The following is a 115,343-nucleotide window of genomic DNA, read 5'->3' on the forward strand; positions in this document are numbered from 1 at the left end:
GTGCGGCAACTGCAGGCGGATGCAGGTGTGATGCTGACGGCGAGTCATAACCCCCCGCATGATAATGGCTACAAGGTGAATTTCAGCGATGGTGCGGGCATCGTGGAACCGCATGCCAAGGGCATCATCACGGAGGTGAATGCCATCAAGGATGAAAGCTACACGCCGCTGCCTGCCGACCAGCAGGGCAAACTGACCACGCTGGGTGCCGAGATGGATGCCCAGTATCTGGAACGCGTGGAGACGATGATGCTGCAGCCGGACTTGGTGAAGCAGGATGCGGCTAAGAAGCTCAAAATCGTTTATACCGCTCTGCACGGCACGGGTGGCGTTTTGGTGCCTGTGATCCTGAAAAAACTGGGGTTCAACTTCCTCACCGTGCCGGAGCAGGATGTGCGTGATGGGCGATTCCCCACCGTGAAGTCGCCGAATCCCGAAAACGCCTCTGCACTCAAGATGGCCGTCGATTTGGCCGATAAAGAAGGCGCTGACATCATCATCGGTACGGACCCTGACTGCGACCGCATGGGCGTGGGCGTGCGTGATGCCAGTGGAAAGATGCAGCTACTCACTGGCAATCAAACCGGCTCGTTGATGGGCTGGTATCGTGTGAAAACGATGTTCGATCTGGGCATTCTCAATGAGGGGAACAAGGGCAAGGCGGTCTTCCTCAAGACCTTTGTCACCAGCCCGATGCAGGATGCTATCGCGGCCCGCTACGGCATCCAGTGTGTGAATACGCTCACGGGCTTCAAATGGATCAGCGCGAAGCTCAATACCTATGAGAATGCGCTGCCTGCCGACATCCGCGCGAAGTACCGCGACCTCAGTGCCGCTGAGTCCCGTGCGGCACGGCTCCAGCACAGCAAGTTTCTAGTCTTCGGTGGTGAGGAGAGCTACGGCTACATGGGCGATGATTTCAGCCGTGATAAAGATGGCAATGGTGCGGTCATCATGTTCGCTGAGCTCGCCGCCTACGCTGCCTCCAAGGGGCTGACCGTCGCAGGATTGCTCGATGAGGTGTATTGCGACATCGGCTTCTTCATGGAGCGGAATGAGAGCGTGGTCTTTGAAGGTGCCGCAGGTGCCGCGCAGATCGCGAAATTGGCCGATAGCTACGGCGCGAACCCACCGAAGGAGGTCGATGGCTGCGCAGTGACGAGCGTGCGTGATTTCCGCAAGCCCGGTATCGTCGATGAGGAGGGAGAGGCCGTCTCCACGGAGAAAATGCTCTTTGTCGATCTCGCGGATGGTCGCAGCTTCGCCGTCCGCCCATCTGGCACGGAGCCGAAGATCAAGTACTACATGTTTGCCCGCCAAACACCGGCCGCTGGCCAAAAACTCACCGCCAGCGAGCTCGCTGCGGCCAAGGACAAAGTCGCAGCCTCTCTCGCCAGCATGTGGGAAAAGCTCCGCGCGGACATCGACGTACGTTTAGCTAGCTAGAGTGTCCGGCACCACCGCAGGCGCAGTGCCTGAGCCTGCGGGGTGCCTTTTTGCCACCTGAGCCCACCACTCCATCCCATGCGCCACCTCACCGTCCTCTCCATGATCGCTGCTGCCTCTGCCGCCCTCGCTCAAACTCCACGCCCTGGAGTGAACTACGATGAGTCCAAGGTCGGCAATCATCCCCTGCCCGATCTGAAGGCCGTCTCTTCAGAGGACTGGACGCAGCATCGCCGGGCGGAGATCATGCGCCTGTTTGAAGAGCATGTGTATGGCAAAACGCCTGCGGGGATCGGCAATCCGAAATTCGAGATCACTGGGACGAAGGCAGATGCGCTCGGTGGTTTGGCGACGCGGAAATTCATCCACATTTCCCTGCCTGAGCGGCCCACCTGGCCAGGCATGGATGTGATGCTCTACATCCCCAATGGCATCGCCAAGCCCGCGCCGTGCTTTGCAGGCCTCAGTTTCGGTGGGAATCACGCTGTGAGCACCGAGGCAGATGTGCCGCTCTCCACTCGCTGGATGCGTGAGGGCAAAGAAAAGGACCAAGTCGTGAATCATCAGGCCACAGAGGCTGCTCGTGGCACGGAGAGCCGCCGGTGGCCGCTGGAAATGATCCTCAAATCTGGCTTCGCTGTCGCCACCGTCTACTACGGCGACATCGAGCCCGATCACGTGGACGGCTGGAAGGACAGCCTGCGAGCAGCAGTGAGCAAAGAAGGAGCCGCCACGGTCTGGAAAGACGGTGAATGGGGCGCGATCGGTGCCTGGTCCTGGGGCCTGAGCCGTATCGCGGATTACCTGCAAACAGACGCCCAGATCGACGGCAAGCACCTCGCGGTGATCGGGCACTCACGCCTCGGCAAGACCTCCCTCTGGGCCGGAGTGCAGGATGAGCGCTTTGGCATCGTCATCTCCAACAACAGTGGCGAAGGCGGTGCCGCACTGATGCGCCGCGACTTTGGCGAGACGACGGCGATCATCACAAAAGCCTTCCCACACTGGTTCACCCCCAAATACGCGAGCTACGCTGGCAACGCCGCTGCCTGCCCCATCGACAAGCACATGCTCATCGCCCTGGCGGCACCACGGCCCATCTACATCGCCAGTGCAGAGGAGGATCACTGGGCGGATCAAAAGGGGGAATTCCTCTCCGGTTACTATGCTGGTCCGGTGTATGCCTTATTCGGAAAAAAAGGCCTCAGCTCAGCCACTCCACCGCCCATCGACCACCCCGTCGGTGATTTCGTCCGCTACCATAACCGCACCGGCATCCACGACGTCACGGATTACGATTGGAAGCAGTATCTCGACTTCGCCAGTCGTCATTGGGCACTCACTCCGCGCTGAGAAGTGCCGCTCGCGTGTTTTGTCTCTGGACAGTGCCGCAGCGCTCGTCTCAAATACTCACGCCGAATGCTCGATACGGGCATTTTTCATTCCTCCCAAACTCCAACCTCATCACTTAACATCCATGGGCAAAATCCAATTTGGCTCCGAAGTCTATACCTGGTTCATGCAGGGCACAGGCAAAGGCTACGACAATAAACTCGACCACATGATCCAGGTGGCCGCCGAAGCAGGCTTCACCGGTATCGAACCGATGGTGCTCGAAATCTCCACCAGCGCTCTCGGCTGCTCGAAGTACTGGCTCGGCCCACAGATCGACCCCATCAAAATGAAGGACAGCCTTCAAAAGCACAAAATGCAACTCGCAGGCCTCGCGCTCGTTTGCGCCTGGGATGGTGAAACCGAGGCTCCGAATGAAAAGGAAGCCGCAGACTTCGCCATCGACTACCTGAAGCACTTCCCCGGAGCCATGCTCGGCACCGTGACGCTGCCCTCTGGCCGCACCAAAGATCTGCAAAAGCGCCGCCTCAATGTGGCCAAAAACATCAATGCGGTCTCCCAGCGTGCGCATGATGCCGGCCTGAAGTGCTCCTACCACCCGAACAGCCCGCCCGCCTCCCTGGTCCGCACTCAGGAGGACTACGATGTCGTCCTCAGCAGCCTCGATCCGAAAGTCACTGGCTGGACGCCTGATGTCGGCCATATCATCCGTGGTGGCATGGATGTCATCGCCACACTCAATAAGTGGCAGCACCTGGTCAATCACATCCACTACAAGGACTTCTCTGGCAATGGAGCCGAGCCCTGGGCCCAGATGGGCACGGGCAAACTCGACTTCCATAAGATCACCGAGTGGCTCGTCGCCCGGAACTATGAAGGCTGGATCATCTGCGAAGATGAAGCTCACTGCGCCGTGGATGACCCCGATGGTGTCACCAAGCAGAATGGCCAGTGGTGCAAAGACAACCTGCACCCCATCGTCGCCTAATTCAGCGCAGATCCGCTGCCCACGCCCGCGTCCTTCACTGGACGCGGGCTTTTTATTTCCCCACAGGACTGGTGGCGGCCTTCATTTGTCTCCCGACAACATTTGACCACGCATGCCCAAGAGACGCGGAGCGGGTAAGTCTGCTCTCGGCATGATGGAATAGGTCTCCACACAGGAGGCATCCCAACACGCCCACAATCATCCTATGAAACGCAACGACCCCATCAGCCACCTCATGACCCGCAATGTGATCACCGTTCATCACGGCGATCCTGTCTCCAAGGTGCGAAAACTCGTCCGTGAGCACGGCGTCCATCACATCCCCGTCGTCAATGGGGACCAGCTCATCGGCATCATCAGTTGGAGCGATGTGCTGCGCATCAGCTTTGGAGATGCCTTTGGCACCGATGAGCGCACAGTCGATGCCACGCTCGATCACACCTTCACGCTGGAGGATGTGATGAAGAAAAGCCCCGTGACCCTGGAAGAAACGGGCACCGTGCGTGCAGCAGCAGAAATCCTCGCAAAAAGTGACTTCCACTCCCTCCCCATCGTCAATGGTGGCAAGCTCGTCGGCATGGTCACCAGCACAGACTTGATCCGTTACTTGCTGGAGCAGATTTAAGACACGGCCGAAGCCATCGTCTATTTTCACGAATGTTGGCGCAGAGAGGAGCGTTCCTTTCTGCGCCATGCGTTTTCTAGCCTTCCTCATCGCTTCGTTTTTCGTCTCGCTCACCGCACAGGCAGCAGAGCAGCGTCCGCCGAACATCGTGATCATCTTCATGGATGACATGGGCTATGCAGATGTGGGCTGCTTTGGAGCCCAGGGCTATCAGACACCGAACATCGACGCCCTAGCCGCCACCGGGCGGAAATTCACCAATTTCCACGTCGCACAGCCAGTATGCAGCGCCTCCCGCTGCGCTTTGCTCACGGGTTGTTATCCGAACCGCGTCGGCATCCACGGCGCACTCGGGCCTAGTGCCAAACATGGCATCCACCAGGATGAAATGACCATCGCAGAGCTGGTGAAGCAAAAAGGCTACGCCACCGCCGCAGTCGGAAAATGGCATCTGGGCTCACTCCCGCAGTTTTTACCGGTAAAGCACGGTTTCGATGAGTACTACGGCATCCCTTACTCCAACGACATGTGGCCCTATCACCCGCAGGCGAAGCCTGGGGCCTATCCGAAGCTCCCCATGGTGGAAAACGACCAAATCGTCGATGCCGAGGTCACCCCCGAGGATCAGACCCATCTCACCACCGACTACACCACACGCGGCGTCCGTTTTATCGAGAAGAACAAAGACAAGCCCTTCTTCCTCTACCTCGCTCACAGCATGGTGCATGTGCCGCTCTTTGTGAGTGAGAAATTCAAAGGCAAATCCGGCAAAGGCCTCTTCGGCGACGTGATGATGGAGGTGGACTGGTCCGTCGGCCAAATCACGGAGGCGCTGAAGAAAAACGGCCTCGAAGACAACACCTGGGTCATCTTCACCTCGGATAATGGCCCATGGCTCAGCTATGGCGACCACGCAGGCAGCGCTGGCCCACTGCGTGAGGGCAAAGGCACCTGCTGGGAGGGCGGCACACGCGTCGCAGGCATCATGAAGTGGCCGGGCAAAATCCCCGCTGGCACCACCACCGATAGCATGATGATGACCATCGACGTGCTACCCACCATCGCCCGTGTGATCGAGGCTCCACTCCCCACCCACAAAATCGATGGCCTAGACTGCTGGCCCATCGTCAGCGGCCAGCCAGAGGCCAAGAATCCGCACGACTTCTATGCCTTTTACTACGAGCAAAATCAGCTCCAGGCCATCACCAGCGGCGATGGACGCTGGAAGCTGCATCTCCCCCACAAGTATCGTAGCATGCAGGGCGTCACCGAAAAGGCCACCGGCGGCATCCCCGTGCTCTACAAGCAGCAAATCATCGAAAAGGCCGAGCTCTACGATGTTTACGCCGACATCAGCGAATCACGCGATCTAGCCGCAGCGCAGCCAGAAGAACTCGCGCGGCTGCAAAAGCACGCAGAAGCGATCCGCGCCGAATTGGGCGATAGCCTGATGAAAATGCCAAAGGGCAGCGGCACGCGTGAAGCTGGGCAATAAAAAGCTCAAGCCAGCAGCGCAGGCACCACCTCACCGGCGACACCTGTGAGCCGCATATCCAGCCCCTGGAAGCGCCGATTGAGCTTGGTGTGATCAAAGCCCAGTAGGTGCAGCAGCGTGGCATGTAGATCATGCACATGCACGGCATCCTGCGTCACATTGAAGCCGAACTCATCACTCTGGCCGTAGGTGAGCCCCGGTTTCATGCCACCACCCGCGAACCACATGCTGAAGCAATTCGGATGATGATCACGGCCATCCGTGCCGCCCTGGACCATCGGTGTGCGGCCGAATTCCCCGCCCCAGATGACCAGTGTATCCTCCAGCAGGCCGCGCTGCTTCAGATCACGCACCAGCGCTGCGGCGGGCTGATCGGTGAGCTGGCACTGTGTCTTCAGCCCACCCACGAGGCCGCCATGATGATCCCAGGCTTCATGAAAGAGCTGCACAAAGCGCACACCACTCTCGATCAGGCGCCGTGCGAGCAGGCAATTATTGGCAAAGGAGCCCTCACCGGGCTTCGCACCATACATGTCGAGGATGTGCTTGGGCTCTTTGGAGATGTCCATGACCTCAGGAGCGGTCTTTTGCATGCGATAGGCCAGCTCGAAGCTATTGATCCGTGTGGCGATCTCTGGATCACCTGTCGCCGCGAGTTTTTCCTCATTGAGCTGCTTCAGCACATCCAGCGTGTCTCGCTGCGTGGCCTCGTCGATGCCTTTGGGATTGCTCAGAAAGAGCACTGGATCACCCGCACTGCGAAACGGCACGCCGGAATACACCGTGGGCAGGAATCCGCAGCCGAAGTTCGAGAGTCCACCGCTCGGCCCCTTTTGCCCGGACTGCATCACCACGTAGCCCGGCAGATCCTGATTCTCCGTGCCCAGACCATACAGCGTCCAGGCACCAAAACTGGGCCGCCCGAACTGCATGGAGCCCGTGCTCATCAAAATCTGCGCGGGCGCATGATTAAAGGCATCCGTCTTCATGGATCGCACGATGGTGAGATCATCCGCCAGCTTCGCCGTATGCGGCAGCAGCTCAGAGATTTCTGCGCCACACTGCCCATGCCGTGCGAACTTGAATTTCGGCCCCAGCAGCTTGCTATTCGGATTGATGAAGGCAGCACGGTAGCCCTTCAGCAGCTCCGCAGGCGGCAGCTTGCCATCCCACTTGGCGAGCTCTGGTTTGTGATCAAAAAGCTCCAGATGACTGGGTGCACCGCCCATGAAGAGATAGATGACGCGTTTCGCCTTTGGCAGATAGCCAGGCTGCTTGATGGAGAGCGGCGGCACCTCCTGGGCCATCAGATCGCGTGCCGCGATGCTGGCTAGCCCCACGCCGCATTCTTTGAAAAACCACCGGCGCTTCAGGTAGTGGCGGTACTCGGAATGGAGCTCGTTCTGGAGTGTCTTCATAAAACGTGTCTGCATGATGCGCAGCGGATCGGGGCTTTCTATCGCAGGAAAGCCCCCCGCCTGATTCCTACAAGTCACCAGACGCGATCATGCATGCTTGATCGCACTTACTCAGCCGCACGGAGAAAGGCGGTGATGTCCGCCACATCCTGGGCACTGAGCCCGAGCTGTGCGGCTCCGAGCATGAGGCTCTGATCGAGCTTGCGGCGGTTTTTCACACGGCTTTTCGGCACGAACTGGGTGGTGCCACCCATGCTACGCACGATGAGGATGTCCCCCTCGCTCAAAACCATGCCGTGGATGGTGATCCCGTCCTTCGTATTGATTTCATGGCCTTCAAAGCCATGCGCGATGTCCTTGCCCGGCTCCATGATGGCCTGTGCGATGATCTCTGTGGGCTGACTGCGGCCCCAGCCATCCAGCGCCGGGCCGAACTCCACCCCCTGGCCACCGAGCTGATGGCACATCACACAGCGTGTGGCGAGCTGGGCACCATTCTTCGCGTTCCCAGTGAGCTTCAGCACATCTGCCAGCGAGTAGGCAGGCGCAGCGGCAGGTGGATTGACGATGGCGGTGAGCTTGGCGCTATCAGGGTCAAAGATGCCTTCCTTCTTCAGCTCTGCGGCGATACCAAAGCCGCTCCACTCATCGGTCGAGCGCTTGATGAGCCACCACATGGCATCTCCGTGGATGGGAGCGTTTTTATCCTTTGCCACCGCCATCATGGCACGGGCTGCGGAGATGTCTGGGATGAAGGCCAGCGTATCGAGTGCCAGCTTCCGCTGTGCGGAGGTGAGCTTGCCATTGAGAGCACGCTTTTGCAGCTCGGGCACCGCCGCAGCAGGATGCAGCCGCCAGGTGATGCGGGCAAATTCATCGCTCCAGTCTGCCGCAGGCTTCACAGCAGCCCACACCTCTTCTTCCTTGCCCGTGCAGCCGATCCCCCATGCCTCCAGAGCAGAGCGATCTCCCGTATCGAGATGCCGCGCCATGTTTTTGAGCAAAGGCAGGCTCTGCGCCACCGGCACATCACGTAGCGACACGGCCACTTCACGGCGGATGGCCTCAGAGGCGTCTGAGGCCATGCTCGCGACGATGTCGATGCCGTCATCCGTGGCCGCACGGATCGCGCGGATGGCGACGAGGCGCTTGGTGGCATGATCGGACTCCAGCCAGCTCCGCGTGGCGATGAGGCCACGATCACCGAGCTGCGCCATGACCCACACGGCACGGGCAGCGACATGGATGTCCATGTTGCTATCGCGGATCTTCACCAGCTCGGGCAGCACGGCATCTCCGGCCTCCTTCAGCCGGGTGAAGCCGACATGGCGCACATTGTTGGCGGGCGATTGCAGCGCATCGAGCTGCCCAGCCACCGTGGCGAGATCGAGCTTGCTGTGCACGGGCTTGAAGCCCTTCGGAGCCACGCGGTAAATGGTCCCACTGCATGTCTCGTCCGTATCCTGGTGGCCACCCGTGCGCTTATCGAACCAATCCGTGATGTAAATCGCGCCATCGGCACCCACGCACACATCGCTGGGCCGGAACAGCGTCTGTCGCTCATCCGAGAGGTTTTTCGCTCCTCCGACGAAATCACTGCCTTTGAAGACACCGGTGGTGTTGGTGGTGCAGAAGTTGATTCGCTCCAGTTTGAAGCCTGCACCGTCCGGTTTCGGCAAGTAGCCAAAAACCACGTTTCGGCCGGTTTCGCAGCTCAGGAGCAGTCCGTTCCATTTTTCGCCCAAAGCACCATTTTCATAAAAACACATGCCTGTGGGTGCCCCACCGCCATACACATCACCGGGCGGGATGCTCCCTGGATCATCCTGACGCCACTCGGCTTGCGGAATGGTCTGTCCAGGCCGCTTATCCGCACGCCACTGACGCTTCCCATCCCGTGAGAAGAAGCCGAAGCTGCCGCCTTCGATGAGGTGACTCACACGGCAGGCAGGAGGATCATCATTGTCATTGAGAAACATGTCCCCCAGGCTGGTGCGCACGCCTTCGAAGCTGTTGCGGTAATTGTAGCCCAGGATGCGGGCACGGTGCCCACTGGGGTCGATACTGGCCGTGAAACCACCGACATAGACATGCCCGTCATCGCTCGCCTCGCCCGTGTAGTCATTGTTCAGATAAGCGCCGCCGATGCGGAAGGTCGCACCGCTTTTATCACTGAAGAGTGCCCCACAGTTGCCATTGCTGAAATACAGGCGGCCATCTGGCCCCGCATACACCGCATGCAGGCTGTGATCATGCTGCGGCTGCTCAAAGCCGGTGAGGAAAATCTCACGCTTATCCACAGCGGGATCGAATTTCAAATCGCGGTCCACATCCGTGTACTTGATCAAGTCCGGTGTATTGGAGACAAACACCACGTTATCAAAGACCGCGACACCCATCGGGCACTCCAGCGCCTTCTCCCGCACGAAAACATGGCTGCTATCGCACTTCCCATCACCATCCGTGTCCTGCAGCACCCGCACGCAGTCCCCTTCCCGGCTGCGCCCACTGTGGCGGCGGTAGTTCACCCCTTCCGTGACCCAGACGCGGCCTGCGTGGTCGATGTCCATGTTCACCGGATTAAAAAGCTGTGGCGAGGTGGCCCACACGCTCACTTCCAGCCCCTCGGGCACCTGAAACATGCTCGTATCCAGGTGATCCGGCTTCACCGCCGCCGCATCAAAGGCGGGCGTCTTCGGATCGGGGCTAAAGGCAGGCTTCGCAGCGGTGAAGACCTTGACCTTCTTCGGCCGATCCTGCGCAGCAGCTAGCGCAGCGGACGAGAGCAATACGGCAGAGACAAAAAGGAGGCGGGGACGCATGTTGGAGAGGAGGGGGCGGCAAAGAACGCAGCGCGGACCGGCTTCTTGCCGTCACACCTTGCGCCCCTGCCCTTCCCACGCCATTCCTGCCTTCTCCACTCCCTTTTTCCAAACATGACCCCTCTCCACCACCTCCGCGCCGGCATCATCGGCACTGGCTTCATCGGCCCCGTGCACATCGAGGCCCTGAAGCGCCTCGGCATCCCCGTCCAGGGCATCTGCGGCTCCTCCAAGAGCGCACGCAAAACCGGCGAGCTCTGGGGCATCCCTGAGGTCTATGGCGACTACGATCACGAGGCCATGTACGCCAGCCCGAACATCGACGTCGTCCACATCACCTCACCGAACAAAGTCCACGTCGAGCAGTGCCTCCAGGCGCTGGAAATGGGAAAGCACGTCATCTGCGAAAAACCGCTCGGCATGACCACGCAGGAAACCGCGCTCGTCGTCGAAGCCGTGCGCAAAGGCGGCAAAAAAGGCCCCGTCTTCGCGGTGAACTACATGTGCCGCTTCTTCCCCGCCATCCTGCAAATGCGGGCCATGATCGCCCGCGGGGATCTAGGCCAGATCATCCACGTCCAAGGCCACTTTTTCCAAGACTGGCTGCTGCATGAAACCGACTACAACTGGCGCGTGCTCGCCAGCGAAGGCGGCAAACTCCGCGCCGTCGGCGACATCGGCACCCACTGGATCGACGCCGTCAGCTTCGTCCTCGGAGCCAAGGCCACCAACGTCTTCGCCCACATCGAGACCTTCCATAAAACCCGCAAGCGCCCCAAAGGCGAGGTGCAGACCTTCGCCAAAGTCGATCCCGCCAAAATGATCGACTACAAAGTCGATACCGAAGACTTCGGCAGCGTGCTCCTCAAATTCGGCAAAGCCAAACATGGCCACGCCAACGGCGTCCATGCCAATGCCAGCATCTCCCAAGTCGCCGCCGGCTGGAAATGCAGCCTCAGCTTTGGCATCTACGGCACCCAAGGCAGCGTCCGCTGGGACCTCCAGCAACCGAACGAAATCCACGTCGGTCGCCGCGATGAACCCAATCAAGTGCTGCAACGCGGCACCCCCGGCTTCCTGGAAGACGTCGCCAACTTCACTGACTACCCCGGCGGGCACCCCGAGGGCTTCAGCGATGCCCATAAGATGCACTACCGCGCCGTCTATGAGCACATCGCCAGCGGCAAAAAAACCGAGCCCCTCTTCGCCACCGCCGCCGACGGCCACCACGAAGTCAAACTCTGCGAAGCCATCCTCCAAAGCTCCAAATCCAAGAGCTGGGTCGGTGTGTGAGAGGTATGATGCATCTCCTCCGCCTCCTACTCCGCCTCCGCCTCCGCCTCCTACTCCGCCTCCTACTCCGCCGCCTCCTCCTCCTCCTCCTCCGCCTCCGCCTCCGACTCGTCCTCCTACTCGTCCTCGTCCTCGATCCTTCAGCGTCCTTTTCACCACAGAGGGAAGATGTTCTTGGTTCGTCGTTCCTGGTTCTGGGTCCTTGAGCGTTGAATGTTCGATGTTGAACGTTCCCTCCCCGTCCTTTTTCACCACAGAGATCACAGAGGAGCACAGAGCTTCCCTTTCTTGCTCTTGCTCTCGCTCTTCATCTTGGTTCTTGGTTCGTCGTTCTTGGTTCTTGAACGTTGAGCGTTCGATGTTGAACGTTCCTTCCCCGACGCTGAAACCACGGATCGGACGGATGATGACGGATGATGCGGCCCGCTCCTGGGAAAAAGAGGACTTTGAATGGGTGTGTGTGGCAGTTAAGATGGAGCTGCAAAAATTCCGCTGGTTATGAGTGATCGACGCCCCCCACCTCAAACAAATCTGCTCCGTGAGTTAAAAGCACAAATGCGAAGCGGCTCACTCTCCCTAGAGGAGGCGGCGGCGAGGCTATTAGAGGCCAGCCCGCCGGAAGCTCGACGCACCATGGTAGATGCCATTGATTTTCTGCGTCCTAAGCGCTGATGGATCACTCCATCCGTCCCATCCGTAGTCCGGCTCGGAGTCGGAGGAAAAGGCGGCCATCGTCCGTGGACAGGCGGTTGGACCACGTCATCACCAATCTGGAGCTGAGGCCCTTGAAGATGAACATCGGCAAACGAGATGCCATGGGGGGAGTGGCAGTGGGCGCTGGCCCAGCGGCTGAGGAGCGCTGGGCTGCTGAGGTGATGATTTCTCAGAGTGTTGTAGCCTGCCGCCGTTTTCCTCACAGCGCGCCCGAGCTTTTCTCAATTCAGTGTTCTTAGCACAATAGTCGAGGCAAGTTGGGCAATCGTTGTTGACTGAGAAGGTTGAACGTACAGCACAATTATGAGGTGGTCATTGGCTTCACCACTTTCGGCAAAGGTGCGCACCCACTTCTCGCTGTGTTGGTTCGGAAGCAAAGCTGGTATGCTCCCACTTTCTGTGGGATGGACCAGCCATGTTTGAGCGCCAAGCATAGTCCCAGCACTAGTCGATACTTCCACAGAGAACTTACCAGCCGCAGCACCTAACGATGAAGTTTGAATCGCCAAGGCTAGCCAAGTCTCATTCTCTGGACGATTAGACAAAAACTGGCCGGCCAGCGCATTCACAACAGGCATCTTGTGGATCATGGCGTCATCAAATGACACCATTTGCAATCCTACTGGTAGTCCTCGGGGAGGGGTTCCTGATGGAACACGCTGCCCGAGTCCAAAAACAAACGTAATAATCATGGCAACAGTTGAGAGCGTGCCGAGAATCCACTTGTAAGGCAATGCCCACAGTAGCTTACAGGCCTGCCCCAAACTTGCATGCTCTTTGTAAGTTTCCAACGCCTTTACCAGGGCGTCGAAGTTCTCGATTGGATGGGGTCGTCTTTCCAACAATACTAGATCGAAGGCGCGAAGGGCAAGTAGTTGCAGAAAAGGGGTGAGCTGAGTGAAGGTTCCGGGGAACGTCAGTTCGCCATATACCTTGCGTGCTGCCTCACTCGAAAGTTCAAGCCGTCCAGCAAGATTGAGCAGTGGCAGCTTGATAAAGCCTAATGGACTTTCCATTCCATGGTTTTTGCGTAACACGGCTCGAAAAACCTCATTGACCTGCTTTGGAATAGGATTCGTATTTCGCTCCCGTGCGGAAAGAATCGGCTCAAGGAACCCCATAGCAACTTCAAATTTTTCACAACCAACCAGAAGGAGAAAAATTAGCGAATCGTTCTCATACCAGCTGCTTCCCTCACTTGTACGCCGTTTTTGATAATTAGCCACCTCTAGCTTGAAGGCGTCTACGTCGGCCCTCACGACCGCGCGGAGTAAGTCCGAATGCGGGAAAGCTGTTTCGCTACAGTAGTCGAATGACGCCCCGAATAAAAATGCATACATTGCACGCATTTCCACGTCATCTTTAGCCTGCTGAGTGACAGCATCGCGCTCGCTTAGAGATACCATGCTTTCCTCCGAAAATGTTGATCAAGAAACACCGGGTTCCAACCTTTTATCCGCTGAAGTTTTGCGCTCATCTCAGCCATGAGGCTAGAGTAGAAAATTGTGACCGGCAATTCACATGGGTAGAAGCTTCTCCAGTTTAAGAACGAGAAATCCAATGCTTGTTGCGAAATATAAGCAAGGTCGATGTATGTGGACTTTTCATGAAGGCGCAAGAGCACAGGAGATGGTGCTCTATGCTTTTTGTTTGGTCGGTCACTATCGCCGCGCAATTGTATCAAACATGAATGATGATCGAGAATCAAATTTGCTCCACGTTCACAGAGTGTGAGCTGGGGATGGCCGACTTGTTCTGAAATGCCTTGATACATCATCCAAGGGTGCTTTGTAGAAACCGTTACAAAAGCGTAGATGATTTTGAACTGCGGAAATCGCTTCACCAGTTGCGCAACCACATCGACCTCCACATCCTTCAGAGGTTTGAAGGCGTGAAAAACTAGCCGCACAGTTTTGCCTTCCTTCCAAGCGTATTCCATTGAGACGAATTTTAGCGACTCCTCTAGGCTATGTAGTAACTGCCCAAAATACTCTGCATAAGGCACGCTCTTTAATTCCTGCCCCATCAAATAACGCCCATCACCAAGGAAAAAAGTCGTAAGACCAACAACACGGCTCTGCTCAGCACCGCTCCAAAGATTTGGGCGCTGGATCGTGTTGCCTATGCCAACGACCAACTCTGCGTCAACGCTTTGGCTACCTGGAAGCAGCCATGGGATGCCGCCGAGCTTTGCATAAATTTGCAAGGCGGTTGGTCCAAGTGTCCAAGCAAGCTCCCGCGGCTCCATACGCAAATGTTCCTGGCGGACGCACTGCACAGATATTCCATAACTCATCAAACGCGCCTTGGCACGGTAGTATGGATTCTGAGCCGCAGGGAATGAAGCAGAGTCGACAGGACACTCGACTAAAGCGAGCTCGAACTTATTCGAACCAGCCTCCTTGACGGCATCGTCAATTGCTCTCTCATAATCCTCGGGAAAACTCGCATTAATTTCCTTTATTGCGTAATCAACCTCATGAAGGCGGAACAGGTCGCGAAGGCCTTTCTTGAAGTAAGAACTTGTTGGAATCCCATCTATCAGCTGAGCCAAGAATTTGGTCGCTGCTCCATGATTCCGATGATGAAAAATGGCCAAAATGCGTGGACGCTTTCGGTCAAAACGACTCGAATCAAATGGGCCAAATTTAGACAACCCACTGAGCGGACGAGAGGCAGCAGCTCCAGGGCTATAGTCAAACACGAGCTTGGTTGGCTCAAGTGGGAGCGTCGACGACGCAAGGGTGGGTGATCGCTCAACCGAGAATGTGAAGCCATCAGCATTTTCATAAGTCTGCTGTGAAAACCAATCCGCAACGCGCGTGACCTCGAAATAGTGCGCGCCTGCTTTGACGCGTTCTCCTTCTAAATCGCGCAAACGTCTAAAAATGGCAGTGACCTTGGTTGCCCCAAGCTGGGATTCGAGATAACGACCAATTTGTTCATGAGTCCGCTGCAATACCAAGGCGTCTAGTGGACGTGTTTCGATGCCCGAATTGGTCCGCACCAAAGCCATATCCCCTTGAATTTCTTCAATTTCGCCAAGGAGTGACTCGTCAGGTGCCAGCACACCCTCAAGACCGGGAATCGCAATAGATTCCAATACACTGCAACCCACTAAATTAAATCCTTCGGCCTGAAGCTTAGTTAATGAAGCGCCCATGCGCCACCGGTGCCTACAAACAACCAGAAGACCTACACGTGGCTGGTCTTTTTCTAAAATACTTCGCACATGAACTTCGTTAATTCGTGGAAACTGAACTACTTTAGCCAGATCTAATGACAGCAGCTTTTGCATCGGATCGTGCTCTTTTTTACGCGATGGAAAACGGAGCGGAGCAAAGTCTTCCGGAACGAGTGCTGGAAACGCATCGCGAAAGGTCCGAAACAGAAGATGCCTGACCATCGAAGAAAGCACATCTGTGTGTTGGGCAACCTGTAAACGGATTACATCTCCCAGAGATAAGTCCTCACCTTTTCTTGGTGAAATATAAATGTGATCTCCGTGCCGGAAGAATGAGGAGGAGGAATTGTATCGAGTCCTTAGCTCCTTGAGCTTTTCATACGAGTAGTTAACTCGCTGAACATCGAACTCAGAGAATGGAAACTTGATTGGGAAGAAATTAGTGACCATAATGAGATTCGATATTCTGGCATGTTGGATCTTCTGTTCAGGTAAACCATGCGGGTATTTTGCTTATCCAAGCGGGGAATGAATCCGAAGGCAAGACTTTGAATTCGATCAATAAATAAATAAAGAAAGTGCGGTTTATTGGCAGTTCTGCCAATAGACGAATCGCCGAGGTCATGAACCATCGCGTGCCATCCAATCATGGCAAGAGTCATGCAGGCGAAAGCGTCTTACTCTCGCCACAGTTCCCGGTCTTCGGACCGGAAGTCAAATGACGTGGAGACGAGGACCTGAGGATTACGGCGAAAGAGCATGGATCTTATGAAGACACTCCTGTCTGCTCGGTGGCGCCTGGGCAAGCAGCTGAATGGCGGACAGTCAAGAGTGTCTGTCTCACCCTTTTGGCGGCGGCGACTGTTCTACTTTCTTCTTCCCAAATGGGTGACAGGTCTGCTATAACCACGACCTCAACCCACCTGGATCATGAAGGCGAAGACGTTTTCAAGGCGGAACCGGTCGCGTGACCGGAGGGATAGGGACAAGCCGGAGGGGGAGACTTTGAGACAAGGAGGGCGGCAGCGCCGAGAGACTTTTAGAGCAGGAGAAGCGGTGACGAGCAGGCAAGACGGAGGGGACTTGCGAGACAAAGCAGACAAGGGAGCGGGCCAGAACCCTGAACCACGAACATTCAGCGTTGAACGTTCAAGGGAAGGCTCTCCGCTTTTCCAAGTCTCCGAGTCTCCCAGTCTGGGCACGAGGCGGCCGGAGAAACCTCAAACCGTGGGAGGGCGGGGATGACTGACGCGGTCGCCGCTGTGTGGCATGAGGCACAAACCGTCGTTTTCGCTGACTCCGGCGCAGGTGATCTGTCGCTGCCGGGAGGAGGGGCATCGTGACATCTGTGCGGGGCAGGTGCTGGCGCTGCGGGCTTGCATGATGGAGCTGGACTGGAATATCAGCGAGCTGGCGGATCACTCCCATGTTTCGAGGCCGATGCTTTCGGAACTGCTGGCGATGAAGAAGATCGCCACGGCGGATGTTTGGGACCCTGTGGCGGAGTGCCTGGGGATGCGGCTGCATGCCTTCGATTTACTGGCGCAGCATTGCCTGGACGCGGAACTGTCGCTATAGCGACGTTTACGGATGCCGAGGCAGTGAGAAAATGCGCCCATGAACGCGACTTCTCCTCGTCTCATCCACTCCCAGTCTCCCAGTCTGGCACACGGGGCGAAGGGCATGGAGCCTGAGGGCCGGAAGTGGGCGATGAAGGCTGCGGGGCGGTTTCCAGAACGGAGACGTGCTTTGACACTGCTGCCGCGTCTAGGTGCAGCGCGGCAAGGTTCTTTGGCAGTGCGGGCGGGTGAAGGTGCGGTGTGGGTCTGCGCTTTTGCAGGGCCCAAATGGCAAGGTGCAACGCCGAAAGGTTCTTTGGCAGCGCGGGAATGGGAAGATGCAGCGCCAGAATGTTCTTTGGCAACGCGGGAATGGGAAGATGCAGCGCCAGAATGTGCTTTGGCAGCGCAGGAATGGCAAAAGGCAGCGGAGCGGTGCACTTTGGCAACGCGGGAATGGCAAGGTGCAGCGCCAGAATGCACCTGTGCAGAGAGGAAATGTTCTTTGCCAAAACGGGCCGAAAAACTCGGTGTCGGCTGGTCGCCGCTGCTGGAGGAGGTGCGGCAGCAAATCCGCTGTCTGGCGCAGCGCATTCCCTCACGCTCGCGGCTTCCAAAGGCTCGCGTCTCATCGTGTCCTCTTCTCATCGTCTCTCACACTTTAACCCGGAGGGCTGGCTGATGGCTCAGTGGAACAGCGGGGCGACGTGGTCGTCCGGTCAACTTTGGGGGCCAGCGGCCGTGCCGGTGGTTCCATTCAATGAAAACACGACAACCCACCATACCAAGATGAAACGACAACCCTACTATCCAAGGCTGCTCAGCGATCAGGCGGAGTGGCATAGCAATCTGGCGTCGAAGCTCCCCGGCTACGCCGCACCGCTGGCCCTGGCCGCGGCCGAAGTGGACAGCGCCGTGGCGGATAACCAAACGCTGTCCTATGCGCTGGGCGACTGGATCGTGAGTGTGCGGGACTTTGCGCCGTCCTGCACCTCCAGTCTGGAGACGCTTTCCAGTGGATTGGGCAGCGTGAACTACGTCTTTCCGACGCATCAGGTGCCTGTGCCGCCCACCATGCCCGCTGGGATCACCGGAGTGAAGCCGGGGGCGCTGGACCGCACCTTCAAGCTGGCGCAACTGATCAAGGCGCGTCCGGGCTACACGGAGGCGATCGGACTGGACCTGGGGATCGTGGGCAGTGTGGCACCGGAGCCGCTGCCGAGCGCGACGCCGCGCATCAAGGTCACGGCGGAGCAGGGACCGGACTGCGAGTGTGCGCGGGTGTCCTTTTACAAAGATGGGCACCAGGGCGTCATCGTGGAGAGCCGCCGGGGAGCGGGAGCCTGGGTGCAGATGGGCATCGTGACGAAAAGCCCCTACCTAGACGAGCGCCCCCTGCTGGTGCCCACGCAGGCGGAGATCCGCGAGTACCGCGCCCGCTTCTGGGACGACGGCAAAGGCAACGGAGACTGGTGCGACGTCGCCAAAGTGACGATCAGTCCGTAAGGGCGGAGCAAAATCCTACTCGTCCTCGATTCTAAGACGTCTCAGACACCCCGAAGCTCCGCGTCTAGCCAGAGACTTGGAGAAGAGGAGACTCTCGCGGCGCAGCCGCTCTCCACGTCTCACCACTCCCCGTCTATCTTCTATCTTCTCCCTCTGTGCCTCTCCGTGCCCCTCTGTGGTAGAACTCTTTTAGCATCAAGGAGGCGGAGGCGGATCAACCAAGAACAACGAACCCTTACCCCATCCGTATCATCCGTGGTGAAACCATCCGTTCATCCGTGGTAAAAAAGACGCCGCAGGATCGAGGCCGAGCGAATCAACCAAGAACAACGAACCAAGAACCAAGCCCCCCCCCTCTGTGCCTCTCCGTGCTCTCTGTGGTAGAACTCTTCTAGCATCAGGGAGGCGGATCAACCAAGAACAACGAACCAAGTACTCTTACCCCATCCGTAGCATCCGTGGTGAAACCATCCGTTCATCCGTGGTAAAAACGACGCCGCAGGATCGAGGCCGAGCGAATCAACCAAGAACAAAGAACCACGAACCCTCCCCCCCTCTGTGCTCCTCCGTGACCTCTGTGGTAGAACTCTGCGGCTTCATGGAGGCGGAGTAGGAGACGGAGGCGGAGTCAGATAACCAAGAACCAATAACGAAGAACCCGTCATGCCCTACGACCCCAACATCCCCCAAGCGGGCACCGAAATCGACGCGGTGCAGATGCGTTCGCAGCTCAACAGCCTCAAAGACCTCATCGACGCGATCCAGAACGGCATCACCAGCGCCGAAGTGGACAGCGTCAGCACCTTACCACCGGGCAGCGCTGCCAGTGTCGGCATCAGCCTCAATGGCAGCGTGCTGCACTTCAGCTTTGGCCTGCCAGAGGGCCAACAAGGCCCCCAGGGCACCAACGGCAACGATGGCGGCACAGGCCCCCAAGGCCCGCCCTTTGCCAGCGCGGTCGTGGATAACGTCAACACGCTCGATCCCGGCCAAAACGCCACCGTCAGCGTCAGCTTCGATGGAACGAACGTGCACTTCACCTTTGCCATCCCACGCGGCAACGACGGCATCCAAGGCCCGCAAGGAATCCCCGGCGAAGTGACCCAAACCGACCTCAACAACGCCCAGCAAAACACCCTGAGCCAATGCAGCAACAACTCCAACAACGTGACCACCCTCGACTCCCCCATGGCCGAACCCGACATGGAATCCCTCCGCAACGCCTACAATAACCTCGTCAATGCTCTGCGGCGGTGAGGGCCGGGGGAGGAGAAGATAGAGGATAGAGGATAGAGGAAAGCCCACTGCCAAGTGATCCTACTCGTCCTCCTACTCCGACTCGTCCTCGATGCTTCCGCGCCGCAAGCACCCGATGCTCCGCGACTCGTTGAGAGATGAAGATGAAGAGCAAGATCATGAGCAAGACTCAGCAAGCCCACTGCCAAGTGATCCGACTCGTCCTCCTACTCCGACTCGTCCTCGATGCCTCCGCGCCGCAAGCACCTGGTGCTCCGCGCTTAAGGGAGAGAGTGAGATGAAGAGCAAGATCATGAGCAAGGCGAATAAAGCCCACTGCCAAGTGATCCGACTCCGAACTCTGTGCTCCTCCGTGACCTCTGTGGTGAAAAGAACGGGGAAGGAACGTTCAACATCGAACATTCAACGCTCAACATTCAACGACCAAGAACCAAGAACCAAGAACCAAGAACCAAGAACCAAGAACCAAGAACAAAGAACCAAGGAACTCTGTGTTCTGCCGTGTGCTCTGTGGTGAAAAGAACGCGGAAGGATCGAGGACGCTTCAGATGCGAAGTCCTTCGTTACTTTCCACGCACCTTGCCGATCATGGTGACCCATTTGCCACGGCGAATGACTTCTGTGGGCTTGAATCCTGCTTTTTTGCCGGCTTTGAGGCAGGTGTCTGCCTGAGTGTGTAGGATGCCAGATAAAATGAGCAGTCCGCCTGGAGCCACGGCTGCCGCGATGCGCGGGAAAGCGGCTTCCAAGACATCATGGAAGATATTTGCAGCGACGATGTCCCACTGGCGCGGTGGTGTCCACTCCAGCACATCGACACGCTCAAAGCGGATCTTCGGCGTGAGATTGCGCTTGGCGTTCTCTTTGGAGATTCGCACGGCAGCAGGGTCGTAATCACAGCCCCAGGCATCCTTTGCACCGAGCTTCATCGCCGCGATGGCTAATATGCCACTGCCACAGCCCAAGTCCGCGAGGCTCCAGGGACGTTTGGCAGCCTGGAGGGGCTTTGCAGCATCCACCAGCAGCCTCAGCACGGTGGAAGTCGTTTCATGATGTCCGGTGCCAAAGGCCATATCGGCCGGAATGGCGATGATTTCGCGTCCAGGATATTCACGGCGGTTTTTGGCGATTTCGGCCTCATTGCGTGCGGTGGTGATGACGAAGGTCTCACGCACCTTCAGCGGCGGAGTGGCCTTGGAGGCCATGGCGGCCCAATTTTGATTCTTCAGCTCACGCACACTGCCTCCCCACATTTTTTGGATCGAGTCGGCTCGCCTTTTTGTGGGACAGTAGATTTCCACACGCACGGTATCACGGCCAGGGATGCTCGTGATGACCAGATTCACATCCGTAGCACCCGCGAAACGTTCTTCCCAGGCGTCAGCCCACTTTGAGGCAGAGAGTTTGGACCAAATGTGCATGGAATACCTGTGTTGCGGACTGGGGACGGCGTCCATTTCTTTGAAGAAATGGAGCGGGTGACGCGATTCGAACGCGCGACATCTTCCTTGGCAAGGAAGTGCTCTACCACTGAGCTACACCCGCGAGATTTGAGTGCGCGGATGATGGCGCTTCTCGATGCAGGCGCAAGCGTAATTTCAAATAATCCGTCACTATCACGGATGCTCGGCGGGCCATTGCGTTGGATAAGGTTCATCCGCTGCGCTTTGAACAAGTTCTTCGGTACTTCTCCGAGCGTTTGAGCAAAAAAAGCCCGGACAAATGATGTCCGGGCTTTTGTTGGTGAGATGCTGCTCGGTGCAGGATTAGGCGAGGAGCTCGGTCATGATGCGGCCACCATTGACGATGTCGATCGGGCGGTTGCCGTCGGACATGATGCGCTTTTCACTGTTGATGCTGAGGAGGCGGTACATCGTCTTGGCGAGGTCTTCTGGGCCGACGGCGTCGCGGTCTGGCTCAGAGCCGAGCGCGTCGGAGGCACCGTGGATGTAGCCTTCTTTGACACCACCGCCCGCCATGGCGACGGAGAAGACGCGGGGCCAGTGGTCACGACCATTGGTGCCGTTGATCTTCGGTGTGCGGCCGAATTCGGAGCTGACGATGACGAGAGTCTTCTTGAGCATGCCACGGTCCGAAAGGTCGGTGATGAGGCGTGCGAAGGCCTGATCGAAGTTCGGGGCCTGGCCCTCAAAAGCGCCTTTGATGTTGCTGTGGTGATCCCAGCCACCGTAGGTGACGCTCACCATGCGGACGCCGGCTTCGACGAGGCGGCGGGCGAGGAGGAAGCGCTGACCGGCGGTGTTGCGGCCGTATTCGTCACGCAGCTTGTCGGATTCTTTGCTGAGATCGAAGGCTTCGCGTGCCTGGCTGCTGCTGATGAGGTTGTAGGCACTCTGGTAGAAGCTGTCCATGGCGTTGATGGCGTCGGACTTCTCGGCGTTTTTGAAGTGCTCATCTACGGTGCCGAGGAGGCTGCGGCGGCGGTCAAAGCGCTTTTGGTCGATGTCTTTGGGGCTGAGGAGGTCACGCACGGTGAAGCCTTTGTCAGCGGGGTCGCTGCCGAGGGCAAAGGGGCCGAAGGCGCTGCTCATGTAGCCGGTGCCCTGCTCAGGAACGGAGACGTTCGGGACGACGACGTAGGGAGGCAGGCTGTTACGGATGCCGAGCTCGTGGCTGACCACGGAGCCGAAGCTGGGGAACTTGATCGCTGGGCTAGGGCGGTAGCCGGTGAACATGTTGTGGGTGCCACGTTCATGGGCGGCTTCACCGTGGGTCATGCTGCGGATGACGGTGAGCTTGTTCATGATCTTGGCGATGTTGGCGAATTTTTCGCCGACGTATTCACCTGGGAGGCTCGTTTTGATCGGGGTGAAAGGGCCGCGGTATTCCGGGGAGGCAAAGGGCTTCGGGTCCCAGGATTCGTGCTGAGCCATGCCACCAGGGAGATAGATGTGGATGACGGAGTCAGCGACGGCCTTGAATTTTTCCACATCAGGCATCACTGGGGCGGCCTGGAGGCGCAGCATGTCTGGAAGGGTGAGGCCGAGGCTGCCAGCCATACCGACATAGAGGAAGTCACGGCGGCTGGCGCCGGAACGGAGGTCCAGGTGGTTACCCTGGCAGTTGGGGTGCATTTTCATGGATGTTGTTGTAGCGTTTTTGGGGAAAAGACGAGGGAATTACGAGTTCTTTGAGCCATTCTTGCGCTTACTCCGAACTTTTTTGCTATTAGGGGGGACAACGGCCTATCAGGGGATGAGCCATCCTTCTTTGACGATTTCTGTGACCCAGACCTGCCGGGGGGATGTGGAGGAGCTGGGATATTTGATGCGGAGGGTGAGTGGGAAGGGCTTTTTGTTGCGCTGACGCTGCCAAAATTCAATTTTTTGAGCGATTTCTCCCTGCCGCTCGCAGTAGCCGTGGATGGAGGTCGTGCCTGGTGGACCTACGGGGATCAGCTCGACGCATTTGAGCAGGCCTGGATTGCCAAAGAAGCCCTCATAATAGAAGGCGTCTGCGACCATGACACGGACGAGGATGGGGTAGGTGGGTTTTTCGGTCTGGATGGTGTGCCAGGGCTTTTCACAGAGGCCGACGAAGGATGCCCAGTCCACGCGGGGGCCTTTGGGGCTCTGCTCGACGTAGGCTGGGCGGCTGGCACCACCTTCGAAGACGACGGCGTGATGGTAGAAGCCTTCTTCGGCTTCACGAGCCTGGATGATGCTTTCGACGGGGATGGCGCCATCGGCTTGATCGGTGTAGTAGGCCTCCATTTGCTTCTGGAGCCCCTCGACGGGGCGTGACCATGTGGCGCGGTCTTGCCACTTGGTGGAGGAGAGGAATTGCTTCAGCGCTAGGACGGAGAGATTGGCCTCCATGTTGGAATCTGCGCTGGTGATGGGCTTCTCTGCGAGGGCGGCTTGGATGTCCTCTTTTTGTCCTGGTGGCCTAAAGACGAGGCTACCCTCTGGCACGGGTGGCGGGGGGGGCTCTGCTTTGGTGGCGAGGACGGCGGCGGCCTCTGCGGGTGAGAGCTGTGGGGCGGATTGTTTGGCGCGGTTGTGGGTATATTTGGCCAGCAGGACGGCGATGATGATGGCGATGAGCACGAGGCTGGCTCCGAGGATGAGGCGCTGGCGGAACTCCTTGATTTCGGGGTCGAGGCGCATGCGGTCAAAGGCATCACCAGCGAGCACCTGGGGCTCGTGCGAGGGGGTGAAATTCAAGCTGCGGAGCGGATCGGTCGGCGTCGGTGGTGCAGACTCCTCAGTCGGGGCTTCTGCTGCTGCTGAAGGAGTAGTGGTGGTGGTCGGCTTCTCTGCGGATGCTTCGGGTGCGGGCTGGGACGGCGGCGCAGCTGGTGAAGCTGGTGTTGCTGGTGAAGCTGGTGCCGATGTGGCAGGAGGGGCCTTTTTGACCTGGTGCGGGATGCTGAGTTTGCTCTCGGTCGTGACTTCTGGGACTACGCCGCCCATGAGGAGGGCGCGGCGGCGGGCTTTGGTGCTTTTTTCGGTGGTTTGTAGCACGAGCATTTCCCCGCAGGATGGGCAGGGACGTGTGCGCGTGACACCTGCGACCTGCACTTCGACAGGTTTTTCACAGTGTGGGCAGATGAGGGATACGGCAGGCATTAAATAAGAGACATGGTGGGACAGCTTGTAGCGGAAAGCGCCTCAAACATGGCGTCAGGAAATGTGTTTTTACAGTCTTTGGAGCCCCCAGGTCATCATGATACGGGCATCATTCCAGATGTACTTCGTCTTGGTACCGAGCTGCACGAGGATGACGTCACGTCCGCGGCTGCTGGCGGTGGAGATGAGGCAGCGGCCACTGGCATTGGTGTAGCCAGTTTTCATGCCGTTGCACTCAGGCATCCGACCGAGGAGATCGTTGGTATTCTCTAGGGTCACGGTGCGGCCATCCGCACGGCGGAAGGAGAAGTATTTGCGCCTCACGATGTCACGGATGGTGGGGTGGCGGTAGGCCATCATGGCGATACGAGCCATGTCGCGTGCAGTGCTATGCTGACCAGGGGCGGTGAGCCCGTGCGGATTGACAAAGTAGGAGTCACGGCAGCCGAGTGAGCGTGCCTTGGCGTTCATTTTGGCGGCAAAGGCGGAGATGCTGCCCGCATTATCCCGTGCGAGGACATTGGCGACATCGTTCGCGCTTTTAATGAGGAAGGCATAGAGGAGGGTGCGGCGTGAATAGACCTCACCTGGACGCAGACCGAGCCGCGTTGGCTCCACGGCGACATCACTGGCGGAGACGCGGACGAGCTTATCGAGATTCCCCGCATCCAGCACGACGAGGGCGGTGACGAGCTTCTGCGTACTGGCCACCGGGCGAGGCAGCTCCGCATTTTGGCCCGCGAGGTGGCGACCCGTGCGTGCATCGAGCAGCAGATACGACTGCGCAAAGATGTCTGGCCCAGAGGCTAGGAAGGCAGAGGTAGGCTCCACATCACGCATGAATGAGGGCGTGGCATAGGCAGGCGTGATGCGCTGCCCACTGTCTCCCTGGGAGAGCTGCTCCCGAGTGATGGGCACGGCACGCGGCACTGCCGCATCTGCATAATAGGTGCTGCTGCCGCTGCGGATACCCGTGTCCTGTGTGGACCCGCAGGCACTCAGCAGCACGAGCAGGGCGGTGGCACTCACCCCGCGCCAGATTTTCAGTAGGTCATTCATCATAGGCTTTTCAGGTCGAAGTAGGCCACTGCGCTTGCCTTGTCAAACCTTGCGCCCCAATGCATTTGCGCCCAAGATCGCCGCCCCATGGCACTTATCATCAACGGCGAGCATATTGACGACGAAATCATCGAAGCAGAATTCCGTGACATCAAAGGATGGCACGAGCGCACTCTCCAAGTCGCCTGCTGCGAGCGTGACCCAGAATTCCGCGCCTCCGCGAAGGAGAACATCTCCTCCCGTGTCCTACTAGGCCAGGAGGCCCGGCGGGCCTTCCCTGATGTCAGTGATGCCGATGTCGATCTGCGACTGGAAAAACTCATCGCTGAAGCTGGCGGTGAGCAGGAGTTTTACTTCAAGATCGGCATGCCCGTGGCTGACAAGGCCGCCATCCGTGAGAATCTGGCCTCTGGCGTGCGGCTGGACAAGCTGCTCCAACAAACCTACGCCCCAGAGCCAACTCCATCCGAGGCCGACATCCGCGCCGCCTACGAGGCCCAAAAAGACACTCTCTACCTCACCGAAGAGGAAGTCCACGCCGCCCACATCACCAAGAACCTCCAGGGCGCAACGAATCGCAAAGATGTCTATCAAGCCATGCGCCAGATCCGCCGCCAGTTGCTCGATGGGGCAGATTTCATGCAGCTAGCGCAGGAGCACCGCCTGGATGAGCAGCAGCAGATCGACCTGGGTTGGTTCAAGCGCGGTGAGTTCATGGAGGAGTTTGAAACCATCGCCTTCAGCTTGGAGAAAGGCGAAATCAGCCCCGTTTTCACCACGCAGCTCGGTTTTCACATCTGCACCCTCCTGGGCCGGAAAGAACCACAGCCGAAGCCTTTTGATGAAGTCCACGATCAGGTCGCGAACCGCATCATCGAGGAGCATCGCGATGCCAAATTCCACCTGCTTGTCACCCAGCTCCGCGACGCCGCCAAGATCGAGGACACCGATCCGCCAGATGAGCCCAGCGATCACGCCTCACACTAATTCATCCCAGCGCCACATTTCTGCACTCCCTCCATCCCCTGCCCCATGTCCGCTCTAGCCATCGGCAAAGCCTTCCTCACTGAAAATGCCTCCAAGCCCGGCGTCACCACGACTGCCAGCGGCCTCCAATACCTCATCCTCACCCCTGGCACCGGAAAACGGCCCAAGGCCACCGACACCGTCGTCGTGAACTACCGTGGCACGCTCATCAATGGCGTCGAATTCGACAGCAGCTACCTCGCAGGCCGCGAGCCCGCAGAATTCCCACTCAATCGCGTCATCAAAGGCTGGACCGAGGGGCTCCAAACCATGCAGGAAGGCGGCAAAACACGCTTTTTCATCCCCAGCCACCTCGCTTATGGAAAACGCGGTGCTGGCCTCGATATCGGCCCCGACGAGACCCTCATCTTTGAGGTCGAGCTGCTGAAAGTGTGGGAAGATTGAGCCCTAGACAGCCCAGCGGGCACACTTATCCCCAATCCGGCCAGCAGAATGTGAACAACACTTTCTTGCCGCCGATGGCCCGAATCGCTTGAATCAGCGGCATGAAAAGTGCCCGCACCATCGCCCCAGCCGCCTCTGGCAAGGTTTTGCGGCATTTACTCACGGGCCTGCTCGATACCGCACAGCGAGATGTCGCCCGGCTCACCAAGTGCTTAAAGCCAGCCCACAATAAGGCTTCGTGCGCAGCAAAACCCAATCGCTTGGCCATCGCCCTCACGTTCCGCAGCGTAATCACATCTTCCCGATTTTTTGGTGAATAAGCACTGATTTTCCTCCCATCGGCGGATTTTCGGTGTTGGAGGCACGTTTACGCCTTGTCGATCATCCGGGCGAACTCGGAGAAGAAGTACTTCGCGTCGTTCGGGCCTGGAGCAGCCTCTGGATGGTATTGGACACTGAGGACGGGGGCTTCGCGGTGGCGCATGCCTTCGACGGTGCCGTCGTTGAGGTTGATATGCGTGACCTCCACATTGCCAGGGAGGCTGGAGGGGTCGATGGCAAAACCATGATTCTGGCTGGTGATCGCGACACGGCCATCACGCAGGTCTTTGACCGGCTGATTGCCACCCCGGTGGCCAAATTTCAGCTTAAAGGTGCGGCCGCCGTAGGCGTGGCCGAGGATCTGGTGGCCGAGGCAAATGGCGAAGATGGGCTTTTTGCCGATGAGCTGACGGACCTCCTGGTGGATGTACTCGAGCGCCGCAGGATCGCCGGGGCCATTGGAGAGAAAAACACCATCAGGATTCCGGGCGAGGACCTCTTGCGCAGAGGTGGTGGAGGGGACGACATCGACGCGGAAGCCAGATTGGCGCAGTGAGCGCAGGATGTTGCGCTTGATGCCGAAATCGTAGGCGACGATGTGACGCGTCGCTGGCGGGAGCTCATGAAAAGCACCCGTAGCACCGCCTTCACGCTTCTGGGAGGGGCTGGGAATGTCCCAGGCACGGCTTTCGGTGCCTTCAGGGTCCCAAAGATAGGGCGTCTGGGTGCTGACCTCTTTGACATAATCACTGCCAGCCATGGTAGGGCTGCTGGCGGCCAGCTTGACGGCCTCGTCCGTATTGAGGACGCTGCTCGTGATGACCGCACGCATCGCTCCCCGAGTGCGGAGATGCTTGGTGAGGGCACGCGTGTCGATCCCCTGAATGCCTGGGATGCCCCACTCGACGAGGTAATCGTGCAGACTCTGGGTGCTGCGCCAGTTGCTCGGCACTGCGCACAGCTCCTCGATGACGAAGCCGCGGACATGGGGCTGATCACTCTCTGCATCGAGCGGATTGATGCCGTAGTTCCCGATCTGGGTGTAGGTCATGGCAACGATCTGACCACGATAAGAAGGATCGGTCAGAACCTCCTGATAACCGGTCATGGAGGTGTTGAAGCAGATTTCGCCGGTGTGGGTGGCCTCGGCGCCGAACGCCGTGCCTTCGAACACGCGGCCATCTTCAAGTGCGAGGAGGGCTTTTTTCATCAAAGTGCGTCGCTGGTGTAGCCGGTTAGCCAGCGCTTCCAAGCGCAAAATGGCCCGATTTGAAAAAGGCGTGAGATTTCCTGCCCTTTGAGCACTCGTAGCCCATCTTTTTTGGGGATTCGTCCAAAATCACCTTCACGGCTGCTTGGCCTTGCCCTTGCCTTTTTTACCCTTGCCTTTCGCAGCGGTTTTGGTGTCGAGAGTGTAGGGCGGCAGCTCGAAGGGCACTGGGTCCATCGTCACGCGGGGATCGCCCACGGCTTTGAGCTTCTGCATCAGTTCGGCGGCCATTTGGGCCTTCTTTTCGGCGTAGGCTGCTTCAGAGGCCACATTGATCGTGGCATCAGGGTCTTTTTGGAGATCGTAGAGCTCTTCCTGGGGCCTTTTGGCAAAGGCGTAATCGAAGTACCACTTATATTGCGAGTCGTTTCGGTTGGCGATGAGCCATGCCTTCGCGGGAGAGCTATCCATGTCAGGAAAGGCCTCGTAGGTGTTGTTTTCGAGGGCGTCTTGAGCGGGCGTAAAGCTATCTGTGAGGTTCTTATAGTCGCCCATCGGCATGCGCTCAGGTTTGAAGTTATGGATGTACAGAAAACCATCCTTCCGTAGCGCACGCTGTGGATAGGGCAGATTCCCTTCACGGGCGATGCTGACATGCCGCTCGCGGCCAGTGATCACATAGTCACGCTCCTTCTCCACCTGACCACTTTGGCCTGATTTCATCACGCTGACGATGCTTTTGCCATTCACCCCAGGTGGGATCGCGGCACCGCCGATTTCCATGAAAGTGGGGGCTAGGTCCATGAGATTGACAAAATCATGGATGAAGCGCCCACCGGGCTGCCCAGGCCAGCGGATCGCTAGGGTGACATTCGTGCCGAAATCATACAGATTGCATTTGCCACCGGGGAAGCCTGGAGCGCCGTGGTCGCCGCTGATGACGATGACGGTGTTTTCGAGCTCTCCAGCTTCTTCGAGCCGCTGGACCAGGACGCCGACTTGGGCATCGAAAGCCTGGATCTCACCGAGGTAGCTACCGAAATCCTCATGAAACACCGGCACGTCCGGCAGGTGCTTGGGTAGCTTGCCCTTCAGCGACTCTGGTTTGATTCCCCACTGGGCCTCACCACTGCCTTTGACCCATTTGCGGTGGACATTGGTCGGACCGTGCCAGTAGAGGAAGGGTGCCCCATTGGGCCTAGCCGAGAGAAAGGCATCGAAATTCCCGCGCACTTCATCATAGAGCTGCTGCTTGGCCGCATCCAGTGCCACACCGGCCTGGAGCATTTTTTCGACCTCCTCGGAGAAGTTATTGAAGCGACCTCCAGCTTTCTGATACGCGTGCGCTTGTCCGCCAAAAGGCGCATCCGCAGGCTCGCCCGGACTCCATACTTTGAAGGCCTTGCCGATGTGATAGCCCTTGTCTTTGAGCGTGAGCGCAAAGCTCGGTATCGCAGGGTCCCACACCGCACCATTGAGGATGGCCGCACGACCACAGTTAAAGAAATAGCGTCCAGAATTAAGCGCACTACGACACGGCGTACACGACGGCGCATTCACATACGCCCGACTGAAAAGCGCTCCCTCGCGGGCGATTCGGTCGATATTCGGTGTTTTGACCACCTGATTCGGCGAGGGGAATGTTTCATACTTCGCATACTCGCTCGCATACCGCCCCCAATCATCCGCAAAGCAAAAGAGGATATTCAGTGGCTTATCCGCCGCGAGGGCGGAGCTAGTGAATGCAAGGAGACAGATCAGAAAACGCATGGCAGCCCTGGGAACGTGGCATCAGCCATGAAACCTTCGTTTAAAAAGAGCTAAAGCTAGGCGGTGTTTATTGCCGCAGCTTCGCGATCAAAAAGGCGCTGACACTCGTGTGCTTCACCTCAGGAGCACCGGGGTAGTTCAGCTCACACTCGGTGCCGTTGGCACGGCAGTGCTCCTGTAGCTTCACGCCATAGTTCACGGTATGAGTGGGGTCTTTCTGTGCTTGGCCGAGTGCTGGCGTATCACTGTATCGCAGATACACGGGTGGATCACCTTTGCTGACGAGCTCGTAGGGAGAGTAGAGCTTGATCCACTTCAGCACGCTCTCACGCTTCTGCAAAAACTCAGCGAAGCGTGTGTCGCGGGTCTTCTTATCGTTCGGATCAATGAAGCCAAAAGCGTGGCCACCGTAGCGGCTGTTTGGTGTCCATTCCTTGAGCTGTTTCGGGTCCAGTGAGGTCTGTGCACCGACCACCGCTGCACACCACAGCCGTGTGGACTCACGGGCGACTGGATCGCTACTCTTCGGGTCCGCCATATCATCATGAAAGGCGAGGTACAGACTGCTGCATGCCCCGGCGCTGCCGCCACTGGCTCCGATGCGCTGTTTATCCAAATTCCACTCCGCAGCCTTGCTCCGCACGAACTGCAATGCCCGCGCAGCATCCTCCAGCGGCCACTTCACCGGCGGCATCACTCCCGCGAGCTGTGCTTGATTACTGTAGCGATAATTGATCGACACCACCGAGATGCCCGCAGCGATGCAGGCCTCCAGCTCACCCGGCCTGGCCTTATCTCCATTCACCCAGCCACCGCCGTGGATGAAGAAAAGCACCGGAGTCGGCTTGCTGGACTCTGCTTTGTAAAAATCGAGCACCTGCCTCTCATGCGAACCGTAGGCCACATTCGCCAGCGTCGGAGCTAGGCGAGGTTTCGGAGCTGGAGGAGTGGCCGTTTGCGCCAGAAGACTGCCGCAAGCGATCCATGACAGGATGAGAAGGTTTTTCATGCGTCGGCATAAACGTCGAGTCAGGATGTTTATGTTCATCGTCTTGCTTGGACTTCCTTTGCCCCTCTTCTTTTCCAAGCAGGATGAAATGCATGCCACGCAAAATCCGACCAAGGTCGAGTGTTGCGTCCCTACGAGGCGGCGTCTTCTGTGGGCGCTTCAATAGTATGATCCATGCCCTCCTCGACACGACCCAAGTCATTGCCACCATCGACCTCGGTGGCTCCATGCACGAAGTATGCGCCGAAGCGCTCGCCAACCATGATCGCCACACGGATTTATTGACCGTGAGCTTGCGGGCCTTTCTGCGTGATGAAAGGCAGGAGCACCTGGGCGAAACGAGCACCCCTGCATGGCTACCAGCTCCTCAGACCGTGACAGAGCATGTCGGGGCCAGTGAGGGACATGCCATGGCGAATGACATCTTTGCCAGTTGGCGCCGGAAGGTTGACGCAGCCATACCGCGCTAGCTCAGGGTTTTGCATGTCAGAAGACCATGCGGTGCACGTTTTCCCCTACCACATGCTCTCGCGCCTTTTCTTTGCCTTCCTGACCTCTGCGCTCTGCCTTCAGGCCTCGCCCAATATCATCTACATCTTATGCGATGACTTAGCGCAGGGTGATCTGGGCTGTTATGGACAAAAAATCATCCAGACGCCACACCTAGACCGCATGGCCAAGGAGGGCACGCGTTTCACACAGAGTTACTGTGGGACGACGGTGTGTGCTCCTTCTCGCTCCTCACTGATGACGGGTCTGCACAGTGGACACTGCCCGATCCGGGCCAATCGTGAGGTGCAGCCAGAAGGCCAGAAGCCACTGCCAGAGGGCACTGTCACCGTCGCCAGCATCTTGAAGAGCGTGGGCTACGCCACTGCCTGCTGTGGGAAATGGGGCATGGGCATGTTTGATACCAGTGGCAGCCCGCTGAAGCGTGGATTTGACCACTTTTTCGGTTACAACTGCCAGCGGCACGCACATAGCTACTTCCCCTCGTATCTCTACCGTGATGATCAGCGCATCACTCTACCGGGCAATGACGGAAAGGGCATCGGAGCCACTTATGCGCAGGAGCTGATCGCGGCGGAGGCTCTGAAATTCGTGCGTGAGCACCGTGATGGACCTTTTTTTCTCTACTACGCCATCACCCTGCCACATGGGCGGCATGAGATCGACCAACTCGGTGCCTACGCGGACAAGGACTGGACTCCGACACAAAAAGCCTACGCCGCGCAGGTCACACGGCTGGATAGCGACGTGGGCCGCCTGCTCGATCTCCTACGTGAGCTCAAGCTCGATCAAAACACCCTCGTCATGCTCAGTGGTGACAATGGCTCCTCCTTTGATCCGAAATCAGAGGTCGGCAGCCTCTTCGATCAGGCCTCCAATGGACTACGTGGCTACAAACGTGGGCTCTATGAAGGAGCACTGCGTCAGGCCGCACTCGCCTGGTGGCCCGGCAAAGTGCCCGCTGGCCGCGTGAGCGATGAGCCATGGGCTTTCTGGGACTTCCTCCCCACAGCAGCAGAACTAGCCCAGGCGAAAATCCCGGCGGATTGCCACACGGATGGTCTTTCGCTCGTGAGCTTCCTCCAGGGCGGTGCGGCACCTCAGCGTGAGCATTTTTACTGGGAGCTGCATGAGGGCACCTCCCTCCAAGCGGTGCGCTTTGGCACCTGGAAAGCCGTGCGCAATGGCCCCGCGAAGCCCATCGAGCTCTACGATCTCAAAAACGACGCAGGTGAGAAAAACAATCTCGCCGCGAGTCAGCCCGACCTCGTCGCCAAGGCCGAGTCTCTCATGAAATCCAGCCGCACAGAGCACGCAGACTGGCCCCTGGTCCAGCAGCAGCCGCGCAAAGCGAAGAAGGCCAAAGTGAAGTAATCCACACTCAGAGAACTGCACTCCCTGCCCTGCTCCCATCCAGACTGATTTCCCGCCGACAATGCGCCTTCTCACCACTTACCTCTCACTTGTCACTGCCATCTCCTGCGCGGCAGACTTCCCAGCTCTCTACAACAGCGAACCGGGCAATCCCTCGCCGATGTCGCCGCAGGAGGCGCTGAAGGCCCTCAAGCTGCCCGCAGGCTTCCAGGCCACGCTTTTTGCCGCAGAGCCGGACGTGCAGAATCCCATCGCGATGTCCTGGGATACGAAAGGACGCATGTGGATCGCAGAAAACTACACCTACGCCGAGCGAGCGAAGCGCTTCGACCTCACGCTGAAGGATCGCGTCATCATCCTCGAAGACAAAGACTGGGATGGCATCGCTGAGACGCGGAAAGTCTTCACCGACGACGTGCAGATGCTCACCAGCGTCGAGGTTGGTCGCGGCGGCGTGTGGCTCATGTGCCCGCCGCAGGTGCTCTTTATCCCGGATGCCAATGGCGACGACATTCCCGACTCCGAGCCGCAGGTGATGATCGACGGCTTCACCGTGGCGAAGGACAACTACCACAACTTCGCCAACGGCCTGCGCTTTGCGCCTGATGGCTGGCTCTGTGGCCGTTGCGGGCACTCCTGCCCCGGCAAGCTCGGCATCCCCGGCACGCCGGATGAGCAACGCGTGCCCATGAAAGGCGGCATCTGGCGCTACCATCCTGAAAAGAAGATCGTCGAAGTGCTCACCCACGGCACCACGAATCCGTGGGGCCATGATTGGGATACGAATGGCGAACTCTTCTTCATCAACACCGTCACCGGCCACCTCTGGCACCTCATCCACGGTGCTCACCTCATGGATTCCAGCACGCTAAACCCGTTCGTGTATGAAAAGCTCGATACCATCGCCGATCACTACCACTACGACCGCAGCGGGAGCTGGACCGAAAGCCGCGATGGCAAAGCGAACAGCCTCGGCGGCGGCCACGCCCACATCGGCATGATGATCTACCAGGCCGATCAATGGCCCGAGCAATACCGAAACAAACTCTTCACCCTCAACATGCACGGTCGCCGCGCCAATGTGGAGCGACTCGAGCGCCACGGCAGCGGCTACGTCGGCAAACACGAGCCCGATGTCATCCTCAGCGATGATCCGTGGTTTCGCGGCATCGAAATCAGCACCGGCCCCGACGGCAGCGGCTTCATCCTCGATTGGAGCGACACCGGCGAATGCCACGACTCCACTGGCGTGCACCGCACCTCCGGCCGCATCTTCCGCATCAGCTATGGAGAGCCGAAGAAGCCCGAAACGCCTTTCGCATGGCGCAAACCATGGCCGAAGGCCGATCTCAACGGCGATGAGCATCAACGCGCCCTCGCCATTCGCGAACTCGTGCAGTTTTCACCTCTCGATGCCATTCCAGGCCCGCAAGCACACGCGAAGTATCCCGAGCTCGCCTTCGATCCGGCAAAAATGGCCGTGAACGAAAAATCGGCCTTCGTGCGCCTTCAGCTAGCTTCTGTGCTTCAGCGTCTTCCGCTCGAAAAAAGGCCCGCTTTGGCCATCGCACTGCTTTCGCACACCGAAGACGCCAACGACCCGTTTTTGCCAAACATGGTCTGGTATGGCATTTCGCCGCTGAAGGCCGATTCACTGCTCGAAATCGCCAAAACATGCTCTTGGCCCAAAGTAACGCGTTGGATCGCCCGCAAGCTCGCCACGGAGCCGGAGGCTCTTGATGCCCTCCTCGCCATCAACAGCTCTGATGACGTGCTCGAAGGCATGGCAGAGGCCTTCAAAGGCATCCGCAAGGCTCCGAAGCCGGCGAATTGGGATAAAGTCGTCGCGAGCTCGAAATCGGCACATCTTCGCGATTTGAGCATCCTCTTCGGCGATGGCAGGGCGCTGGATGACGTGAAGAAAATCGCTCTCGATGATAAGGCGGACATCACCACCCGCGAAGCCGCGCTCAAAACGCTCATCGAAGCCCGCCCGGATGATCTGTGCACACTTTGCGAGCAACTTCTCGACACCCGCCAGCTCAACCTCACCGCCGTGCGCGGCCTTGCCTTGTTCGATGATCCGGCCATCGGCCAAAAGATCGCGAAGAACTACCGCAAGTTCAATTCCACCGCCGTCATCGACACGCTCGTCGCCCGCCCCGCCTTTGCGAAGGCCCTGCTCGCCGAAATGGCCGCTGCACGCATCCCACGAACCGATTTGACCGCTTTCCACGCCCGCCAGATCCGCGCCTTTAAAGACGAAGCTCTCAGCAAGCAGCTCACCGAAGCCTGGGGCGAACTACGCGACACCGCTGCCGATAAAAAACAACTCATCGCCAAGCTGAAAGCCGACTTGAAGCCCGATGTGCTCGCCAAAGCGAACCTCAGCAATGGCCGCATGCTCTTCACCGCCGTCTGCGGTGCCTGCCACATGATGTATGGCCAGGGTGGCAAGATCGGCCCTGATCTCACCGGCAGTGGGCGTGCCAGCATCGACTACCTGCTCGAAAACATCGCCGATCCCAGTGGCGTCGTCAGTGCGGACTACCGCATGAGCCTGCTCACGCTCAAAGATGGTCGCCAGCTCAGCGGCGTCATCGCCGGAAAGACAGATCGCACACTCACGTTGCGCACCTTGACCGAGTCGATGACGCACGATCGCACTGAAGTCGTCAAAGAAGAAGCCTCGCCCATGTCGATGATGCCGGAAGGCCTGCTCCTCGCCCTTCCGCCGGATCAAGTGCGCGACCTCATCGCCTACCTCATGCACCCGGTGCAGGTAAAGTAGTCCTGTTCCTGCGGAACAGGTCAGAGCAAGCAGTTGCACAGCAACTGCGCTACTTTAGCCCCTTGATGAACATCACGAGGCTCTCCACCTGCGAGTCATTCAAGATGCCGTTGTAAATGGGCATGCCGGTGTCGAATTTCTCGAAGCCTTTCACCACTTTCGCAGCGGGGTTGAGGATCGACTCGCGGAGGTAGGCCTCATCGGCCTTCACTTTGCCCTTCATGCCTTTGGCGATGTCTCGCTCGCTGCCGAAGAGGCCTTTCCAGCTCGGGCCGACTTTGCCGACGTTGCTGCCGTCCCTGCTGTGACAGGCCATGCAGCCAAACATTTGGTAAATGCGGGCTCCTTCTTCGACCGTGGGCTTCACGGCGGAAACAGCGGCGACTTGGCGTGGTGTCAGGTTGGGCTTCAAATCGGCTGCGAAGCCGAAATCGGCCGGTTTGAAGCTCAAAAGCTCCCAGGGGGTGAAATAGGCCGTGTTTTCGGCTTTGAGGCCGTCCGCGCTTTTCAGGCCCCAACCGATGCGCATCTGGTGAATGCCCGCTTTCATGCCGGGAAAGGCCACGAGCACGTTTTTGCCGTCTTGGCTCAGGTAGGCGCTGCTGGCCGTCATCCACTCCTGGCCTGCGCCGCTGCCATCGGGCTTCAGGTGCGGGCTGCCGTATTCGGGGGTGCGTTTGTAGTTCCAGCGTTCGGCGCTGTAGCTGTCTGGATTGGTCGCCATGGCGGCATCCAGCGCGTGGTTGAAGGTCAAAACGAGGCCCGCATCCGTCGGCGTGACCTGTTTGAGCAACACTCGCGGCTTTCCCGTGTAACGCACGCGGGCGAGGCCGCTCTGCACCTTGGTGGTGGTGCCCCAGACTTGGAATCCAGTGACGTAGAGCTGCCCATCGGCAGGATTCACTTTGGCATTGAGCAGTGGGAAATCGAGTTCACGGGAAAAGCTGACCACAGCGGCTTGTTTACGCTCAAAGCGGTCATTGATGAGCACCCGAAACAGCTCCGGCCGATTGTAGCCGATGTGGATGAGCTCATCGTTCATGTCGCCCATCTTCGCACCGGTGAGCCAGGTCTGCGTGACACCGCTGGGGTTCACCGGATGGGGTATCCACGTCATCGGCTCGGTGATCGGCGCAGGATATTTTTCCTTTGGTGCGATGGTGGGCAGGTGGCCGTAAAAATGGCCTTTCTCGATGATGTGCAGCGGCGTGGACGGCACGTAATGCCCCTGCTGGTCGCTCGCGGTGACGAGTCCGGTCTTTTCATTCACGCCGATGAAGGGCTGGCGCAGTCCGTAGCCGATCACCTCAAAGGATTTACCATCCGGGGCCACTTTGATCACGGTGCCGTTGTGTTTACCCCGCGTGGTGCCTTCCTGGCCGCCTTTGGAGATGTACAGCTCACCTTTGGGCCCGAGCTTCATCGAATTTGGAAACTCCCGAGTCTCTGCTGTTTGCGCGAAGAGGTTGCAGAACATCTCGTAACTGTCGCACTCCTGGTCGGCGTTCGAATCGACGAGACGCCAGATGCCGTTGCGGTCGAAGACGAACAATTCCTGATTTTTGATTCCTGAATCCTGATTCTTTTTCCTCGCGACGATGCTCATCGGCTCGTGCAGGCCGCTGGCGAAGCGCTTCCAGGTCACCTTTTCCAGATCGCCTTTGAGGCCGGAGATGAGCCAGACATCGCCATCGAAGGTGACGCCAACGGCGTCGCCCTGGTCGTTGAGGAAGTCGATGTCCGCGAGACGGACGTGGCGCTTCCAGGGATTGTCGAAGAGCAGCGGGATGTCGTCGAAAACGTAGGCGTCGGTGGAGGTGGAGAGCTTGGCAGTAGTGCTAAGAATTTGGGGCCACTTTCGGCCTGGATTCGAACGATTAGATCCTCCGCTTTTGACATCAGCCTCGGCTCCACTTGGTCGCCAAAGTCCATCTTTGGTCATAATAAAAAGGGCTTCATCTATTTCTTGATGGGGGCTTGCCTTCAAAAAGCTTAGCTCACCTCCATCCATCTCAATGCAGGACAGAGTATCTGAGAATGTCGATTGAGCGATGACATCGGAAGGCTTCCGTGCATGCACTTTGTGATTGATCGAGCACGTCAACCCGACATCTCGAGGCATAACAATCACTAGCCTCATTACGACTAATTCATCTCCTATTTTGTCGGCTTCCATTATTTCATTAATCTCTGCATTTCCCACGCTGAACTTTAAAAGAAGCCGGTCTCCATGTTCCTCTACTGAGAGGAATTTGCCGTCAAGTGGCCCCCTTCCCACTTCCTCCACACTTGGGGCTTTCTCACGCGGGTCAGTAAAGCTCGGTTTCTCACCGACTTGCCAGCCCGGATACAGCCCATTGGCGAGCCACACCTTCCCATTCGGCTTGGGCAGGAAGTCCTGCCCGTCTTTGGTCTTCCAGCCGACGGAGTGGTAGCTGCCGGGGGCGAGGGCGGCGGGGGTGACGGGTGGTTCGCCGGGTTTGCCTTCCCAGATGCAGGCGATGCGCAGCAGGTCGGTGTCAAAGCAGGCCCAGAGATTGTGGCCGAGGTTCAGGATGAGGCCGCGAGGCGTGAGGTTGTCTTTGGGGAAGCCTTCGCCGAGGTCGCGGCAGTCCAGCACGCTGCTAAAAAAGGGGAAATCCGGCTCCACCCACGGTCCCAAAGGCGATTTGGCCGCAGGAGCGGCCTCTTGGGCAAAGACAGTGGCAGTGGCGGTGAGTAGGATGGCGAGATGGCGGAGATGCATCAGGCTGAAGAGAACGCTGCGGGGAGGAGCATCTCTCCAGGGGAAGCATTGAGCGAATCTTGCTCATGGCTTGCATCAGAAGCCGCGCCGGGGAGATTCGGTCATGCAAGAAGCGAAAAACACTCAGCGAGCACTCGTGCGCATCGGTTACGATGGGCGGGTGCACAAAAATTTCCGTGGCCCGAAGGCGGAAGAGCGCTTCGCGAACGAAGTGCGGGTGCTGAAGATCCTGGAGGAGCGCGGCTGTGACTACGTGCCGCGGGTGCTGGAGAGCGACCCAGAGAAGCTCTATCTCGTGACAACGAACTGCGGCTCCCGCGTGGAGCGCATCAGCGAGGGCAAAGTGAAGCAACTCTACGATGAGCTGGAGCGCGAATTCGGCGTGCGCCATGACGATCCCTTTGACCGAAACATCACCTACCGGCATAGCGATGGCCGCTTTTGCATCATCGACTTTGAACTCGCCACCGTGCTCGACTTCCCCGCGAAATGAACGACGCCCCTCCCCCCGACACTCCTCCGCTGGTCCGGCATGACGCATCCCGGAAAAGTCCGTGCGAATAACGAGGACACCTTTCTCTGCCTGAACTTCGATGCCCGCGAGCTGCGCTACCTGGGCAAGATGGGCGAGGCCACGCTGGAAACGGGCGATTTCGTCTTTGCCGTGAGTGATGGCATGGGCGGGGCGAAGTCTGGCGAGTTCGCCAGCAAGATCGCGGCGGAAAAAATCACCCGTTTGCTGCCGCGCAGCTTCAAGCAGTCTGCGAATCAGATGGACGCTGGTCGCGGCGATGTGCTCATCGAGCTCATTAGCCGCATCCATGAGGAATTGCTCCAACTGGGCCGCTACTACGAGGAATGTCGCGGTATGGGAGCTACTCTGAGCCTGGGCTGGTTCACACCGGGCTGGATGCACTTCGCGCATGTGGGCGATAGCCGCATCTACTGGCTGCCCAAGGGGGGCAAGCTCCGCCAGATCACCGAAGATCACTCCCACGTCGGCTGGCTGCGCCGCCAGGGGAAGCTCAATGAGCGCGAAGCGCGGAATCACCCACGCAAGAGCATCCTCAGTCAGGTGCTGGGTGCTGGGCAGCATTATTTAGAGCCGCAGGTCGGCTCTGTCGGCTGCGAGAGCGGCGACCGCTTCCTCTTTTGCACCGATGGCGTGATCGACGGCATCTGGGATCACGCCTTGGCCGATATGCTGGCAGAAAACGAGCCGCCTGCTGGCAAAACGCGAGCCCAATACTTCGTCGAGCACGCGGTGGCCGAGTCTGGTCGCGACAATGCCAGCGCCGTCGTGATCGAAATGCTCTGAGCACAGGCGAAAGTCCCCCTCCGCTCCGAAACACACGCATTGTGTAACATTTGCCCCGAAGTGGGCTTTACCGCATGTCATGAAGCCTCTCCCCTTCCTCCTCCTCGCCATTACTCTGCCGGTGCTCGCCCAGGCACCGATAGCCAATGAAGTCGAAATCACCGTCAAAGGCAGTACGCGGCACATCCGCTCGAACGGCATCCCAGATCACGCCACCGGAGCCTTCCCGAACCAAAACAATCCCAACACGATCAGCCCGCAGCGCTACGATTTTGACGTGACGACAAAGCCGAAGCTGCGCCAAAAGCCCACCGAGTATCGCATGCAGCCCTTTGGCGTAGCGGTGAATGGCGTGGTCTTTGATCCCTTCGCCGCAGAGTGGTGGCATGGCGACCGCAACAGTGGCTGGCAATACGAGCCCCAGGGCGGCTCCATTGATCTGGGGCTCGATGAAAACAATGCGCATGTGCAGCCAAATGGGGCCTATCATTACCACGGCATCCCGCATGGCCTTTTGCAGAAGCTCAGTGGCGAGACGCCACGCATGACCCTGCTGGGCTGGGCGGCAGACGGCTTCCCCATCTACGGCCCACAGGCCTACAGCGATGCACAGGACGCCACCAGCCCACTGCGTGCGATGAAATCCGGCTACCGTGTGAAAGCAGGCCCGCGGCCGACCCGCAACAGCCCTGGGGGCAACTACGATGGCTCCTTAATCCAAGACTACGAATGGGCGGCTGGTGTGGGTGATCTGGATGCCAATAATGGCCGCAGCGGTGTGACCCCCGAGTTCCCAGAGGGCACCTATTATTATGTGCTCACCGAGAGCTACCCCTTCATCCCACGCCAATTCGCAGGCATGCCAGACAGCAGCTTTGAGCGCAAAGGCCCACCTGGTGGCCCTGGCGGCGGCCCACCCGGTTTTGGAGGTCCTGGTGGACCCGGCGGCCCTGGCGGCCCACCTCCCGGCATGCGCCCAGCACCCCAGCGCGGACGCCGTGGCGGCCCCGGCTTCCCCCCACCGCCGCCGTTTTGAGGATACTGTGAATGAGTAGCGGCGGCGTTCGTCAGTAAGCGCCTAGTTGGGGCATTCTTCTGGCATTCCGCCACTTGACTCCCCCGCCCCGGCTCACAATCTGCTCCCATGTCCTTCTCCGAACGCATCGAACGCGTCTTCTACTGGCTCTCTGCCGCCTCCACTGACAATCTGGAAGCCTGCCCCGCGTGGGAGCGGCGCAAATACGTCGCCTTCGGTGCCACGGTGCTCGTGCCATCGACGTTCGCCTTCATCGCCTGTGCCTATGCACTCAGCACGCTCACAGAGAACTGGTGGGTCATCGCCCCAGTCTCGCTCGTATGGTCACTGATCATCCTCACGGTGGACCGTGCCCTGCTGGCGACTTACCGCGCTTATCAGAGCTTCCTGCGCAAGCTGGCCCAGTTCACCCTGCGCATGGTCGTTGCAGCGCTCATGGGCATCACCATCAGCCATCCGCTCACGTTGCTGCTTTTCCGCGATACCATCTCCTCCGTCGTCGAGGACCATCGCCAGAAAGAGATCGCCGCCGTGCGTGAAAGCTCCAAAGCACAAAAAGCAGCCGTCGAAGTCCGCATCGCCACGCTGGAAAAAGAAATCGCCACCCAGCGTGATAACTGGAATGCCACCTTCTCGGCCAAATTCCTCGATGAAAATGGCAAACCCATCGAAAAACCGCTCACGGAGGACGAAAAGAAGGCCAAAGCCGAACGCGACGCCAAAGTCGGCGAGGCCTCCGCTCCGCTCAAAACCCGGCTCGAAGCCCTGGATGCCGAAATGGCCAAAACCAGCGTCGAGAACCAAAAAATCGCCACCGAGCTCAATCACTGGCAGACCGAATTCGAGCGTGAAGTCAATGGACAGCGCAGCGGCATCCTCGGACTCGGCCCACGAGCCAAAAGCATACAGGCCGACCAGCTCGAATGGCGCCGCGCCGAGTCCGCCCGACTCAGCGGCGTGCTCGACACAATGACCAAAAACCGCAGCGTCCTCCTCGCAGAAATCAAAGCCGCCGAAGACGGCGTGAATGCCGCCCTCGATGCCAAAATCGCCGAAGATGCCGCCCGCCTAAAAAGCGAAAAAGACCGCATCGAAATGCTCAAGCAGCAGGTGCAGCAGCAGCAGGCAGACCAGTTCGTCACGCAGCAAAACGCCATCCGTGAGACACTCAAAACCCAGATCGACGCCCTACTCCTCCAGCTCAAAAATCTCCATGGCGAGGCCTCCCAGTTCGTCACCGATGAGCAGACCCGCGTGGAGGCCATCCGTGCCGAGCCACGCCGCGACATCCTCACCCAAACCCTCGCTCTGCATGAGCTTTTTGATCAGGGCCAGCAGGGCGGAACCTTCGCCCTCGTCGCGTATTTGGTGCTGACCATGCTTTTCATGCTCGTGGACACGATCCCCCTCGTCGTGAAGTTCTTCTCCAAGCCCGGCCCTTATGACACCCTGCTCGATCGCGAGGAAGTGAAATTCGACCAAGAGCGGCAGGCATTCCTCACCAGCTTTAGCCGCTACATGACCGAGCTCAAGGACAGCAAGCTGCTCCATCTCACCCAACACAAGCCCCTGGAGCGTGCCCTCATCGAAGGCGTGGACCGCTCCCGCGCAGCGAAGGAGTTCCTGGAGCACCTCATGGAGCTAGAGCGTGCCTTTGATGAAAAAATCCGCGTCGCACGCGAATCCGCCGCCTCCAGCGGCCTCGCGACAAAGGTCGATATGATCGAAGACATGGCAGCAGCCTTTTATACTGACCTACGTGGTCGCATGGAGACCTTCTTCCGTGATGACCGCCGCAGCACGGCCAGAGCATAGTCTTTGATTTTTCCGCCTCGCCCGAACTTTTCGGCAGGCAGCAAAAGGCCTTGCTTTCCAGCTCCATCTCTCGCGATAATCCGTGCCTCACTCATGGAAAACCCATACGCCTCCCCCACTGCCAATCCATACGGCTCCAGCTCACTGAGCACCGACGCCGTCTCGCCAGGAACCATCGCCGAGCTTTCAGGCACCAGGGGCTGGGTGCTCTTCTTCGCCATCATCATGTGGATCATGGTCGTCATGATGGGCTTTGGGGGTGTGGGCATGCTCTTCATGGCCGCCTCAGGTATGGGCAAGCTCATGTCCCAGGGCCAACCAGAGGCCATCGCGGGGGTATTTCCCATCGTCATCGGAGTGCTCTACCTCGTGGTCGGCATTTTCATGGCCTATCCCGCACTCAAGCTCACCAAATACGCCAACCGCATCGAGTCCCTGCTCAAAACCAAATCCGTGGAAGATCTCAATGCCGCCCTGGCCGAGCAGCGTCAGTATTGGAAGTTCATCGGCATCTTCACCATCCTCTACTTTGTCCTCATCGTACTGATGGTCCTCGCTGCGATCGCCATTCCCAGCTTCATGGCGTTCAATAAGTAAAAAATACACAGAAGCGAAGCATCCGAAGTCTCCACGGGCTGTCCTCGTATTGGACAGCCCGTTTTTCGTGTGATAGCTCACCACTCTCATTCTCCAATTATGATGCACGTCCGTTCCCTCCTGACCGCTCTCGCCCTCGCACCCGCAGTGGCCTCCGCCGCAGCTGCCAAAGTGGACTTCACCACCCAGGTGAAGCCCCTGCTCGAAGGTGCCTGCACCCACTGCCATGGTGAAAAAGAGGACAAAGGTGAATTCCGCATGCACACCCTCGAGGACATGAAGAAGGGCAACGAAAATGGCCCCGGCCTCACCCCCGGTGATCCCACCAAAAGTGCCATCTACACCACCCTCCTGCTCGCCGCCGATGACGACATGGTCATGCCTCCGAAAAAGGAAGGCATGCTCGACAAAAGCCAGATCGCCATCATCAAAGCATGGATCGAGCAAGGCGCCGACTGGCCCGCAGGCGTCACTCTCGGCCAAACACCCCGCATCACCTTCGCCAAGCACATCCAGCCCCTGCTCGAAGAAAACTGCCTCTCCTGCCACAACGCCGAAAAAGCCAAAGGCGACTGGATCGCCGCCACACGCAAAGAGGCCTTCGAATCCGGCGAAAACGCCCCCAACATCACCCCCTTCGATTTGAAGAAAAGCGCCATCTACGGCCTCTGCACGCTCGAAGCTGACGATGATGACCTCATGCCCCCAAAGAAAAGCGGCGGCCCCCTCAGCAAAGAGCAGCTCAACTACATCAAGCTCTGGATCGAACAAGGAGCCGCATGGCCAGAGGATGCCAAACTCGTCGCCAAAGAGAAAAAAGGTCCCGCCTCCAACAACCCGGACACCCTTGAACTCGTGAAGAAAATCCACGCCTTCATCGTGCAGACCTCCAAAGAAAAAACAGAGGCCGAAATGAAGCCCTACGAGACCAAAGTGCCAAAAACCGGTGCCCCCTACAGCATGGTCGTCATCAAGAGCGGCGAGTTCATGATGGGCAGCCCCGACGGCGAAGCCAATCGCGGCGACGACGAAGGTCCCCAGACCAAAAAGACCATCAAACCCTTCTGGATGGGCAAATACGAGATCACCTGGGACGAATACGAGCCCTTCCAGCTCACCAACATCGGCCGCAACAAAGACGGCAGCCGCCAAGTCTGGAAACCCACCGACAAACCGGAAGACCTCATCTCCCAGCCCACACCTCCCTACCAGCCCATGGACTTCGGCATGGGACGCGAAAAATACCCCGCCATCTGCATGACCCACCACGCCGCCAATAAATACTGCCAGTGGCTCAGTGCCCAGACCGGCCACTTCTACCGCCTCCCCACCGAGGCCGAGTGGGAATACGCCGCCCGTGCCGGCACCCAGACCGCTTACTTCTTCGGAAACGATGCCAAAGACCTCAAAGACTACGCATGGTTCTTTGAAAACGCCCCGAACTTCCAATACGCCAAAATCGGCCTCAAAAAGCCAAACCCATGGGGCCTCTACGACATCTACGGTAACGTCTGCGAATGGACGCTCGATCAATATGCTGCCGACTCCTTCTCCAAACTCGGAGCTGATGGACGTGCCTACGCCAAATCCACCAAGCCCTATCCTCACGTCGCCCGCGGTGGCCACTACGATGACGATCCAGAGACCTGCCGCAGCGCCGCACGCCGTGCCTCCAACCCCGACTGGAAACAGCAGGACCCCCAGCTCCCCAAAAGCATCTGGTACCTCACCGACGCCACCTGGCTCGGCTTCCGCATCGTCCGCCCGCTAGAAATCCCCACCGTGGAAGAAATGTTCGCCGCCTGGAACAACGGCGTCTCCAAAGAGTAGGCCCTAGCGGAATCCAAGATACTCAAAGCCAGGAGGTGCCAGTTGCATGTCGTGCGAGCACCTAAACTCTGCGGCCGCTGCTCCTTCGCTCCTCTGCGTTTTTCTCAGCTTCGGCTTTGATCAACGTAGCGGCACAGGGCCTACAGACACCGAACTGGAAAGACTTTTTGAGCTACCCAACGCTCCAAGACTCGTCCGAGCGAGAGATTGGAGACCATGAAAGAAGCCGAACTTCGCAATATCATGCCCAAGTCGCCATTCACTGAGGCTCAGATTGAGCGGATTCAGGCTCTTTGTATCAGCCGGACGCAACGATTGATTTCCGAGATGGCTACTTCCTCAGCTTCAGGCGAGCACCAGCGGTTTGGACACTCACCCACCACTTGGCTACTTGGTCAGGGCAGCAAGAAACACGAAACGGGCTTGGTTGAAGGACCTCTGCTCAAACACTGGGTAGTCACGGCCGATTCGGCAGAGTTGGTCGAAGTACATCCGGTGCTACCTCGTGAGCTATCAGGCATGTATTACACATTCGGTTCGGCGTCATTTTTCCTGCATCAGCATGAGCCGCTACTCTGGTATGACTATACCGTTGGGCCACGCTATGGTCGGGGACAAAGGATTGAGATCTCACTCTCGGCAACGGGCGAGCCATATTTCCAACGTGAGCGCTCTACATGGCTTTCCTGATATGACGCCAAACCAAGGGGCGAGCACGAAAGGTCAACGCAAAGGGGCAGAGGCTTTGAAAGAGCGTGGTGATGGGTCAATGGCTCAGATCAAGCCCAAAGGGCTTATGCATCACAGCGAAGGGTTGCGGCGGCAGCCGCTACCCTGGAAACGTTTCGCGCCAAATGGAGAACGCGGAAGGTGTTCCGTATCGGCCTTACGCGGTAGCAGATGCGTAACACCTTCACGCCCCGAGGCTGAAGCCCGTCTTGTAGGTGTAGCCCAGGAAAGCCAGCACGGCACCGATGATCACCGCTAGCAGCACCACCACACCGGGGGCGATCACACGGCGCTTTGCCAGCACTGGCAGACCACCCAGCACCAGCCAGAGGGCGATCTTCACCCACACCCACCACGGCATCGAGCCCATGATGCCCATCTTCGCCAACATACCAAAGCCGGACACCAAACTGATAACGAGACCGATCCCATGCCATTTCATGGCCGAGCGAAAGCTCTCCTTGGAAAAGAGGCCACCAAAACCGACGAAAACCAAAATGAGACCAATGAGATGAAGATAGTGATAAAACGAGAGGGACATGGCCGCGATGATGCCCGAGCCCGTAGCTGGCACAAGCGCTAAAAGTCGCGACTCTCGCGGCACTGGAATCTCCCGCGTCACATCCCCACCGAGGAGCATCATCCATTTCGGCGTAGAACCATCCTTAGATGGCATCCACAGCAGCACATCATGCAAGCTGCCTTTTGGAACCTGCAAAACCAGCGTGTCCTCCACCCAAGGCCATTCCCACCGGGCGGTGATGAGCGCATGCACCCCAGAATCCTCCCCCACAGGCAAAATGGCCGGAGGAGCCGCATCCTCCCATTTTCCGCCCTCACGCCAAACCACGCTTTTTTCATCCAGCGGCCGGAAATGGCCCTTTTGGCGAATTTGCACACTTTTCAGCAAAGCGGCCCTCGCAGCCGCCTCATCGGCCAAGAGCGGATTTTGGCCAAAATCAGCCGTGACCTCCAATTGCACCGGAGCACCGGCCTGGAGCTTCAATTTGGCCACCAAAAACTCACTTCCATGCCCCAAAGCACACAGGGGGGCCAAAACGGCACCCCCTGCGGCAAGTATGAATCGGAGCAGCCTCACGCGGCGCATTATTTTTTCACCTTCCACTTCAGCACCCGGCCCCACTTGTTCCACTCGGTCTCGAGGATGTTGCCGTCGTTATCAAAGCTGATGCCATGTGGGCTGGTCACGATGCCCTGCTGCCAATCCTTTGGCTCGATACCCGGCGTATTCGTCGGCTTCGGGCTAGTGCCCAGATCGGCCACGCGCTTGTTCTGCTTATCCCAGACACTGACGTTCCCCGCGATCTCTGCCACACACATCAAATCACCATGGAAGCTGGCGGAGGATGGATTGCGCATCTCCGTAGCGATCTCACCGATCAAAGTGCCATCCAGTTGAGTGTGCAACATACGCTTGTGCCCACGGTCGCAGATCATCACGCGAGCAGGCTCAAAGCGGCGGTCGATGAAGATCTTATGCGCATTGGCCAGCTTCAGCGGCTCGCCAGGGCCACCGAAGACGGCCTTGAACTTGCCCTCACGGCTGAAGACGAAGATGTGACTCTGTCCATACCCATCTACGACGTAGATGTCACCATTCGGTGTCACATCACAGTTCGTGAGCTTCAGTCCCTTGCCAACTTTGTCCGCTGGGAACTCGCTGGTGGGGATGGTCATGAGCACTTCGCCTTCGAGGCTGCATTTGATCACTTTTTGTTCACCAAGCACCGCCGCGAAAATGAATTCGCCATCGCCATCCTTGCGCACCACGAAGCCATGCAGCGATGGCGGCAATTTCAAAGCTTTGAGGAACTTGCCATCCGCTCCATAGACCTGAATGCCAGCACCAGCATCCTGCACGGAAACATAGATTTTGCCCGCAGAGTCCACGGCGATCTCACCGTGGCCATTGCCGATCGTTTCCTTACCAGGAGGCGGAGTGATGAAATTGGGGACGAATTCGTAGGCGACCTCGGCAGCAGAAGAGCCAGCGAGTGCCACGACCGAGAGGATAGAGAGTGTGATACGAGTCATGGTGGGTAAGCAGTTGATTCAAACGACATAGCTCCTTCACATCAATCATTCACCCAAGCAACTTTTTCGCTCACCCACTGGTCGCTGGCCGTGCTACTTCCCTTTGCCCAACAAGGAAGAAATCGTTTCCTCCATTCTCGGCACTAGTGCGTCCGAGCCTACATCGAGCTTTTGCCGCAATTCAGTCGGCAATTGATCTGCCGGGACCGTCGTAGCCCCATCAGAGTGCCCAAAAGAAACCTCTGTGAGCTCAATTTTCCGAGGTCGGGCGTCCATGAGGATTTTTTTCAGCGGCAAAGTGATTTGCGGAATGCTCGGAGAGTCCGGCGCAGACATGGAAACTCGCACCTTCTCCACGGCGGCTCGGATGGAGGTGTCGAGGAATTTCAACTCGGCCTCGTGGGAGCGGATTTTCTTTTGCAGTTCATTTTTTCGCTCCTGGAGCGGTGTCGCTTGAGCCATCGCAGCCTGCACTTTTGCCTGGAGCGCAACCGTGGCAGCGGCCTCTACCTGGCGGAGCTTGACCGTCTCTTCGAGCTGCTTCACACGTGCTCGCACATCGAGCAGCGCCGCATTAGCCTCATCAATCCCCTGGAGGTAGTTGAAAAAAGTGACCGTACCTGCGATCAACGAAATAATGATCATGGCTGTCCAGAATTTGATCGCGTCCATAATGGAAAGAAGAGACTAATGCAGATGATTGGTTTTATAGGCTTCTACATCCGGCCGGATCCGTTCAATAGCCAAGCGGAGGCTTTTTTCACGATCTTCTAGCACTTGTACCTCACTAGCGAGTTGGGCTGTTTGCTGCGCGGCCATCCGCGCTTGTTGCTCAAGGTTACTGCTATAGAGAGATCCTCCAGTCCCCAGGATTCGCTGCTCATATCCCCGTTGCTCGGCAAGCAGCGTATCCAGTCGTACATCCGCCTCCACCCGCTGCCGCATAATCTCATCCTGCCGCCCACAGGCAGGAATAAAAACCAGCATGACCAAAACAACCCTCAACCACATGCAACCGAGATTTCCGCATGTACTCGGGCGAGGACCAGAGAACAGACTCCGCTCTCTGTTCATCGCTTATTGAGCAAAGCTTTGAGATGGGCTTCCTCCACCTTCAGTTTCCGATATTCTGCCTCCAGAGCTGTGAACTGAGCATGGGCAGCGGAATACTGAGCACGAGCATTCTTCGCCTCGGTCATGGCTGATCCAGAGGGCGCAGCACCACGAGAGCGGGAATTAGCAACTCTACCCTCAGCAGCATTGGCGTTGGTAGCCCATTGATCTGCGATGCGGGCTACTGCATTGATTTTCGCCTCCATATCTGCGAGTCGTAGCTGTACGCTTTTCAGATTTTGTTGATCCGCGCTCATTTTCGACGCCACAGAGGGGTCACGAGCAGGCTCGGGCGACTTCGAGACAGTGGGGCTTGCCCGCGATGGTGATTTCTTATTCGTTGATGGCGGTGCCGTCGCTTCGTCCACGGCCAACTTGAGCCCCTGAGCTGTTTTAACGAGCCCAGTGACTGAAAGATCATATTTTTCCACCAAGTCGGCAGGCAGGTTATCCACCAGAATGATTCCTGAACCATCACTATGAATGAAGGTAATGCCATTATCCTCGATTTTCTTGATTTGGGCATTGGTGAGCCTTTTGCCATCATTCAATGTGACAGCTGCAAGGACGGAATTGAGATCTAAAGTCCGGACTTTTTCCACTTGGCCGGGCAAGGAATCAGCAAGGTACTTAATATCGGACTCAGCTTTGCGCTGCTTGGTGTTGGCTTCTTCGGTGAGGGCTTTGACCTTAGACTCACGGGTCTGAGCCTCTGCCAGCTTCGTATCGGCTGCTGTCATAGAGGCGCTAATGCCTTCCCATTGGTTTTTTCTGATCCTCAGGTTTTCCTCCATTGCTTGGGCTGATGCTCTTGATTGCAGAAGATCCGAATTGGCTTTGTCCACCAGTTCGAGATGGCGGTAGCCAAAAATGCCACCAACGAGAAACGCTAATAAGACAAGTGGGAGCCAAGCTTTGGGTTCCATAACGGGATAATTCGATTTGAGGATTTGGAGTTGAGTGGTGACTAAAATGAATCAGCGTACATATTTTGCCTTCCAAGCATCCACCTTGGTTCGGAGCTCTGTGGCAGATTTTTCCAGATCTGTCCATAGGGTGAGTTTCTCTCCAGATTTGGCTTCTTCGAGACTTGCTTTAGAGATCATTTCTGTAGCCAGCCTTTCCTTCGAAGCGACCGAACCTACACCATTCGGGCCGAGTTGGCGCATGTAGTTTTCATACTGGAGGATCTCCTGCTGGATGAGATTTTTGGCGGCATCGACTTTTGCCTGCTCCGCGCGGAGGCGATCCGCTTTGTCGCAGGAGGTCAAAAACGACAGGAGAATGATGGGGAGTGCGGAACGAGTGATTTTTCTCATAAGCATATGAACTTTTAGCTCAAAGCCCCCGAGGTGGTCAACAATAGTCTTCTGATGCATCCCATTTGTTGATAGTTAGGAAACTCGGCCTAGCATCGCGGCCTCGTGATCGCCATCTCAACAGCCAGTCAGAAAGGCGGCGTGGGTAAAACCACGCTCTGCATTAATCTCGCCTACTCCCTCGCCCGCCGGGGGTGGAGAATGCTACTCGTGGATACAGATCCACAGGGCGGCGTAGGTCTATCACTTGCTCGGAGCACGGCCGCACGGGAGGGTTTTTATGAAATCCTCTCCGGCAGGGGCGATCTCGCGAGACTGGTGATCACGACCCGTCTGCCAGAGCTGGAAATCCTGCCTGCTGGCCAACTCGATGCCAGTCTGCGAGTCGAAGCTGCGGCACACGAGGTACCAGCACGAATCGCGGACCTGCTGCGTGCTGCGGAGCTACGCGGCGTGGATTGCGTGCTCTTTGATACGGCAGCCGGGCTCAATGGCATGACCGAGGCTGTCGTCAAGGCCTGCGATTTTGTCATCTTACCGCAGCAGGCAGAGCCCCTGGCGATCCGCAGTGTGCCGCATATGCTGGAGACCCTAGCTCGCTATCGTGCTGAGGGTGCAGCGGTCAAAGTGGCGGGCATCCTGCTGACCATGGTGATGCGTGAGCATGAAATGAGCTTACGTGTTGCTCGAGAGCTGCGCGAGATGCTGCCACCGGCCCTCATTTTCCAACAGAGCATCCCACGCCTCCCCTCCTTCCTCGACGCCAGCGCACTCGGCGTGCCTGTGGCGCTGACCAAGCGCAATCCGCCGCCCGAGGCACTCATTTTTGACCAGATTGCTGCTGATCTGGAACAGCGCACCGGTATGAGCAAACAACGCGACCAAAATCATGAACATGCGAGTCTCTTGGATTGACCCAGAACAGCTCCAGTCGCTGATCGCTCGGATCTCCCCGCCTCAGCAAGAGCCTGAAATAGCCGACTCGCCTGCAGCACAAACTACAGGCGATGAATCTGTCCGTGAGATTCATGACTTTTTCAGCCCCGCACCAGCGGGGGTGAGTGAATCTAAACCGGCTGCATCTGAGCCACCTACAGTCTCGCTCCCGTCGCAGGAGGACGTCATCTCTCCAGCGCCTCCAGCGGCCCCCATCGCTGAGTTAGCCCCAGTTGAAACTATCCCTTCATTGCCCGCTACAGCGACACCCGCATTTACTTTGTCCGATGCGCTGAATCCACCCTCTTCACAGGAGCCTTCATCTACCACTGGCTCCTTGGAGCATGAGGGACTGCCGTTGGACCGCATCCGCGAGCGACTTCGCAGCATCCGGCACCGAGCAGTAGAGGCTGGCATACTTTCCCATCAGGTGCCCGCTACGGCTGTCAATAGTCCCGCCATTGCTGAGGGTGAAGCATCTCAACCATCATCATCTGAAGAAGTCACTCCCCAGGCAGAAACAGCAACTACAGTGGTCACCGTTGTAGAAGAAGAAAAAAAAGAGGCAGCACCGCTGCCCATTCTGCCACCTGCGCCGGAGTCTAAACCCATCACTGTCACACAGGACATTCCGTTTGAGGTCAAAATCGAAGCCTTTGCCCAGCAGATCACAGGTTTACTGCCGGTGAATACATGGCTGCTCATTCTCGATGGAGATGGCGGCATTTTGTGGAGCAATGATCCGCGCCCGGGCCTCGTGCTCTCCACACTGATGGCGATGCGTTCTGCGGTTCACTCCTCGACCGCATTTATGTCTGCACCGCAGGCAGTGACCTATCATGAGCTACCGCCGGACCAGATCCTCAGCGTGCTCAATATCCCAGCCACCTCGCGCGGCCCCCTACAGATCGCGGTGAAAGGGGCACTCCCTCTGGCTCAAGACGCCGCCGTAGCTTGGCTCAGTGTCCTGGGCACTTTTTGAGCCAAAAAGCACGAAATGCCATCTATGCAGCCGCAAGTCTTCCGCACCACTGCTTGCCGCGCCATCATCACGGGTGCCTCATCAGGCCTTGGAGCTGAGTTTGCGCGGCAGCTCGCCCCTGCGGCGGATTTTCTCGTCCTCATCGCCCGGCGTGAGGATGCGCTAGAGTCGGTAAAAAGCAGCCTCGCAGGCTCCAAGGCCCGCATACACCTCTGCGTAGCAGACTTATCCTCTCCCAGCGGCCTACTCACCGTCCTGGCCTTTCTCGATGCACATGAGCTACGCCCCAATCTCCTGATCAACAATGCCGGCATGGGCGACTACGGCAGCTTTGCCGAGTCCACTCCTGAAAAAACACGGGCGCAGCTCGATCTCAACATCACTGCGCTCACCATGCTCACGCATGCCATGCTCCCACGGCTAGAGAGCCCTGGCGGAGTGCTCAATGTCAGCTCACTCGCAAGTACTCTCCCGATGCCAGAGCTCGCCGTCTATGCGGCTAGTAAATCGTATGTCACCAGCTTTTCTGAGGCCCTGGCCATCGAGCTCGCACCACGCGGCATCACGGTCACCTGCGTCTGCCCCGGCCCCACGCCCACGAATTTCAGTCAAACCGCACGCCGTCCAGATGGCACGGACACGAATCGCGAAGGACAGGCTTTCCTACGCATCCCTCCAGCACAAGTAGTGAGCGAGGCACTCGCCGGACTCGTCGCTGGCAAAGCATGCGTTTGGCCAGGACGGGGAGTATCTATCGCGGCTCGGCTTTTCAGACATCTACCGCGGGTGCTCCTGCGTTGGATACTTGCCCGTAGGATGAAGAAAACCGCTCTCTAAGCTGCACGGCGGCCTGCCCAGATCGCCATGCCCAGTGCCAGGATGACTCCAGGCATCGCCAGCGATGTGATCCAGAAAATCACATCATGCTGCTTCGGCGTAAGCTGGATGCGATAAGACCGCTTCGGTTTGGAAGTGATACCAATGAGGTTTTCACGATTGATGATCCAGTTCAGGCTCGCCGCGACGAAATCGCGGTTCACTGCGAGCATGGAGGACTTATCCAGCAGAGTCGGATTGCCCACCACGACCATGCGTGAGCTTTCCACACGCTTGCTCGCATCGGGAGCGGCTCCGCGCTCGACACTGGCACCGACATAGACTGGCGGCAGTGTATCCTCACTCTCATCGGCGACGGGCAGCTCATCATAATAGTTCGTCTCCCCCCAGTAGAAGTCATCGGCACGCAGCACAGGATTCACGACGATATTTTTCTCCTTCAAAGTTGGGTTCGATTCACCGCTAGAGAGCTCTAGGGACTCCGATTGGCCTGCGATGTTCGTGATATTATTGGCCAGATGCTGGGTAAAGCTGACTTCGCGAGAGAAAAGAGCCTGCACACTGAACTCCTTCTTCGCTCCAGCACTCGTGCTGCGGGCCATAAGCACACGGTCACGGCGTGGCTTCACACCATTGGCAGCCAGCCAGAGGTCCAGATTCTTGGTGATGCGGTTCGGGTCCAGCAGCATGAGGATGCCCGTGCGATTGCTATTCCAATAATCGTCCAGCATGCGTAGCTCACGCTCGGTCAGATCATACTTCGCACCGATCATGATGATGCCATCTGCGTGGGCGGTGAGGCTCGCGACATCACTCAGGCTTATCGCCAGCACTTCAAAGTTCTGCTGGCGACCGATTTCGACAATAGCCTCCAGGGATTCTGTCACCGCCGCATCGGAGCGTGAGCCCTTGCTGGTGATGTAATAAAAACGGCGCATTTTTCCTTCCAGCACATTTGCCAGCGCCGAGGTGACGGCATCCTCACCACGGAATTCGGTGATTTTTTTCTCGGTGCCGATCCCCGCCTCTCGGACGACGAGCTCGTCCTCTATAATGAAACGCTTATTGGAGCCAGAGATGAGCAGAATGCCATTTTGGGCCAGGGAGAGGCCCGTTTCCGCTTTCAGATTCTCCGCACGCTCAATGTCACGCACCGGGTCGATAGTGCGCAGTTTGATGCGCTGCCGACCATGCAGCCGATACTCTTCGAGCAGCGAGCTCACCTCACCGAAGATCTTCGAATCACGAGCAAAGACCATGTAAATGGTCACATCACGCGATAGAGTCGAAAGGATATTCTTGGTCGAGTCACTGAGAGTGAAGCTCTGCGTCGGACTGAGGTCGAAACGCGTGTAGTAGCGATAATTGAGCCGATTGATGCCCACAAAGATCAGCAGCGTCAAAAACACCTGCACCAGCACATTGACGCCGATGCCGAAACGGCGCGGCATACCGCCCTGAGGGGCCGTTTTGGCCTCTATGGCGGTCTTTTCAGGCTCTGGTGAGTTTTCAGGCATGGGCAGTGATCAGGGCTTCCAGCGGCGGAATTCGACGACTTGATGCGTGAGTGCGAGGAATAGGAAAGTGAGGCTGGCGTAATAAACAAGTGGCCGCGTGTCGATAAGGCCACTGGTGAAGACCCGAATGTGCTCCACGCTGGCGAAGTAGGTGGAGACATCGACGATGGAATCCGTGATTTTCCGCCCGATGAGCATCACAAAGACCCCAAGCAGGAAGTGGCTGAGGCTCAAAGTGAAGCTGAAGATGGCAGCGACGATCTGATTGCGCGTAAGCGATGAGGCGAAGATGCCCATCGCCAGATTAAACATCCCCATGGCCATCAAAATGATGTACGAGCCACCGAGGGAGCCAGCGGGCAACTCCACCTGCCCCGCACTAACCCAGTGAGCGATTTTGAAATTGAACAAGCTAGGTAGCCACAGCAGCGCATAGATGATCATCGCGGCGATGTATTTGCCGAACACGACCTGCCAAGCACGCACCGGGGCGGTGAAGAGCGTCTCAAAGGTGCCCAAACGCCGCTCCTCTGCAAAAGAGCGCATGGTCAGCAGCGGGAAGACAAAGAAGTAACTCAACCAGAACCAATGCGGCTGAAAAGTCCACGTCACGATGCTGCCTTCACTCGGTGCACTCTCCAAGATGCTCAAGGCAGCACGGAAGGCGAACCCATTGAGCACCATGACCAGGGCCACCACGACATAGGCCACAGGCGAGACGAAAAACGCCCGCAGCTCCTTTTTAAGCATGATCCAAAAGACTCTCATACCGTGCCTCCTTTCATCGCCTCAGCCTGGGAGGCGAGCTCGACGAAGACATCCTCCAGCGTAGGCAGCTCGCGGTGCAGCTCCCGCACCTTCCACCCACTCTGGGTCGCCACCGCCTGCACAGCCTCACGCACATCACTCCCCGGCTCCACACGCAGTGTGAGGTACCTCCATGGGGTGCCATTAGCAGCCTCCTCAGTGCATTTACGCACACCAGACAGAGCCTCCAGTTTCGCCACAGCCTGTGCATCGGCACTTTCCAACTCCAACCGGACTGAAGTAGTTGTGTGCAGCTTTTTAGCCAGATTTATCGGAGTGTCATCTGCCAGGATGCGACCACGATGGATCATCACCACACGGTCACAGGCCTGCTCCACCTCCTGTAGGATGTGGGTGGAAAGCAGCACTGTGTGCTTATTGCGCAGCTCTCGCAGCAGCTCCCGCACTTGGCGGATTTGCACGGGATCGAGGCCATTGGTCGGCTCATCTAGGATGAGTAGCTTCGGCTCATGCACCAGGGCATCTGCCAGAGCCACCCGCTGGCGGTAGCCTTTGGATAAATTATCAATCACACGGCGACGCACATCACCGATACCACAGAGCTCCATCACCTCCCCTACCCGCTGTCGCATGTGACGGCCGCTCAGCCCCTTCAGCTCGGCTCGAAAGCGCAGATACTCCTTCACCTTCATATCGACATACAGCGGAGCCATTTCCGGCATATACCCGACCACACGCCGCGCCTCTAGTGAATGCCTGAACACGTCAAAACCTGCCACTTCGGCTCGCCCGCTCGTCGCAGGCATGAATCCGCTAAGGATGCGCATCGTCGTGGTCTTTCCCGCTCCATTTGGTCCCAAAAAGCCTACGATCTCTCCCGGCTCCACATGAAACGAAATCCCATCCACGGCTGTACGGCTAGCGTACTGCTTGGTGAGGTTTTGAACGTCTATCATCGGAAGGGGAAAAGCGGGGGGTGGGGAGGAAAACTTAGCTTTGTACATGAACCCCGGTGCAATGACAAACAGACAATGCTAAAAATCACCCATCATGACCGCCAAGATCCTCATCAAATACCTCCTCAGCGCCGGAATCATCACCCTGGTCAGTGAAACCGTGAAACGCAGCGACAAAGCCGGTGCCCTACTAGCAGCACTCCCCTTTGTCTCCATCATCACCCTCTTCTGGGTTTACTTTGAGAGCCCCCCTGCCCTGCGTGATCAAAAAACCGCTGATCACATGTGGTACATCTTCTGGTACGTACTGCCCACGCTGCCAATGTTTCTGCTCTTTCCCACCATGCAGCGCTGGTGGGGCTTTTACGGAGCCATCGGCGGCTCTGCGGTCCTCACGATCATTCTCTTCGCCGTGCTCAGGTTCGTAGCTGGCAGATTCGGTCTAGCCTTGTAGATCCCCCCTCCCGTGCGGATTAGGGCGTGTTTAAAAACTCGAATCTCTACGGAACTGGGCTGATTTGAACTGACCTCTCAGGTGTTGGACAAAGATGGCGAAGTGGACGAAAGCTTCGAAGCTCTGCTTGAGCTTTTCGTATCTGGTCGAGATGCGACGCAGGCGCTTGAGACCTCCCAGAAGTTCTCGACAACATGCCGCCTTGCGAAAGTCGTTTGGTCATAAGAGGCGGGATTGAGACGGTAGGCTTTGGGTGGGATGCACGGCTCGCAGCCCGCCGCTTCAATCGCATCGCGAGTCGCATTGGCATCATAGGCGCGATCTGCAATGAGCGTTTTCACCCCGGCCTCAGAGTCCATAGCCTCAATGAGTCCTTGGGCTTGAGGGTTGTCGTGGTTGTTGCCGCCAGTAAAGCTCATCGCCAAAGGCTCACCGTTGTTCGCCACGATGGCGTGCAGCTTGGTGTTGAGACCTCCTCTTGAGGTGCCTATGGCCTGAGCTTGCTGACCTCCTGCGGTGTTGCACCCAGAGCGATGCACTTTGACATGGGTTGAGTCCATGGCACCCAAGCGACTACCCAGGGTGCTCTCCCAGGGCAGCATCTGTGAGAACTCCGCGAAAATACATTCGCGGGTCCAGCGCCTGAAGTGGGCAAAAACGGTGCTCCAAGCCACATCAGAATCATGAATCGCACGCCAACTGACTCCATCCTTGAGCACGAAGAGTATCCTCTCAATAACCAGCGAAAGCTCGGTCATGGGTCTGCCCTCCCTGACCCCTCCAGAATTATGGGCACTCCCGGAAACTCAAAATCTGCACCAAACCCGATCAAAGAGTGACGTCGTGCGATAAGTTGCGGCAAGGAAAGGCGTGGCAAGTTTTATTCCTTTTGGCAATCCTGGTCTCTTCGATGAGTTCGTTCAAAACCTTGATGTGGCAGCCTTCGAGACACCCTTGATGCGCGTAGGCAAGCTCGTTCAATGGGAGGTCTTCGATCCGCTCATTATGAGTGCTCTCACCAGTGAGCCCAAAGGTCCTGGCGGCAGGCCACGCTTTCATCCCATGCTCATGTTCAAGGTGCTCGTGTTGCAGCGCCTCCACGGCCTGGCCGATGACGCCATGAGCTTTCAGATCACTGACCGCAACAGTTTCCGCGCCTTCCTAGGTCTGACCCCAGCAGACGCAGTGCCCGATGGTCAACCGAAGCGCAGCGGAGATAGACAGCCGCAGGCTGCCCCGCAGGGGTGAGCGCAGCGAATCAAACCATCTGCGACTTTCGCGAACTGCTCATCGCAACAAAAGACCTTCGAAAGCTTGTTTGACACCTTCCTCGCGCATCTGCAAAAGGTACACGGGCTGGCTCTGGCAAAGGAAGGCGTGACGGTCGATGCCAGTTTTGCCGAAGTGCCCAAGCAACGCAACAGCCGCGAAGACAATGTCCTGATTAAAGAGGGGGGAGTGCCGCAGAAGCTGCAGGATAACGCGAAGATCAAAGCGCACAAAGACCTCGACGCACGTTGGACGAAGAAGAACAACGAGACGCACTATGGCTACAAAGACCATGTGAAAGTCGATGTGAAGGACAAGCACATCCTCAAAGCCGTCATCACCGCCGCGAGCGTGCATGACAGCCAAGTGTTGGAAGAACTCATCGAAGAGGGAGATCGCGTCGTGTATGCCGATTGACTCGCTCCCGCCACCCTTCCCGCTCGCCCTGCGGGTGCTCCTACGTCGCATCTGTCTCACTCCGTTCGGCTGCGCCTACTCGGGAGCGCCGATCGAGGCCGCGCTGGCCACCAAGAACGTCGAACCACAGATCAATGAACCGGAGCGCAGCGGAGATAGACCAGCCGCAGGCTGCCCGAAGGGTGAGCGCAGCGAATCAAAAAGGAGTACCGGGGCCATCCGCTCACTGACGAGCAAAAAGCCAGCAACCGCGAAAAGTCGCGCACCCGGTCACGAGTGGAGCATGTGTTTGCGCAGATGAGCGGGAGCATGAAAGCTCTCTATCAAAGGTGCATCGGCATGAAGCGCAACGTGGCCTGCCTGCAACAGACCAATCTCGTGTATAACATGCTGCGTCTTGAGCAGATCAAGCGCCTCAATCTCAATGCCGCAGCGTGAGCTGTGCCCAGATCAGACCTTCAGAAATGAAAACGACTCCGAACACCCTAAATTGGCCCTTGAAGTCACTCGAGTAATTTCAAAATGACTTCTGCCTGCGGAAGTCAGGTTGCGTAAAAAATATTCAAACTCGTCTCAAATTCTGCGCTCCTTCACATCGGCTGTGATGTCGATCACGAAATCGGCCAGCATTTTCAAGCCAAGGTCGCCGCGTTAGGCTTTATGGGCACCTCTGGAAACCTCATTTCTCCAGGCAATTCATTAATCGATAGCAAACACAGACCAAAAAAGGGACCATGAAGCGCTGCAGCAAGACAAAACGAAGCGGCGGATTGTTCTCCTCCATTGAACATGAGCAGGCCGACGCCACCAAGACTATTGGCATTCTCAAGCTGTGCGAGATCATCCCCAAGAAGAGCTTTCGTCCGCTGCTCAAACCATCGCATCAAGCAAGGCGAAACGCCCCGAGGAGTTCGACACTAACCCTTCCGTGGGCCGCCAGAAAGACAGCGAAGCACGCTAGACGAAGAAGAACAACGATTCGTACTACGGCTGAAAGAACCATGTGAAGGCCAACTTGAAGACGAAGATCATCCTGAACCCCACTATTACGCCTGCCATTGTGCATGCCAGCCAGGTGTTTGAAGAACTGCTCGATAAGAAAATGCAGACCGACCTACACGATAAGCCCGATGGTTGTCAGAGTGGAGCCATCTTCGCGCGGGTGGCACAGAGGGGAGCCGACCTATATCGAAACATCGGATTTAAACGAACTTCACTCCCTCCATCCCCTGCCCCATGTCCGCATTAGACCCAATGCCGCTAAGCAAAAAAGCGAAGAGGAGCGAAAAGAGTGCTGTACAACTGAGTAGCTGAGTCAACTAGCGGTAGATGGTAAAGCCATCCAGCCCACCGCGATACGAACATCATCTCTCTGCACGCATCCGCAAAAAACTCGGCGTCGAGCAGTTGCCCGAGGAACTGCGGGCAGAGCCAACGCACCAAGGGCCGCGACGCAAACTTCTCGGTTGGCAACTCATCGCCGGCATGGTCGCCCAAAGTCTGCACGCTTGCGGCAGCCTACAGCAGATCATCGGTCGTTATTTTGCTGTGCGCATCAGGCTCCGCGGCGCTAAGCCAGCGTCGTTTGAAGATATCCACCCAAGCTTTCGATGCCTGCATGCGCCACTCCCTGGTGCCGCTAGCCTGTGAGCAGCGGCATCCAGCGTGTTTTTTCGCCGGGCTGCGCTTGGTCGGCATCGACGGTGGGCAGTGGAACCTGCTTAACACCGTGCAGATCAACGCCCAAGTGCCCAAAAGCCGCAGTCGTCGTGCGCAGGCAGCCTTTGCCAAGCTCTCCATGAGCACGCTGGTCGAGCTCGGCACCCATGCACCGCTGGCCGTATCGATGTCACTGGGTGCGCTCAATGAGAAATCGCTGGCCGATCCGCTGCTCGCCGCGCTACCAGCTCGCAGCCTGCTCATCGCCGACCGCTATTACGGGCAGGCTCCGATGCTCAAAGAACTGCAAAAACATTCGCAGCGCACGCAGAGTCACTTTTTGGTCCGAGTGCGGCAAAAGCTCTCCGTGCGAGTGCAAAGCGTGCATGCCGATGGCAGTGCGGAGGTGGTGGTGAGTCTGCGCGAGCGTGAGAGCCCATGCGCAGACTCGTCAACAACAGCTCCGTCCAAAGCTGACGAGAAGCAGACACCCGAGGCGAACAAAGCGCGGGGCCGCCCGCGCAAACATCCGCCGATGCGCCAGAGCGAGTTGCCAGTGCGCGAGATCGTGGGGCGAGTGCGCAACGCCGCTGGAGAGTGGGTGAAGGTGCGGCTGTGGACGAGCCTGAGCGTGCAGCAGGGCAGTGCGCGTGAGTTGTTGGCGTTGTATGCGAAGCGCTGGGAACAGGAAGTCTTTTACAAAGAACTCAAGCTCGTGCTTCACGGAGGGCATTTGCTCAGCGCACAACGCACCGAGACAGCACAGCAAGAACTCGCCGCGCTCCTCATCGCCAGCTCACTGGTGGCTGAGGAGCGACTAGCCTGCGCACAGAGCAGTGAGGATGAAGAAGTCCGGCAGGCAGGAGCGCTGCGCATCAGCATGAGCCACTGTTTGGAGCACACCGTAGCGCTGCTACTGGTGCTGGAGGCAGCGCAGGGCCTCATGGACGAGGCGGCACAAGGAGTGCTGGTGCGCCGAGTGCGAGAGCAAATCGCCCAAGCCGCGTTGCCAGCGCGACGAAGACGTAGTTGCCAGCGCAAGGTGCGACAGCCCGTGAGCAAATGGCCACGCCTGCTCTCGACCTCTTCTCTCCAAGCCAGCGACGATCTCATCATCGACCCTTTTGCTTAGCGGCATTGGGTCTAGCCATCGGCAAAGCCTTCCTCACTGAAAATGCCTCCAAGCTCGGCGTCACCACGACCGCCAGCGGCCTCCAATACCTCATCCTCACCCCTGGCACCGGAAAACGGCCCAAGGCCACCGACACCGTCGTCGTGAACTACCGTGGCACGCTCATCAATGGCGTCGAATTCGACAGCAGCTACCTCGCAGGCCGTGAGCCCGCAGAATTCCCGCTCAATCGCGTCATCAAAGGCTGGACCGAGGGGCTCCAAACCATGCAGGAAGGCGGCAAAACACGCTTTTTCATCCCCAGCCACCTCGCTTATGGAAAACGCGGTGCTGGCCTCGATATCGGCCCCGACGAGACCCTCATCTTTGAGGTCGAACTGCTGAAAGTGTGGGAAGATTGAGCCCTAGACCGCCCAGCGGGCACACTTATCCCCAATCCGGCCAGCAGAATGTGAACAACACTTTCTTGCCGCCGATGGCCCGAATCGCTTGAATCAGCGGCATGAAAAGTGCCCGCACCATCGCCCCAGCCGCCTCTGGCAAGGTTTTGCGGCATTTACTCACGGGCCTGCTCGATACCGCACAGCGAGATGTCGCCCGGCTTTCCACACACGAAGCCGTCGCTACGCATCAGCTCCGTGTACGAATGAAAAAACTCCTCTCCCTGCTGCGCCTCGGGCAGGATGCACTGCCAGAGCCCGTCTTTGAGGCCATGCGCATGCACATCCGCGCCGTGAAGAATGCCTGCTCTGCCCGCCGTGACCGCCAAGTGCGCCAGCGCCTCCTCACGAAGCTCTCCCGCCGCTTTCACCTGCCACTCCCACCGCAGCCGCACAGGACTCTGCGCATGCCCGCAGCACCATCCGCCACATTTTTGCGCCACCAGCTCTGCGCCTTGGAGCAACTGCTCGAAACCACCCGCATCGACACCCTCAGCCCTGAGCAAGTCCTCGCTGCCCATGCCCTCAGCTACCGCAAAGGCCGCCGCCTCATGAAACAGGCCTTTGAGAGCACGCAGGAGGACATCCTCCACCGCTGGCGGCACCGGGTCAAAGACCTGCACTACCAGACCCTCGCGCTCTCGCACATGCCCGGCGCGACACGGCGTGTGCGTCGCTCCCGCAAGCTCGGGGCCATCCTCGGCCGTGAGCGTGATCTGGGGCTCCTCGCCCATGATCGACTCTGCGCCTCGCCGCGCAGCGCCTGGCACCGTCTCATCCACGAGTGCCGATCCCGGCTCCGAGACCGCCTCCTGCTCCTCGGGCGGAAGCTCTACGACCCCGCAGCGCACAGCTTCTCGCAAAAAATGCGTCGGCAGGCCATCCACGCCTGATTCATCACTCGTACGACTTGCCACCCTCTCCCGCGTCGCCACTGTGCCCGCCCTCATGGCGAAAAAATCATCCTCCTCCGGCATCTGCTATCTCGTTGGCGCAGGCCCCGGCGACCCCGGCCTCCTCACGATCAAAGGTAAAGAGTGCATCGAAGCCGCCGACGCCCTCGTCTATGACTACCTCTGCAATCCAGAGCTGCTCAAGCATGGCAAAGCAGACGCCCAGCGCATCTACGTCGGGAAAAAAGCTGGCGACCACACCCTCAGCCAAGAAGAGATCAATCAGCTCATCGTCAAACTCACACGTGAAGGCAAAATCGTCACCCGGCTCAAAGGTGGCGACCCCGTGCTCTTTGGACGTGGTGCTGAGGAGGCCGCCGAGCTCGCAGAGGCCGGTGTCCGCTTTGAGATCGTCCCTGGCATCACCTCAGCCATCGCTGGGCCTGCTTATGCTGGCATCCCCGTCACACACCGCTCCCATGCCAGCCAGCTCACCATCTTCACCGGACACGAAGACCCCACCAAGAGCGAAACCTCCCTCGACTACACCAAGCTCGCCCAGGCAGACGGCACCAAAGTCTTCCTCATGGGCATCGAACGCATCACCGAGATCACCGCAGAGCTCATCCGCCACGGCGCAGCACACACCACCCCGATCGCCCTCGTCCGCTGGGCCACCACAGGCCGTCAGCAGACCCTCATCGGCACCCTCCAGGACATCCCGGACAAGGTAAAAGCCGCTGGCTTCAAAGCACCCGCCGTCGCCGTCGTCGGAGATGTCGTCACCGAGCGTGACACGCTGAACTGGTTTGAAAACCGCCCACTCTTTGGCCGCCGCATCGTCGTCACCCGCACACGCCAGCAGGCCGGCGTCCTCAGCAAGCAGCTCGCCGTCCTCGGAGCAGATGTCATCGAGCTACCCACCATCCGCATCGAGGAGCCACGCGACTTACTCGGCTTCGGAGAGCTGGTGCAGGACTGCCATAAATACGACTGGATCGTCTTCACCAGCCCGAACGGCGTGGACGCTTTCTTCACGATGTTCGACAAGCTCTACAATGACGCACGCAGCATCGGCCCAGCACGCATCGCCTGCGTCGGCCCCGGCACCGCAGACAAAGTCCGCGCACGCCACCTCGCCGTCGATTTGATGCCCGAGAAAAACTTCGTCGCCGAAGGCCTGGTCAAAGCCTTCAAAGACAACATCGACGTCGAAAACCAGACCATCCTCTGGGTCAAAGGAGCAGAGACGCGTGAAGTCATCGCCAATGAACTCACCGGACTCCGCGCCATCGTGGATGAAGCCATCGGCTACTGCACCGTCGCCGAGCGGGATGACAATCTCGAAGCTCTCGCCCGTCTCAAAAACGAAGGCGCAGACGTCATCACCTTCACCAGCGCCTCCACCGTGGAGCACTTCTTCGCCCTCGGCGTCGAGCTGCCAGAGGGCTGCCAGATCGCCAGCATCGGCCCTGTCACCAGTGATGCACTGAAAAAGCTCGGCAAGCCCATCCACATCGAGGCCAAGCAGTCCACCATCCCCGGACTCGTCAGCGCCATCCAGAAACACCTCGCGAAGTAAAACCACTCCGCGTCCGTAATCCTCGGCGGTTCCCTTTCATGAAAGCCGCCGCCTTCATCCTTTCCCTCCTCCTCGCACTGCACGCCGCATCATCGGCCCATGCAGACCTGCGCCCCATTCTCCAGACCTACTGCCTCGGCTGTCACTCCACCGCAGAGCAGAAAGGAGAGCTCGATCTCGAAGCCTCCGACATCCACCGCCAGCCGCACATCTGGGAAGACGTGCTCGACCAGCTCACGCTCGGAGAAATGCCGCCGAAGGACGAAAAGCAGCTCCCACCCAGCGAAAAACAGCAGCTCATCACCTCCATCCGCCGCACGCTCGATCAGATCGCCCTCGCCAGCGCGGGTGATCCCGGCCCCGTCATCCTCCGGCGTCTCTCCAACATGGAGTACACCTACACTTTGCGTGATCTCACCGGCATCGACACGCTCGATCCCGCACGCGAATTCCCCGTCGATGGTGCTGCGGGCGAAGGCTTCAGCAATGCAGGCGCAGCCCTCGTCATGTCCCCTGCCCTGCTCACCAAATACCTCGACGCCGCCAAAGAAGTCACCTCCCACGCCATCTTCACTCCCCACGGCATGCGCTGGTCAGCCAGCACCACCGCACGCGATTGGACAGATGAGACACTCACCGCCATCCGCCAGTTTTATGCCCGATACACCGCCCAGACCGGTGCACAGTCCATGAACCTCCAGGGCGTGAAATTCGATACCAATGCTGGAGGCCGCCTCCCACTCAACACCTACCTCGATGCCCTCCAAGGCCGCCATGATGGAGCCGGACTCAGTACCAAATACCTCCGCATCCTGCGCCAGGCACTCACCAGCACCCAGCCCTCCATTTTGCTCGATCCACTGCGAGCAAAATATCGGCAAAAACAACTCACCGCCGCCGACATCGAGCCCTGGCAGCAAATCCTCTGGCGATTCGCCACCATAGGCCACATCGGCAAAGAAAATGGCCCCAAAGGCTGGCAAGAGCCCCTCACCCCACTGGCCACCCAGCACGAGTTACGCCTCAAGCTCACGCCGCCGAAAAACTCCACCGCACTCAAGCTCTACCTCACCGCCACCGATGCTGGCGACGGCAGTGAAGGTGACGCCGCCTTCTGGCAAAACGCCCGCATCGTCGTCAAAGGCAAGCCCGACCACAAAGTGCTCGATCTGGCCATCACCAAGACACCCCAAGTCATCGAACTCAGCCTCCCCGCTGCTCAAATCGTCCTAGGGGCAGAATTCGTCATCAGCGCCAAACATAACGCCGGCAGCGTCCAGGTCCAAATCCTCACCGAACCGCCGAAAAGCCTCTCAGGCCTCCAATCCGGCTATGCAGCCGCTTTGACCACCAAAGGCCAATGGAGCGACAACAACCTCCGCACCACACACAGCGCTCCCATCCTCGTCGCAGACGATTCACCCGCCAAAAAACGCCTCACAGCCGCTTTTGACGACTTCCGCGCTCTCTTCCCCATCGCACTCTGCTACACCAAAATCGTCCCCGTCGATGAAGTCGTCACCCTCACCCTCTTTTTCCGCGAGGACAGTGAGCTGAAGCGCCTCATCCTCACAGAGGCAGAAACCGCCGCCCTCGATCGCCTCTGGGACCAGCTCCTCTTCGTCAGCGAGGCCCCGCTCAAGCAAGTCGATGCCTTTGAGCAGCTCTATCAGTTCGCCACACAGGACGCCAAACCCAGCGCCTTCGAGCCCATGCGCCAGCCCATCCTCCAGGCCGCCGCCGCATTCAAAACACAGCAAAAAAACACCATCCCCACCCAGCAGCAAGCCGTCCTCGACTTCGCAGCCAAAGCCTGGCGCCGTCCGCTCACTGAAAAAGAAATCACCTCCCTCCGCGCCTTCTCACCGCAGCTCATGCTCATCCGTGTGCTCACCGCACCAGCCTTCCTCTACCGCATCGAAAAAACACCTCCTAAAACCGCCCCCATCAGCTGCGAAGAGCTCGCCACCCGCCTCAGCTACTTCCTTTGGTCCTCCGCACCAGACACCGCCCTGCGCAGCGCCGACCTGCATGATCCGCAGATCCTCACCGCCCAGATCCAGCGCATGCTCCGCAGCCCAAAGATCCGCCGCCTCGCCCTCGAATTCGGCTGCCAGTGGCTCCACATCCGTGACCTCGACACCCTCGAAGAAAAAAGCCAGCGCCACTTCCCCACCTTCCTCTCCCTCCGCCCCCACATGCAGGAAGAAGTCACCCGCTTCATCACCGACCTCATCCAGAACAACCGCAGCGCCCTCTCCCTCCTCGACGCCGATCACACCTTCCTCAACGAGCCACTCGCCACCCACTACGGCCTCCCCCTCCCGCCCACCGCTCTCCATCAACCACCGAGCACCTGGTTCCGCATCGACGGCCTTCAACAAAGAGGCCGCGGCGGCATCCTCGGCTTCGCTGCCACACTCGCCCGCCATTCCGGTGCCTCCCGTACCAGCGCCATCCTACGCGGCACCTGGCTCAGTGAAGTCATCCTCGGTGACAAACTGCCCACACCACCCAAAGGCGTCCCCACCCTGCCCGAGGAAGCCCCCGCAGACCTCACCGAGCGCCAACTCATCGAGCGTCACAGCCGCGACACCAACTGCATCGGCTGCCACAAGCGCATCGACCCCTACGGCTTCGCCCTTGAGGGCTTCGACGCCATCGGCCGCACCCGAACTGCCGATACCCGCACCCACCTCCCAGACGGCACTGCCATCGGCGGCCTCGCAGACCTCCGCACCCACCTCCTCACCACACGCCGCAGTGATTTCCTCCGTCACTTCAGCCGCAAGCTCCTCGGCTACGCCCTCGGTCGCAGCATCCAGCTCTCCGACAAGCCCCTCCTCGACACCATGGTCACCAGCGACCTCCATCTCCACACCCTCATCACCCACATCATCCGCAGCCCCCAATTTCAACAAATCAGGGGCCAAAATCCATGAACCTCTGAGCGTGATCCATACTCACCTCGCAGGAAGAGATGCTGACAAATCGCCACTTTCTGCGCAACATGCAGCATTTTCGTGGCCCTCAGCATCAGCCCTCGCACCTCTCCACTGGCATGTCTTCACGCATTTCCCTTTTCCTTTTCCTGCTCCTCGGTGTTTCTGCCCATGCTGCGCAGGCAGCAGAAAAAACGGCGGCAGAGCTAGCGGCGGCAGTTCGACCAGCGCTGGTGAAAATTTCTCAATTTGGCCGTGAGGGACTCGATGGGATCGGGAGCGGATTCGTCATCCGGGCAGATGGACTCGTAGCGACGAATTTCCATGTGATCGATGTCGGACGCCGCATCCAGGTGGAGATGCAGGATGGAAAAAAATATGCCGTGAAGAGCATCCATGCCACCGACCCAGACCGCGACCTAGCACTACTACAAATCGACGCAAAGGGCCTGCCCGTGCTACCCCTGGGGGATGTGGAGTCCGCTCGACAGGGAGATACCGTGGTAGCGATGGGAGCACCAGAGGGCCTGAGCTGGAGCATCGTGCAGGGCATCCTTTCCGCGAAGCGGGATGACCTGGAGGGTTTTGAGGGACGCATGCTGCTCCAGGTAGCGATGCCTGTGGAGCGCGGGAACAGCGGCGGGCCGCTACTCGATGCACAGGGCCGTGTGCTAGGCGTGATCTCCATGAAGCACGCACGGAAGGAGAATCTCGGCTTCGCCATCCCAGTAGATGAATTGCAGCACCTCATCGAAAAGCCCAATCCCGTGCTCATGTCACGCTGGCTGACCATCGGCGCACTCAATGCCAAGCAGTGGAAGACGCATTTGGGAGCCGAGTGGAGCCAGCGGGCCGGCGTCATCCACGTCACGGAGCCTGGAGAGGGTTTCGGCGGACGAGCGCTCTGCATCTCCACCCAAAAAGTGCCAGAGGGCACTTTCGAGACCGCCGTGAATGTGCAGCTCGATGATGAGGGCGGCGCTGCGGGCCTGCTCTTCTGCTCCGATGGTGCAGACCGTCATTACGGCTTTTACCCCAGTGATGGAAAGCTGCGCCTGACACGCTTTGACGGTCCAGATGTGTACTCCTGGACGATCCTGGCCAATCCCGAAAGCGAGCACTACCACCCCGGCGACTGGAACCACCTACGAGTGCGAGTGGAGCCAGAGCGCATCACTTGCTACGTGAATGGTCAGGCCGTGATCGAAATCGACGACACAGGCCTTCGCGGTGGCGCGGTGGGTCTGTGCAAATTCCGCCAGACAGAGGCGGACTTTCGGAATTTCCGCGTGGGCAGCGACCTGGCAGAAAAGGCACTCGATCCTGCACTCGCGAAAAAATTCGACCAGCAACTCCAAAACTATCTATCCGAGGAAGAGGGCACCGACACCACGCTAGAAGGACTGCTCGACCAACCCGCCGCCGCACGCCGCCTGATCCTGGAAAAACGCCGCGAGCTAGAGCAAGAAACCGCGAGCCTGCGCCAGCTCGAGCGGGAGCTGCACCGCCGCGCCGTGACGCGTGATCTAGTGCAGGAGCTGGCCAAACCGGAGCCAGAGGTGAACCTGATGCGCTGCGCCCTACTCCTCGCACGCCATGACAATGCGGAAATCGACGTCGGAGCCTATTTAGCGCAATTCCGCGCCATGGTGGCAGATTTGAAAAACGACCCCGAAATCCGCCAAGGCACGCCACAGGCCGTGAAGCGGCTCACACGCTTTCTTTTTGAGGAAAATGGCTTCCACGGCAGTCGCGGCGACTACGAGAGCCTCAGCAACAGCTACATGAATGAGGTGCTCGATGACCGCGAGGGCCTACCGATCACCCTGAGCGTGCTGTTTGTCGAAATGGCCCGCGAGCTAGGCATCCAGGGCGTCTTCGGCGTGCCACTGCCGGGGAAATTCATGGTCGGCTGGCGTGATGGGCCAGAGGGTGAGCTACACCTCGTGGACGTCTTTGAGGGCGGTCGCTCCTCCAGCGTGATCCAGATCACCGCACAGCTCCAGAAAGATGAATACCTGCCGCCCGACGTGGCCCTGCCAGATGAGCTACTCGCTCCCGCCACCAAGCGCTCCATCATCCAGCGCATGCTCAATAATCTGCGCAATCACCACATGGGTGACGGAGATCCACGCGAGTCTCTGATCCATGCGCTGCCCTACATCCGCCTCCTCATCGCCCTGGCTCCTGAGGAAGAGGATGCAGAGGTGATGGACCTCATGCAGAGCATGGGCGTGACCTCCCGTGAGGAGCTACTCAGAAAAATCGACGAAATGATGCGCCACAAGACATCAGGCACCGCCAAGTCTCGTGGCAGCCCCGTCCATAAGTAGTGTGTGCGTGTGTGATGACGATCGCGTGATTCATCACACCATCCCCATCTTACGCTACCGGCTCCACTTGGAAGAAATCTCGCATCACTTGGCGATAGACAGCTTGCTTGAATCTCGGAGTCCAATCCAGGCGGAACTCACTCGGCAAAATCCAGCGAAAGGTCGCAAACTCACGGTGAGTGGCATCGAGATGGATGTCTGCATCCGTCCCGGTGTAGCGGCAGAGATAGTAAGTCTGCTCCTGGCCACCGTAGATGCCGTACTTGAGTCGGCCCTTCGGGAAAGCATAGCGATAGCCGCCTTTCACATCGAGGATGCTCAGAAGATGCTTTTGGACACCGATCTCCTCCTCTAGCTCGCGGAAGAGAGCCTGCTCATGCGTCTCCCCATCATCCACACCGCCTTGGGGGAATTGCCATGCACCAGCGATGTTGATACGCTCGGCCACCAGGATCTTACCATCCTCACGCTGGAGGATGGCAGCCACATTGGGTCGATAGAGGATGGGATTTGCGTGGAACATAGGAATCACAGGCCCTCCGGGTGTCGAATGCTGAAGCCCTTGATAGGACGGCTACGCTCACTCCAGCGTGGACCACGGCTATCATGATCACTGTAACCCGTATCAAAGCGCAACCCGCAGATTTCACAGAAAGCGTGTCCATTCTTCGCATAGACGGTAATCCAGTCGCCCTTGCCTTTCTCACCGAATTTCCGCAGCGCAGAGGAAGTGGTCGGCTCATCGAGCATGCCTGCCGCATGCAGGATGTAGGAGACAGAGCCAGAGCAGTCATAGGCACTGTCCTCGAACTTGGCGTGGCCACCGCCCCGGCGATACGGCTTGCGGCAGATACGGTTCGCCGCAGAGACAGCCCGTAGCACAGACTCAGGCGCATCAGCAGGAGGGACGGCCTTCCCACGGATGATGAGGGCCGTTTTTCCTGGATTTTCCTCATGCTCCCACTCCTTGCCCTTCTGCGAGGCACATTGACTGAGCAATGCACAGCTTAGGACAGTGAGAAAAAGGGGGTGGCAGAGGCGAAAAAACGGCATGGAAGTCCCCCTCTTAGCGGAAAGCTGGCCCAGGATCAAGCAGCGCGATCCCTTGCCCCAAAAGGCCACCTCTGACGATGTGAATGCGCCCTTGCCACAATGGGCCGAGCTTGCATCATGCGGAGACTTTCTCCGACCCCATTTTTTACGACCATGCGTGCTCCTAGCCTCTTACTCCTCACCGCCATCCTGAGCGGCATCCTGCTGCCAAATTGCAGCACGGTGAAGAATGTCGTCTCCCACATCCCGGTGCCCAAATTGCCGAAAATGAAGCTCCCCAGCATGAAGAGCGTCGCCAAGCTCATCCCCGGCATGCCCGACCGCGATGAAGTCGATGTCAATGACCCACTCGTGCCCTTCAACACACGCAATCCGCTCCAACCCGGCCACACGCTGCGCTTGGAAGTCTATGAAGGCTCACGCGACTCAGATCGCGTCTTCCGTGGCATCGTCATGGTCGATGATGAGGGGAATCTGCCCCTGAGCAACCTCGGCACCGCACGCGTCGGTGGGAAAAGACTGCCCCAGGCCGTGGAGTCCATCGGCTCCATCTTCCGTGTCTCAGCACGCACCTCCCGGCCTGTCACCGTCCACATCATGTCCGTGGAAAACGTCCCTGTCATCGGCATCAACGGCGATGTACAAGCTCCAGAATACATCCCAGCCTTCGAAGACATCACCGTGCGTCAGGCCCTGACCATCACAGGAGGTCGCAAGCTGAAATCCAACGCACGCGGCGTGTACATCAGCCGCGAGGGCACCAAGCGCTTTTACAGCAGCCTGGAATCCGCCGAGCGTGCCTGGAGACTACGCCCCGGCGACATCATCACGCTTTCCCCAGACATCTGAGCCTCTTTTTTCCCGCAGACATGATCGAGTACTATGGCGAAAACCCCGCCGCGAATCAAAACCCCTGGTCGGCACTCTTTAAAACCATCGCCATCCTACGCATCGGCACCGGCGTGATGCTACTCAGCCACCACGGCGTGCGCATGGTCATAGCAGCCTATCAGTTCCTCTGGAAAGAGCAGCCCTGGGAGCTCGCACGCCACTTCACCGACGCCGGCGTGCCCTGGGCACACCTGACCACCCCCGCCGCCGCACTGCTCGTAGCAGCAGTGGGACTGAGCTGGACCGTGGGCTTCCTCACTCGCTTTTTCGCCATCGTTTTCCTCCCCTTCATCATCACCGTCATCCTGATGCTGCAAAAAATCGGCTCTCTGCATGTCGAGGCCGCATGGCTCTATGGCTTCATCACCGTGACACTGCTCCTCTTTGGCTCAGGCGCAGTCTCGCTCGACAAACTCTTCCACATCGGCGGCCAGCTCGTGCACCCACGCCGTGGTCGCTGATTCACAACACCCACAGCATGGCACGCCTCCTCCCCAGCCCTGAGCCAGCGGCCACACCAGCAGGCGCACCACGTCGCGTGCTCGCCATCGACCCCGCATTGCGAAAAACCGGCTGGGCCATCGTCGAGACAGACGCACGCGGCACCCTGCATGCGCTAGCCTGGGGCGTCATCGTGAACAAGCCCGCACTACTGCCCAGCGGCTGCCTCGTCGCCATCCGGGAGCAGCTTTGCGATGCCATCCGCACCCACGCCCCAGACGTCTGCGCCATCGAGAGCACCATCTTTGTGCAGAGCTATAAAACGGCCATCGTGCTCGGCACCGCACGCGGCGCAGCCCTCATCGCCGCCGCAGAGCACGGCCTAGCCATCTACGAATACGCCCCGCGCGAAATTAAACAGGCCGCTGTAGGCCGTGGAGCCGCACAAAAAGAGCAAGTCGCCTTCATGATGCGCTCCATGCTGCGCCTCCGCGAGACCCCACCCGCCGATGCCGCCGACGCCCTCGCCGTCGCCATCACCCACTTCCAAAATCAAAGTGCCATGCGCATCACCGACCGCGAAGCAAGGCGAGTGTAAAGAAAACCCCAATCACCTCAGCACCAGCGCCTTCCCAGCTAGCCAAAGCAGACCTAGCACGCTGCCGATGAGCAGTAGGGCAGCGACGAGCGTGAGGAATCCTGGGAGCAGCGGTTTGGCGCGGCGGCGGGTGCGTTGAAAGGCCATGCTGGGCTGTTAGCGCGGCACGCGGCTTTGCTCAAGGCGTCAAAGTGGCTCGCAGCATGAGAAATTTCCGCCCTTCGGTCCACGGCACTCGCACGCGGTAGTGATTGCGCCCTCCCGTTTGGGTCACGAACTCGCCCACGCTGTCCGTCCAGATCGATAAGTCGCTGGAGAGCCGTGGTGTGAGCACCACGTCCGTCTTGCTTGTCTCGATGCTGTATTGAAACCACATTTCCGTGCCCTGGGGCTGATTGGAGAGCGGATTTGCAAAATCATGCACCAGTGGCGATCCACCAAAGGCATACTCTTCCAAGTTCGTGCGGCCATCTCCATCAAAATCAATCTCCGGCCCGGTGAGCAGCGCATTGCCTTGCTGTTGGCTGGAGAAGCTGTTGCCGATCCACTGCGAGTAAGGCGGCCCAGAGGCCAAATTGGGCGTGTACTGGATGTTATCGAGCCATGCGGCATCCAGACCGACTGAGTTGGTTTCGTTTTTAATGTAGCGCCAGCGCAGCGCATGCTCACCAGCGGGAATACTGTGTGTTCGCGTGGCCCAGAAGGTGTTGCCCTGGGGATTCGTGTTGTCGTAGCCGCTGATTTGGTCCTGCACGGTGTTATCGATCTCGAAGCGAAAAAAGTCCGCATTCGGCTCTGAAAATACCGTCCAGGCAAAACTCACCGTTCCAGGGCCGAGCACTCGCGTCTCGATCACGCTGCTACGTCCATCATCGAGGAAAAAGGGGCTGATGAGCGCATCGACACCATCGACCGTGCGTCGATCCTGCATGATCCAGGAGCCGGAGCCAGGCATACCCCAGGTGAGATTGGGATTATCCAACACGGCTCCGAGGAATGCCTGCTCGCTATCCACCGCGACCTGATCCACCCACAGTCGGTCCGAGCCGCCATCGTAAAGATCATCTTTGGTGTAATTCCACCTCACGGTGTGGATGCCAGCAGGCACAAAGAAGCCCAACCGACGCCAAGCATGCTCACCGTCGCTGTACCAAAGAACTTCGTTATCAATGGAGAAGCGGAAGAAGTCATACCCAGCCTCGGACGATAGCCGGAACCAGAAGGAGATGAAGGCAGGACCGGTCACGGTTGTTTCGAGCCAACTCTGTTCGTTATCGGCGATATTTCCACTCTCAGCGGCATCAATGAGGTCGTGCGTACTCGTCGCTGGTGTGATCCACGGCACATTCCCGCCAGTGGTAAAGACCAGCTGCGGAGCATCCAGTGCCTGCGCTAGCGCGGAGGCGACGCTGCTCACGGTGAGAACGAGCGTTTTGCTATCTGTGCCATCGGCATTGCTGGCGCTGATGGTTATATTAAAGGTGCCAGCCACACTCGGCGTGCCCGAGATCGCCCCCGAGCCCGAATGCACGCCCAATCCCGCTGGTAGTCCCGTCGCTGTAAAAGAAGTCGGCGAGTTTGTGGCGCTGATTTGGTAATTAAACGGCACATTGAGCACCGCCTGCGCAGTAAGTGCACTGATGAGGACCGGCGGTGTGGGTATACGTGGTCCCACATTCAGAACGAGTACCGCAGTGCCCGTACCGAGACTGTTGGTAGCTCCGAGAGTGATGTTGTAGCTACCTGCTGCCACCGGCACTCCACTGATGAGCCCACTCGAGCTCACGGTCAGCCCAGTGGGCAATCCGCTGGCAGAAAACGACTGCGGATTCTGCGAAGCGGCGATCTGGTAGCTGATTGCGGACTCCACATTGCCACTGGCACTCAGCGAGCTGGTGATCGCTGGCGCTGCGGTGGGCTGTGCGATATTCGTGCCGAATAGAGTCAGCGTGACACCCGTGAGTGTGCCGGGGCTGCCTACCACGCTATCGCTGACGTTCACGAGCCAGTTACCCGCAGCGTTTTCGCCCCAATGCCGCACGCTGGAGAAGGTCCAGTCCATATTCAGGTTCGAATCTGCTGCGTGTGCTGAGAAAAGCGTGCTCGTCATGCCAGATGGAGAAGTGAGCGTGATATTGAGATCACCGCGCCTGCCGTGGGTGGCGGCGACATGCACCGTCGCGTGCTCCACTCGCATGAGCACGCTGCCGGGGATGGTGAAGGTGCGCGTGGTGCCGCCTGCGATCCCATCGGGAATCGCCACGCTCAGGCCCGTCTGTGCCTGCTGCTGGGTCGTCATGGGGCCGAGATTCGTCCACGTCGCAGTCTGATTCACCGCAGCCTGCGCATTGACCATGCCTGCGCCGTAATCGTGGTTGAAGTGGAAGCCTGCCGCATTGTTCACCCAGCCGGTATGCGTGGGATTCACTTTGGAGGCACTGCGGATGAGGATTTCCTTCACATCACGCCAGCCTAGCTCTGGGCGGCTCTGCAACAGCAAAGCCACCGCACCTGCCGCCAGCGGCGTGGCAGATGAGGTGCCGCCAAAGCTGTGCGTGTAAGCACCATTCGTCGTCGTCGTGGTGATGCCGCGATGCCCCACTGCGCTGTCATTCGATGGCGCGGTGACGAGGATATTCGCACCCGGCTCGGAGTAGGTGCTGCGCACGCCGCTGTCATTTAGCGCACCCACGGCGATGGTGTAAATCGAGTTCGCATAGCCATCGTAATTGGAATTGTCCTGCGCGGAGCCACCATTACCGCCGGCCCATAGCCAGATGTTGCCTTTGCCACCGCGGCCAGTGGTTGCGGCATTTTGCAGCGCGGCTTTCACCAGCGGACCAGCGTCATTAAGATCGCTCCCATCATCTGCGGGGCCCCAGGAGTTGCTGTAGAGATGGATGATGTCATTCCTCCAAGTAATAGCCTCCGCCTCTTGGGCATCGCTCACACTGCCAGCGATGAGACGCAGCCCGACCAGCGTGGCCTGCGGCGCAGCACCAGAGACGCCCGCGCCATTGTTGCCACGCGCACCGGCCACACCAGCGCAGGCGGTGCCGTGCGTGTCACTACTAGGATTGCCTGTGGGATCATTGGGCGTGAGATCATTCCAGTCGTGGTCATTCACCGTATCCGCGTTCGGTGCCAAGTCTGCGTGCGCTACCTCCATGCCATCATCGACGATGCCGATGCGGATACCATTGCCCTGATAGCTGTCCCAAACGGATGTGACATTCGCGTCGATGCCAGCCACGCCAGGCGACTGCCCCGTGTTGCGCAAATGCCACTGGTAGCCCGGATTTCCAGCCAAGTAGCTAAAGTAGGTATCATTCGGGACGAGCCTGCGCGGGCGAATGCGGGCTAGTTGCGGCTCCGCAGCCAGCACTCCTGGCATCCTGCGTAAGGCATCCAACTGAGTAAGAGCCTCCCCTGCCCCGCGAACGGTCAAAAGGACGTAACCAGGCGCAAAAGTCGGTTTTTCGACCTTCAAACCCCCGACGGCTTTCAGAGCCAACGATGCATCAAAGCCCTCTCCCACTCGCAAGAGCACCTGACGTGTCAAAACACGCCGCGTAGCCTCTGTGCGCGGTTTCCCAGCCTCATAGAGGATCAAATCGTGCGCACCGCCACCTGCTGCCGCTTCTGCCTCACGAGCGAGTTGGCACATTTCACCCAGGTTTTTGGCCTGACGAGCCGTGCGGCCTTTTTTCGCTCCCTGAGCCTCTTTGGACTCCAGCTCATCGAGAGCCAAATCGAAACCGCGCACTTTCCCACCTTCCTGGATTTCAAACACCCTCCTTGTCTCCGCCGTCCCCTGTGCCAAGACACGACCGGCTGACCCGAAGGTCAGTAAACAGGCCAAAAGCATGCTAAAACGATTTCTCATGAACAGCGATGAGAAAGCTACGAGCGGCCCCAAGTTCAATCAACCCATTTACTCGCAGGCCACGCGGCACTTGATTGCCCGCTAACACCAGCCCATTGCCAAAGCTACGCAGCTCAAGCCCTCGCCCGCAGGTCCGCAGGCAGCCTAGAACCCATATACGCAACAGTATCTTCGACATTTTCCCTGGCTATTTGTATGGCTATTATCGGTGTCCAAGACTCAGCGATGCGCAGGGCGAGGAGAGGCTGTTTTGGCATCTGCGGGTCCTGTATAGCAAGGTGTTTGTAGGGCAGTTGCAGGAGGAGTTTGCGGAGCTGAGGAAGCGTGGGGCCAAGGGGCTGGTGCGGTGGAGTTGCTTAAGAGGCGGCTTACGAAGTGGTACAACAAGCGGCACAAGTGCAAGGGCACGCTGTGGATGGATCGGTTCCGCAGTGTGTTGGTGGAGAGCAAGGGGGACCCATTGCTGGCAATAGGGTGTGCCAGCGCGGGATCTGCCGGGTTACGGGTAGAGATATGGGTGTGACTGATTGGGTAAAGAGTGGAGCGAGGGAGGTGTATCGGCAGATGTTGTTTACGACGGGGCGAGAGGTGAAACGGCGGATTAAAAGGCAGTGGCTCGACGTGGAGTTAGCCGCTAGAAGGCGGAGGAGGTTTTGACGCAAAAGGGGCGGCTATCGCTGGGTGAGCTGGCGCACTCGCGGGTGCGACATTTCACGGAGGTGGGAGGTGATAAGAGCAAAGAGTTCGTGAGCGAGTTTTCTCCTCAGAATCGAGTGTTGTATAGTCCCTCGCAAATGTGCGGCACTCGGGGGATTCCTCAATGAACCCTTCATGGCCGCAGCTCTTCGATGACTGGCTCTGTCTGCTCGCGCAACAAACGGACAGGTTCCAGGGTCCATGTATTCAAAATCGTCTGGGATACCCAATACGACGATCTCGCGCTCATGGAGCGATTCTCGGAAATCCTGCCGCAAACGCCGCAGATGCTCCTGCTCCATGACGAGGACCACATCTGCCCACTCCAGCAGTGCCGCGCTGACTCTCCGCCGGGCAGAGGCACTGGTGCCAGCGGAGCGCACGGTCACACGCGGATCATCGCGGTAGAGAGCCTCCGCAGTGGGGCTGCGCCATTGATTGCGTGAGCAGATGAAGAGCAATTTTAGCATGGTCTGAGTGCCTGGGGAGCTCATTGATAGCGGGATTTCAGCCAGCAGTAAAAACTGGTGCCGATCTGGGCGTAGCCGGTGGCATTCGGATGCACTCCATTATTGGCCGGATAGCCATCTACTGGATCGAGATAGAGCTCTGTGGGCACGAGATGGATGTTCTCTGCCTCGCGACCACCGAGCCGCTCCAGCATGCGGCGGACGAGCCTGTGCTGGATGCGCTTCCATCCCCAGCGGGTGTATTTGTCTTTGTAATTCGCTTCAAAGGCGACCTGACGCGAGTTTGGCGGGGTGGTCAGGCCTACCGCGAGCACGGCCTGAGGTGCTGCCTGGCGAAAGGCCGCGAGGAGCTTCTCTGCCTGAGTGAGCACTTCGGTGATTTTGGCATCTGGGGAGTCAGGCGCTGCTCCAAAGCAGTCATTGATGCCGAGCAGGAAGGTGACGACATCCGGCGGATGCCCCGAGGCATGCTCTTTGAAATACCGCGTGAGGTCAAAAACGGGCTTCTGAGCTGCATCAGGGTAAATGAATGGGCTGGTGCTTTTTTTGGCTAGTGGGCCAGCGGTGATGCCCGGTGGCTGCGGCGTGTATTTGGTCAAAAAATCTGCCCATTTCCATCCTCCATAGCCCTCATGCGCTACGCCTGGTTTTGCAGATGCGGGGATGTGTGTGCCGATCATGCTCCAAGCCGGATTCTCAGGTGTCGAGAGCCAGCGTGCGAGTTCATTGGGGTAAAGGGTGGCATGTGTCAGGCTATCTCCGAGGATGAGCATCCGCAGTGCCTTCCCCTGCCCTGCATCACGTCGGGAGACACTCAGCTTGGTGCTGGCACGGGCGAGTTCTGTGCCAGCGGTATCGCGCACGATCACTTCGAGCGGATGCGTGCCGATTTCTGCATCTCCGGGCAGCATGGACCAGCAGCGCGGCTCTTTTTTACCGACCGCACAGCGGTACTCGAAGCGATACGCCTCGGGTGTCTGGGTGAGGATGATATTGTCATCGTAGATGGATAGCGGCACGCCAGACACAGCGTGCACCACAGGCGGCAGCGTGAGCTGGAGATCCTCCGCCTGCATGTGAACAGGCAGGAACGTGAGCAGAAAAAAAAGCAGAGGCTTCATGCAAGAGGTACGCATCCTGGGCGGTGGAAATTCTGGCCTTGAGGAACATCGCGCTTGCCAAGGCAGGGGCGCATGGGCTTTGCTCTATCGAAACATCTTTTCAACTCCTGCGCTGACGGCATGGCTGAACGTTACAAAATCTACGAAAAACTCGGCGCCGGCGGCGTCGGTGCGGTCTTCCGGGCCTACGACAGCCAGCTCAAGCGCTGGGTGGCCGTGAAGCGCCTCATGTCAGCCACCGAGACGGCAGAGGATAAATCCATCGAAGCCGAGCTACGCCGCGAGGCGGATACCCTGGCCTCCCTGCGTAATCCGAACGTCGTCACCATCTTTGATGTAGCCAGTGATGCAGAAGGACTCTTCATGGTGATGGAGCTGCTCCAGGGAGAGGACTTGGCCGATGTGGTGGGCCGTGGTCCCCCTACCCTATGATGACTTCAGGAGCCTGGCCTCGCAGACGCTGGAAGGCCTGCTCGCAGCTCACCAGCACCACATCCTCCACCGCGACATCAAGCCGGAGAACATCAAGGTCGAGCGCCTCCTGGAGGCCGCATGCAGGCAAAGATCATCGACTTCGGACTCGCCCGTGCAGGGCTGCGTGCCCGCAAGCAGACGGAGGACCAAGAAGGCACCGTCATGGGCTCCATCTTTTACATGGCGCCAGAGCAGCTCAGCCGCGAGCCCGTGGATGAGCGCACCGATCTCTACTCCCTGGGCTGTGTCTTCTATGAAGCGCTGAGCGGCAAAAAAGCCTTCGATGGTGAAACGATGAACCAGGTCATCGATAAGCACCTCAATCACGACATCATCCCGCTCCACGTCATCGCCCCACATGTGCCGGCATGGCTGGGAGCCTGGTGCATGCGCCTGATGGCTCATAAGCCAGATGATCGTCCTACGGTGCGCAGCAGGCCATCGAGGAATTCCGCGCTTGGGAAAAATGCCCGCCATGGTCCCCTACATGCCCTGGATGGGCGTGTTCCCAGCCTACGGCAATCCAGCGGCCTCCCAGCCCATGACGCGACCGGCCAGATCCCTGGAGTAGCGCCAGATCCGGTCTATTATGAGCCCGTGGCAGAGGCCCAGCCCGTCTATGCCGAGCCTGTTTACGCAGAGCCCGTGTATGAGGCGCAGTCCTATGTCGAAACAGCGGCCATCACCACGCCACTGGCCCCTGCACCAGCCGCTCCGCGCCCTACTACGGCCTCAAGGCCGGTCACACCCGCTCCAGGTCGTCCCGCACGGCCCACTCAGCAGGCGGCATCGTCTGGAGGCAGTAAAAAATGGCTCTTCATCGGTATCGGAGCCGCCGCCGCACTCGGCATCGGCTTCTATTTCCTCAAAGGCGGATCTGGCAGTGATTCCTCTGGCCCGAAAGCTCCCTCAGACGCGGGTCCGCCGCCGAAAGTCTCTTTCCAATTGCCCATCGAACGCTCCTTCCCGCCAGTCGATCGGAATCTGGCGCTCTTCCATGTCGCCACGACAGGGACACTCTCCAACCGCAAAGGCTCCGATGGCAAACCATCCACCGCCAACACCAACGATGTCGTCATCGAATGGCGTGATCTGAGCGAGCGCGGCCAGGACAATATTTTCCGTGCCTCCGGCAATAAGTCAGACTTCGCCCCAAAACTCGTCACCTGGCCCCAGGCCACCAACGGCAGCGGAGGCCCCAAACCTGACCGCAAAGCGCTCGACTTCCACGCACGCAACGGCAAGCCCACCGCCCTCGCCCTTGTCGATCCGAAAACGGAAGCCAACGCCTTCCCCTTTGGCAAACTCACCGTCCTCGGAGACAGCGGACTCTGCGCCGTCGCCGTCTGCCAAGCTGATGCTGAAAAACTCCCCATGCGAGTCTTCAGCACCTCCAATGACCAAGGCGACAGTGCCACCATCCGCATCGACAAAGACAAAAACTACATCGCCGAGCTCAAGCACGGCAGTGACAGCGCCACTATCACCAGCAAAGACGTCAACGCCACCGTCGCGGGCTTTGTCATCCTAACATGGAACGCCAATGGCGACATCGAGCTCCGTGCCCGCGACGCCAATGAAAAAACCTTCTCCGGCACGGCCAAGCTCACCGCGCCTGCCTCACCCCTGAAAAAGTGCAACCTCGGGGCCACCAGTGAAAGCAGCGCTTCCGCAGATCAATTCAATGGCTACCTGGGAGAGTTCCTGCTCTACGCTGGAGTCCTCAAAAGCGACCAAATCCAGCTCCTGGACTCACGCATCCGTGATTACTACCTCCAGCGTCCACCACCCGCGCCGCTCAATACCCGACTGAAAACCAAATTAGCGCAAATCGACCCACGCAAGGCCTGGAAAGTCACTGCAAGCCACAAACCCACCGATGCAGGCCGTGCCATCGACGACAATCAATCCACTCGCTGGAATAGTGGCACCACCATGCGCGGTGGAGAGTGGTTCAGCATCGAGCTCCCCGTCGAAGCCAACATCGCCGGTATCGCACTCGATTGCCAAGGCAGCAAAGACGACTACGCACGCAAGCTGAAGGTGGAAATCTCCCAGGATGGCAAAACCTGGAGCCCGCCTGCTGTCACCCAGGAAAACCGCTCTGCACTGCACGAGATCGTCTTCTCCAGTCCGCAGAAAGGACGTTTCGTGAAGATCACCCAACTCGGCGCAACCTCCTCCAACTCCTGGAGCCTGCACGAAGTCGTGCTCTTCAAAAAGTAAGCCGCAGCGACTACTTCATCACTTCCCAGTGCCGAACTGCTTCCGGTAAATGCTGTGAAAGGGATTTTCGGGTGCTAGCGGGACCTTCTCATTCACCAGCATCGGCTGCACACTCTCCCACCAGGCGACATAGGCAGTGGAGAGCTTTTTCACCACATCAGGATGAGCACTGGCGACATCGGTTTTTTGGCCAGGATCAGCCTGGAGGTCAAAAAGCTGCCAATGGGGCGTGAGCGGCTGTGGACCCGATTTGGCGATGTTTTCACCAGGAGCGGCTTTGGGTGCCTTGGGGGCTCCTTGGCGCTTCGGAGCCTTGGATTTGGCCTTTGCGGCGTTTTCACCTCCAGCATTGACGAGTTGCCAGCGAGCGGTGCGCACGGAGCAGTTTGTGAATTGGTATTTCTGCGGATCAGCATCCTTCGGCCAGCGCCCGACGTGGGTGAAAAGCTCCCGATCCGCCCACTCCGCAGTCGGATTCTCTAGCAGTGGCACGAGGCTGCGGCCCTCAACTTGGCTGGTGAGCTTCCCTTCGATTTTCGCTCCAGCGAGTGCCGCGAGCGTGGGGAAGAAGTCAATGTGAGCCGTCAGATGCGTCACAGTAGCTGGATGGAGTGTGCCGGGCCAGCGCCAGAAGCTGCTCGCCTTGATCCCGCCCATCCACGGGCTGCCTTTGCTCGCCCGCAGACCGGCATTGTAGTGCTTCACACCGGCGGTGCCGCCATTGTCATTGATGAAGATGACGAGCGTGTTTTGCTCGATGCCCCATTCTTTGAGCTTGGCGAGAAGACGCCCGAGGTTCTCGTCGATGTTATGGATCATGCCATAGAAGTTCGCAGCGGCGTCATCACCAGGGACTTTATCCTTGAATAGGGCCGCATCCTGGGGACGGGCGATGTAGGGGCCGTGCGGGGCGTTCGTGGCGATATGGCAGTAGAACGGCTTTCCGGCATCTTTTGCGCCCTCGATCCATTTGGCAGCCTGGGCAAAAAACACATCCGTGCAGTAGCCTCTGGTCTTTTCAAAAGTGCCATTGTGCAGGATCGCAGGATCAAAGTAGGTATTACCCGGCGCATCGCCGCAGGAGCCAGGGTAGGTCTGCCCGATGCCGCCTGCACCGTGGATGAAGACCTCATCAAAACCACGCCGTCCTGGCTGATACTCCGGCTCGTCACCGAGGTGCCATTTGCCAAAGATCCCCGTGGTGTAACCACTACCCTGGAGCACCTGCGCCAGCGTCGTCGCCGTGGGAGTGAGTCTTTCCCGCTCTAAAATGGTGTGCGTGATGCCGTTCTTAAATTCATGGCGTCCGGTGAGCAGCGCGGATCGAGTCGGCGCACAGGTGGGACTGACGCAAAAGTCCTCAAAGCGCACCCCTTCTGCATGCAAGCGATCGAGATTCGGCGTTTTTAGGAGGGGATTGCCGTGGCAGGACACATCACCGTAGCCCTGGTCATCGGTCAGCAGGAAGAGGATGTTGGGCCTTTTCCCAGCCAGCCCAGCGGCTTGGCAGTAAAGAGAGGTGGCAGCTAAAAAGACGATCTGGGCGGCAATACGGAGCTTCATAGGGGATGAGGGAGCCCTTTAAACGGGCCAGCACCATGGTCATTGCGACAAACCAGCCCCCATCGCAGGAAAAAAGCCCGCTACAGGCTCGATGCGAAATACCAGGGGGCCGCGGCATGAGCAGGCATGCTGCCGTTGCTTCCTTCCGGACCTGGCGGGGTTCGCGAGCCTGAACATCCACGGCCCTGGCAGCGCCTTCCCTAGGCGGCTTCTGCCCCGGCACAAGCACGATTCCGGCGGATTCGCCCTGCCTTCATGGCTTTGAAGTGTGAATAACTCGGTCTTCTGAAAAAATTGCTGTTGTCGAAAGCAGCCCTTTCCGATAAAAGATGATTTAACCCCCTCACCACTCACTCTCGAAACACACATGGCCTGGAAAATTCTGTCTGCTCTCGCCGCCGTTTGCCTTGCTGGCGCTTCCTTTTTCGCCTGGAAGAACCAGGAGCGTTTCAAAGCGGAAAAAGAACGTCTCTCTTATACAGAGTCGAACAAAGCCCGCGTGATCGAGCACAAAGCCAAAGCTGAGGAAGCAAAAACCAAGATACCTCAAGCTGTCGCAGACACCTCCAAGGAGCTCGAAACCACCAAGGCCCAAGTCGTCGATGCCGCTGCCAAAGCACAGGAGAAAGAGCAAGAACTCGCCGCTGTGAAAACCCAGCTCGAAGGCATTTCTAAAGTCGTCGCCGAACTGGACGCCAAGATCAAAGAAGCGGGCGACATCCCTGCCCTGCTAGCCCAGGTCAAAGACATGGAAGCCAAGAAAAAGGAGGCTGAAGGCAAGCTGGCCAACGAAACGCAGCGCCTCGCCAATGCACAAGAGATCGTCAAGAACCTGCAAGCCGCCACCAAAGCCGCCGAAGAGCGTGAAGCACGCGGTCGCAAAGGCATCGTGGAACCTGATTTCACCGCCAACGTCCAGCAGCCCTTCAATGAGTGGGGCTTTGTCGTTCTCAATAAAGGCAATGGCGGCGGCGTATTCGCCAACTCCAACCTGGAAGTGAAACGCGGTAAAGAAGTCATCGCCAAGCTCAAAGTGCGCAACGTGGAGCAAAACTCCGCCGTCGCCGACATCGTCCCCGGCACCTTCGCAGAAGGCACCCGCATTCACTACGGTGACCTCGTCGTCGCCTCTGCGGAGCCAGCCCCAGCTGCTGCCAAACCCGCCGCTCCAGGTGCTCCCGCAGCCCCAGGCGCACCTGCTGCTCCTGGCGCTCCAGCTCCCGCCCCTGGTGCACCTGCCGCCCCATCGGATCCATTTGCCGCAGGTGGCGGCATGGCCCCCGCTGCTCCGGCAGCTCCTGCCTCCGATCCCTTTGGTGCAGCTCCCGCCCCCGCAGCACCCGCTGGCGGCATGGCCCCTGCAGCGGACCCATTCGGTGCCGCTCCAGCAGCTCCTGCACCTGGCGCAGCACCCGCTGCACCTCCTGCTGGCGGTACTCCTGCCGCTCCCAGCACGGCAGACCCCTTTGGCGCAGCTCCTCCTGCGGCTAAATAATTCATCCCCCCGCGTCGCTACCTCTTTCGCAATCCCGTTTCCACGCCTCTCTCATGATCAAGGTCATTTTCATCCTCTCCATCATCGTCACCGGTGTCGCAGGCTTCTTCGCCTACAACAATGGCCGCGCCTTTGCTAACGTGCGCAATCAGGTCGCTGCCCTCAATGCCGAAATCCTCCGCGAAAAAGCTGCTGACGATGCACTTATCGCAGAAGGCAATAAACTGAGCAACCAAGTCAACACCCTCAAAGGCGAAGTCGAAGTCGAGGCAGAGCGTCTCAAGGCCAACAAAAACAAGCTCACACTCGCCGAAAGCGACCTGAAGACCGTCCAGGCCGACCTGGAAGATAAGACCAAGAAGAAAATAGATCTCGAAACCAAACTCGGCGGACTCCCCCAAGGTGTGAAGCCCGAAACGCTGGCTGAAGACATCAACCGCATGAAAAAGGAGCTGGCCGACTTTGAAGCCCAAGCCACCATGAAGGCCGAGGAAGTGAAGAAAGAAGACGCCAAGGTCGCCGAAGAAAACAAACGCCTCGCTGACGTGAATCAGAAGATCGCAGATCGCCAAAAGCTCTTTGAGCGTAACTCCCTCACTGCCCGTGTCGTCGCCGTGAACCCAGATTGGGGCTTCGTCGTCATCAATGCTGGTAAGAACGATGGCCTCAATGAGGCAACCAAACTCCTCGTCACCCGTGGCAAGCAGACCGTCGGCAAAGTTAGCGTCCTCTCCGTCCAGAATGGCACCGCAGTCGCAGGCATCGTCAATGACGCCATCGTCGGTGGCTCCCAGATCTCCCCTGGAGACCGTGTGATCCTCGAAAACCTCTCCCTCGGTCAGTAATTCTTTCTCGTCTGCTCACGTTTGAGTTTCCGTTATGAACTTGAAGCTCCACTCTTTGCTCCTCGCCCTCGTTGCGGCCTCTAGCCTCTCGTCTTGTGCCTCCGACGAGCCCAAACGCAAAAAAGTCGTAGGCCCCTCTGACGATGGCCTCAGCAAGCTCGCCTGGAATCGCCCCCGCTCATGGGAGGGCAACGCACGCTACGGCAATATGATGCCCGTCAGCCGCTGAAGAGAACGCCTCATCAGCAAAAAGCATGTCTAAAGCGGGCGTATATCCAGTATGCTGCGCTTTCTTTTCCTCTCACTCGTAGGTCTTGCTGGATTCACAACAGCTCATGCGGCCGCTGAAGAGCTGGTGCCGGGCATCTGGGTCTTTCCGAGCACCTGCAATACTTACCTGCTGCGGGATGGAGATGCGGCCTTGGTCATCGATCCGGGTGATGCGGCTTTTTTGGAGCAATTGCCCAAGCTGGGCATTCGCAAAATCGAGCAAATCTTGCTCACTGGCCACCACCGGGAGCTGCTCCAGGGCATCCACCGCATCGACCCCAATGTGCCTGTTGCCGCGCCGAAGGAGGAGCAGGCCTTTTTGGAAAACCCGACCGATTTCCGCAAATGGCGACCCAAAAACGGCGACAAATTCACCGTCCACGGCTCCAGCTACCTGCGCCCGCCTGCTCGCCCCGTCCAAGTCCAGCGTTGGCTGGCTAATGGCGATGTCATCGACTGGCATGGCCGGTCCATCCGCTGCATCAGCACACCGGGGCACTCCCCTGGCGGCATGAGCTTTGCCCTGGGCGATCAGCTCTTCCTCGGCGGCCTCATGCACGATGGCTCACGCATGACGAACTGGTTCGACACCGAGTGGGACTACGGTTTTGCTAAGGGACTCGATGCGCTGATTTCCTCCGTGGCCAAACTCACCGCTCTGAAGCCCGTGACCGCCTTCTCAGCGCAAGGACCACTCATCCGCGATGCCACGCGGCAGCTTCAGACCTACCACGATCGCCTCACTGCCTTCCGCCCCGACTACATCCGTGGCTACCCAGTTGAGACACTCGGCAAACGCGGCCCACACCCCGCTACCAAGCCCACAGCGGCGCAATACATCGTCCAGGTCACACCGCATCTCTACATGTTCGGCCCGGAGATGGCGGGGAAGAACTTCGCCATCCTCATCGCCGATAGCGGCCACGCCTTGCTGCTCGACTGCGGCCTTTTCCCACGACTCGTGCTGGAGCAAATCCTCCGCGACATGAAAAAACACCTCGGGCTCAAAAAAATCGACGCCTGCTGGATCAGCCACTCCCACGGCGACCACTTTACCCTGGCCGATGTGCTCAAAGAACACGGCGTGAAACTCTGGACCATGGACAGCATCGTGGACAAATGCCAGAACCCACGCGCCTACGACTTCCCCGCCATGATCACCAACTATGGCGTGCCCTTTGAAAGCGCCAAAATCGACCGCGTGCTCAAAGCAGGCGATGTCTTCGACTGGGAAGGCTACAAGCTGCACATCGACTGGATGCCCGGCCAGACCGAGTACGGCAATGCGCTGTGGCTGGAGCTCGATGGCAAAAAAGTCGTCTTTACCGGCGACAACCTCTTTGGCGACCCCGCCGATCCCGCACAAAACGGCCACGAATGCGTCGTCGCCCGCAACAGCGCCATCACCGAGGAAGGCTACCTCCACGCCGCGAACTACCTGAAGCAGCTCCAGCCCGACATCATCATGGGAGCCCACGGCGTGCTCATGACCGAGCCCGCCGCCTTCATCGACCGCTACCACGCCTGGGCCCTGCGCATCATCGCCCAATACAAACAGCTCCTCCCAGATAGCAGCTACGAATACGGTTACGATCCCTACTGGGTCAGCGCCTATCCCTACCGTGTCGATCTCACTCAAAGCGACACCCAGACCGTGCAGATCACCATCCGCAACTTCCGCGACCGACCGCAAACGCACCGCATCCAGCTCGCCATGCCCGCGGGCATCCCCGCCGAGCCCCCAGTGCTAAAAGGCACCATCCCCGCAAAAAGCCGCCAATCTTTCCCAGTGACCCTCCACGTCAAAAATCGTGAAAAACAGCCCGCCGGTGTCCAAATCGTGCCCTTTGACATCACTCTTGATCGCCAACACCACGGCCAGCTCTTCGACTTTTTGCTGATGACCAAGCCTGAGCCAGCAAAGCGCTGATCCAGTTTGCTTCAGGCCACAGACGCGGACCACGCACCAAAGAAAACGGACGCCTGGGTCACAGGCGTCCGTGTGGGAATCAGAGGTAGTGAAAACGAGCGGAGAATTACTTCTCAGTGGCTTCACCGGCCTGCAGCCAGCCAGAGATACCAGCGGAAAGGTGCTTCACGTTCGTGTAGCCAAGTTCGGAGGCCTTGTTGGCAGCGGCTTTGTAGGCGCTGCAGGAAGGACCACCGCAATAGGCGACGACCAGGGCACCCTTGTCAGAGGGGAGCTTGGAGGCGAGGTTGTCCTTTTCGGTGGCGAAGTTGATCGCTCCGGGGACGTGGCCACGGGTGTAGGAGGCAGCGCCGTTCACGTCGATGACGGTCACCTTCTTGTCGGCGATAGCCTGCTTCAGATCAGCGATGCTGATGTCTGGAAATTCAGCGGCCATCACGGAGCTGGCGAACATGGCGAGGACGAGGGCAAGGAGTTTCTTCATAGTGTTGTCGATCAGATTGGGTTGGATGTTATGGTTGTGGTGCCCGGTAGGTGCTGCCGGGCGGCAGGGGCTTCGTTCACCGAAGCAAATTCGTGAGTGTGCAGAGATCGTGCAAAGGATTTAACGTCACTCAGACGCTTCAGTTTGGAAAATATTCCTTACATGGCCAAATTTTTCTCAAGCTGTAGCTCTCACCGCCATTCCGCCACTTTTTAGAGGCAAACCCCTCATTCCGCGATAACAGAACCGCCCCCCTCTCGAAAAACCACCTTTTTGCCCATGCACTCCTCCCTTGAACTGAAACGCGAAGTCGATGCCATCCAGATCCCCAGCGGGGACAGCATCAAACTCCCGCTCGGGATGAAGGTCATCATCACCCAGTCCCTCGGTGGCACCTACACCGTCGCCACCGACTTTGGCCTCGCTCGCATCCAGGCACAGGACGCTGATGCGCTCGGCATGGACCCAGCCGCAGATAAGAAAGCTGAGGCCAGCACCTCCTCGAACGTCCCCACCGACGTCAGCGACCTCGAAGGCCAGGTCTGGAACCAACTCAAAAACGTCTATGACCCGGAAATCCCGGTCAATATCGTCGATCTCGGCCTCGTGTATGACTGCAAGGTCGAAGCCGATGCCGAAGGCAAAAACAAGGCCATCGTCAAAATGACCCTCACGGCCCCCGGCTGCGGCATGGGCCCCACCATCGCCGCCGATGCCCAGAGCCGCATCATGACCATCGAGGAGATGGACGACGCCGCCGTCGAACTCTGCTGGGACCCGCCTTGGAACAAAGACATGATCTCCATCGAGGGCAAAATGAAGCTCGGAATGATCTAATCAGGCAAAATCTAAAATCAGAAATCTAAAATCTAAAATTCGATGCAGTCCCTCTGGAACGACCAAGAAGCCGCCACATTCGGAACCGACCTCCTCGGCCAACGCGTTTACACCAGCCGCCTCCTCGGCAAAAACCCCGCCCTCGTGCTCCACGGCGGCGGCAACACCTCCGTCAAAATCACCGAGAAGGACTACTTCGGCGACAGCGTGGATATTTGCTACGTCAAAGGCTCCGGCTGGGATCTGGCGACCATCGAGCGAGAAGGCTTCGCACCTGTGCGCATGGCCGCGCTGCTGAAGATGGCCAAACTGCCCACCATGACCGATGAGGACATGGTCCTGCAGCAACGCGCCGCGATGACCAACCCCAATGCCCCCGCCGCCAGCATTGAGGCCATTTTGCACGCCATTCTGCCCTTCAAGTTCGTCGATCATAGCCACGCCAACGCCATCTCCGCCCTCACCTGCGCCACCGACGGCGAAAAACGCACTCAGGAGCTTTTTGGCAAAAAAGTGCTCGTTTTGCCCTATGTGATGCCTGGCTTCGTTTTGGCCAAACAGGTCTTCGAGGTGCTCCAGAAGACCGATCTGCGCAAAGAAGGCATCGAAGGCATCGTCCTCCTCAAACACGGCCTCTTCACCTTCGCCGACGACGCCAAAGCCAGCTACGAAAAGCACATCGAACTCGTCACCAAGGCTGAAGCCTACCTCGCCTCAAAATCCGCCAATCCAGTCACTCCGGTCAACGAAGTCAAAACCGACCTCCTCGCCCTCTCCAAGCTCCGCCAGCTTGTCTCCAAGACCCGCGGCTTCCCCCAAATCGCCCGCCTCAGCACCAGCGAGGCCGCTTTGACCTACTCAAGCCTGCCGAACATCGCCGATTGCGGCGCTCGCGGCCCCTTGACGCCCGATCACAGCATCCGCACGAAGCGCATCCCCGCCGTGCTCGGTGACGACCACGCCGCCAGCATCCAAACCTTCGCCGCGAACTACGAAAGCTACTTCAAAGCCCACGCAACGAATCAGACCATGCTCGACGCCGCCCCGCGCTTCGCCGTGTGGCCCGGAAATGGCATCGTGAGCTTTGGCGATACCTTGAAGGACGCCAAAATCGTCGCCGACATCGCCGAAAGCACCGCCGCCACCGTCGCCCTCGGCGAGCGCACCGGCGGCTGGGCACCGCTCAGCGAAAAAGACATCTTCGACATCGAATACTGGGACCTCGAACAGGCCAAACTCCGCAAAGGCCCCGCCCGCAAAGTGCATCAGGGCAAGGTCGCCCTCGTCACCGGCTGCGCCGCCGGCATCGGCTTCGCCATCGCTGAATCCTTGGCCGAGCAAGGTGCCCAAGTCGTCGGTCTCGACATCGACAAAGAAATCCCGCAGATCATGGCCAAGATCGGTGCCATCGGCATCGTCGTGAACCTCACCGAGGACCAGCCCGTGCAGGACGCCATCGACTTCACCGTCCGCGAGTTCGGCGGCATCGACATCGTCGTCAGCAACGCCGGCATCTTCCCCAAAAACGACGCCCTCGACGTCATGGCGCAGACCGATTGGGACCGCACGATCATGATCAACCTCACCAGCCATCAAAAGCTCATGAATAAGGTCATCCCCTTCGTGAAGCACAGCCCCGATGGCAGCATCATCTTCGTCGGCAGCCGCAACTTCAAAGCCCCCGGCCCCGGCGCCAGCGCCTACTCCTGCTCCAAGGCAGCCCTCACGCAGCTCTGCCGTGTCGCCGCCCTCGAGCTCGCCCCGTGGAAGATCCGCGTCAACATCGTCCACCCCGACGCCGTCTTCGACACCAAACTCTGGACCCCCGAAACCCTCGCCAAAAGCGCCGCCCGCTACAACATGACCATCGAGGAATACAAGACCAAAAACCTCATGAAAGTCGAGATCCGCTCCAAAGACATCGGCAACATGGTCGCCGCCATGGCCAGCCCGCTGTTCGCCAAAGTCACTGGTGCGCAGATTCCGGTGGATGGAGGTAATGACCGGGTGATTTAAAGTGGGTGAAAGAAAGAATGAACGTGCCCAACATGTCCCTTTTGAAGTGTTTCACCGAGGAAACAGCAGATGCTTAGTCTGCTGTAGAAGTAAGTTGTTGCCTTTCGGTAAAATAACCCAACTTAAACCAGCATGAGTGCACAGCATCATGCCACATCTTATCCCTCCAACCAGCGCAGCACATTCCAACTCGCTCGTGATTGGTCCAAGCTTCGTATCGGGCAGGTAGCTGCGGGGATGTTTTTCGTTCTATGCTTCCTTCCTGCATCCACATGGTTTTCCAAGAGCCTATGCCTGTTCCTTTGCGTCCTATTTCACGGTGAAAAGACGCCCGCTCAATGGTTGGTAAAAGCGTTCGGCGGACTTTGGAAAAGGCAATGACACCATCGCGCCAGCGTCGTGGAGTGCGGTGGCAAGCCTTGGCGCGACACCGCTGTCGCCAGCCGGACGGCATTCTCCGGCCTCATCGCCTTGTTCCCCTGCTCGACAGCTGCGGCGCGGATGCAAAGCACGCAGACCTACGCACCGCCCAGCTTCTTCACTTGGTTGGCGAGGCGTTTCATGAGGTTGCTGCATACGTTATCGCAGAGTTCCGTGATGCTCGGATCAGCGATGAAGCAGATCACGGTCAGGCCTTCTTTACGACGACCGACCATTCCAGCATCGACGAGGGACTGCACATGGCGTGAAACGTTCGCCTGGGTGAGTCCTGTGGCCTCGACGAGTTCGGTGATGTTTTGTTCACCGGCCGCTTCTAGGGCACGTAGGATTTTAAGCCGACTGGGTTCTGCAAGGGTGCGGAACCAAGAGGCAATGAGTGCCAATGCTTCATCCGTGACTTGGGGGAGCGGTTTCTTGGTGCGGGCAGTGGGCATAATCTAAAAAAGGGTTTGCGGAGTCAATCTATATGCGTATTGGCTCATATAGTTAATTATAAGAACAACATGAAACCCAGTTCGTCCACCAAAACCTTGTCGAGCTATCTCCCATGAGCACCAGCCGCTTTTTCATCCTCATCTCCGCACTGGCAGCATTGATCGCAGGCCTACAGATGAGCCGCCAGGGCTGCCCTGCCTGTGCAGTGCTGCCAAAATACCCGGAAGCCGCTCACACCAGCACATCGAACTCCACCACCCCAAATCCATGAAACTCGAAAATGCCATCCGTGCCCTCGCTGGCACCATGATCCTCGCTAGCCTAGCCCTCGCTCATTATGTGAATCCGAACTGGATCTGGCTGACCGTTTTTGTCGGCGCAAATCTGCTGCAATCTGCCTTCACCGGCTTTTGCCCAGCTGAGAATGTGCTGAGGAAACTCGGTGTCGGAAAAGGTGGGACTTCATGCTGTGGCTGACCCACACAAAACTCTGGCTAGCCACCTTGCTGTCGCGGCCTGTCGCCGCGCCCTCAGTCTTCTCATGATCCCATCCTCATCGAAATGAATCGCCTTTTACTCCCACTCCTGCTTCTGACTGCCTGTGGCAAACACGATGCGCCGCACAACGCTGCTGCCTCATTGCCGAGTGCGACGGTTCAGACACAACAGGCTGCATGGCTCCCACACACTGCCACGGAGGAAGTCGTCGGCACGGTGCGCTCAAAGCTACGCGCCGCTGTCGAGGCGAAAGTCAGTGGTCGCGTGCTTGAATACTCCGCAACGCCGGGCACTTTGGTGAAAACGGGCGATTTGCTCGCTCGGCTCGATGTGCAGGAGATTCAGGCGAAGGTCGATCAAGCCCGCGCGATGCTCGAACAGGCAAAACGCGAGTTTGATCGCCAAAAGTCGCTCATGACCAACAATGCGACCACGCGGCAGGAATTCGATGCAGCAGAGACTCGCGTGAAAATCGGCAACGGAGCTGTCAGCGAGGCCGAAACGATGATGAGCTACGCCAAAGTCACGGCACCTTTCGATGGCGTGATCACGCGAAAACTCGCCGATGTGGGTGATCTGGCCATGCCGGGCAAGCCACTGCTCGAAATCGAAGCGCCGACGGCGCTACGCTTTGAGGCGGATCTCCCCGAAGCGATCCTCGACCGTGTGAAGCTGGGTGCGAAGATGTCCGTGCGTCTCGCAAAGGTCGTGGAAGGCACGGTGAGCGAAATTTCGCCTGTAGCCGATCCTGTGAGCCGCACTTTCAGTGTGAAGCTCGATCTGCCGCAGTCCGATGGCCTGCGCACGGGCCAGTTTGGCCGTGTTTCAGTGCCCGTGGCAGAGGTGAAGCTGCTCCTCGTGCCACAAAGCGCCGTTTTGAAGCGTGGGCAGATGGAACTCATCTTTGTAGCCAAGGACGGCAAAGCCGCGCTGCGGCTCGTGAAGACGGGTAAAGTGCTGGAAGGTCGCGTGGAGGTGCTCTCCGGCCTGGAAGAAGGTGAACAGGTCATCGTGAGCGACACCTCAAAGCTCATCGACGGCCAACCCGTGACGATCCAGCCATGAGTGAGCCTTCAAGCAACCAGCTTGCCTCTCGGCATCGCAGGCCGAATCGCGGCGGCATTCATTGATTCCAAGCTGACGCCGCTTGTCGTCATCGCATCCGTCTTGCTCGGTGCGGCGGCGATCGTGCTGCTGCCGCGTGAAGAAGAGCCGCAGATCAAGGTGCCGATGGTCGATGTCATGGTCGCCATGCCTGGCTCCACCGCCAAGGAGATCGAGGAACGAGCTACGCGACCGATGGAAAAACTGCTGTGGGAGCTACCAGGAGTGGAATACATCTACAGCACCTCACGCGACAGCGAGAGCCTCGTCATCGTGCGCTTCAAAGTGGGCGAGGACCCCGAGCGCAGTCTGGTGAAGCTCACGGAAAAGCTGCGCTCAAACTTTGACCGCATGCCAATGGGCGTCTCCATGCCCATCGTGAAGCCCAAGAGCATCGACGATGTGCCCATCCTAGCGCTGACCTTTCACAGTGCTCGCTACGACCACCTCACGCTGCGCCGCTTGGCCGCGCAGGTGGATGAATCCATCAAACAAGTGCCGCTGGTGGCCGAGACGACGCTGCTCGGTGGCTCACGCCGCGCCGTGCGTGTGATGCTCGATCCCGTGAAGCTCGCTAGCCGCAATCTCAGCCCCGCAGGCCTGGTGCCGATGCTTCAGCAGGCGAATCGACAATTCCGCGCTGGTGGCCTCACCACTGGCAACAACGAAGTGCTGGTGGAAACCGGCGCATTCCTCAAAACAGCCGAGGAGGTGGGCAATGTGGTCATCGGCGTCTTTAGCGGTCGCCCTGTGTATTTGCGAGAGGTCGCGGACATCGTCGATGGAGGTGAAGAACCCGCGCAATACGTCTTCCACGGCTCCAAGACGAGTGAAGAGCCTGCGGTGACTCTCAGCATCGCGAAGCGCCCCGGCGCGAATGCCATCAGTGTGGCGGATGAGGTGCTGCACAAAGTCAAACTGCTCAAAGGAAGCACCATTCCCGCCGATGTCAGCGTCAGCATCACGCGCAACTACGGCGAGACGGCGGCGGAGAAGTCCAACGAGCTGCTGCTGCACATGGGCATCGCCGTTTTCAGCGTGGCGATCCTGATCTGGCTCACGCTCGGCTGGCGAGAGAGCGGCATCGTCGCTGTGGCTATCCCAGCCACGCTGGCGCTCACTTTGCTCATTTTTTATCTCTACGGCTTCACACTGAATCGCATCACGCTCTTCGCGCTCATCTTCAGCATCGGCATCCTGGTCGATGATGCCATCGTGGTCGTGGAGAACATCGTGCGGCATTTCCACCTACCGCAAAACAAAGGTCGTAACTGGTCTGCCATCGCGGTGGAAGCCGTGGGCGAAGTGGGCAATCCAACGATACTCGCCACCTTCGCCGTGATCGCGGCGGTGCTGCCGATGGCCTTCGTCGACGGACTGATGGGGCCGTATATGCGCCCGATCCCGATCGGAGCCAGTGCGGCGATGTTTTGGTCACTGCTGATCGCCTTCATCGTCACGCCCTGGGCTTCGATTCGCATTCTGCGCTGGGGTAAGAAGTATTCCACGCTCACCGAAGGCACGCCATCGGCGAAAGACCTCGCTCATCATGACGCCAGTGAGCATCCCGAGGATTATTTCACGAAACTCTACCGCCGCATCATGGGGCCACTGCTGCATCACGCGGGCTGGCGCTGGGTTTTCCTCATCGGCATCACGCTTCTGTTACTCGGTAGCATGGCGACTGTCGGACTGGGCTGGGTGAAGGTGAAAATGCTGCCTTTTGACAACAAGAGCGAGTTCCAGGTCATCCTGAACATGCCAGAAGGCTCCTCGCTGGAGCAAACCGCCGCCGTCGCTCGTGAAATGGCCGCAGTGATCCGCACCGAGCCGGAAGTGACCGATTACCAAGTCTATGCCGGTGTCGCCTCGCCCTACAACTTCAACGGCCTCGTGCGTCACTACTTCATGCGCCGTGGTGCGAATGTGGCTGACATCCAGGTGAACCTCGTCGGCAAGCACGAGCGCCGTGCGCAGAGCCATGACATCGCCAAACGCATCCGACCAGCCGTGGCAACCATCGCAGAGCGCTACATGGCCCGAGTCGCCATTGCTGAAGTGCCACCGGGACCGCCTGTGCTGCAAACCCTCGTCGCGGAGATTTACGGCCCTGATGACGACGCGAGGCTGAAGCTCGCAGAGCGAGTCAAAGGCATCTTCAAGTCCACACCGGGTGTGGTCGATGTGGATTGGTATATCGAGGCCGAACAGCAAAAATCCCGCTTCATCATCGACAAAGAAAAAGCCGCTCTGCACGGCATCAGCGCCGCCACGATCTCGCAGACACTCAAAATCGCCGTGGATGGCGAAAACGTCGATCTCTTGCATCAGCCAGAGGAGAAGGAAGACGTGAATATCCGCCTCGAACTGCCCCGCAGCGCCAAAACCACGCCGGAGGAGCTTTTAGCTCTCCGCGTGCGCTCTGGCGATGCCAATGCCCTGCCCGAGCCTGGTGCCAGTGGCTCTCCGCTGGTGCCGCTGCGTGAGCTAGTAAAGGTGGAGCACGTCACAGTCGAAAAAAGCCGCTACCACAAGAATCTCATGCCCGTGACCTACGTCATCGGTGATGTGGCCGGAGTCATCGAAAGCCCCGTGTATGCCATTTTCCAGATGAACGAAGCATTGAAGAAGCTCGATACCCGCGAGTTCGGCGGCAGTGGCGCTGAGTTGAAGATCCTCAATGCCGCCATGCCATTCAGCGATGCGGAACCCGCGATGAAATGGGACGGCGAGTGGCATATCACCATCGAGGTCTTCCGCGATCTCGGAGCAGCCTTCGGGGCCTGTTTGATCCTGATTTATGTGCTGATGGTCGGCTGGTTCCGCAGCTTCATCACGCCAGCGATCGTGATGATCGCCATCCCATTCTCACTGGTGGGTATTTTGCCTGCTCACGGCCTCATGGACGCCTTTTTCACCGCTACGAGCATGATTGGCTTCATGGCTGGCGGCGGCATCGTGGTGCGCAACAGCATCATCCTGGTCTATTTCATTGCGCTGCGAGTGCGTGAAGGCATGCCGCTGAGTGAAGCTGTGATCGACGCTGGAGCCGTGCGCTTCCGCCCCATGCTGCTGACGGCGATGGCTGTCGTCGTGGGAGCGGCCGTGATCCTGGCCGATCCCATCTTCCAAGGCCTCGCCATCGCTTTGATGGCAGGAGAGATCGCCAGCCTACTCATCAGCCGCATGGCGGTGCCGGTGCTCTATTTCATGGCCAATAAACACGCCTAGACCTGAGTTACATGATGCAGCGTCTCTGAGCCGCCGCCTACGGGACGCAGTGCTTACGCGATTTTGACGACGCCGACGGTGGTGTTGTCTTGGCGTTCGTAATTGATGCGACGGATGGCAAAGATGATGGCGTCGGCGATTTTGTCTGCGGTGGTGTGTTTGCCAAAGGTGAGCAGCTCTTCCAGGGCCTTGTGAGAAAGGGTGAAGATGCCATCACTGGCTCCGATGATGATGTCACCTTTCTGGAGGCTCAGAGGATGCGGAGGAGAGTCGATGAGCGCCATCGGCTGACCGAGCAGAGCGGACTGGAGCGTGTGCCGATCTGGGTGCGAGGCGGCTTCCTCATGGCTGATCTCACCGCGCACGGCCCGCTCGTCGATGAGGGGAGCGAGTGAGTGATCTTGATTGAGCCTGGAGAGGACGCCTTCGCGAAAGAGGAAAAGCGGTGAATCCCCCACGCTGACCCATTCCATCCAGTGATGCGTGATGAGCACACCGATCATGGTGGTGCCCATCGGCGGAGCCACGGAGGGCATGCGGTCGGTGATGTAACCGAGGGTGTCATTGGCCGTGTGCAGTGCGTGGAGGAGCTTGGTCGCGGGATGCCCCTCGACTTCATGATAGGCACGCACAAAGGCATTCACACCGATGTAGCTAGCGACACTGCCACCCGCATGGGCACCGAGTCCATCTCCGACGACGAGCATGAGCCGCTCCAGGCTGCGCTCTCCGGGCTCGGTGGCGTCTGCAAAGGCGTAATAGTCCTCCTGATTCTCGCGGCGGCCACGGTATTGTCTGGCGGCAAAATCCTGCTCCTGCACAAAAGCCGCATCCACGATGGGCTCGGCGACAAAAACGGGCGCTGTTTTATTACGTGGTGGCTGATTCGCGTCGGTGATCACTCGGTGCTGAACTGGAAGGTGGTGGTGCTCTGATACACATCGCCCGGATGCAGCACAGTGCTGGGGAAGGCGGGCTGGTTCGGGCTATCGGGGTAATGCTGTGTTTCGAGGCAGAAGCCGTGACGCTTCCCGTAGGTGTGGCCTTGTTTGCCGAGGATGCCTTTGAGGTGATTGCCGGTGTAAAACTGCACTCCAGGCTCCGTGGTGAGCACCGTCATGACGCGGCCACTTTTCGCGTCGCGGGCCTTTGCGGCGAGCCGCAAGCCGGTGCCCCTGGCTAGGATGTAATTGTGATCATAGCCTTTGCCCTGCTTCAGTGCTGAAAAGTCGGAGTCGATGCGCAGACCGATGGGTAGCGGCACATTGAACTCCAATGGAGTGCCCACCACTGTCGCAAAATCACCCGTGGGAATCAGTGCATCATCCGTAGGCGTGTACTCGGTGGCGGCGATCATGATCTCCTGCGCCAGCACATCGCCAGATCCCTCGCCCGCGAGATTGAAGTAACTGTGGTTGGTGAGGTTCACCACGGTGGTCTTGCTGGTGGTGGCGTGGTATTTGATGATCAGCGTATTATCCGCGCTGAGAGCATAGATGACGGAGCAATGGAGGGTGCCAGGGTATCCCTCCTCGCCGTCTGGACTGGTGTACTTCAATTCGACAGCGGGATTGCCCTCGAACTGCATGGGAGATGCCTTCCATACTTTGCGCGAGAAGTTTTCCACGCCGCCGTGGATGTGGTTTTTCCCCGAATTGGGTGTCACACGCACCTCATGGCCAAAGAGCTTGAAGCTGGCACCGCCGATGCGGTTTGCGTAGCGACCCACGGTGATGCCAAAGCCGGGATGCTTCCCCATATAGCCCGCTAGCGAGTCAAAACCCAGCACCACGTCTGCAAAGTGCCCCTGGCGGTCTGGGGCAATCAGGGAGACGAGGATGGCACCGTAATTCGTCACGCGGGCCTCCATGCCTTTGTCATTACGGAGGGTGTAGAGCCGCACCTCTTCTCCCAGGCCTGCGGTGGCACCCCAGGGCTGCGAGCTCACTCCTGCAGCCCCTGCGCCGTGCAGAAGAGCCGACGTGGCGAGAAAGATGGAAAAAAGAGCGGTGCGGAGCATGGCGTCTCGGTGGGTGGTTACAGGGAAGACGTTGGCGGCGGTGCCGCTGCCGTGCAACCGCCAGATTGCTCCCCTTTCGACCACGCGTGACGCCCTATGGGAGCCCTCACGCGAGCACTTCCTTCACCACATGGCCGTGGATATCCGTGAGGCGGAAATCGCGCCCAGCGTGGCGGAAGGTGAGCTTCTCATGATCCAGGCCGAGCTGGTGCAGGATGGTAGCGTGCAGATCATGCATGTGGACTTTGCCATCGACGGCCATGTGGCCGATCTCGTCTGTCTCGCCATAGGAGAGGCCCGGCTTAAAGCCACCACCGGCCATCCACACGGTGAAGCCGAGCGGATTGTGATCGCGGCCCGTGCCATTTTTCTCGGCGTAGGGTGTGCGGCCGAATTCACCGCCCCACCAGACGATGGTGTCCTCCAGCAGGCCGCGCTGCTTCAGGTCATCGAGCAGGCCAGCGATGGGTTTATCGACGGCGGCGGCGTGGTCGCCGTGCTTCGGTAGATTGCTGTGCTGGTCCCAGGCGGGATTGTTCGAGTTATCGCCATAATTGACCTGGATGTAGCGCACGCCCTGCTCGGCGAGGCGGCGGGCCATGAGGCACTGACGGCCAAAGTTTTCCGTCTTGGGATCGTCGATGCCGTAGAGCTTCTGCGTGGCCTCTGACTCGCCAGCGAGATCGAGCACACCGGGGGCATTCATCTGCATGCGTGCGGCTAGCTCATAGCTGCGGATCACGGCGTCGATGTCGGTGTCACCGGGCATGGCGCGGGCGGCTTGCTGGGCATTGAGCGATTGCAGCAGACTGAACTGCTTCCGCTGCTGCTCCGGCGTCCAGATGCTGTTGGTGATGTTTTTGATGCCGCTTTCCCTCGCTGGCAGGCCACTGCGGCCTACGGGCGTGCCCTGGAAGACAGCGGGGAGAAAGGCGGTGCCGTAGTTCCGCGGTCCACCATTGCCGAGGGAGGGGCTGATGGTGACAAAGCCGGGCAGATTGTCATTTTCTGCACCCAGGCCATACATCACCCACGCACCCATGCTGGGCCGCACATTGCTGGTGGTGCCAGTGTGCAAAAACAGCGTCGCAGGCCCATGGGCCACGCCTTCTGTGTGCATGCCGTGCAGGAAGCACAGGTCGTCGATGTGGCGATTGATGTTCGGAAAGAGATTTGAGGCCCAGTGGCCCGTCTCACCGTGCTGCTGGAAGTCCCACAGCGGTTTCATCACGCGTTGCAGGGCACCTTTGCCCGTCTTGGCCACTGCGCGGGAGTCCATGACTTCGATGATCTTGCCGTCGTCTTTGAGCAGGCGCGGCTTGTAGTCATAGCTGTCCACATGGCTCACACCGCCCTGCATGAAGAGGAAAATCACTCGCTTTGCCCGTGGTGCGTGGTGGGAGCGCTTATTCGCCAGCGGGCTACCTAGCGCAGAAAGCGCCAGCGAGCCAAAGCCGCAGGCGGAGGTCTGCAAAAAGGAACGTCGTGAATGGAGAAGCATGTGCCTGTGAACGCATGCGGAGTGCGGAACCTTTCCTCACTCCCGCGTGTTCGCTGACTCGGCTCAATACAGCTCCACAGGGGAGCGCTTGCCGTCTTCGACACTGAGCAGCTTCGCACGCTCCTCGCCCAGGGTATCGACGCGGAGCTGCCAGATGTCGCGATTGATGGCCGCAAAGCGGTCGAGATCGAACTTATCTGGCTGCACGAGGCGCTTTTTGGTCTTTTCGATCCGTGCCAGCGCATCGTGAATGGCGGGGGCCTCCACGCCTTCCAGATGCTGACGTGCCTGCTCCACCATTTCGACGCGGTGGCAGATCATGACTAGGTCATTGCCTGCACGCACAGCTTCCTGGATCGCCTGCTCAAAGGTGACTTCATTGAGAATGGCTCCCATATCGAGGTCGTCGGTCATGGCTAGGCCGTCGAAGGCGTATTGATGCCGCAGCAGCTTGGTGACGATGTTGTAGCTGAGGCTAGCTGGCCAGCGACCACGGTCTGGATCGTAGGCGGTGTAGTTGCTGTGACAGGTCATCACGCTATCAAGCTCTGGCAGCAGCGCGGAGTAGGGCAGCAGCTCGCTCTTTTCCATCTCCTCACGGCTTTTGGTGATCACTGGCAGGAACTCATGCGGATCACACTCCGCAGGGCCGTAGCCAGGGAAGTGCTTGCCACAGCTGAGGATGCCTTCTTTGCGCATGGCACGGTTAAAGATGCCCGCGTTGTCGATCACCTGCTGCGGATCACGGCCATAGGTGCGGCCTTTGAGCGAGTTATCCGCTGCATCGTCGTAGCTGATGTCCAAAACCGGGCACAGATCGAGATTGAAGCCGAAGTGGCGCAAAACCTGCCCTGTGAGCTTGCCATGGCGGCGGATCAGCTCGGGCTCGCCTTTGTCGCGGAGGGATTGCGCATTCGGCGGCTCTTCGCCGATGAGGCGCAGGCGAGAGACACGCCCACCTTCCTGGTCGATGGTGATGAAGGGCTCGATGTCGGAGATGTCACGCAAGTCGTCGATGAGCTTACGGAGCTGTGTGGGGCTCTGAATGTTCCGACCAAAGAGGATGAAGCCGCCGGGCTGGAGCTTTTTCAGGCGGGCAGCGGTTTCGGAGTCGAGTTCAGCGCCAGGCACTCCCATGAGGAGGAGCTGGCCGAGGAGTTTGGAGTCAGGCATGGCGCGGCAGTGAATAGACGGGCTCAGAGTGGTGTCGAGTGCCGTGTGATGCCGGGGGGCGAAATCACGCCTGCTGCGGCGTGTGCCGTGCCTGGCGCTTCGCGGCGGTTTTTGCGGCTGCGGGGGCTATTTTGGCACTCCCACGGAGATTGAGCGTTTCCCGGCCTGGAGAGCGGTACCAGTCGATTTCCAAGGTGGACGTAGCGAGTGCCGGATCGATGCCTTTTTCCGCCGTGAGGTAGTCAAAGAGTGCCCGAGCGAGCACTTGCAGCGCGATCTGGTGCGTGCGGCCCAGTTTGGCATGCAACCACTCGCTGAAGCTCATGAATTGCTCAAAGGGCGAAGGCACATCCTGCCACATCAGGGCCAGTGTACCGGTGAAATGGCCACTATTGGCCACCATGTCCCAATAGCGGGCAAAGCGCCGCATGCGCTGCATCTGCTCAAAGGGAATGTCACGCGTGGCGAGGATCTCGTATGGCGGATGCGCAGCGTAAATCATGCCGTACTCCGCATCATGCCGCGTGATCGGTGTGCCGCGTAGGCGCTTGAGGATGCCTACTTGGATCTCCTGCGGCCCTAGGCGCAGCAGGCGGTCAAAACCACGCCCAAAGCTCTCCACCCCCTCCCCTGGCAGTCCGACGATGAGGTCCGCATGGATGTGGACGCCGGTTTCCTCCCGCAGGAAGCGGAAATTATCCGCCAAGCGCTCCAGATTCTGCCTGCGGCTGATGTTTTTCGATGCCTCATCATCAAAGGTCTGGATGCCCACCTCAAACTGCACCGCTCCGGGCGGAAATTGCCGAATGAGTGCCCGCAGCCCCTCTGGCAGCCGATCTGGCACCATCTCAAAGTGCAGGAACAATCCCTCACGCCAGCGGTCGAGAAAGAACTGCAAAATCGCCGTGCTGGTGGGCAAATGCAGATTGAAGGTACGATCCACAAACTTGAACTGCATGGCCCCACGATCGAGCAGCCGCTGCATCGCCGCGAGAAAGGACTCCAGCGGAAATGCCCGCACTGGAATATCCAGCGACGAGAGGCAGAACTCACACGTAAAGGGGCAACCGCGGGATGCCTCCACATAGATCACTCGATGGGCTAAATCACTGTCTGTATAAAGCTCATACGGTGATGCGAGCTGCGCCAGTGGTGGCAATTCCGCCGGAATGATCCGGCTCATCGAAGCATCTCCACGCAACAGCTCCCCACACACGGACGCGAATTTCACATCCGCCTCACCCGTGATGACATGATCCGCCAGCGCCACGATAGGCTGCCCCTCCGTCTCATGCGAGACCTCCGGCCCACCGAGGATGACGATTAGCTCCGGGCGTAGCCGCTTCAGCAGTGCCACCACCTCGGTCGTCTGCGTCACATTCCAGATGTACACGCCAAATCCGACGATGCGTGGCTCCCGCATCAGGATCGCCTCCGCGATTTCTAAGGGCTGCTGTTGAATGACGAACTCCAGCAGCTCTGCGCGGTCGCGTAGCTCGCCCAGATTGGCCATGAGGCAGCGTAGCCCGAATGAGGCGTGGATGTATTTCGCATTGAGCGTGGCGAGAACGATGTCCGGCATGCGCCGCCACTCTGGCGAGGCCTGCCGCGACGGCAACGAACGGCTCTCAGTGATTCCAAGAGAACTCGGTGGCATTCATCAGCGTCCAAAACAGGTCCGACATGATGTTATCACGCACTTGAGCCCCCGCCGCCGCTGCCAGCAGCGACTCAAAGTGCGCAGCCTCCGCCGCAGTGGGCCTCCGGGTAAAAACAGCCAAAAACGCAGCCTCCACCGCACGGCGAGTATCCGGCGCCAACAAACGAATGCGTGAAGGCGCATTCAGGAGCGGATTATCACGCACGTTATCAGTGACCATGTTGCCATTCATCAGCAGTAGGCGCTGCGGGATGGTGCCTCCTCCATCCGTGAAATCATCCTCACCTGTATCGCCATAGCGTTTCACAAAATTCGCGATGTCAGCATCACGCTTCAGACGGAAGAGCACATGCGTATCTGCATCCAGCGTAGTCAGTGAGGCAGCCTGGATGACACTGCCAGCCATCTGCTCTGGACGCAGTCGCGTGACTGGGAAAGCGGCCCAGCTCTGCTCCGCCAGCGCCGTGACGGGATGCTCAGGATCACCACTGTCGCTACGCATCTGAAAGACACGCGTGCTTGCGATCACGCGGATGAGCCGCCGCAGATCATAGCCATGCGCGGCGAAGTCCTGCGCCAGCACCTCCAGACCGGGAGGCCACGGTCCCGTGTGCGAGATGTCATCCACCGGCATGATGAGTGGCCGATTCAAAAGCAGCGCCCACATACGATTCACGATGGCACGGGAAAAGGCATGGTTTTCACCCGCAGTGATCCATGTGGCCAGTTGCTGCCGTGGGCTGCCCTTCTGTGGCAGCAAATCGGGCCGCCACGGCACCTGCGCTGCGATGGCGTGCTCCTTGGTCTCTCCGAGGTAGCGGTTCTGATACCGGCTTTTGGGGTCATCCCGCAGTCCATTGAGAGCGAATCCAGCTTGGCCGAAAAACGCCGCCAGTTGATGGAAATCCGTCTGCTTCCAGGCGCTACCGAGCTTCCCATCATGGCACTGCACACAGTCGATGCGTGTGGCGAGGAAGGCACGGCTCACACGGGCAGCCAGCTTCACCTCATCCGGCCCCTTTTTGTTCTCGTTGGTCACGCTGATGAAGTTCACCGCCGGATTGGTCGTCCACATGCCATTGGCCGTGATGAGCTCTCGCACGATCTGGTCGTAGGGCCGGTTTTTCATCAGGGCCTCACTGAGCCACTCTACCAGCCTACGACGCCGATAGATCAAAAACGGCCCATTTTCCGTCCCCACGAGCACCCGCGTGAGCCGCTCGGCGAGATAATCACTGCTGCGCCGGTCACTCAAAAGTCGCTCAAGCCAGAGCGAAGCAAAATCCCCTTCCCGCACGGCCTCCGCAGCCCGCAACTCCTCCAAAGACGGAATACTACCCGTCAGAGCCAGCGACAGCCTACGAGCAAGCGTGAGCGAATCCGCCTTCGCGACAGGCGTGAGCCCCTTAGCCGCCCAATCCGCCTCAAAAGCCGCGTCCACGGCCTTCGCGGCATTTTTCACTTCTGGGTCCACCGCCGCCAGCGGCCTACTCGCCATCTGGGGCATGCCTAGCACCCACACAGCCCCTCCCAGCCCCACGGCCAATCCGATGAGCAACGCTGCATTGCGTAGCAAAACAAACAGGGATGCAGCAGGTGGTGGATTCGATTCCATGAGGCGGAGAATGGTAGCAGCATGAACACAGCCCAGCGCAAAACGTTTCAAACCAGCTCAGCACATGCAGAGCCCCACGCTCTAGCCCCCGCTCACCCCAAAGGTGAATTCCTCCATGCGTCGCGTCTGATCAAAGCTGGGCAGCAGTGAATGATCATGCGTCACCACGATGAGCGCACTGCCACGCTGCCGCGCATCTTCGATTAGCAGATCCGTCACGATACGACCACGCTGCGGATCGAGCGAGGCCGTAGGCTCATCCGCCAGCACAAAACGCGGCTGATGGGCCAGAGCACGGGCGATAGCGACCCGCTGGCGCTCCCCCTGCGAGAGGCGGGACACGAGCCGTGCACGATGCGGGGCGATTTGCAGCCGATCGAGCAGGATGGGCAGGTTTTCCACCGCCTTGGCCAGACACTCGCGGCTGAACTGGTGTGGCAGCAGCACATTCTCCTCCACCGTGAGGTAATCGAGCAGCGCGAAGTCCTGAAACACCAGCCCCACATGCCGTAGGCGGAAGGCACGCCGTGATTCCGGGCTCAGGGAGCTAAAATCCTGTTCATCGAGCTGAATACGGCCTCTCTGCGCCGTGAGCAGCCCCGTGATGAGGCGCAGCAGCGTCGTCTTCCCACCACCACTGGCCCCCGCCAGAGCCAGCGTCGATGCCTCGCCCACCTCCAGCCGCGCCACCTCCAGGCGGAAATCACTCCCTGGGTAGGCAAAGGCGAGATCGGTGATGGAAACGGCAGCAGCCATGCCCAGCATGAAGCGCCGACTCCGCGAAAATGCGAGCACCAATCCATCCCCAGAACAGAAAAGCCCCCATGGCCGAAAAGCTGAGGGGCCAGCAGATTGTTCGTTGAGATCACGCAGGGTGCCACGTACAGTCCCCCCGTATGAAATCCCACGGAAGACTGTTTTTATCCTTGTTGATGAGTGTACTCACCTTTGCCGCTGCGTCTGCTTGGGCGCAGGGACGTGCTGCGGATGAAGAGGAGCTCATGCGCCGTGCCAACAGCGGTGACGCCGATGCACAGTTCGAGGCCGGTGTGCGCCAAGTCACCGGCGAGGGATTGCGCAAAGACGCCAAAGAAGGTGCCAAATGGATCGAAAAAGCCGCCAAACAAAAGCACCGCCAAGCCATGCACGTCATGGGCACCCTCTTTGAAGACGGAGTCGGCGTCCCAAAAGACATCGCCCGTGCGCATGAGTGGTATGAAAAAGGTGCCGCCAGTGGATTCCCCGCCTCGCAGCACCAGCTCGGCATCCTTTACGAAGACGGCATCGGCGTGAGCAAAGATCCCGTGAAGGCCGCGAGTTGGTTCAAAAAAGCCGCCGAGCAGGGCCTAGCCCAGGCACAGACAGCCTACGCCGCGAAATTGGAAAGTGGTGTTGGCGTGGCCAAAAGCGCCGCAAAAGCCGCCCTCTGGTATCTACGCTCCGCACAGCAAAACTTCGTGCCAGCAATGACCCGCCTGGCCAATCTCTATTACACTGGAGAAGGCGTCCCCGTCGATTACCGCCGTGCACGCGCATGGTATCAGGTCGCAGCCACATCGGAGGACCCCTGGTCAGCGAATAATCTGGCCTGGTTCTACGCCACCTGCCCAGATGATGACATGCACAACGGCGAAAAAGCCGTGGAGCAGGCAAAACGTGCCCTAAAGCTCGTCGTCGAGGTCGAGCAGCGTGAAGAGCACCCCTACGAGATGGTCGATACCATGGCCGCAGCCCTCGCACGCAATGGCGAATACAAAGAGGCCGAGCTCTGGCAAAAACGCACGCTCACCCTGCTCGCCGAAGACAAAAAAATCAGCAAAGAAGACCGCTCCAAGCTGGAATCCGAGTTCCAGGGCCGCCTACAGCTCTATCAAAAACACACACCTTACCACGACCCAGAATCCAAAGGCCAAGAGGGTGCAGAACCACTGCCAGAAGACACCATCCTCCAAGATCTGGGGGAGCCCGAGCGCCAACAGCCCAAAAAGCAGCCGCGCAAAAACTCACGCGGCACCGTGGTCTGAGCATCCGAGCAAAACGGGGCCTTTTTTACTTCAACGCATGATCAAACCGAAACGCATCTTCATCGCCGGCCATCGTGGGCTCGTAGGCGGTGCCCTCGTCCGCCATTATCAAAAACTGCCCGATTGGGAAATCCTCACTCGGGGACGCGAAGAACTCGATCTGCGTGATCCTCTGGCGGTGCAGGCCTTTTTTGAAAAAGAGCGGCCAGAATACGTCATCCTCGCCGCCGCAAAGGTCGGCGGCATCGGCGCAAATGCCGCCATGCCAGTCGTTTTCCTCCTGGAGAACCTCAAAATCCAAAATGCCGTCATCGAAGCCTGCCACACCTGCGGCGTGAAAAAGCTCCTCTTCCTCGGCAGCACCTGCATCTACCCCAAAACGGCCCCCATGCCGCTGCGGGAGGATTCACTGCTCACCGGCCCCATGGAGACCACCAACATGCCCTACTCCGTGGCGAAAATCGCCGGCATCACCCTCTGTCAGGCCTACCGGCGGCAATTTGGCGCAGACTTCATCACCGCCATGCCCGCGAACCTCTATGGCCCAGGCGATAACTTCCACCCAGATCATTCCCATGTGCTGCCATCGCTGATGCGGAAATTCCATGAGGCTGCCACACAGGACCGCGCAGAAGTGACTCTCTGGGGCACCGGCAGCCCGAGCCGTGAATTCATGCACTGCGACGACCTCGCAGACGCCTGCGCCTTCTTGCTCGAAAACTACAACGGTGAAGAAATCGTGAACGTCGGCTGCGGCGAAGAAATCCGTATCCGCGAGGCCGCCGAGGTGCTCCAAGAAGTCACCGGCTTCCGTGGCAAAATCGTCTGGGACACCAGCAAGCCAGACGGCAACCCACGTCGCCTACTGGATGTCACAAGACTCTCCAACATGGGCTGGCACTCGAAGATCCCCTTCCGCGACGGCGTCGCATCCACCTACGCCTGGTACCGCTCCCACATCGCCGAAGCACGGGAGGATTAGCTTCATCTGGGAAGTCGGTGCATCAAAAATAGATCACGCTTAGGCGCAGCCCGAAGAACGCGGCAGCGTCGTGGAGTGCGTGTGGCAAGCCTAGGCGCGACACCGCTGTCGCTAGCCGGAGTGCTCACTTCGACCTCGGACACCCTTTTGATCGCTCGACAGCGGTGTCGCCGATGCAAGGTGCCCTTGCACCTATGCCACCGCACTCCACGACGCTGTCGCGAAAATGGAGTTCTTTTGGAAATGGTTTCGCTTCGATAGGCGAGGGGAAGCCCCCGAAATCTCGACGGCCAACAGGCTGCCGCATTCCTTCCTCATTCTAGCGAGGAGCATCACTTCGCCGGAACGACCTGCACGGCATCCAGGTGCACGTTTCCACCGGCTCCGGCGGTGCGGAAGATGACGGCGGCTTCTTCGCCTGCGGTGAAGGTGAAAGTGCCGAGGGTGTGGGCTCCTTGTTTGCCGTTGGCGGGCTTGGATTGATCGACAGTGATGACTTTTTCGCCGTCGGTGCTGAGGACGGTGACGGGGGCGGTTTTGGCGCGGTTGGCGTGGGGCTGGAAGTAGATGCGGACTTCGTATTTGCCGGTTTCTTTGACGCTGAAGGCGAAGCGGGCACTGGCGTCTTTGTCGGCTCCGTAGCTGTAGTGATCGCCGATGTAGGGCTTCAAGCCTTCGCCGTGGGCCCATTTGCCGTTCAGCTCGGCTTCTTTGTCGTCGATGACAATGCCGTCGAGTTTTTTGGGGTCGATGCTGTCAGAGGAAAGGGCAGTATCGGGCAGCTTTTTGGCGTTCTGGGGCAGGTAGAGGCTGCCTTCGAGCGTGTCGCGGCGCATGGCTCCGGGCTGGGACATGAGGTCCTTCAAGATGTCGAGATACTGCTCATAGACGCCACGTGGGCTGGTGTGGTGGCGCACGCAGATCCAGGCGGCTTTGCCGACGACTTCGCCCATCATGCCGCAGGTGCGCATGACGCGGGTGGAGCCGAGGGCGTGGCGCTCGACGCTGATGGTGCGGCCGGCCATGAAGAGATTCCCGATGTCTTTGCTGTAAAAGCAGCGGTAGGGCACAGGGTAGCCGTTTTTGCGGTCGGTGTGCTTACCAAACTCGGCGCGGCTGATGAAGGGATTGTCGGGGAAGTTTTTCATGTACTCCTGCTTCGGGTAGTGGAGGTCTTGGTCCCAGGTGGTGGGCACGCAGCCATCGGGGTGGATGACGCCTTTGACCATGTCTTCGCCATTGAGGATGAGATCACCGACGATGCGGCGGCTTTCACGCGGGCCACCAATGTAGGCGAGCCAGGTGAGATCGTGCTGGGCGTAGGCTTCGGCTTTGAGGGTCTTCAAGGCGGAGACGGCTCCATAGACGGCGCGGAAGTTGTGATCGCGGATGAGCTCGAGGTCGTTGATGGGGTGCTTGTCGAAGCCGCTTTCCCAGAACCACTCGCCGTGGACGTAGTCCTCAGGATTCGGCACGGGATTGTAGCCGAGGTCGTAGCCGGATTGGTTGGCGGCGTTCTTTTTGCCGACGGGGGCAAGCGCTTTCGGCTCTGGGAAGTCTTCGAGCTTCAAAGGCAGTGCCCAGGGCGTGGCGGGCCAGGTGACGGGCTTTTTGAGGTTCTGCATGACCCACATGTTGCTCATGCCCATGCGGCCTTTTTCTTCCATCATGAACTCCGCACCTGCGAGAGCACCCACGCTGCCGTGGCCAGTGCAATCGACGAAGAGCTTGCCGACGAAGCGGGTTTCTTTGCCCGTCTTGGTATCGAGGCCGGTGACGCTGCGGATGTTCTTTTTATCCGCGCTCATCTCTACGCCATAGACGTGCGTATTGAGGAATAGCTCGATCGTCTTCTCTGCCTTGACGGTGTCTTCCTTGAGCTTGTCGTTGAATTCCTGCGGATCAGCGGCGGGACTGTTGCTGGCGCGGTCGGCGAATTCTTCGATGATTTCGCCAAGATGCGGATACAGGCCGCGACGTGTGCCGCCCATGGCCCAGACCTGGATTTCGCTCGATCCATTGCCACCGAGCACGGGGCGATTCTGGATGAAGGCGACCTTCAATCCCTGGCGTGCACCGGAAATGGCCGCGCCCATGCCGGAGTAGCCGCCACCGACAACGACGAGGTCGTATTCGCTGCTTTCAGGAGCCTTCTCAGGCAAACCGAGCATCTTTTTGCGCATCTCGGTGCTCGGCGTGAAGCTGGCGTCATCACTGAGCACGATGGCGTCCACGCGGCCATCAAAGCCGGTGAGGTCTTTGAGCGTGATTTTGGCTTTGCCGTCGATTTTGACCGGCCCGGCCTTTTCCCACTGCCAATCTTTGCCCGTGGCACCGAACTCATGCTTCAGCGTCTCGCCATTCACCGCGATCTGGAAGCGGCCCGGTGCTCCTGGAGCATCCCAGGGGCCGACCCAGTTCTTCGTGCGTGCCCAGAGGGTGTACTCGCCCGCAGGGAGCTCGATTTCCGTTTCGGCGTCTTTGACCACTTTGCCCATGCCGTGTGCCATGAGGTAGGGCGAGCCCATCACGTCAATGAACTGCGTGTCGAGCACCCAGCCGCCTGGATTGGTAAAGGATTCCGCTTCGATCCACTTCGGCGCGGCGTGGAGCGTGGGGCAGAGAGCGAGGAGTAAGGCGAGAGAGGCAGGTTTCATGTGCGTGCGGGCCTCTTTAAACGCCGGAATCCTGCGCCGCAAATCACGCGGTGGCCTTTTCTGGCGGTTTCTCGAAAAAAGTCGAGAGCACGAGCAAAATGGCCGCACAGACGACACAGGAGTCTGCGACATTAAAAGAGGGCCAGGGATGAAATGGAGCGAATCCGAGATCGAACTTCAAAAAATCCACCACGTAGCCATCGAGGAAGGTGCCCTGGAAGAGCTTCCCACTCTCTGAGGAGCGGAACAGGCGATCTGTGAAATTCCCAAAGATGCCGGAGACGATGAGCGCAGCGGCCAGACGGCTCATCCAGCCGGGAAACATGCCTTTGCGATGCATCGTCCAGATAAAGAACAATGCGGCGATGTAGATGACGGTGAAGATGTAGTTCGCATACGCAGAGCCATTCAGGATGCCAAAGGCCATGCCGGTATTCGCAGCGTGATGCAGCCAAAAAATGCCGGGGATGATCTCCTGCTCATTGGCGTAGAGCTGGAAGTGATCGGCGATGTAGCTTTTGCTAAGTTGATCGGCGATGAAGAGCGGGAGGGAGAGCAGGAGGAGCAGGCGGAGCATGGGTTTCGCTACGGTGGAGGGATAGGGGGCGTCAAGTTTGAGAAGCGTGTGCCCTTAGCGCCGACCGATGACGCTGAAATCGAGATCGCCCTCTCCAGCCTCCACACCACGGCGCATGGCCGCAGCGGTGCAGTCCAGCGCCGGAGCCTGGATGCTGGCCTCTGCCGCTAGCTCACGGGCGAAGTCGGCATCCTTCAGCATGTTCCGCAGGCTGAAGTGTGGCTCGAAGTCGCCTTTCATGATGGCGGGCAGCTTCATGCCGATGAGGGTGGAGTAGTTCGCATTCGACTCCAGTGCGGTATGCAGACGCTCCAGGTGAATGCCGTGTGCCTGTGTGATGGCGGCAGCCTCTGCCACGGCCTCCACGATCACGGCGGAGACCAGGTTCGTGACGATTTTCAGCACCATGGCATCACCGACTTGGCCGAGAGGGATGATTTTGGCCGCGCTGGCCTCCAGCACGGGCCGTGCACGCTCCAGCAGCAAATCTGGGCCGCCGATGTAGTAACAGAGCTTGCCATTCTGCGCAGCCATCTTGCTACCCGTGAAGGGTGCATCGAGAAAGGCTGCTCCGGTGGACTCGACTAGCCGCGCGGCCTCCAGGGTGGCTTTTTTGCTCACCGTGGCGTGATTCATGACGAGGTGCCCTGGCCGCAGCGCGGGCAGCATGTCGGTGATGGCCTCCAGCAGGGCTGCGCTGTCTCGGACGAAGATCTGGATGATGCCAGCGGACTCTGCCACCTCACGCGGTGAAGCGAGGAAGTTCGGCACCGAGCGGGCGCTGCGACTCCAGACGAAGACTTCGTGACCTGCTTGGCGCAGATTCTCTGTGACGCGACTGCCGATGATGCCGAGTCCGAGGACTCCTATGTGGGGTTTCATACGGGTGGATGTAAGTCTGTGCCGCTAGCTGGTCAAGACGTGCGATTTGATGGGCCGCTATTGCGATCAAATCGGTGGCGACTTGCCGCAGGCTGGTTTTGCATGGCAACTTGCCTCGATATGAATCCCTCCATCTGCCGCACACTCAATACTCTCTGCTTCCAGGCCGGAATCTTCTCCATTCTGCTCTCCATCTGGATCTGGTGGTTCCTCAATGGTGACTCACCCGATGAGCAGGCACACGCAGAGCGCTTTGGCATCTTCATCGGCCTCTGGGCTCCGACATTGCTGATCCTCTCCAATCGCTTTGACCGCTACGCAGACAAGGCCCCTGCCCTGCCAGGCCTGAAGGCAGAAAATGAGACCGAAAGCCAGAGCTAGCCTGCATTTCTCACACTCTGGGTAAAAAACACCTCAGTCTGTTTTCGTGTCCGCCTCGCCGGAGTGCTTAGTGCTTAGTGGTCAGTTGATTTGCTCCTGGTGGTTGCCACTGAGCACTGAGAACTGAGCACTTCGTTCCTGAAATGGCGTGAGAAAGCCAGAGCTAGCCGCCGCGCTCGGTAGCTCCAGAATCACCTCATCACGGCTCTCCGATCGTCGGCTGCGTGACGCGTGTGGCGGTCGCCTTGATCGAGCGAGTGAGCACTTCACGCGGCTGCTTGCCAGGAGGAGTCTCCTCGCGTGCCATGCCTTTGTAGCGCAGCGGCTTGTAACCGAGAGCGATCAGGGCCTCCAGCGGTGCCTGCTTCAGCCCTGGCCGCCAGAAATCGGGACCGCCGCCAGTCTCGTAATAATAGAGCCAGGTGCGCTGCGTGTCTGCCCAGCCAGCGCACAGCAGCACATGACGACGCGGGATATTCAAAATATCCCCCGGCTGCAAATCGCTGATGGAGGGCAATTCATCGCACACAGAGGGCAGTTGGGACGTGTCATGCACGCGTGGCAGCTTCAGACAGCGAGAGACGAAGCCGCTGCAATCCACGCCCGCTGCTTGCTTGCTCACGCCAGCGTTGTCTGCACGGCGTTTTGCGGGCGAGGAGACATCTCCAGCCGCCAGACCATTCGCTATGGCCGCATCAAAGGAGGCAGGATCATCAAAGCCACCCCACTTGTATGGAATGCCCTCATTCACCTGCCCCGGCACCCACCAGCCACGTCGTTCGTGAGCGGGCTCGTGGCCAATATCAGGCGTATGCACCTGCACGCCTGCCTTGTCTGCCGCGTGGAGGATGTTTTTCGCAAAAGGCTGCCATGCATGCGCGGTGTAGCTCTGAGCGATCCCGAGTGCCTCCTGCGGAGTCACCTGGGATGGAGCCGCTGGATCACCCGCGACGAGTCGTGGCACCTCCTGCGGTGCTGGAGGCGGTGGTGTGGTGCAGCTCATCACACTGAAAAGCGGCAGAAGCGGAAGAAACAGAGTTTTATTCATCGCGGATCATCAGACTGGCCGAGATGCGCATAAAAATCAAAACTCGAACTTCCCTGCGGCGCAGGTTTTTTCTCTTTCGTTTTTTGCCGTAGGTCCAAAACTCCCGCGCATGAGCCACGCACGACTTTTCATGCTCCTAGCCGCATTTCTCGCCACACCTGCTGTGGCCCAGAGCACGCGGACGGCACTCGTCATCGGTAATGCGCGGTATGAGACCGCCGTCGGTCCCCTGCGCAATCCGGTCAACGATGCCAAAGCTGTGGCCAAGGCCCTACGCAGCCTCGGCTTCACCGTACTAGAGGAGCACAATGTCACGCGTAGCGAACTGCTGGAAGCCGTGAGCGCATTCCGGCGCAAGAGTGCAGGCGCAGAGGTGGCGCTCTTTTATTACGCAGGCCACGGCATCACAGTCAGTGGCTCGAACTACCTCATACCCGTGAAAAGCGGCTACGATCCCGGCTCCGCAGAGGGCACCGCGCTGCGCATGCTTGCAGAAACACGGCTATTCAATGCGGAGCAAGCCGTGGCTGAGATGAGCGCTGCCGGTGCACACTGCAACCTCGTCATCCTCGATGCCTGCCGTGTCACGCCCATCGCCCGTGATCCACAGGCACGAGACGCCGCCACAGCCGCAGGCGGACTCCGCGAGATGAAACCGCCCGCAGGCTCCCTCATCGCCTTTTCCACCGATGCAGGCCACACCGCCAATGACGGCCAAGGCACCAACGGCCTCTACACCGAAGAGCTGCTCAAACACATGCTAACCCCAGGGCTCACCATCGAGCAGGTATTCAAACGCACCCGCGCTGGCGTGCTAGAGCGCAGCAGCGGCTCACAGATTCCAGCCGAGTACTCCCGCCTCATCGGCGAAGACATCTACCTCGCCGGACAAGCACCAGAATCAGCCCCCACCGCAGCCCCTTCCAGCATGCCAGCTTCACCACCCGTCGCAGTGCCAGATCTCGCAACCATCACACGCCTAGCAGCAGCCGCCAAGACGCAAGAATGCCTCACAGCGCTGCACGCACTCGCCGCTACGCGTGGAGCCGGTGACTACGCCATCGCCCCAATGGAAACACTGCTCGAAAACGTCAAAAACACCCTCAAAGACCAAACCGAGCCCGGCCCCGCCGTGGAATCCGCTCAACAGACATGTGAAGGCGTCCTAGAGGCGCTGGAGGACTGCATCCCCGCAGCGCATGAAAAGAAAAACGCCCTCGCCGCGAAGGCTCACAACCGCCGTGGAGACTGCCTCCTGCTCTTTGGCCGTGCACAGGACGCCCTGGATGCCTATGAAGCCGCACTGGCCATCACACCAGATGACGCCTAGACCCAATGCCGCTAAGCAAAAGGGTCGATGATGAGATCGTCGCTGGCTTGGAGAGAAGAGGTCGAGAGCAGGCGTGGCCATTTGCTCACGGGCTGTCGCACCTTGCGCTGGCAACTACGTCTTCGTCGCGCTGGCAACGCGGCTTGGGCGATTTGCTCTCGCACTCGGCGCACCAGCACTCCTTGTGCCGCCTCGTCCATGAGGCCCTGCGCTGCCTCCAGCACCAGTAGCAGCGCTACGGTGTGCTCCAAACAGTGGCTCATGCTGATGCGCAGCGCTCCTGCCTGCCGGACTTCTTCATCCTCACTGCTCTGTGCGCAGGCTAGTCGCTCCTCAGCCACCAGTGAGCTGGCGATGAGGAGCGCGGCGAGTTCTTGCTGTGCTGTCTCGGTGCGTTGTGCGCTGAGCAAATGCCCTCCGTGAAGCACGAGCTTGAGTTCTTTGTAAAAGACTTCCTGTTCCCAGCGCTTCGCATACAACGCCAACAACTCACGCGCACTGCCCTGCTGCACGCTCAGGCTCGTCCACAGCCGCACCTTCACCCACTCTCCAGCGGCGTTGCGCACTCGCCCCACGATCTCGCGCACTGGCAACTCGCTCTGGCGCATCGGCGGATGTTTGCGCGGGCGGCCTCGCGCTTTGTTCGCCTCGGGTGTCTGCTTCTCGTCAGCTTTGGACGGAGCTGTTGTTGACGAGTCTGCGCATGGGCTCTCACGCTCGCGCAGACTCACCACCACCTCCGCACTGCCATCGGCATGCACGCTTTGCACTCGCACGGAGAGCTTTTGCCGCACTCGGACCAAAAAGTGACTCTGCGTGCGCTGCGAATGTTTTTGCAGTTCTTTGAGCATCGGAGCCTGCCCGTAATAGCGGTCGGCGATGAGCAGGCTGCGAGCTGGTAGCGCGGCGAGCAACGGATCGGCCAGCGATTTCTCATTGAGCGCACCCAGTGACATCGATACGGCCAGCGGTGCATGGGTGCCGAGCTCGACCAGCGTGCTCATGGAGAGCTTGGCAAAGGCTGCCTGCGCACGACGACTGCGGCTTTTGGGCACTTGGGCGTTGATCTGCACGGTGTTAAGCAGG

The 115,343-nt window shown here is 58.8% G+C and carries 96 protein-coding genes, 1 tRNA gene, 1 other RNA gene and 1 pseudogene (2 of these 99 running past the window's edge); 55 read left to right on the forward strand and 44 right to left on the reverse strand.

Annotation, left to right across the window (positions count from 1 at the left end; all coding sequences use genetic code 11):
- From IPK32_04230 to IPK32_04250, 5 genes are all read left to right on the forward strand, one after another.
- Positions 1-1,446, forward strand: the 3' portion of a protein-coding gene (locus IPK32_04230) for a phospho-sugar mutase (GenBank protein MBK8091204.1). It extends 522 nt beyond the left edge of the window; the window shows 1,446 of its 1,968 coding nt (coding positions 523-1,968); its start codon lies off the left edge, out of view; its stop codon occupies positions 1,444-1,446.
- 78 nt (positions 1,447-1,524) lie between these two features.
- Complete coding sequence (locus IPK32_04235; GenBank protein ID MBK8091205.1) at positions 1,525-2,799, forward strand: acetylxylan esterase; 1,275 nt, start codon at positions 1,525-1,527, stop codon at positions 2,797-2,799.
- A gap of 124 nt (positions 2,800-2,923) precedes the next feature.
- Complete coding sequence (locus IPK32_04240; protein ID MBK8091206.1) at positions 2,924-3,787, forward strand: TIM barrel protein; 864 nt, start codon at positions 2,924-2,926, stop codon at positions 3,785-3,787.
- A gap of 205 nt (positions 3,788-3,992) precedes the next feature.
- Positions 3,993-4,412, forward strand: a complete 420-nt coding sequence (locus IPK32_04245) for a CBS domain-containing protein (protein MBK8091207.1) — start codon at positions 3,993-3,995, stop codon at positions 4,410-4,412.
- Positions 4,413-4,479: 67 nt separating this feature from the next.
- Complete coding sequence (locus IPK32_04250; protein MBK8091208.1) at positions 4,480-5,907, forward strand: sulfatase; 1,428 nt, start codon at positions 4,480-4,482, stop codon at positions 5,905-5,907.
- Between the two features lie 5 nt (positions 5,908-5,912).
- Here IPK32_04250 and IPK32_04255 read toward each other — a convergent pair whose 3' ends face one another.
- The gene (locus tag IPK32_04255; protein ID MBK8091209.1) at positions 5,913-7,325 is read right to left on the reverse strand and encodes a DUF1501 domain-containing protein; all 1,413 of its coding nucleotides are present in this window, start codon (positions 7,323-7,325) and stop codon (positions 5,913-5,915) included.
- 107 nt (positions 7,326-7,432) lie between these two features.
- A complete protein-coding gene (locus IPK32_04260; protein ID MBK8091210.1) occupies positions 7,433-9,958 on the reverse strand; it encodes a c-type cytochrome in 2,526 nt (841 codons plus the stop codon).
- Positions 9,959-10,261: 303 nt separating this feature from the next.
- Here IPK32_04260 and IPK32_04265 point away from each other — a divergent pair, with 303 nt between their 5' ends.
- Positions 10,262-11,440, forward strand: coding sequence for a Gfo/Idh/MocA family oxidoreductase (locus IPK32_04265; GenBank protein ID MBK8091211.1), 1,179 nt, complete (start codon positions 10,262-10,264; stop codon positions 11,438-11,440).
- A gap of 5 nt (positions 11,441-11,445) precedes the next feature.
- Complete coding sequence (locus tag IPK32_04270; protein ID MBK8091212.1) at positions 11,446-11,646, forward strand: hypothetical protein; 201 nt, start codon at positions 11,446-11,448, stop codon at positions 11,644-11,646.
- Positions 11,647-12,375: 729 nt separating this feature from the next.
- On the opposite strand, the gene IPK32_04275 is transcribed toward IPK32_04270, so the two are convergent.
- Together IPK32_04275 and IPK32_04280 are read right to left on the reverse strand one after the other, a co-directional pair.
- Entirely contained in the window at positions 12,376-13,560 is a 1,185-nt protein-coding gene (locus IPK32_04275) for a hypothetical protein (protein MBK8091213.1), read from the reverse strand.
- Positions 13,548-15,788, reverse strand: a complete 2,241-nt coding sequence (locus IPK32_04280; GenBank protein MBK8091214.1) for a hypothetical protein — start codon at positions 15,786-15,788, stop codon at positions 13,548-13,550. The genes IPK32_04275 and IPK32_04280 overlap by 13 nt, the downstream gene beginning before the upstream one ends.
- Before the next feature lie 819 nt (positions 15,789-16,607).
- Between IPK32_04280 and IPK32_04285 the strand changes: the two genes are divergently transcribed.
- The 3 genes from IPK32_04285 (at position 16,608) to IPK32_04295 (ending at position 19,660) form a co-directional block, all read left to right on the forward strand.
- The gene (locus tag IPK32_04285; GenBank protein ID MBK8091215.1) at positions 16,608-16,916 is read left to right on the forward strand and encodes a helix-turn-helix transcriptional regulator; all 309 of its coding nucleotides are present in this window, start codon (positions 16,608-16,610) and stop codon (positions 16,914-16,916) included.
- A gap of 770 nt (positions 16,917-17,686) precedes the next feature.
- A complete protein-coding gene (locus IPK32_04290) occupies positions 17,687-18,403 on the forward strand; it encodes a hypothetical protein (protein MBK8091216.1) in 717 nt (238 codons plus the stop codon).
- Between the two features lie 663 nt (positions 18,404-19,066).
- On the forward strand, positions 19,067-19,660 hold the full coding sequence (locus IPK32_04295; protein ID MBK8091217.1) for a hypothetical protein: 594 nt from the start codon (positions 19,067-19,069) through the stop codon (positions 19,658-19,660).
- A 563-nt stretch (positions 19,661-20,223) separates the two neighbouring features.
- Here IPK32_04295 and IPK32_04300 read toward each other — a convergent pair.
- The 5 genes from IPK32_04300 to IPK32_04320 all read right to left on the reverse strand — a co-directional run bounded on the left by IPK32_04300 (position 20,224) and on the right by IPK32_04320 (position 25,314).
- Complete coding sequence (locus IPK32_04300; protein ID MBK8091218.1) at positions 20,224-21,081, reverse strand: 50S ribosomal protein L11 methyltransferase; 858 nt, start codon at positions 21,079-21,081, stop codon at positions 20,224-20,226.
- Between the two features lie 49 nt (positions 21,082-21,130).
- Positions 21,131-21,205, reverse strand: a tRNA-Gly gene (locus IPK32_04305).
- A gap of 221 nt (positions 21,206-21,426) precedes the next feature.
- On the reverse strand, positions 21,427-22,761 hold the full coding sequence (locus tag IPK32_04310; protein MBK8091219.1) for a DUF1501 domain-containing protein: 1,335 nt from the start codon (positions 22,759-22,761) through the stop codon (positions 21,427-21,429).
- Between the two features lie 108 nt (positions 22,762-22,869).
- Positions 22,870-24,252 (reverse strand): hypothetical protein, encoded by a 1,383-nt coding sequence (locus IPK32_04315; GenBank protein ID MBK8091220.1) that lies wholly within the window; start codon positions 24,250-24,252, stop codon positions 22,870-22,872.
- 69 nt (positions 24,253-24,321) lie between these two features.
- Positions 24,322-25,314 (reverse strand): D-alanyl-D-alanine carboxypeptidase, encoded by a 993-nt coding sequence (locus IPK32_04320; GenBank protein MBK8091221.1) that lies wholly within the window; start codon positions 25,312-25,314, stop codon positions 24,322-24,324.
- 84 nt (positions 25,315-25,398) lie between these two features.
- Here IPK32_04320 and IPK32_04325 point away from each other — a divergent pair, with 84 nt between their 5' ends.
- Both IPK32_04325 and IPK32_04330 read left to right on the forward strand, forming a co-directional pair.
- Positions 25,399-26,298, forward strand: a complete 900-nt coding sequence (locus IPK32_04325) for a peptidylprolyl isomerase (protein ID MBK8091222.1) — start codon at positions 25,399-25,401, stop codon at positions 26,296-26,298.
- A gap of 45 nt (positions 26,299-26,343) precedes the next feature.
- Entirely contained in the window at positions 26,344-26,742 is a 399-nt protein-coding gene (locus IPK32_04330; GenBank protein MBK8091223.1) for an FKBP-type peptidyl-prolyl cis-trans isomerase, read from the forward strand.
- 367 nt (positions 26,743-27,109) lie between these two features.
- Here IPK32_04330 and carA read toward each other — a convergent pair whose 3' ends face one another.
- From carA to IPK32_04345, 3 genes are all read right to left on the reverse strand, one after another.
- Positions 27,110-28,273, reverse strand: a complete 1,164-nt coding sequence (gene carA, locus IPK32_04335) for a glutamine-hydrolyzing carbamoyl-phosphate synthase small subunit (protein ID MBK8091224.1) — start codon at positions 28,271-28,273, stop codon at positions 27,110-27,112.
- Between the two features lie 135 nt (positions 28,274-28,408).
- Positions 28,409-30,043 (reverse strand): sulfatase, encoded by a 1,635-nt coding sequence (locus tag IPK32_04340; GenBank protein ID MBK8091225.1) that lies wholly within the window; start codon positions 30,041-30,043, stop codon positions 28,409-28,411.
- Positions 30,044-30,110: 67 nt separating this feature from the next.
- Positions 30,111-31,052 (reverse strand): alpha/beta hydrolase, encoded by a 942-nt coding sequence (locus tag IPK32_04345; protein MBK8091226.1) that lies wholly within the window; start codon positions 31,050-31,052, stop codon positions 30,111-30,113.
- A 167-nt stretch (positions 31,053-31,219) separates the two neighbouring features.
- Here IPK32_04345 and IPK32_04350 point away from each other — a divergent pair, with 167 nt between their 5' ends.
- From IPK32_04350 to IPK32_04360, 3 genes are all read left to right on the forward strand, one after another.
- A complete protein-coding gene (locus IPK32_04350; protein MBK8091227.1) occupies positions 31,220-31,522 on the forward strand; it encodes a hypothetical protein in 303 nt (100 codons plus the stop codon).
- Positions 31,437-32,936 (forward strand): arylsulfatase, encoded by a 1,500-nt coding sequence (locus tag IPK32_04355; GenBank protein MBK8091228.1) that lies wholly within the window; start codon positions 31,437-31,439, stop codon positions 32,934-32,936. The genes IPK32_04350 and IPK32_04355 overlap by 86 nt, the downstream gene beginning before the upstream one ends.
- Before the next feature lie 61 nt (positions 32,937-32,997).
- Positions 32,998-35,727, forward strand: coding sequence for a c-type cytochrome (locus IPK32_04360; protein ID MBK8091229.1), 2,730 nt, complete (start codon positions 32,998-33,000; stop codon positions 35,725-35,727).
- 49 nt (positions 35,728-35,776) lie between these two features.
- Here IPK32_04360 and IPK32_04365 read toward each other — a convergent pair whose 3' ends face one another.
- Entirely contained in the window at positions 35,777-38,473 is a 2,697-nt protein-coding gene (locus tag IPK32_04365; protein MBK8091230.1) for a c-type cytochrome, read from the reverse strand.
- Between the two features lie 103 nt (positions 38,474-38,576).
- Here IPK32_04365 and IPK32_04370 point away from each other — a divergent pair, with 103 nt between their 5' ends.
- The 7 genes from IPK32_04370 to IPK32_04400 all read left to right on the forward strand — a co-directional run bounded on the left by IPK32_04370 (position 38,577) and on the right by IPK32_04400 (position 45,759).
- Entirely contained in the window at positions 38,577-38,966 is a 390-nt protein-coding gene (locus tag IPK32_04370) for a serine/threonine protein kinase (protein ID MBK8091231.1), read from the forward strand.
- A gap of 39 nt (positions 38,967-39,005) precedes the next feature.
- On the forward strand, positions 39,006-39,791 hold the full coding sequence (locus IPK32_04375; protein MBK8091232.1) for a serine/threonine-protein phosphatase: 786 nt from the start codon (positions 39,006-39,008) through the stop codon (positions 39,789-39,791).
- A 79-nt stretch (positions 39,792-39,870) separates the two neighbouring features.
- Positions 39,871-40,827 carry a YHYH protein gene (locus IPK32_04380; protein ID MBK8091233.1) on the forward strand — a complete coding sequence of 319 codons (957 nt, stop codon included), beginning with the start codon at positions 39,871-39,873 and terminating at the stop codon, positions 40,825-40,827.
- Positions 40,828-40,935: 108 nt separating this feature from the next.
- Complete coding sequence (locus IPK32_04385; GenBank protein ID MBK8091234.1) at positions 40,936-42,642, forward strand: DUF4407 domain-containing protein; 1,707 nt, start codon at positions 40,936-40,938, stop codon at positions 42,640-42,642.
- Positions 42,643-42,735: 93 nt separating this feature from the next.
- Positions 42,736-43,239 (forward strand): hypothetical protein, encoded by a 504-nt coding sequence (locus IPK32_04390; protein ID MBK8091235.1) that lies wholly within the window; start codon positions 42,736-42,738, stop codon positions 43,237-43,239.
- A gap of 102 nt (positions 43,240-43,341) precedes the next feature.
- A complete protein-coding gene (locus IPK32_04395) occupies positions 43,342-45,069 on the forward strand; it encodes an SUMF1/EgtB/PvdO family nonheme iron enzyme (GenBank protein MBK8091236.1) in 1,728 nt (575 codons plus the stop codon).
- 216 nt (positions 45,070-45,285) lie between these two features.
- Complete coding sequence (locus IPK32_04400; GenBank protein MBK8091237.1) at positions 45,286-45,759, forward strand: hypothetical protein; 474 nt, start codon at positions 45,286-45,288, stop codon at positions 45,757-45,759.
- Between the two features lie 223 nt (positions 45,760-45,982).
- Here IPK32_04400 and IPK32_04405 read toward each other — a convergent pair whose 3' ends face one another.
- The 6 genes from IPK32_04405 to IPK32_04430 form a co-directional block, all read right to left on the reverse strand.
- Positions 45,983-46,804 carry a hypothetical protein gene (locus IPK32_04405; protein MBK8091238.1) on the reverse strand — a complete coding sequence of 274 codons (822 nt, stop codon included), beginning with the start codon at positions 46,802-46,804 and terminating at the stop codon, positions 45,983-45,985.
- A gap of 101 nt (positions 46,805-46,905) precedes the next feature.
- The gene (locus tag IPK32_04410; GenBank protein ID MBK8091239.1) at positions 46,906-47,853 is read right to left on the reverse strand and encodes a hypothetical protein; all 948 of its coding nucleotides are present in this window, start codon (positions 47,851-47,853) and stop codon (positions 46,906-46,908) included.
- A 93-nt stretch (positions 47,854-47,946) separates the two neighbouring features.
- Positions 47,947-48,498, reverse strand: coding sequence for a hypothetical protein (locus tag IPK32_04415; protein MBK8091240.1), 552 nt, complete (start codon positions 48,496-48,498; stop codon positions 47,947-47,949).
- A gap of 42 nt (positions 48,499-48,540) precedes the next feature.
- The gene (locus tag IPK32_04420; protein ID MBK8091241.1) at positions 48,541-48,840 is read right to left on the reverse strand and encodes a hypothetical protein; all 300 of its coding nucleotides are present in this window, start codon (positions 48,838-48,840) and stop codon (positions 48,541-48,543) included.
- Between the two features lie 83 nt (positions 48,841-48,923).
- Entirely contained in the window at positions 48,924-49,892 is a 969-nt protein-coding gene (locus IPK32_04425) for a hypothetical protein (protein MBK8091242.1), read from the reverse strand.
- A gap of 51 nt (positions 49,893-49,943) precedes the next feature.
- Positions 49,944-50,345 (reverse strand): hypothetical protein, encoded by a 402-nt coding sequence (locus IPK32_04430; protein MBK8091243.1) that lies wholly within the window; start codon positions 50,343-50,345, stop codon positions 49,944-49,946.
- A gap of 45 nt (positions 50,346-50,390) precedes the next feature.
- Between IPK32_04430 and IPK32_04435 the strand changes: the two genes are divergently transcribed.
- The 3 genes from IPK32_04435 to IPK32_04445 all read left to right on the forward strand — a co-directional run bounded on the left by IPK32_04435 (position 50,391) and on the right by IPK32_04445 (position 53,040).
- Positions 50,391-51,200 carry a ParA family protein gene (locus IPK32_04435; protein ID MBK8091244.1) on the forward strand — a complete coding sequence of 270 codons (810 nt, stop codon included), beginning with the start codon at positions 50,391-50,393 and terminating at the stop codon, positions 51,198-51,200.
- A gap of 271 nt (positions 51,201-51,471) precedes the next feature.
- Positions 51,472-52,203 (forward strand): hypothetical protein, encoded by a 732-nt coding sequence (locus tag IPK32_04440; GenBank protein ID MBK8091245.1) that lies wholly within the window; start codon positions 51,472-51,474, stop codon positions 52,201-52,203.
- A 24-nt stretch (positions 52,204-52,227) separates the two neighbouring features.
- A complete protein-coding gene (locus IPK32_04445) occupies positions 52,228-53,040 on the forward strand; it encodes an SDR family NAD(P)-dependent oxidoreductase (GenBank protein ID MBK8091246.1) in 813 nt (270 codons plus the stop codon).
- Here IPK32_04445 and IPK32_04450 read toward each other — a convergent pair.
- The 3 genes from IPK32_04450 to IPK32_04460 are packed head-to-tail and all read right to left on the reverse strand — an operon-like array spanning position 53,037 to position 56,281.
- A complete protein-coding gene (locus tag IPK32_04450) occupies positions 53,037-54,557 on the reverse strand; it encodes a GldG family protein (protein MBK8091247.1) in 1,521 nt (506 codons plus the stop codon). The two genes, IPK32_04445 and IPK32_04450, sit on opposite strands and share 4 nt — an antisense overlap.
- Before the next feature lie 9 nt (positions 54,558-54,566).
- Positions 54,567-55,307, reverse strand: a complete 741-nt coding sequence (locus tag IPK32_04455) for an ABC transporter permease (GenBank protein ID MBK8091248.1) — start codon at positions 55,305-55,307, stop codon at positions 54,567-54,569.
- Positions 55,308-55,321: 14 nt separating this feature from the next.
- Positions 55,322-56,281 (reverse strand): ATP-binding cassette domain-containing protein, encoded by a 960-nt coding sequence (locus IPK32_04460; GenBank protein MBK8091249.1) that lies wholly within the window; start codon positions 56,279-56,281, stop codon positions 55,322-55,324.
- A gap of 94 nt (positions 56,282-56,375) precedes the next feature.
- On the opposite strand from IPK32_04460, the gene IPK32_04465 reads away from it, so the two are divergent.
- The gene (locus tag IPK32_04465) at positions 56,376-56,735 is read left to right on the forward strand and encodes a DUF3147 family protein (GenBank protein ID MBK8091250.1); all 360 of its coding nucleotides are present in this window, start codon (positions 56,376-56,378) and stop codon (positions 56,733-56,735) included.
- A gap of 77 nt (positions 56,736-56,812) precedes the next feature.
- On the opposite strand, the gene IPK32_04470 is transcribed toward IPK32_04465, so the two are convergent.
- Complete coding sequence (locus IPK32_04470) at positions 56,813-57,493, reverse strand: IS5 family transposase (GenBank protein ID MBK8091251.1); 681 nt, start codon at positions 57,491-57,493, stop codon at positions 56,813-56,815.
- A 112-nt stretch (positions 57,494-57,605) separates the two neighbouring features.
- On the opposite strand from IPK32_04470, the gene IPK32_04475 reads away from it, so the two are divergent.
- The 10 genes from IPK32_04475 (at position 57,606) to IPK32_04520 (ending at position 69,402) form a co-directional block, all read left to right on the forward strand.
- The gene (locus IPK32_04475; protein ID MBK8091252.1) at positions 57,606-57,983 is read left to right on the forward strand and encodes a transposase; all 378 of its coding nucleotides are present in this window, start codon (positions 57,606-57,608) and stop codon (positions 57,981-57,983) included.
- A gap of 66 nt (positions 57,984-58,049) precedes the next feature.
- Positions 58,050-58,421, forward strand: coding sequence for a transposase (locus IPK32_04480; protein ID MBK8091253.1), 372 nt, complete (start codon positions 58,050-58,052; stop codon positions 58,419-58,421).
- Positions 58,422-58,616: 195 nt separating this feature from the next.
- Positions 58,617-58,859, forward strand: a complete 243-nt coding sequence (locus IPK32_04485; GenBank protein MBK8091254.1) for a transposase — start codon at positions 58,617-58,619, stop codon at positions 58,857-58,859.
- Positions 58,860-59,750: 891 nt separating this feature from the next.
- A complete protein-coding gene (locus IPK32_04490; GenBank protein ID MBK8091255.1) occupies positions 59,751-60,071 on the forward strand; it encodes a hypothetical protein in 321 nt (106 codons plus the stop codon).
- Positions 60,007-61,212, forward strand: a complete 1,206-nt coding sequence (locus tag IPK32_04495) for an IS4 family transposase (protein MBK8091256.1) — start codon at positions 60,007-60,009, stop codon at positions 61,210-61,212. The genes IPK32_04490 and IPK32_04495 overlap by 65 nt, the downstream gene beginning before the upstream one ends.
- On the forward strand, positions 61,143-61,613 hold the full coding sequence (locus IPK32_04500) for an FKBP-type peptidyl-prolyl cis-trans isomerase (GenBank protein MBK8091257.1): 471 nt from the start codon (positions 61,143-61,145) through the stop codon (positions 61,611-61,613). The genes IPK32_04495 and IPK32_04500 overlap by 70 nt, the downstream gene beginning before the upstream one ends.
- Before the next feature lie 101 nt (positions 61,614-61,714).
- A complete protein-coding gene (locus IPK32_04505; GenBank protein ID MBK8091258.1) occupies positions 61,715-62,545 on the forward strand; it encodes a CHAD domain-containing protein in 831 nt (276 codons plus the stop codon).
- Positions 62,546-62,600: 55 nt separating this feature from the next.
- Positions 62,601-64,127: a uroporphyrinogen-III C-methyltransferase gene (gene cobA / locus IPK32_04510; protein MBK8091259.1), complete on the forward strand. Its 1,527-nt coding sequence runs from the start codon at positions 62,601-62,603 to the stop codon at positions 64,125-64,127.
- A gap of 38 nt (positions 64,128-64,165) precedes the next feature.
- Positions 64,166-67,069 carry a DUF1592 domain-containing protein gene (locus IPK32_04515; protein ID MBK8091260.1) on the forward strand — a complete coding sequence of 968 codons (2,904 nt, stop codon included), beginning with the start codon at positions 64,166-64,168 and terminating at the stop codon, positions 67,067-67,069.
- A 119-nt stretch (positions 67,070-67,188) separates the two neighbouring features.
- Positions 67,189-69,402: a trypsin-like peptidase domain-containing protein gene (locus IPK32_04520; GenBank protein MBK8091261.1), complete on the forward strand. Its 2,214-nt coding sequence runs from the start codon at positions 67,189-67,191 to the stop codon at positions 69,400-69,402.
- A gap of 49 nt (positions 69,403-69,451) precedes the next feature.
- On the opposite strand, the gene IPK32_04525 is transcribed toward IPK32_04520, so the two are convergent.
- Both IPK32_04525 and IPK32_04530 read right to left on the reverse strand, forming a co-directional pair.
- Positions 69,452-69,925 carry an NUDIX domain-containing protein gene (locus IPK32_04525; GenBank protein ID MBK8091262.1) on the reverse strand — a complete coding sequence of 158 codons (474 nt, stop codon included), beginning with the start codon at positions 69,923-69,925 and terminating at the stop codon, positions 69,452-69,454.
- A 5-nt stretch (positions 69,926-69,930) separates the two neighbouring features.
- Positions 69,931-70,455 carry a peptidoglycan endopeptidase gene (locus IPK32_04530; GenBank protein ID MBK8091263.1) on the reverse strand — a complete coding sequence of 175 codons (525 nt, stop codon included), beginning with the start codon at positions 70,453-70,455 and terminating at the stop codon, positions 69,931-69,933.
- A gap of 153 nt (positions 70,456-70,608) precedes the next feature.
- Between IPK32_04530 and IPK32_04535 the strand changes: the two genes are divergently transcribed.
- Genes IPK32_04535 through ruvC form a run of 3 tightly spaced genes read left to right on the forward strand, consistent with a single transcriptional unit; the run spans position 70,609 to position 72,385 of the window.
- Positions 70,609-71,304, forward strand: a complete 696-nt coding sequence (locus IPK32_04535; protein ID MBK8091264.1) for a hypothetical protein — start codon at positions 70,609-70,611, stop codon at positions 71,302-71,304.
- Between the two features lie 20 nt (positions 71,305-71,324).
- Positions 71,325-71,807, forward strand: a complete 483-nt coding sequence (locus tag IPK32_04540; protein ID MBK8091265.1) for a hypothetical protein — start codon at positions 71,325-71,327, stop codon at positions 71,805-71,807.
- Between the two features lie 17 nt (positions 71,808-71,824).
- Entirely contained in the window at positions 71,825-72,385 is a 561-nt protein-coding gene (gene ruvC / locus IPK32_04545) for a crossover junction endodeoxyribonuclease RuvC (GenBank protein MBK8091266.1), read from the forward strand.
- A gap of 178 nt (positions 72,386-72,563) precedes the next feature.
- Here ruvC and IPK32_04550 read toward each other — a convergent pair whose 3' ends face one another.
- From IPK32_04550 to IPK32_04560, 3 genes and pseudogenes are all read right to left on the reverse strand, one after another.
- The gene (locus IPK32_04550; protein MBK8091267.1) at positions 72,564-76,271 is read right to left on the reverse strand and encodes a S8 family serine peptidase; all 3,708 of its coding nucleotides are present in this window, start codon (positions 76,269-76,271) and stop codon (positions 72,564-72,566) included.
- A gap of 829 nt (positions 76,272-77,100) precedes the next feature.
- A pseudogene (locus tag IPK32_04555) lies at positions 77,101-77,437 on the reverse strand (phosphotyrosine protein phosphatase).
- Between the two features lie 20 nt (positions 77,438-77,457).
- Positions 77,458-78,573, reverse strand: a complete 1,116-nt coding sequence (locus IPK32_04560) for an SGNH/GDSL hydrolase family protein (GenBank protein MBK8091268.1) — start codon at positions 78,571-78,573, stop codon at positions 77,458-77,460.
- A 105-nt stretch (positions 78,574-78,678) separates the two neighbouring features.
- Here IPK32_04560 and IPK32_04565 point away from each other — a divergent pair, with 105 nt between their 5' ends.
- Both IPK32_04565 and IPK32_04570 read left to right on the forward strand, forming a co-directional pair.
- Positions 78,679-78,990: a protein kinase gene (locus IPK32_04565; protein MBK8091269.1), complete on the forward strand. Its 312-nt coding sequence runs from the start codon at positions 78,679-78,681 to the stop codon at positions 78,988-78,990.
- A gap of 120 nt (positions 78,991-79,110) precedes the next feature.
- Entirely contained in the window at positions 79,111-81,258 is a 2,148-nt protein-coding gene (locus tag IPK32_04570; GenBank protein MBK8091270.1) for a discoidin domain-containing protein, read from the forward strand.
- An 18-nt stretch (positions 81,259-81,276) separates the two neighbouring features.
- Here IPK32_04570 and IPK32_04575 read toward each other — a convergent pair whose 3' ends face one another.
- On the reverse strand, positions 81,277-82,821 hold the full coding sequence (locus IPK32_04575; GenBank protein MBK8091271.1) for an arylsulfatase: 1,545 nt from the start codon (positions 82,819-82,821) through the stop codon (positions 81,277-81,279).
- Between the two features lie 96 nt (positions 82,822-82,917).
- Positions 82,918-83,012: signal recognition particle sRNA small type (ffs, locus tag IPK32_04580), an RNA gene on the reverse strand.
- 176 nt (positions 83,013-83,188) lie between these two features.
- Here ffs and IPK32_04585 point away from each other — a divergent pair.
- The 4 genes from IPK32_04585 to IPK32_04600 are packed head-to-tail and all read left to right on the forward strand — an operon-like array spanning position 83,189 to position 87,361.
- Entirely contained in the window at positions 83,189-84,316 is a 1,128-nt protein-coding gene (locus tag IPK32_04585) for a hypothetical protein (protein ID MBK8091272.1), read from the forward strand.
- Positions 84,317-84,369: 53 nt separating this feature from the next.
- Positions 84,370-85,161, forward strand: coding sequence for a hypothetical protein (locus tag IPK32_04590; GenBank protein MBK8091273.1), 792 nt, complete (start codon positions 84,370-84,372; stop codon positions 85,159-85,161).
- A 40-nt stretch (positions 85,162-85,201) separates the two neighbouring features.
- Entirely contained in the window at positions 85,202-85,390 is a 189-nt protein-coding gene (locus IPK32_04595) for a hypothetical protein (protein ID MBK8091274.1), read from the forward strand.
- A 51-nt stretch (positions 85,391-85,441) separates the two neighbouring features.
- Positions 85,442-87,361: an MBL fold metallo-hydrolase gene (locus IPK32_04600; GenBank protein MBK8091275.1), complete on the forward strand. Its 1,920-nt coding sequence runs from the start codon at positions 85,442-85,444 to the stop codon at positions 87,359-87,361.
- Positions 87,362-87,467: 106 nt separating this feature from the next.
- Here IPK32_04600 and IPK32_04605 read toward each other — a convergent pair whose 3' ends face one another.
- A complete protein-coding gene (locus tag IPK32_04605; GenBank protein MBK8091276.1) occupies positions 87,468-87,845 on the reverse strand; it encodes a rhodanese-like domain-containing protein in 378 nt (125 codons plus the stop codon).
- 279 nt (positions 87,846-88,124) lie between these two features.
- Between IPK32_04605 and sufT the strand changes: the two genes are divergently transcribed.
- The gene (sufT, locus tag IPK32_04610; GenBank protein MBK8091277.1) at positions 88,125-88,682 is read left to right on the forward strand and encodes a putative Fe-S cluster assembly protein SufT; all 558 of its coding nucleotides are present in this window, start codon (positions 88,125-88,127) and stop codon (positions 88,680-88,682) included.
- A 42-nt stretch (positions 88,683-88,724) separates the two neighbouring features.
- On the forward strand, positions 88,725-90,698 hold the full coding sequence (locus IPK32_04615; protein MBK8091278.1) for a bifunctional aldolase/short-chain dehydrogenase: 1,974 nt from the start codon (positions 88,725-88,727) through the stop codon (positions 90,696-90,698).
- A gap of 518 nt (positions 90,699-91,216) precedes the next feature.
- Here the strand turns inward: IPK32_04615 and IPK32_04620 are convergent.
- Complete coding sequence (locus tag IPK32_04620) at positions 91,217-91,573, reverse strand: helix-turn-helix transcriptional regulator (protein MBK8091279.1); 357 nt, start codon at positions 91,571-91,573, stop codon at positions 91,217-91,219.
- Between the two features lie 113 nt (positions 91,574-91,686).
- Here IPK32_04620 and IPK32_04625 point away from each other — a divergent pair, with 113 nt between their 5' ends.
- From IPK32_04625 to IPK32_04640, 4 genes are all read left to right on the forward strand, one after another.
- Positions 91,687-91,845, forward strand: coding sequence for a hypothetical protein (locus IPK32_04625; protein ID MBK8091280.1), 159 nt, complete (start codon positions 91,687-91,689; stop codon positions 91,843-91,845).
- The gene (locus IPK32_04630; GenBank protein ID MBK8091281.1) at positions 91,842-92,051 is read left to right on the forward strand and encodes a DUF2892 domain-containing protein; all 210 of its coding nucleotides are present in this window, start codon (positions 91,842-91,844) and stop codon (positions 92,049-92,051) included. Before IPK32_04625 ends, IPK32_04630 begins: the two co-directional genes overlap by 4 nt.
- A gap of 84 nt (positions 92,052-92,135) precedes the next feature.
- Positions 92,136-93,137 carry an efflux RND transporter periplasmic adaptor subunit gene (locus IPK32_04635; protein ID MBK8091282.1) on the forward strand — a complete coding sequence of 334 codons (1,002 nt, stop codon included), beginning with the start codon at positions 92,136-92,138 and terminating at the stop codon, positions 93,135-93,137.
- Entirely contained in the window at positions 93,138-96,407 is a 3,270-nt protein-coding gene (locus IPK32_04640) for an efflux RND transporter permease subunit (GenBank protein ID MBK8091283.1), read from the forward strand. It begins immediately after the preceding gene.
- Positions 96,408-96,460: 53 nt separating this feature from the next.
- Here IPK32_04640 and IPK32_04645 read toward each other — a convergent pair whose 3' ends face one another.
- The 7 genes from IPK32_04645 to IPK32_04675 all read right to left on the reverse strand — a co-directional run bounded on the left by IPK32_04645 (position 96,461) and on the right by IPK32_04675 (position 105,132).
- Complete coding sequence (locus tag IPK32_04645; protein MBK8091284.1) at positions 96,461-97,309, reverse strand: serine/threonine-protein phosphatase; 849 nt, start codon at positions 97,307-97,309, stop codon at positions 96,461-96,463.
- Positions 97,306-98,427 (reverse strand): galactose mutarotase, encoded by a 1,122-nt coding sequence (locus tag IPK32_04650; protein ID MBK8091285.1) that lies wholly within the window; start codon positions 98,425-98,427, stop codon positions 97,306-97,308. Before IPK32_04650 ends, IPK32_04645 begins: the two co-directional genes overlap by 4 nt.
- Before the next feature lie 106 nt (positions 98,428-98,533).
- On the reverse strand, positions 98,534-99,928 hold the full coding sequence (locus tag IPK32_04655; protein ID MBK8091286.1) for a DUF1501 domain-containing protein: 1,395 nt from the start codon (positions 99,926-99,928) through the stop codon (positions 98,534-98,536).
- 63 nt (positions 99,929-99,991) lie between these two features.
- On the reverse strand, positions 99,992-101,101 hold the full coding sequence (locus IPK32_04660) for a glycoside hydrolase family 3 protein (protein ID MBK8091287.1): 1,110 nt from the start codon (positions 101,099-101,101) through the stop codon (positions 99,992-99,994).
- A 64-nt stretch (positions 101,102-101,165) separates the two neighbouring features.
- Positions 101,166-102,683 carry a DUF4080 domain-containing protein gene (locus IPK32_04665; GenBank protein MBK8091288.1) on the reverse strand — a complete coding sequence of 506 codons (1,518 nt, stop codon included), beginning with the start codon at positions 102,681-102,683 and terminating at the stop codon, positions 101,166-101,168.
- A gap of 46 nt (positions 102,684-102,729) precedes the next feature.
- Entirely contained in the window at positions 102,730-104,376 is a 1,647-nt protein-coding gene (locus tag IPK32_04670; GenBank protein MBK8091289.1) for a DUF1549 domain-containing protein, read from the reverse strand.
- 81 nt (positions 104,377-104,457) lie between these two features.
- Complete coding sequence (locus IPK32_04675) at positions 104,458-105,132, reverse strand: ATP-binding cassette domain-containing protein (protein MBK8091290.1); 675 nt, start codon at positions 105,130-105,132, stop codon at positions 104,458-104,460.
- Between the two features lie 176 nt (positions 105,133-105,308).
- Between IPK32_04675 and IPK32_04680 the strand changes: the two genes are divergently transcribed.
- A complete protein-coding gene (locus IPK32_04680; GenBank protein MBK8091291.1) occupies positions 105,309-106,400 on the forward strand; it encodes a sel1 repeat family protein in 1,092 nt (363 codons plus the stop codon).
- 40 nt (positions 106,401-106,440) lie between these two features.
- The gene (locus tag IPK32_04685) at positions 106,441-107,382 is read left to right on the forward strand and encodes a GDP-L-fucose synthase (GenBank protein ID MBK8091292.1); all 942 of its coding nucleotides are present in this window, start codon (positions 106,441-106,443) and stop codon (positions 107,380-107,382) included.
- Positions 107,383-107,714: 332 nt separating this feature from the next.
- On the opposite strand, the gene IPK32_04690 is transcribed toward IPK32_04685, so the two are convergent.
- Genes IPK32_04690 through IPK32_04700 form a run of 3 tightly spaced genes read right to left on the reverse strand, consistent with a single transcriptional unit; the run spans position 107,715 to position 111,498 of the window.
- Entirely contained in the window at positions 107,715-110,039 is a 2,325-nt protein-coding gene (locus IPK32_04690; protein ID MBK8091293.1) for an FAD-dependent oxidoreductase, read from the reverse strand.
- 43 nt (positions 110,040-110,082) lie between these two features.
- Complete coding sequence (lspA, locus tag IPK32_04695; GenBank protein ID MBK8091294.1) at positions 110,083-110,616, reverse strand: signal peptidase II; 534 nt, start codon at positions 110,614-110,616, stop codon at positions 110,083-110,085.
- Positions 110,617-110,670: 54 nt separating this feature from the next.
- Positions 110,671-111,498, reverse strand: a complete 828-nt coding sequence (locus IPK32_04700) for an NAD(P)-dependent oxidoreductase (GenBank protein ID MBK8091295.1) — start codon at positions 111,496-111,498, stop codon at positions 110,671-110,673.
- 120 nt (positions 111,499-111,618) lie between these two features.
- Between IPK32_04700 and IPK32_04705 the strand changes: the two genes are divergently transcribed.
- Complete coding sequence (locus IPK32_04705; GenBank protein MBK8091296.1) at positions 111,619-111,879, forward strand: hypothetical protein; 261 nt, start codon at positions 111,619-111,621, stop codon at positions 111,877-111,879.
- Between the two features lie 199 nt (positions 111,880-112,078).
- Here the strand turns inward: IPK32_04705 and IPK32_04710 are convergent, their stop codons facing one another.
- Positions 112,079-112,927 carry a hypothetical protein gene (locus IPK32_04710; protein ID MBK8091297.1) on the reverse strand — a complete coding sequence of 283 codons (849 nt, stop codon included), beginning with the start codon at positions 112,925-112,927 and terminating at the stop codon, positions 112,079-112,081.
- A 109-nt stretch (positions 112,928-113,036) separates the two neighbouring features.
- Here IPK32_04710 and IPK32_04715 point away from each other — a divergent pair, with 109 nt between their 5' ends.
- Complete coding sequence (locus IPK32_04715; GenBank protein ID MBK8091298.1) at positions 113,037-114,257, forward strand: caspase family protein; 1,221 nt, start codon at positions 113,037-113,039, stop codon at positions 114,255-114,257.
- 11 nt (positions 114,258-114,268) lie between these two features.
- Here the strand turns inward: IPK32_04715 and IPK32_04720 are convergent, their stop codons facing one another.
- A protein-coding gene (locus tag IPK32_04720; protein ID MBK8091299.1) for an IS4 family transposase crosses the window boundary here: on the reverse strand, positions 114,269-115,343 show its 3' portion. Its footprint extends 131 nt past the window's final position; 1,075 of the gene's 1,206 nt are visible here — the last part of the coding sequence; the start codon falls outside the window, past its right edge; its stop codon occupies positions 114,269-114,271.

This window comes from Verrucomicrobiaceae bacterium (genome assembly GCA_016713035.1).
Classification (GTDB): domain Bacteria; phylum Verrucomicrobiota; class Verrucomicrobiia; order Verrucomicrobiales; family Verrucomicrobiaceae; genus Prosthecobacter.

Coding starts and splice junctions, on each gene's coding strand:
- IPK32_04235 (MBK8091205.1), top strand. CDS start 1,525: ATGCGCCACCTCACCGTCCTCTCCATGATCGCTGCTGCCTCTGCCGCC.
- IPK32_04240 (MBK8091206.1), top strand. CDS start 2,924: ATGGGCAAAATCCAATTTGGCTCCGAAGTCTATACCTGGTTCATGCAG.
- IPK32_04245 (MBK8091207.1), top strand. CDS start 3,993: ATGAAACGCAACGACCCCATCAGCCACCTCATGACCCGCAATGTGATC.
- IPK32_04250 (MBK8091208.1), top strand. CDS start 4,480: ATGCGTTTTCTAGCCTTCCTCATCGCTTCGTTTTTCGTCTCGCTCACC.
- IPK32_04255 (MBK8091209.1), bottom strand. CDS start 7,325: ATGAAGACACTCCAGAACGAGCTCCATTCCGAGTACCGCCACTACCTG.
- IPK32_04265 (MBK8091211.1), top strand. CDS start 10,262: ATGACCCCTCTCCACCACCTCCGCGCCGGCATCATCGGCACTGGCTTC.
- IPK32_04270 (MBK8091212.1), top strand. CDS start 11,446: ATGATGCATCTCCTCCGCCTCCTACTCCGCCTCCGCCTCCGCCTCCTA.
- IPK32_04275 (MBK8091213.1), bottom strand. CDS start 13,560: ATGGTATCTCTAAGCGAGCGCGATGCTGTCACTCAGCAGGCTAAAGAT.
- IPK32_04280 (MBK8091214.1), bottom strand. CDS start 15,788: ATGGTCACTAATTTCTTCCCAATCAAGTTTCCATTCTCTGAGTTCGAT.
- IPK32_04285 (MBK8091215.1), top strand. CDS start 16,608: ATGAGGCACAAACCGTCGTTTTCGCTGACTCCGGCGCAGGTGATCTGT.
- IPK32_04290 (MBK8091216.1), top strand. CDS start 17,687: ATGAAACGACAACCCTACTATCCAAGGCTGCTCAGCGATCAGGCGGAG.
- IPK32_04295 (MBK8091217.1), top strand. CDS start 19,067: ATGCCCTACGACCCCAACATCCCCCAAGCGGGCACCGAAATCGACGCG.
- IPK32_04300 (MBK8091218.1), bottom strand. CDS start 21,081: ATGCACATTTGGTCCAAACTCTCTGCCTCAAAGTGGGCTGACGCCTGG.
- IPK32_04310 (MBK8091219.1), bottom strand. CDS start 22,761: ATGAAAATGCACCCCAACTGCCAGGGTAACCACCTGGACCTCCGTTCC.
- IPK32_04315 (MBK8091220.1), bottom strand. CDS start 24,252: ATGCCTGCCGTATCCCTCATCTGCCCACACTGTGAAAAACCTGTCGAA.
- IPK32_04320 (MBK8091221.1), bottom strand. CDS start 25,314: ATGATGAATGACCTACTGAAAATCTGGCGCGGGGTGAGTGCCACCGCC.
- IPK32_04325 (MBK8091222.1), top strand. CDS start 25,399: ATGGCACTTATCATCAACGGCGAGCATATTGACGACGAAATCATCGAA.
- IPK32_04330 (MBK8091223.1), top strand. CDS start 26,344: ATGTCCGCTCTAGCCATCGGCAAAGCCTTCCTCACTGAAAATGCCTCC.
- carA (MBK8091224.1), bottom strand. CDS start 28,273: ATGAAAAAAGCCCTCCTCGCACTTGAAGATGGCCGCGTGTTCGAAGGC.
- IPK32_04340 (MBK8091225.1), bottom strand. CDS start 30,043: ATGCGTTTTCTGATCTGTCTCCTTGCATTCACTAGCTCCGCCCTCGCG.
- IPK32_04345 (MBK8091226.1), bottom strand. CDS start 31,052: ATGAAAAACCTTCTCATCCTGTCATGGATCGCTTGCGGCAGTCTTCTG.
- IPK32_04350 (MBK8091227.1), top strand. CDS start 31,220: ATGATCCATGCCCTCCTCGACACGACCCAAGTCATTGCCACCATCGAC.
- IPK32_04355 (MBK8091228.1), top strand. CDS start 31,437: ATGTCGGGGCCAGTGAGGGACATGCCATGGCGAATGACATCTTTGCCA.
- IPK32_04360 (MBK8091229.1), top strand. CDS start 32,998: ATGCGCCTTCTCACCACTTACCTCTCACTTGTCACTGCCATCTCCTGC.
- IPK32_04365 (MBK8091230.1), bottom strand. CDS start 38,473: ATGCATCTCCGCCATCTCGCCATCCTACTCACCGCCACTGCCACTGTC.
- IPK32_04370 (MBK8091231.1), top strand. CDS start 38,577: ATGCAAGAAGCGAAAAACACTCAGCGAGCACTCGTGCGCATCGGTTAC.
- IPK32_04375 (MBK8091232.1), top strand. CDS start 39,006: ATGACGCATCCCGGAAAAGTCCGTGCGAATAACGAGGACACCTTTCTC.
- IPK32_04380 (MBK8091233.1), top strand. CDS start 39,871: ATGAAGCCTCTCCCCTTCCTCCTCCTCGCCATTACTCTGCCGGTGCTC.
- IPK32_04385 (MBK8091234.1), top strand. CDS start 40,936: ATGTCCTTCTCCGAACGCATCGAACGCGTCTTCTACTGGCTCTCTGCC.
- IPK32_04390 (MBK8091235.1), top strand. CDS start 42,736: ATGGAAAACCCATACGCCTCCCCCACTGCCAATCCATACGGCTCCAGC.
- IPK32_04395 (MBK8091236.1), top strand. CDS start 43,342: ATGCACGTCCGTTCCCTCCTGACCGCTCTCGCCCTCGCACCCGCAGTG.
- IPK32_04400 (MBK8091237.1), top strand. CDS start 45,286: ATGAAAGAAGCCGAACTTCGCAATATCATGCCCAAGTCGCCATTCACT.
- IPK32_04410 (MBK8091239.1), bottom strand. CDS start 47,853: ATGACTCGTATCACACTCTCTATCCTCTCGGTCGTGGCACTCGCTGGC.
- IPK32_04415 (MBK8091240.1), bottom strand. CDS start 48,498: ATGATCATTATTTCGTTGATCGCAGGTACGGTCACTTTTTTCAACTAC.
- IPK32_04420 (MBK8091241.1), bottom strand. CDS start 48,840: ATGCTGGTTTTTATTCCTGCCTGTGGGCGGCAGGATGAGATTATGCGG.
- IPK32_04425 (MBK8091242.1), bottom strand. CDS start 49,892: ATGGAACCCAAAGCTTGGCTCCCACTTGTCTTATTAGCGTTTCTCGTT.
- IPK32_04430 (MBK8091243.1), bottom strand. CDS start 50,345: ATGCATCAGAAGACTATTGTTGACCACCTCGGGGGCTTTGAGCTAAAA.
- IPK32_04445 (MBK8091246.1), top strand. CDS start 52,228: ATGCAGCCGCAAGTCTTCCGCACCACTGCTTGCCGCGCCATCATCACG.
- IPK32_04450 (MBK8091247.1), bottom strand. CDS start 54,557: ATGCCTGAAAACTCACCAGAGCCTGAAAAGACCGCCATAGAGGCCAAA.
- IPK32_04455 (MBK8091248.1), bottom strand. CDS start 55,307: ATGCTTAAAAAGGAGCTGCGGGCGTTTTTCGTCTCGCCTGTGGCCTAT.
- IPK32_04460 (MBK8091249.1), bottom strand. CDS start 56,281: ATGATAGACGTTCAAAACCTCACCAAGCAGTACGCTAGCCGTACAGCC.
- IPK32_04465 (MBK8091250.1), top strand. CDS start 56,376: ATGACCGCCAAGATCCTCATCAAATACCTCCTCAGCGCCGGAATCATC.
- IPK32_04470 (MBK8091251.1), bottom strand. CDS start 57,493: ATGACCGAGCTTTCGCTGGTTATTGAGAGGATACTCTTCGTGCTCAAG.
- IPK32_04490 (MBK8091255.1), top strand. CDS start 59,751: ATGGTAAAGCCATCCAGCCCACCGCGATACGAACATCATCTCTCTGCA.
- IPK32_04500 (MBK8091257.1), top strand. CDS start 61,143: ATGGCCACGCCTGCTCTCGACCTCTTCTCTCCAAGCCAGCGACGATCT.
- IPK32_04505 (MBK8091258.1), top strand. CDS start 61,715: ATGAAAAGTGCCCGCACCATCGCCCCAGCCGCCTCTGGCAAGGTTTTG.
- cobA (MBK8091259.1), top strand. CDS start 62,601: ATGGCGAAAAAATCATCCTCCTCCGGCATCTGCTATCTCGTTGGCGCA.
- IPK32_04515 (MBK8091260.1), top strand. CDS start 64,166: ATGAAAGCCGCCGCCTTCATCCTTTCCCTCCTCCTCGCACTGCACGCC.
- IPK32_04520 (MBK8091261.1), top strand. CDS start 67,189: ATGTCTTCACGCATTTCCCTTTTCCTTTTCCTGCTCCTCGGTGTTTCT.
- IPK32_04525 (MBK8091262.1), bottom strand. CDS start 69,925: ATGTTCCACGCAAATCCCATCCTCTATCGACCCAATGTGGCTGCCATC.
- IPK32_04530 (MBK8091263.1), bottom strand. CDS start 70,455: ATGCCGTTTTTTCGCCTCTGCCACCCCCTTTTTCTCACTGTCCTAAGC.
- IPK32_04535 (MBK8091264.1), top strand. CDS start 70,609: ATGCGTGCTCCTAGCCTCTTACTCCTCACCGCCATCCTGAGCGGCATC.
- IPK32_04540 (MBK8091265.1), top strand. CDS start 71,325: ATGATCGAGTACTATGGCGAAAACCCCGCCGCGAATCAAAACCCCTGG.
- ruvC (MBK8091266.1), top strand. CDS start 71,825: ATGGCACGCCTCCTCCCCAGCCCTGAGCCAGCGGCCACACCAGCAGGC.
- IPK32_04550 (MBK8091267.1), bottom strand. CDS start 76,271: ATGAGAAATCGTTTTAGCATGCTTTTGGCCTGTTTACTGACCTTCGGG.
- IPK32_04560 (MBK8091268.1), bottom strand. CDS start 78,573: ATGCGTACCTCTTGCATGAAGCCTCTGCTTTTTTTTCTGCTCACGTTC.
- IPK32_04565 (MBK8091269.1), top strand. CDS start 78,679: ATGGCTGAACGTTACAAAATCTACGAAAAACTCGGCGCCGGCGGCGTC.
- IPK32_04570 (MBK8091270.1), top strand. CDS start 79,111: ATGCAGGCAAAGATCATCGACTTCGGACTCGCCCGTGCAGGGCTGCGT.
- IPK32_04575 (MBK8091271.1), bottom strand. CDS start 82,821: ATGAAGCTCCGTATTGCCGCCCAGATCGTCTTTTTAGCTGCCACCTCT.
- IPK32_04585 (MBK8091272.1), top strand. CDS start 83,189: ATGGCCTGGAAAATTCTGTCTGCTCTCGCCGCCGTTTGCCTTGCTGGC.
- IPK32_04590 (MBK8091273.1), top strand. CDS start 84,370: ATGATCAAGGTCATTTTCATCCTCTCCATCATCGTCACCGGTGTCGCA.
- IPK32_04600 (MBK8091275.1), top strand. CDS start 85,442: ATGCTGCGCTTTCTTTTCCTCTCACTCGTAGGTCTTGCTGGATTCACA.
- IPK32_04605 (MBK8091276.1), bottom strand. CDS start 87,845: ATGAAGAAACTCCTTGCCCTCGTCCTCGCCATGTTCGCCAGCTCCGTG.
- sufT (MBK8091277.1), top strand. CDS start 88,125: ATGCACTCCTCCCTTGAACTGAAACGCGAAGTCGATGCCATCCAGATC.
- IPK32_04615 (MBK8091278.1), top strand. CDS start 88,725: ATGCAGTCCCTCTGGAACGACCAAGAAGCCGCCACATTCGGAACCGAC.
- IPK32_04620 (MBK8091279.1), bottom strand. CDS start 91,573: ATGCCCACTGCCCGCACCAAGAAACCGCTCCCCCAAGTCACGGATGAA.
- IPK32_04625 (MBK8091280.1), top strand. CDS start 91,687: ATGAGCACCAGCCGCTTTTTCATCCTCATCTCCGCACTGGCAGCATTG.
- IPK32_04630 (MBK8091281.1), top strand. CDS start 91,842: ATGAAACTCGAAAATGCCATCCGTGCCCTCGCTGGCACCATGATCCTC.
- IPK32_04635 (MBK8091282.1), top strand. CDS start 92,136: ATGAATCGCCTTTTACTCCCACTCCTGCTTCTGACTGCCTGTGGCAAA.
- IPK32_04650 (MBK8091285.1), bottom strand. CDS start 98,427: ATGCTCCGCACCGCTCTTTTTTCCATCTTTCTCGCCACGTCGGCTCTT.
- IPK32_04655 (MBK8091286.1), bottom strand. CDS start 99,928: ATGCTTCTCCATTCACGACGTTCCTTTTTGCAGACCTCCGCCTGCGGC.
- IPK32_04660 (MBK8091287.1), bottom strand. CDS start 101,101: ATGCCTGACTCCAAACTCCTCGGCCAGCTCCTCCTCATGGGAGTGCCT.
- IPK32_04665 (MBK8091288.1), bottom strand. CDS start 102,683: ATGCCGGACATCGTTCTCGCCACGCTCAATGCGAAATACATCCACGCC.
- IPK32_04670 (MBK8091289.1), bottom strand. CDS start 104,376: ATGGAATCGAATCCACCACCTGCTGCATCCCTGTTTGTTTTGCTACGC.
- IPK32_04675 (MBK8091290.1), bottom strand. CDS start 105,132: ATGGCTGCTGCCGTTTCCATCACCGATCTCGCCTTTGCCTACCCAGGG.
- IPK32_04680 (MBK8091291.1), top strand. CDS start 105,309: ATGAGTGTACTCACCTTTGCCGCTGCGTCTGCTTGGGCGCAGGGACGT.
- IPK32_04690 (MBK8091293.1), bottom strand. CDS start 110,039: ATGAAACCTGCCTCTCTCGCCTTACTCCTCGCTCTCTGCCCCACGCTC.
- lspA (MBK8091294.1), bottom strand. CDS start 110,616: ATGCTCCGCCTGCTCCTCCTGCTCTCCCTCCCGCTCTTCATCGCCGAT.
- IPK32_04700 (MBK8091295.1), bottom strand. CDS start 111,498: ATGAAACCCCACATAGGAGTCCTCGGACTCGGCATCATCGGCAGTCGC.
- IPK32_04705 (MBK8091296.1), top strand. CDS start 111,619: ATGAATCCCTCCATCTGCCGCACACTCAATACTCTCTGCTTCCAGGCC.
- IPK32_04710 (MBK8091297.1), bottom strand. CDS start 112,927: ATGAATAAAACTCTGTTTCTTCCGCTTCTGCCGCTTTTCAGTGTGATG.
- IPK32_04715 (MBK8091298.1), top strand. CDS start 113,037: ATGAGCCACGCACGACTTTTCATGCTCCTAGCCGCATTTCTCGCCACA.